This is a genomic window from Bartonella krasnovii, assembly GCF_003606345.3.
Taxonomy (GTDB): Bacteria; Pseudomonadota; Alphaproteobacteria; order Rhizobiales; family Rhizobiaceae; genus Bartonella; species Bartonella krasnovii.
Map to the genome: position 1 here is coordinate 977,764 of NZ_CP031844.2, position 115,343 is coordinate 1,093,106.

Consider the following 115,343-nt stretch of genomic DNA (forward strand, 5'->3'; position numbering starts at 1 on the left):
GTTTATGGAAAGCGATTAGCATATCTTGATAGTGGTGCTTCTGCTCAAAAACCGCAATCAGTACTCAATGCAATGAATAATTATTATCACCATCATTATGCTAATGTGCATAGGGGAATGTATTTTTTAGCCAATACAGCAACACAATTCTATGAAAACTCTCGTGAAACTGTTCGCCTTTTTCTAAATGCTCAAAAAGCTGAAGAAATTATTTTTACGAAAAATGCAACGGAAGCGATTAATACGGTTGCTTATGGTTGGGCTATGCCCAAACTCAAGGAAGGTGATGAGATTGTTCTAACGATCATGGAACATCATGCCAATATTATCCCTTGGCATTTTCTGCGTGAACAAAAAGGGGTGAAGCTTATTTTTGTTCCCGTTGATGAAAATGGTGTTCTGCATATTGAGGATTTCCAAAAGGCTTTGAGTGAAAAAACGCGGCTTGTCGCTATAACGCATATGTCTAATATATTAGGAACTGTACCTCCTGTTAAAGAAATGATTAAGCAAGCACATCAAAATTCTATACCTGTTCTTGTGGATGGTTCTCAAGGAGCAATACATTTAACCGTTGATGTACAAGATCTCGATTGTGATTGGTATGTCTTTACAGGACATAAGCTTTATGGTCCCACTGGTGTTGGTGTTCTTTATGGTAAGGAGTATCGGTTAGAGGAAATGCATCCTTTTCAAGGGGGAGGTGAAATGATCGAAGAGGTAACAACCGATAAGGTTCTTTATAATGCTCCTCCTTATCGTTTTGAAGCAGGTACACCTCCTATCGTTGAAGCTGTTGGATTAGCTGCGGCCATTGACTATATACAAAAAAGAGGTCTCAGTACAATTCATGCCCATGAAATGTCTCTTTCAGCTTATGCGCATGAAAAGCTTAAAACAGTTGAATCATTGCGTATTTATGGTCATTCTCCCAATAAAGGAGCGATTATATCATTTACAATTGAAGGTATTCACGCTCATGATATCGCTATGTTTATTGATAGAAAAGGGGTTGCAATCCGTGCGGGAACTCATTGTGCACAGCCTTTATTACAGCGCTTTGGTTTAACATCTATTTGTCGTGCATCGTTGGCCATGTATAATACTCAAGAAGATATAGATCAATTGGTCAAAGCATTGAAAGAAACAAGGACATTTTTTAATGGGTGAGTTAATAGAAGAGCGCCATTCTACAGAATCTGCTGAAACTGTAAGCGAAAATAAAAAATCTTACATATCAACAATTCCCGCAGAAGAAATTGATCGTATGACGAATGATATTATTGCTGCTCTTAAAACAGTTTATGATCCAGAGATTCCTGCTGATATTTATGAGCTAGGATTGATTTACCGTATTGATATTGAAGATGATCGTTCAGTAAAAATTGAAATGACTCTTACAGCACCGGGCTGTCCTGTTGCCGGTGAAATGCCGGGCTGGGTAGAAAATGCTGTCAGTGCCGTTGAAGGGGTTTCGCATGTTGAAGTCACTATGACTTTTGATCCACCGTGGACGCCTGAGTGTATGTCAGAAGAAGCGCAAATTGCTGTCGGATGGTATTAACAATACTGTTCGTGAGTACATCATTTTCGCAAACAGTTGGATTTAAAAACAATCATATGCATTATAATAAACCAAAATTAGAACTTACCTAGATTGGAAAAGAGAAACGCTCCAAACTGGAGCCTCGTATCTTATTAGAAGATCTTGAAAAGTCTTATCATGCCTCGCATCAAATATCATCCAAAGATATTTTTGATAATAAACTTATTTTTGGTGATAATTTGCTCGCACTCAAAGCACTTGAACAAGAATATACGGGGAAGGTGAAATGTATCTATATCGATCCACCTTATAATACAGGCAATGCTTTTGAACATTATGAAGACGGTTTGGAACACTCCATATGGCTCAGCCTTATGAGAGACAGGTTGGAACTACTCCATCGTTTACTTGCAAATGATGGGAGTATCTGGATATCGATTGATGACGATGAACAAGCCTATCTTAAAGTAATGATGGATGAAATTTTTGGTCGCCAAAATTTCATCAACAATATTATTTGGCAAAAGAAATATACTCCACAAAATGGCTTTCAGATAACCATGATTTTATAATTTATGCTAAAGATAAAACAATTTGGCGCCCTTACTTAGTGCCTCGTTTAACAGATATGGATGCCCGCTATAAAAATCCTGATAATGATCCACGTGGTCCTTGGAAATCTGGAGACTTATCTGTGAAAAGAGTGACTCTTTATGAAATCACTACACCTTCTGGACGAAAGGTGATTCCTCCTCATGGTAGAAGTTAGGTTATAAGTGAAAAAAAATCTCTGAATTATTGAAATATAATCATATTTGGTTTGGTCCAACAGGAAGCAATGTTCCTTCTCTGAAGCGTTTTTTATCAGAAGTAAAAAACGGTATGGTTTCAATGACCATTTGGCCCTATACGGAAGTGGGACATAATCAGGATGCAAAGAGAGAAGTTAAAGTCTTTAATTCTGATGATGTTTTTACAACTCCTAAACCTGAAAAGCTCATAGAGCGTATTATTCAACTTTCCACTAATCCCGGTGATCTTGTGTTGGATTCCTTTGCAAGTTCTGGCACGACTGGTGCTGTTGCTCATAAAATGGGACGCAAGTGGATTATGATTGAACTTGGTGAACATTGTCATACCCACATTGTTCCTCGTTTAAAACAGGTAATTGATGGAACGGATCAAAGGGGAATTTCCAAAAGTGTCAATTGGCAAGGTGGCGGTGGATTCCGTTATTATCGTCTTGCACCTTCTTTGTTAGAAAAAGATCCATGGGGACAATGGATTATTAGTCGCAAATATAATGCAGCAATGCTTTCAGAAGCGATGTGTAAACATATGGAATTTACCTATGCGCCAGATGAAAATCATTATTGGATGCAAGGCTATTCAACCGAAACAGATTATATTTATGTAACAACAAGTGCTATAACCCATGAACAACTCCGTCTTATGAGCGAAGAGGTAGGTTCCCATCGCACGTTGCTGATTTGTTGCACCGCCTTTGATACAAAAGAAACATTTTTTGAGAATTTGACACTGACCAAAATTCCCCGTGCAATATTGGAAAAATGTGAATGGGGGAGGGATGATTACAGTTTAAATGTAGCCAATCTTGAACCAATGATCGTGGTAAAAGAAAAAAACAAAGATAAAGATGATGTGCAAGCAGAATTAGATCTATTTGAATAAATATATAAAAAGCAGAGTTTCTCATGAACACTGTTGAAAAAAGGGTTTCTGCTCGCCTATCCTTGCGTGATCCTCAGCGTGAATCTTTAAATATTTTGGTGAATATCTTAGAAAAGTTAGATCTTTCTAAAGATGCTGATTTGTTCGCACAATTAGAATTGATAAAAAATCTCTATCCTTCTATACAAGACTTTGAACGAAATTTTCCTTCTTTTTGTTTTGCCTTAGCAACGGGTGTTGGGAAAACACGCCTTATGGGCGCTTTTATCAGCTATCTTTATTTAACAGGACGTAGTTGTCACTTTTTTGTTTTAGCACCAAATTTAACTATTTATGAAAAATTAAAACAGGATTTTAGTCCACAAAGTTCAAAGTATGTTTTCAATGGAATAAGTGAATTTATTGCAAATAGGCCCGTTATTATTACAGGTGAAGACTATGAAAGTGGTAAAGGTATTCGTGCTGATGAACACCATTATCACGGACAAAAGCGTTTGTTTGAAAATAGGGATACAGCCTTTATCAATATTTTTAATATTTCTAAAATTAATACAACGGATAATAAAAAAGGTGCACTAAAATCTAGTGTTTCGCGCATTAAACGCTTACAAGAAACGATTGGCGAAAGTTATTTTGATTATCTCGCAAATCTTCCTGATTTAGTTTTGTTAATGGATGAAGCACATCGTTATCGTGCTTCTGCTGGTGCAGCGGCAATTAATGAGTTAAAACCCATATTAGGAATAGAGCTTACAGCAACACCAAAAACAATAGGGACAAAACCTGTAAATTTTAAAAATGTTGTTTATCATTATTCACTTGCAGAGGCTATGAGGGATGGTTTTGTAAAAGAACCTGCGGTTGCTACACGTAAAGACTTTCAACCTCAAAATTATACATCTGAGCAATTAGAATATATTAAATTACAAGATGCGATTCATGCCCATGAAAATGTAAAAACAGATTTAATTACCTATGCCAAGGATTATAACCAAAAGTTCATTAAGCCTTTTATTTTAGTTGTTGCTCAAGATACAAATCATGCACAAAAATTGCGTGACTTTTTGGAATCAGAAGATTTTTTTTCAGGGGCTTATAAGGGAAAAGTCGCAGAGATTCATACAAAACAGTCCAATATAGAAGAAGATCAAAATATTCAAAAGCTTATTGCGATTGAGGATCCTCATGAACCAACAGAAATTGTTATTCACGTTAATAAATTAAAGGAGGGGTGGGATGTTAGCAATCTCTATACGATTGTACCATTGCGTGCCTCTGCATCAGAAATTTTAACAGAACAAACTATTGGGCGTGGATTGCGTTTGCCTTATGGATATAGGACAGGTGTAGAAGCTATTGATCGTTTAACAATTATTGCGCATGATCGTTTTCAAGATATTATTGATCGTGCAAACGATCCAAACTCCATTATAAAAAACATATTGAGAGTGGAATAGGAGGGGATATACCCCCTGAAAAGACAGATATAATGACAGTACCAAGTCAAGCAGAAGCTTTATTGATGCAGACAGTGGTAACGCATTATTCTGATATAAATGGAGCATCTGATTTACAAAATATCATGTTACGGAATACAAATTTCCCTATATTAGCGCCCGAAGAGCAAGAAATTGCTGCTATCACGTGGAATATTATCAAAGAGAATAATAATTTACCAAATTCTCAAATGCTTTTTCTGCGCCGATACAAGAAAAAATAAACAATAGAATTATGAGCACCATGCCGCTAGCACAGCAGTCTCTTGTGTAAAAAGTGGTTATAATTATGATAAAATAATTATCAGAATTGATCATAGATATTCCCAATATTGTACTTATTCCTTCGCGTGAGGTTACTTATGGTTTTTCTGATTTTGATTTGAAAAATCTAGAAAGCTTAAATTTGCAACCTGTTAGTAAAGAGCTTTTAAGTAGCAGTTGAATGGTGTCGTCATGCAACGCATTATTCTGTCACGCATGACGAAAACCATAGTATTATATTCTTATTCCGCATGATTCTATTAAGGCAAACAGCAGTTTTGAAGGTTTGTGTGCAGAGTTTACTATCTCATAAGTTTCTGAATTTATGAATGATAAGTTGAATTGAATATCTGAATCCTATTTTTGCTTCTTATGCTATTGCTTTTTAAACACTATAAAATTCTTAAATCAAAAAATTACTCATTCTTTCTGAATTTCATTTGATAACTTAATAGATACAAATAAAAGAATTTTAAAAAGCTGAACTATTTATTACTCTTTCTCTTGTAAAATTGAAGCGCAATGAAATAAAATATAACAGCAGATAAAATGGATGATTTGATGTATGGCTCTGGACTTAACAAATATTACTTTTAATTTTTTAAAACAAAACCCAACAAAAAAGTTTACTGCTCGCGAAATCGCTCAATGGATATTCGAAAATTACCAAGATGCTTGCCGTAAAAAACAAAAGCGTTCAACTGCAACAGTTATGCCTCTTAATAGTGATACAGCTCTTATTCAGCAAATTGTTGCTGAAATAGGGTCTAAGCGTCCACACTTGCAAAAGCGTCATCCTGAAATTAAAACTACTGAAGGACGACCAAGGCAGTATTATTTTACAAAACAAACAGATAGTGCTGAAATTGATGCAGTAGAGGACAATACAGAGAGTAAGACAGACGATGACTCTATTAAAGAGCATGATCTTTATCCATTATTATCTAAATTTTTATGGTCAGAGCTTGAAGTTTATAGCAAAAGGATTAACGAAAAACATTCTCGTAATAAACACGGCTCTGGTGGAAATAAATGGCTTTATCCAGATCTCGTAGGAATACAAGATTTAAGTAAAGAATGGAATCGTGAAGTCAAAGACTGCATTTTACAATATTTTGATAAAAAAACGAAGCTTTGGTCTTTTGAAGTTAAAATTCTCATCAATCGTTCAAATTTACGAAAAGCATTTTTTCAAACAGTAAGCAATTCTTCATGGGCTAATTTTAGTTATTTAGTTGCAAGTGAAATTGAAGGTGTTGATACATTAAAAGAGCTTCGGATGCTTTCAAGCTTGCATGGAATTGGATTTATAAGACTTGACAAGGAAAATGCTTCCGAGAGTGAGATCATAATTCCTGCTAAAGAACGCAGAGATATTGATTGGGATATTGCTAATAGATTAGTGGAGGAAAACAAAGACTTTCTTCATTATATTAAGCTCATTCGTCAATTTTATCAAACCGGTGAGATGCGTCCATCTGATTGGGATCACATGGGGCCATGAAGGTTACTTTAAAAGGACTCTATTATTTAAAAGTTCTTTTTCAGAGTGATAAAAAATTACGATCACTGTTTTTACTTGAATGATTATATTGATTTATAATGATAATTAGTCTCACTTAACTTAAATGAGAGATTAGAATATTGTAACATTCGGTTATTTCAAAGAATCTTATATTGATATTAAATCAATAAAAATTTTTGCGTACGCATCAAGTGGAAGTGAATAAATTCTGTTTTAGCCTGTTCTATTTTGCGCGTAGGGTATAATTTCTATTAGATATTAGACTTAATGATTATAATTTATTACAAATTTGCTATTATGGAGAGTTAAATTCAACTTTTTTGCTTTATTTACCTCAATCATTGAAAATATATTATTTTCTCATATTGAAGTTTTTTTTACGAAAAATGTCCCGATTGCTGTTCGTCTTGATTATCGTTAAGTCTTTATCATCTATATTAAATATTTAAAGAAAAATATGAACTTTATAAAATACTGCAGAGGTTATTTAATCTTTTAAAGTAGGCTTAAAAAATAAATTTCTATCATATTTTATGATAAGGGGAGCTACAATACAATTTACCATAATACTCTCTTATTTATTCAATAACGCCGCACGCCAGACGTGCACCACCTCCACCAAGCGGTAACGGCTTATCTGATTGATTATCACCCCCTAAATGAATTATTAATGAGCGCCCTGTAATTTCAGAAATTTTTTTCAATCGTGGAGCAATGACGCTCATCGTGGCATATTCTCGTTTATCAGCATAAAGTGCTGGTAAATCACCAAGATGACCATCGACATTATAAGGTCCTAAATGTTTTCCGGTATGTTCAGGATCATAATGTCCTCCTGCACTCCCACCAATTACGCCCTCCTTTGTATCACATGAAGGATTTTCATGTACATGAAAACCATGCATCCCTTCTGGTAAAGTCGATAAACTAGGGATAAAAACCAAACCATATGTGCTTTCTTCAATTTTAATGCTACCAATAGGTTTTTTTGAATTATTATTTTCTAGTTTATAAATATTCACTGTTGTTGATAGTGCTAATGCAAAGTTTTTATGTATTAGAAATGCCATAAAAACGAATAATGAGAATAATACTTTTTTCATAAAATACCTTTATAATTACTTTAAATAAGTTATTATCTATAGATAATAATCTTAATTATAATATTTTTTAGTAATATATATTATTAATATACATAAAAATATTTTAAACTTAACTTTAATAAAAATAAACTATACAGAAATATTAGCTCTTATAAAGAATAAATAAATTAGTATATTTTTAAACACAGTTTTTGTTTTTTGATCTATAAAAATGTAGCTTTTATTAGGTGGATAATTATATCTCGCTTACCTTTCTTCAAGAGATTCTTTAAAAAATATTTTTTTGAGATATATTCAGAAATTAATTAAGTAATTTAAATAAGTTAGCTAATATATGATGATCGTTTCAGCAAAAAACAGAGCATATAATTTGTTTAATTTGTTGATATTTTAATGTTCTGTTCATAGAAAAATGACAATAACTTTCTATTCGTTGTGAAATTTATAAGAGAAAAAACTACTATGATTGATATAAATTTCCCATAAAATACAGCATATACCAACACCCACCCCCATTCCGGATCCTATCAGCGCTCCTATTATCGTTCCGGCAGAAAGTGCTACTCCTATACCCATTGCGATAAGTGGACCAAATCCTGGCAGAGCAATATAACCATAAGTAGCAAGAGTTGCTGCGATTGCTCCTGATATGCTACCATTTAAACCGCCAATAAAAGCAAATTCTTTAATAGAATGATAGCACTTTTTGAAAGAAAGTTTCTTACAAGGACGAATAGAAACGTTACTGTAAGTTTTAAACTCAATCATATTTTTTTCTTTCATTTTGAATGCTAACTGTTCCTGAATAGTCAACGGACACGAAAAAATGGGACTTTTTAAATTTTACTAAAGCACGCCAGATACCTTTGTCATCTAAACGCAATCGTTTAATGTTCTCAAAACCATTTTGCATAAGACAATTTTTAATTTGTGAAGCAGTAAATGAATTTTGACCTATTTTAGTGACATTTTGACTAGAGTTATAGGTAAAGGTTTGACAATAAGGAAGATGAAAAACTTCACTGATTGAAGTAGTGACGATCAATAAAGCATATACTATCATCACAAAAAAAGCACTTAATTTCAAAAAGTTAGGTAGTTTCATCTTGTCACTCTCTGTTGAAACAACACTTCATTAACCGTTGTATTGCTAACTGGTTCCCAAGATGGTTTTATTTTTAATATTATACTTAATAAAAAAATTGAAAATTTATTGATTAAATAAATTTATTTTTTATCTATGAGTTTTATATTTAATAAAGAATTATAAGAAATATATAGAGTAGTTTTTTAGATAATATGAGATGTAGAAATATTAATTATACATATATTATTATACAAACTTAAAGAATCTGGTGTATAAGTAAAGGGAGAATAAAATGTCTCTTAACTTAAAAACTGTCTCAAATATAAAGGGGATCTCAAATATCAGAGGATGACAAACAATCCTGAAATATACATACAGATTTACCACCTTTATAAACGTAAAAATAATTTAATAGTTTTCCGTTTATATTATTAATGTAGGTGCTATTGCGAGAAACGAGTTTAAATGCAAGATGTTGCTTTAAAACAGGTATGTGAAACAATAGAATAAACATTCTAGTATGAATTTTACAAAATTGGTAAAGAGTCTTTGAATTATATTTATGTCTTAAAGAATGAATTAATTTATTTTTATTGTATACTAGGATATTATATTTTTACTAAATAAATATACTTATAAAACGCATTATTATAAATAACTATTTCTTTAGTTATTTATAGATTATACACTTATTATTATTTTTTTAGTTTACATGAGGATGCAAGATACAAAATTAGCATTTATTTTTCGCTATTATCTCTTATTTCTCAATAGAGTTGTTTAGGTGATTTTGTTGGAAATATTGACATCACTTCCTTGAAGCCGTAACCGGGATACATACCTTCGCGCATAAATAAATTACGTAATGGTGAGCAATGATGTAATAGACCAAGGCCAATGCTACGCATGATATGAACAGGCAACATATGAGAAAGTAAAGCAGAGTTGAGGGTATGAACAGCTCCACTACGGATTAATATATCTGGTTTGCGGTATTGGTTATATTGTGTAACAATCATTTCAGAGTTAGAATCGGATATTTGATTGGGTAAAATATCAATCAAAGTTTGAACATCACGGAATCCTAAATTTAATCCCTGGGCTCCAATAGGGGGAAAAACATGAGCAGATTCGCCCACTAAAATCGTTCGATTTGCAGCAAAATGATGAGCGAGAAGCCCTGAAAGTGACCATGCTTGAATTGATGTTTCTATGGTTATTGTTCCAAGCATTGACTGCATTTGATTTTCGATTATTTTTGTAATTGCTTTTGATTCTATATTCAATAATTCTTCAGCACGAGAAGGGTGAACAACCCATACAAGGCTGGATCTTCGTCCAGGGAGTGGAACCTGTGTAAATGGGCCATGTTCTGTATGAAATTCAGTTGATGTATTCTGATGAGAAAATTCATGAGAAAAATTGAGAACAAGAGCTTTTTGTGAATAACTCCACTGTTTAACAGTTATCCCGGCTGCTGCACGGGTAAGAGAGTGGCGTCCATCAGCAGCAATAACAAGTGGTGCTTGAATGACTCTATCATCAGTAAGAGTAATAGATACATGGCTTTTCGTGTGGTGAAAAGATTTAGCTTCAGAAACAAATCTTTTAATATTAGGCATCTGTGCAACAGCATCAACTAAAGCAGAGTTCAATTCTACATTAGGTATATTATATCCAAAAGCTTTTTCACCAATTTCAGCAGAAGAAAAATGTACTGTAGGCGCACGCACAATCCTAGAAGTTATATCGATAATTCTCATGTACGATAAAGCTGCAGCTTGTTTTTGAAGGCTATTCCAAATATTAAGTTTTTGGAGCGTGCGTATTGCAGGCATCATAAGAGCTGTTGTCCGTAACTCATCCGTATGGGCAGGGGGGCCAACAAGAAAAACAAAAAAACCTTTATGCGCAAGCCTTAATGCGGCTAACATCCCGACAGGGCCTGCACCAATAACGGTAATAGCTTTATGTTCTTTCTTTTCAAGTATCACAACAAGTCGCTCCTTTCCTCAATAGAGCAAATATTTTAACATTTCCAAATGATTTCTCTCTTTTTATTGTATGAAGCTCTTCTATTATATTATGTAATAAATAATGCGATATAAAAAAGTAACCTTTTTATGATTTTTGTTATGCTGAGTCATAATCACGGGTAAAAATGGCGTATGGTAGATGGATGAAGACTGTAAAAACGAGGATAAGAAAACCTTGAAACGTAAACTAACAAAAAAAATCAAAACAAATGCTAAATTATTACGCCATAAAAAGGTAACAATGCCACAAGCAAAGGCTTTTTCTGTTCACTTACTAACGGCTTCTGGATCATTTTTAGCGTTTCTTTCTCTTATATCGGCTTCTCAAAAAGAATGGACAGCTATGTTCTGTTGGCTTGGGCTTGCACTTCTTGTTGATGGTATAGATGGACCCATTGCACGCAAACTTGATGTTAAATATATACTTCCAACATGGTCTGGAGAGTTGTTAGATAATATTATTGATTACGTAACTTATGTTTTAATTCCTGCTTTTGCCCTCTATCAAAGTGGTTTTATGGGGGTAGGGTTATCGTTTTCATTGAGTGCAGTCATTGTTATTTCATCGGCTATTTATTATGCTGATACGGGGATGAAAACCAAAGAAAACTTTTTTAAAGGATTTCCTGTTGTTTGGAATATGATGGTTTTTACACTTTTTGTCGTAAGGCCAGGGGAGTGGATTACCTTTTTTATTATTGTTTTATCGGCCATTATATCTTTCTTGCCAATTTATTTCATCCATCCTGTAAGAGTCTGTCGTTTACGAAAAATTAATTTTCCAATTTTTCTCTTATGGTGTTTCTTTGGTGTTGTGGCTTTCTTTTATCAATTAGAGGTTCCTGATTGGGTAAAAATAGGAATTTCAATAACAGGAATTTATATATATTGTATTGGCGCGATCATGCAAATATTTCCCCAACTTGGGATGAAAAATATAAAAAAAACAATAGATTAATTGTTTTAAGATTTTAAGAAGGGTGTGAAATGAGAATTGATTTTGGAGCAGATAATGATATCTCTTTTACGAAAGAAGGGTATGCTGGTATTATAAAGCTCACACGCCCTTTAGCATTAAACGCTCTTAATGGGCGAATGGTTTCCGCCTTAAAAAAAGCTCTCAAGACGTGGGAAACAGATAATGATATTTCATGTGTCTTAATTGAAGGAGAGGGACGTGCTTTTTGTGCTGGTGGAGATGTTGTAGAAATCTATCATATGGGGAAAAGTGCTTCTGCTTATCAATATTTTAGAGAGGAATATAGCTTAAATGCTTATATTAAACGTTTTCCAAAGCCTTATATTTCTTTCTTAAACGGTATTTGGATGGGAGGAGGGGTCGGTATTTCTCTGTATGGTTCCCATCGAATTGTTACAGAAAATACAGTTTTTGCTATGCCGGAAGCTGCGATTGGATTTTTTCCAGATGTTGGTGCAGGTTTTTTCTTACCATCCCTACCCAATTATTTTGGTATTTATCTTGCATTGACCGGTGCAAATATAAAGTGGGGAGATTGTTTAAATTTAGGATTAGCAACACATGCAGTTCCTGAAGTTAAGTTCGATATGATTAGGAAAGCAGTTATTGAGCAAGGAGATCCTACTTTAGCTTTAAATAAGTATGCAATTACAAAAGACTATGAAACAAGTCATGAAATACGCTGTATTGTTAACACTTGTTTTAGTGCTCAGACATTAGAAGAATGCCTTGAATTGCTTTATAAAAAAAGTAATGAAGGTATTTTATTTGCTAAAGAATGTTATGATATTTTGCAGTCACGTTCTCCGATAAGTTTAAAAGTCATCTGGAAACAAATGAAACAAAATGTACCTCGAACTTTGGAAGATTGTATAAAAATTGAAAACCGCATCGCACATCATATGATTAATGCACATGATTTTCATGAAGGGATACGTGCTATGTTAATCGATAAGGACAAAAAACCCAAATGGAAGCCAGATGAACTTTTAAATGTAACAGATGAGATGGTAGAGGCTTATTTCCAACCTGTTGAACAAGAGTTATTATTGTGAAAAATAATTCACATAAACGGATTTCAAAAATCAACTTAATTTATAACTGTTATTTGCGATTTTTGGCATTGATTTGCTTGAGCTTGAGTATTTTTTATTGGATACGCTTAGTTGGTGTCTTTCCAGGTATTTTATGGCGTTTTGATCTTATGCCTTGGCAGTGGCAATTTGCATCAGCGATATTGGCTATTCTCTATCCTATTTCCTTGATTGGACTTTGGATGTATTCATTATGGGGCATTATTTTATGGTGTAGTGCGGCGTTAATTGAAATAATAATCTATTATTCTAATTTTATTTATCAACCATTTATAGCATTATTTCATGGAATATTATTTTTAGTCTTTGTGATCCTACGAATTATAATGATTTTTTTGAAAGAATAAAAAACGGTTGTGATTGAAACTTTTCAGAATAAATCGGTTTTCAATCTAACTTAAGTTTTTAAAATTTAAAAAAAGATGCATAGGAATGGTTATTCATTTTCCAACATACTGGACTATAAAACGTATCTTCCTTATCAAAAGTTCCATAATATATATTATGCGATAATTCAGTAAAGAAAATAAAACTTTCTAAGCTCAATGAAAACACCATAAACTCTATTTTAAAACATACACCCTCGACCCAAAATCATGGGAGATTGGGAGAAAAATGGCAAACGAATATTGGCCTATATATTTTTAAAAAGTGTACGCCTCTTGATTGGTCTTTAAGGTATATACCTTAAAGACCAAAATAGTTATACGTATTATAAAATCAGAAAAATTATTGCGCTATTTTACAACGTTTTATACGTGCAAGATCACTCAAAACAGCATTACGATTATTTAAAGCTGCAATTTCATTACTTTCGCTTGATTTTACATCCATAAAAAACAAAGCAGGTACAAATATAACACCTGCTGCTGCTAAAGCTACATTTTTATTTCTTGCTTTAGAGCGCTCTGCAATTGTATCATTAATCTGACGCTTATTAGCAAAAAATTCCCGTTGAATATCGGCACAACTCATTGTTCCATCATGTAATGTTGTCGTTGAAATATTTTTTTCTAAACGCCCCCCACATGCTGTCAAGGAAACCGCTAAAGCCACAAGACATATTCCCCGCTTAAAACTCTTATGCATAAAAACCTCACTTTTGACATAAAAAAGCACCAATTACGACAAAAATAAAACAAAATAAAGGATAATTTTTAAAATGTAGAATATGGCGTTAAATAAGCTTATGCCTTCGTCTCAAAAATAAGACCTTGATGTGCTGGTTTTACGTAAGTTGGGACGTAATTGACAACCTCATTATAATCTAGCGATCTATCCATATGTGTAAGTATAGCTTGTTTTGGCTTTAAATATTCTATCCATTGTAATGCTTGATCAACAGAAAAATGACTCGGATGAGGTTTAAATTGAAGAGCTTCAATAATAAGAACATCCAAATCCATTAATTTGGATAATGTTTTTTCAGGAAATTCACTAACATCTGTACAATAGGCAACATTCCCAATACGAAAACCTAAGGAATGAATATTTCCGTGGTATTGTAAATGCGTATTGACGCTTATTTCCCCCCCCTTCCCCTGAATAATAAATTGGCTATCTTCATCGATAAGATGCTCTTTTAAGATAGGTGAATAAGATGAATCTTTTGGTGTTTGAAAACAATATCCGAAAGCATTTTTGAGATGCTCGAGTGTAAACCTGTCAGCATAGATATCGATTAAACATTTTTGTGCGAGGGCATAACTGCGTAAATCATCAATACCGTGGATATGATCTGCATGAGAATGCGTATAAAGAGCAGCATCAAGATGGCTTACACGCGCATCGATCATTTGTGAGCGAAAATCTGGACCTGTATCAATAACGATCGTTGTTTTTTTTCCTGATGATTTAATGCGTTCAATTAATAAAGAACTTCTGTAGCGTTTATTTTTAGGGTTATTCGGATCACATGTCCCCCAATCACCATTGGGGCGTGGGACCCCTGGAGAGGGACCACAGCCTAATATCGTAAATCGGTACTGATCGCACATAGCTTTTGCCTTATTTCATTTTGCTAAATAAATGAAAAGCATTTCGGGTTGTTATTTGAGCTGTTTCTTCAATGCTTAAACCAATTGTTTCAGCTAAAATAGCTGCTGTATAGCATACAAAAGATGGTTCATTGGTTTTTCCCCGGTGAGGAGTGGGGGCTAAAAATGGTGCATCTGTTTCCACCAGCAACCGCTCATGGGGCACAATTTTTGCTATTTCACGGATTTCAAGTGCATTTTTAAAAGTAAGAATACCTGAAAAAGAAATATAACCCCCAAGTTCAATGCCAGCACGAGCAAGCTGCATTCCAGACGAATAACAATGAAGAATAAAGGGAAAAGCCCCTTGCTTCATCTGTTCGCGTAAAATTTTCTCCATATCGATATCTGCATTGCGTGAATGTATAACAAGAGGAATCTGTGTTTCTCGAGAAGCAATGATATGTTCTTGAAATACTTTCTTTTGCTCTTCTGGTGTAGAATAATCATAATGGTAATCAAGCCCCCCTTCCCCAAATGCAACAACTTTAGGGTGTTTTGAGAGTTGAATAAGCTCTTTGGCTGTAATATCTTGTTCTTCATGCGCATGATTAGGGTGGGTTCCAACGGAACAAAAGACTTGCTCATAGCTTTGCGCAATAGCTAACAGTTTATCTAACTTACGAACATGGGTTGAAATTGTGATCATACGTCTAACGTCGGCATCAAAAGCCCGTTGGATAACATTATCCAAATCTTGTGAAAAATCTTCAAAATCAAGATGACAATGTGTATCAATGAGCATGGTGAGAATCTTCTTTCTTCAAGACATAACGAGGGAAAATCGGTTCTGGTGGTGGAAGATCAGCCCCTTCTTGAATTTTTGTATGGCTTATATGATACAATAACCGATCATCTTCAGCAACCGCAAGGCTATCAAGAAGTTTTGTTGCTGATTGGGGAATGAAAGGCAAAAGCATAATTCCTATTCGTCGCAAGATTTCGATAGTTATATAAAGAACTGTAAAAAAACGCTCTTGATCATTCTTTCGTAAATTCCAAGGCTGTTCGTTGGCAAAATAGCGATTGGCATCTGCTACAAGTAAAAAAATAGCCGAAAGGGCTAAATGCATACTATGAGAAGACATTGCTTGGTGTACAGTTTCAAGCACTTGAAGAGATTGTTCCAAAAGCTGTTTGTCTTGAACTAAAAATGCAGCGGGTCTAGGAACCTTTGCATCACAATTTTTGGCAATCATAGATAAGGAACGCTGTGCTAAGTTACCAAGATCATTAGCAAGATCGGCATTAATACGACTCACAAGGCTTTCATGATTATAACTACCATCATGTCCAAAGGGAACTTCACGAAGCAGAAAATAACGAACCTGATCAAGACCATAATGATCAACCATTTCAAAAGGATCAACGACATTCCCAACAGATTTTGACATTTTTACACCACGATTAAGTAAAAAACCATGTGCAAAAATATTTTTAGGCAATTCAACTCCAGCAGACATTAAAAATGCTGGCCAATAGACGGCATGAAAACGAATAATATCCTTACCAATGATATGCGTATTTGCAGGCCAAAAATCACGTTTTTTTGAACTTTTATTAAAAAAATCAATTGCTGATAGGTAATTTGTAAGCGCGTCAACCCAAACATACATCACGTGTTTGGGATTATCAGGAACAGCAACTCCCCAATTAAAATTTGTCCGTGAAATAGAAATATCTTTTAAACCCGATTTGATAAAACTTATAATTTCATTACGTCGCTCGAAGGGAGCGATAAAATCAGGATGTTTTTCATAATATTCAAGAAGTGCCTTTTCATAACGAGAAAGTTTAAAAAAATAACTTTCTTCTTCATTCCATTCAACAGGAGAGCCTAATTCCTTCTCGCGACGAATATTATCGGGTCCAATTTCCGTGTCTTTCTCTTCATAATAGGCTTCTTGGCGAACCGAATACCACCCCTTATAACGGCCAAGATAAATATCGCCATTCTCTTCCATCCTTTTCCAAATTTCTTGACACGTTTGAGAATGGCGCTCTTCTGTCGTGCGGATGAAATCATCATTAGAACAATTTAATACCGCAAGCATTTTTTGAAACACAGCACTATTACGATCTGCAAGTTGCTGAGGTGTTATGCCTAATGTTGCTGCGGTTTGTTGCATCTTTAGACCATGCTCATCTGTACCAGAAAGAAAAAGTACATTTTTTCCGTTTAATCGTTGAAAGCGGGCTAAGACATCACTTGCAATGGCACTATACGCATGCCCAATATGCGGATTACCATTGGGATAAAAAATGGGAGTTGTTATGTAATATGTGTCACGCATGTCATACTCGTTGTAAAACACTATAAATAAAAGATATAATGACATAACGCCTGTTTATCACATTGTCACGGAAAAACTAAACCTCATGAATGATCTTATGAACTCTAAAAAGTAAGTTAATAACAAACTGCTTCTTATCGAGATTAAATAATTGTATTTCCTCTATTTCCTGATGAATCTCCTGCCATTTTTGTGCATATTTTTTTGAGAGAAATAAATTTCCTTTTTCAACGAGTGTGATAGCTTTTTGTTGAATTTTATCAAGAACTTCATCACAGAACTGTTGAAATTGAAATGGAGAAGAAACAGATGAAAATGTTTGAGCAAGCGTGTGTACAATCGTTGCGTTACAAACAGGTTGTTCTAGGAGAGCATCAATTGTTTTAATAATTTCAAGACCACCATGGCAAATAAGTAAAGCCGCTTTTCGAGGATTTCCTTTGGATTTTTTAATAATCATTTCAATCATTTTTTCATCAGGTAAATTCTGATTGCTGAAAATATGTGTAATGACTTTTTTCATTTCATCATGACTCAACGGACGAAAAGAAATTTTTTGACACCGCGAATGAATGGTTGGAAGCAATTTTCCTAAAGAATGCGCAATAATAATAAAGAGAGTTTTTGCAGGAGGTTCTTCAAGTATTTTAAGAATTGCATTAGCTGCATTTCTATTCATATCGTCTGCAGAATCAATAATAACAATACGCCATCCATTATCTTGCGATGTTCTGCTTAAAAAATGAATAACATCACGGATATCATCAATGAGTATTCCTGTTTTAAACTTTTGTGTTTTTACATCAAATCGACGTGAAATATACAACAGACCAGGATGACTCCCCTGTGTAATTTGGCGCCATGAAATAGAATGAAGATCGGGTTTTAAGAAATTTCCCTTTTGAGAACTTAAAATATTCCAAGCAAGATGAAACGCTAATGTTGCTTTTCCAATTCCGTATTCTCCTTCAAATAATAATGCATGGTGCAAATGCCCCTCTTTAAGCATTTGTGTCAAAAAGTGACGAATATCCTCATGACCAAAAATAACATTATTCTGGGACGGAGATGAAATTGTATCAATATCATCATATTGACGTAAGATATTTATGACATCATTCATGAAAATTGATCCAACAATATCTGATGACAAAAACTTTTTATTTGATTCGCAACAACTGCCACTGAGCCAGTCGCATCAATAACGCGAAATCTCTGGGGCTCTTGTTTGGCCAATTGAAGAAAAGCTTGACGCCTTTGTTCTTGAATTTCCAACTGATCTTTTTCAAAATAATCGATTACTTCTGTTTTTTTTCTTCGCAAATTGGCACGCTTTATACCGCACGCTGCTGGCATATCTAATAAAAATGTTAAATGAGGCATGATACCGTTGAGTGCAACACACTCTAAAACAGAAAGAAGAGAAGAATTGACGGTTTCATTGAGTCCTTGATAAACGCGTGTAGAATCAATAAAGCGATCACATAAAACGACTTTACCTTTTTGCAAAGAAGGCGCGATAATCTCGGCAACATGGTCGGTACGTGCCGCTGTAAACAAAACAGCTTCAATCAATGGTCCATATTGTTGTGCCTGCCCTGACAATAAAATATGACGGATTGCTTCTGCCCCTGGTGTTCCTCCTGGTTCTCGTGTTGTAACAACATCATAACCTTGGTAAGAGAGATATTCAGCAAGTAAAGAAATCTGCACTGTTTTTCCTACCCCGTCCCCTCCTTCGAATGTGATAAAATAACCTGACACGTATAAACCTTAATCTTATTAGCGCGTAACTATAAATATTTCCGTAACCATCCTATTGTTACTTCATAGAATGCACCTTTTACTTTTGTAAAGAAGCTTCCTTCCTGAACATTTTTGCCAGCAAAAACTGGTTTTTCCAAAAGAATCTTTTTATCTTCTAAAATTTGAATAACGCCAACTGATTGCCCTGAAACGATGGGGGCTTTCAATGGACCATGATATTTAATTTTTGCTTTAACATTGACTTCTTTTTCATTGGAAAGCATAAAGCTTATCGGTTTTTTAACAATAAGTGGAACAAAATTTTCTTTCCCGCCATAAACAGAAGCACGACCAACCGTTTTTTCCTTTGTAAAAATCGTTTTGAGATCAAAAGATGTCATTCCCCATTGAAGAATGCGTTCTATTTCCTTTGTATGTTTTTTACCATCTTGCAAACCATTAATCGCTAAAAAAAGACGCCGATGATTTTTATAAATGGTAGCAACCATTGAAAAACCTTCTTTTTCACTGTAGCCAAAACCAAATCCTTCTACACCTATTTCCTTAGAAATAAGAGGGTTTTTATTCCGTTGAAAAATATTATTCCACGTAAAGTGAGGCTCACGATAAAGTGTGTAATAATCTGGATATTCCTGGGCAATATAACGTGCTAATGTAATCATATCGCGTACTGTTACAAATTGTCCCTCTTCGGGAAACCCTGTTGCATTAACAAAATGGCTTTCAGATAATCCAATTATTTTAGCGCGCTGATTCATCAGCTTTGCAAAATGAGACTCATCTCCTGATATTCCTTCAGCAAGAATAATAGCAGCATCATTTCCATTCATAATAATTAAACCACGTAAAAGATCATAAACACTGATTTCTGTCTTTATTTTTGCAAACATAGTGGTTGTACCGGAAGGTGCCCCACCCTTGCGCCAAGCATTTTCACTGACCTTGAATTTTTGGGTATTTTTTAACAATCCTTCCTTTAATTGATGAAAGACGACTTCCGCTGTCATTAATTTTGCTAATGAAGCAGGAAAAAAAGGAATATCACTTTGTTTTTCATAAAGTATTGTTTCGGTATTATCATCAAGTAACAAAACTTGTGAGGCAGAAGTTTGAAAATTCTGTGTTCTTCCCAACGAGCTAAATGCTAATATTCCCCATAAGGTCAATAAGATCCTTAATGTTGTATACATAGTCGCTCCTCCCATCCTAAAATCAATATAAAAAATTATTATATAGGAAAAAACTCTTTTATTTCTGTAAATTGAGAGACTATTGACAACTCAAGAAAAGATTTTATCTTTTTCATGGGTAGGATATTAATTTATTTATGACAAATGATCATTTTTTAAACTTAAAGCTGACCAAACTATTGTAAAATTCTCCCTTGATTTTTCCCTTTTTGAAACAATTAAAATCACTTTTTTATCCTCCATAAGTAGGGTTAGTATAGAGGTGAAGATTATTAAAGAGAGAGTAAAAATACTTTTTATAAATCTCTCAACTGCCAAGGATTATTGTAAAACATAAGAGCTTTACAAACTCTATATGATAGTATTTTGTTTATAGTTTCATACGTGTAAAGAAGGAGCATGCCTAATGGCTTTACAGTTCTCCTCTTCATAAATGCTGTCATAAAATAGGCTCGAGAGCCAGATATGTCTCCTTAAAACGAGCACGTGTGAATTGATAATGCAAAAAGGGTATTTTGTTTGAGATGTTTAGTTTAAGTGAAGGGAGTTATTCCATTAAGAAATCAGTAAAAAAAGCATGAGGCAATGCGTAATCTCTTCATAAGATATTATTACCTTTGATGCTATCGAAGGCTGCAAAGTCAAATCAAAAGGGGATATTTTTCTGCTTTTCAGGTTTTATATTCTTTTCCAATTAGACTGTGCAATCATTTCAGAGGTCACATCAACAGATTCATACAATCCGCTTATCTCCATTTGCTAAAAGCTGTCACTGCAGAAAAAGCATGTATTTTATGAGCAAACACTGTCATAAAATCAAAAAAACTGGCAATGGATTGAAGAGATGCATTAAATTATTAATAATAACACTCTTCCCCTTTTTAAATACTTTTTATTTGAAAATGATATCGATTAAAAACCAACACATTTTTCTTAAAACAGTTGTAACCAATTAAGCTTTGTTCTTTTGTTGAGCTTATTTATAGAAGCAACTTGATCAAATGGCACTGGCTTATTAACCATGATAGGGCCAATTTCTGGTAGTTTCACTGTAACAGTTTTATTGTATTTCTCTTGTGAAATAGAAGATGCTTTAGCTAGCTCTTCTTTGTTTTCTATATTGCGCTCCTTGAATAAAACAGTTTCTCTTTTTTTCAAAACCTTTTCTGACGCTAATGAATATGAGTTAGCATTTCCAGGAGTATAAGAGGCCATTAAATATGCACCATCATAATAGCCAATAGGTGCTTCAGCAATATATTCTACTTTAACATCTGCAACGCCCCTATCGACATAACCAAGTATTGTCGCAGCTTGCTTTGATAAATCAATGATACGGTCTTTCATAAAAGGTCCGCGATCATTCACTCTAACAATGAGTGAAGATCCATTTTTCAAATTAGTAACACGAGCATAGCTAGGTAAAGGCATTGTAGGATGGGCAGCAGTCAGAAGATTCATGTCATAAATTTCACCGTTTGCCGTTAAACGCCCATGAAAATCTGAACCATACCATGATGCCTCTCCAACACGTGCATACGTTGGATCATGTTCAGGATAATACCACTTTCCTTTTATCTGGTAAGGTTTACCAACAGTCGCCCGCCCACGTTTTTTTGCTTCTGATTGATTTTTATTATTGGATATTTGTTTCGATAGAACAGAAGTATTTACGTCAATTGGTTTATTATGATAGAAATCTTTTATTGAAAAATGTGCGGTCTCGCTTGAGCAACAAGACATCAATGATTGAGAAATGACGATCATCGAAAATAATTGAAATGTTGGTTTGATAATAAAAGTAAATTTCTTTTTACTATTTGAAGGCATCTATTCAGTCCACTTATTTCTATTAAGCACTACTGTAAAAACCACGTCACGCTTCTTACACGCGAGAGAAGAATTCACGCTTTTAAATGATATCCCTCGCGCATATACCATCCTTGAGTTCGCCTCTTTTATCAAAAAATTAATATATTGTTAACCATTTTGTGATTGTCATAAGAAATAAATGCGCTACATAAAAGCGTTGAAAAATAAAAATAATATAAATCAATACGTTGTAGAAAATCTATCTTTTAAGATAAGCTGTGAATAAATACAAACTGTGAATAAGTATGACGATTTTACCAACTATTTCCTGTAATGCGGCAGGTATTAAAAACAGCCTATGAATTACGAAAACGAGTAGCCACACTTACTATCAGTGCAGGTGTAATTATATCATAAGCTTTAAAGCACTTTTGGTTTGGGTAGAGGAGTACTCTATAGCAAAATAGCTGATAGAAAAAGATTGGCTATAGAATCAATAAAAAAGTTCTGAAAAAAATTAGATCAGACAAAAACTAAAGGGAATCAAAGCAACAAAGATTCTCAAACTTTTGTATAGCCTCTTGATATCCTTCAAAGTTGGTGAGCGCGCAGGGATTCGAACCCTGGACCTACTGATTAAAAGTCAGTTGCTCTACCAGCTGAGCTACGCGCTCTCACACAAGCTATTTAGTTTGCAGACTATCTAGTTTGCAGAAAGTGAAGGGAACATACGGTTGACTTTTCATTTGGTCAACACTTTTTGGAAAAAATAATAATATTTTTTCTAGTTATCAATAATTTTCCGTTTTTTTCCTTTCTTCATCATTGTAGAGTTGCTCTTTGAACTTCTTTTTGAAATCTCGATACAAAAATAATCTAACGATAAAAATATTTCATAGTTTTAAAATGCTCAAATTACAAAAAAATCCCCCCCTTTTCTTCCAAACATGGCTATTAAACATCATGGATAGAGCAGAAAAATACTTCCTACTCTATATTATCTTTATATCTTTATGTTTTAATTTTTAAGTATGAATGAGATTTATAAAATAACATATTGAGGGGTGGAAAAATAAGTATGGTAGTGCAAACTTTTGAGATGTAAAGATAGCGTTGCCCGATAGATTTTATGTTATTTGCAAGATCATCTTGAGGGAAGCGAGCACATTAAGAGATATCTTATTTTAATAAATATGCGAATGAGCAATAATGACATTTTGAGGAAGTGACTTTTATTCAGGCATGATGATTCTATAACGACAGCCAATTATTTTATAGAATAAAGCAGACGTAAAAAAAAATTAGTATTATTGAAAATATCTGACATGACTGTAAATAGTGCTCATTATTGTAGCTGTAGATAATTTGACTAAACAATAAAAAAACAGAAACAATGTGCAAAATGATTCTAAATATACATAAAGTGATTTGTTACGCTATTGAAAGAATGTATTTTATTTAACTTTTTATATAAGAAAATTATAAAACACGTAGATATAAAAAATAGAAGTATAACATTAATCATAAAATCGGGTGTTGAATAATTCAATTAGAGCTATAAAATATTTTTTATATATCATTTAATATTAGTATAGTTTTATAATACATAAATAATATTATGATATATTTGTTAAAGTAAATTTCACACTTATCATATATTAAATATGTATATAAATAAACATGTTGCCTAATTAACTTCACTTATAAGATCAAAAATTAAAGCAAATAATTTTGATTTAGCAAAAAAATTTAGAATTATTATATATACACGTATTTTTTACTGTAATCTCTTTTATTCTTTTGATTGGAACATTGAATGCTGACATGTAAACAATATGAGCTCCTCTTGTTTATTCACAATCATGTAAAAGAAACAGGTGTTCCCCCTTCTTTTGAAGAAATGAAAAATGCTTTAGAACTTTCTTCAAAGTCTAGCATTTATAAGCTCATTGTAGCCTTAGAACAACGAGGTTTTATACGTCGTTTACCCAATCGTGCTCGTGCAGTAGAGGTGATTCGACTCCCTGAGAAAATAACATTTAGCCTTTCTTTAGCACGTAAGCTTTCTCCCAGTATGATAGAAAAAAATAAAAGAAACATATCAAAAAACTTGGCTAATCTTGAGAGTTTTGAGGAAGAAGAAAAAAAAAATATCACAATCCCTATTATGGGACGTATTTCTGCGAGTGTACCCGCCTCTGCTATACAGCAACAAACAAGCACACTTTCTCTTCCACACGATATGGTTAATACAGGTGAGCACTATGCATTAGAAGTTAAAGATAATTCTATGGTGGAAGCTGGTATCCTTGATAAAGATACGATTATCGTGAAACGTCAAAACACAGCAATATCAGGTGAAATTATTATCGCATTTATTGATAAAAAAGAGGCAACATTAAAACGTTATCGACGTAAAGGAACCTCTATTGCATTAGAAGCCGCTAATCCTCACTACGAAGTACGTATATACAAATCCGAACGTGTAGAAATACAAGGTAAACTTACCGGACTTATTCGCAAATATTAAAAAATACCCCTATATACGCGATAGATATCGCAATAGAATATAGTAAAAAAACTGCTGAGCATTTTTTGATATTGTACCACTCGTAATTGACTTTCTTTCTATAACCAAAGGATTTGTCTAATTCTGTCGATAAATAATCTAAATTCCTTATCGAGTGGATTTCTCTTCTTCTCTCACATGTTTTTCACTTAACTCAAGGCTCAACAAGTAATATTCACCACGTACTCTAAAAGAGCTTGAATGCTTTGAAGGAGTCTGTTTTATATCATCGTCCTCAAAACAGCATTTGACTGTGTAATAAAATAAAATTGTAAGTATACGCAAAATAATCTAGAAAAAAATCAAATAAATTTGTAACAGATTGTTATCTATAAAAATAAAGAACATTTCTTACTTTTTAAGTCAATAAAAGTGAAACGCAATCGTTCATAGTAATTATAGGATTATCATGGTAGCACCTCGTATTAGCTTTGTCTCTCTCGGATGTCCAAAAGCACTTGTAGATTCTGAGCGAATTATTACAAGTCTTCGCTCTGAAGGGTATGAAATTTCGCGTCAACATCAAGGAGCTGATGTCGTTATTGTGAATACCTGTGGTTTTCTTGACTCTGCCAGAAAAGAATCATTAGCCAATATTGATGAAGCTCTCAAAAAAAATGGAAAAGTCATTGTAACAGGGTGTCTTGGTGCTGATCCTGAGGTTATTCGCCAAGAATACCCTAACGTATTGGCCATTACAGGACCACAAGCTTATGAAAGTGTTATACAAGCTGTTCATACAGCAATCCCCCCTGTTCATGATCCTTTTCTTGATTTAGTTCCTTCCCAAGGTATTCGTTTAACACCTCGTCATTACGCCTACTTAAAAATTTCTGAAGGATGCTCTAACAGCTGTAGTTTTTGTATCATCCCTACACTACGTGGTGATCTCACTTCACGTCCCATCAGTGATGTTCTTCGAGAAGCTGAACAACTTGTACAAGCAGGTGTAAAAGAACTTTTGGTTATTTCACAAGATACGAGTGCTTATGGTATTGATCTTAAATATCTCGAAAATTCTTGGAAAGATCGCACAATCAAAACGAAATTCTTTGATCTTTGTCGCGAACTTGGTGATATGGGCATTTGGATACGTATGCATTACGTTTATCCTTACCCCCATGTAGATGAAGTTATCGAACTTATGGCGGCAAAAAAAATTCTTCCTTATCTAGATATTCCTTTTCAGCATGCATCACCGACTGTTTTGCGTCATATGAAGCGTCCTGCTCTTATGGAAAAAACAAACCGTAGAATTGAAAAGTGGCGAAAAATATGTCCAGATCTCGCTTTACGATCAACATTTATTGTTGGATTTCCAGGCGAAACAAATGAAGATTTTAATATGCTTTTAGAATGGCTAGAAGAAGCAAAAATTGAACGCGCTGGATGCTTTAAATATGAAGAAGTAAAAGGAGCCGTTGCAAATGATTTGGGATTAGAACATATTTCTGAAGACGTAAAAGAAAACCGTTGGCATCGTTTTATGGCAAAACAACAACAAATTTCTACACATCTTTTAAAGAAAAAAATTGGAAAAAGACTCCAAGTTCTTATCGATGAAAGTCAAGGAAAAGTTGCCAAAGGACGTAGTCAATACGATGCTCCAGAAATAGATGGGGTTGTTCATATATCATCACGACGCCCCTTGCGTGTCGGTGAATTTGTCACCGTTAAAATCGAACAATCGGATTCCTATGACCTTTATGGTATAGCCGTTTAAAAATTAAACTTATCCTTATCCCAATGACGAAGTTTTCATCAGAATTAGTTTATAAAAAAGCAAGATTCACAATAGAATTTGGTTATTTGTATAACTCACTTCATGAGAATTTATAGGCAATCCCTGCCCTGAAGATTCACTGTACATCCTAAAAATACTTATTTATGATAATGTATTCTCTTAGTTTACCACTCTAAATGACGATGTTTGATCACACAACAGGATGAGATAAGGATAAGATAAAATCTACAGGGCTCTTTCATTTTTACTTTAAAAAAAAGCAAACCAATAATTTATACTATTTTTCCATATTGCGATAGTTATCGCTTATTTAAAGGAAGTTTTTTTGTATTTTATACAACAAGAACTCCGCTTGTGATATCGGGGGGATATTTTGTGGATACAATAAAAAAATTTGAAATAAAACTCCTACGATTGTTAAATTTCAAAGCAATAAATTATCATTATAAATAAGTACCTTATCTTAAACTGATTGAACTTATTTTTTAGATCTCATTTTTATTAATACATTTTAAAATCAAAGAATTTCTTATCAAGTAAGTGACTTGGGCGTACATTCGCTAAAGCGCGAATCATTGTATCTTTACGTCCTGGCATTTGTCTTTCAATATTTTTTAGCATTTCTTTCATTACATTACGTTGTAAACCATCTTGACTACCGCAAAGATTACAAGGAATAATTGGAAATTGCATTGCTTGAGCAAATTTTTCCATATCTTCCTCAGCGGCATAGACGAGAGGACGTAACACAAAAAGATCACCTTCATCATTTTTAAGTTTTCCAGGCATAGCGGCTAATCGGCCACCATGAAACAAATTCATAAAAAACGTTTCCAAAACATCATCACGATGATGCCCTAAAATTAATGCCGAACAGCCCTCCTCACGTGCAATGCGATAGAGATTACCACGTCGCAATCGAGAACAAAGTGAACAATATGTCTGTGTTTCTGCCAATTTATCTGTAACAATGGAATAAGTATCTTGATATTCAATACGATAGGGAATTTTGTAAGAATTGAAAAAGTCTGGAAGAATATGTTTAGGAAAGCCTGGTTGCCCTTGGTCAAGATTACAAGCAAGAATTTCAACGGGCAAAAGACCACGCCACTTTAAATCTAAAAGAAGTGCTAATAAACCATAAGAGTCTTTTCCGCCCGATAAAGCAACAAGCCATTTTTTTCCAGTAGAAAGCATAGAAAAATCATCCAAAGCTTGTCGCATATGACGTAAAAGTCGTTTACGCAATTTATTAAACTCTACACTTGAAGGAGCACGCCGAAATATTGGATGACAATCATCTGCTTTGCTTGCTAAAAGATCATCCTCTTCGTTTTCTTCTATTGCCGGATATTCAACAAAAACATCATTCATAAGACCATATCCTGCATAAGTAATAGCTCATTTTGCAAAGATAGAAACAAATATAAAGCAAGCTTACATTTAAGTTTTTTGAATTTATAAAAATAGATACGAAAAAATAAATGGAACTATATAAGCTTATAACACTAAAATAATGCAATAAACTTAATATAGAACCATTCGCAAAATATTTGTTAACTCAAAAGATTATAAAAACAACACAATAGTTTGAAATTATAATAATAGAAGAGAAATAACTCTTCTCATAAAAAATTATCGAGAATAAAATTCAACGACCAAATTAGGTTCCATTTGCACAGCATAAGGAACATCTGCAAAAGCAGGAATACGTGTAAAGGTCGCTTTCATCTGTTTATGATCTGCTTCAATATAATCGGGAACATCACGTTCTGCTAATTGTACTGATTCCAAAACCAACACAAGCTGTTTTGATTTTTCCCGAACCTCAATAACATCACCTGGCTTACAACGATATGATTGAATATTTGTGCGTCGACCATTTACATTCACGTGACCATGATTAATAAATTGGCGAGAAGCAAAAATCGTAGGCACAAATTTTGCACGATAGACAACAGCATCCAAACGTGATTCTAAAAGACCGATAAGATTTTCACCTGTATCACCTCGACGACGAGCAGCTTCCACATAAGTTTTATGAAATTGCTTTTCTGAAATATCGCCATAAAACCCTTTCAACTTCTGTTTAGCGCGCAATTGCACCCCATAGTCAGAAAGTTTTCCTTTACGGCGCTGTCCATGCTGACCTGGACCATAATCACGACGATTGACAGGAGATTTTGGACGACCCCAAATATTTTCTCCCATACGTCGATCAATTTTATATTTTGTTGTTTCGCGTTTACTCATCGCATTTCCTTTAAAATAAAACACGAGATCTGAAGATCCCAAGGAAACGCGCCCTCCTCTGCCTTTAAATATAAAAGACTGACAGAATAGCTTAACATACCAATTATGCGAAGTTACCCACGGGACACGTCAATGACAGCCATTTTCTTGAAAGAAAAAGCTGGAGTATCTTTATTGATCCCGTATCCCAAAGTCAACTCTTTTCATCAGTTTTAAGCCAAATTCTTTTAACAAATTCTCCGTTGAAGAAGTGATATTTTTCGATGTTAGCAATGCAAAATCTTGATATTTCTTGATGGGGTGCTGATGTATCTTTTTCGACAAGGGCAATAATGACCTAATATGTTTGGCAATCGCTTTTGCTGGATCAATCCATTTAACGGACCATAGAGCTTGTTCACGAAAGAAGTTAATCAAAAAAGGATAATGAGTGCAGGCTAAAACAATAACATCCGTATATTTGCCATTTTTTTCCACAAAACATGGCAAGATTTCTTTTCTTAACACTTCTAAATCGATAGATTTTCCTCGTAAATAATCTTCAGCAAATCCAGCAAGCTTTTCACTTCCTACAAGCTTAACATGACACTGTCCAGCAAAAGAGTTAATTAATTCATTTGTATAGGCACGTTTAACTGTTCCAGGAGTCGCTAATACAGAAATAAAACCAGATTTCGTTTGCTCAGCAGCTGATTTAATTGCAGGAACCGTTCCCACAAAAAGGACATGAGGAAAATTCTGTCGTAGATCTGCCATCATCAATGTAGAAACAGTGTTGCAAGCAATTACACATAAGGCGGGGTTATAGCGTGTTAAAAGATTTTTAAAAATCATTAAAATGCGTTCTTTAAGAACATTTTCTTCCCAATTACCATAAGGAAACCCTGCGTCATCAGCTACATAAATAAATTGTATTTCAGGGATAAAAATGCGTGCTTCCCTCAACACTGTTAAACCACCAACACCACTATCAAAAAAAAGAACAGGTCGTACATCCATCAGTTTTCACACTTGTTTTTAATTTTTTGACGATCACGCTCGTTAGGGGCTCTACTCCCCCGTGGATATTGTGGAGAGAAATGATCCAATGAAGATATAACGCCTCGCAATAAACGAACCTCAGATTCACTAAAGTTAGCGCGCGTAAAAACAGAGCGTAAATTTGTAAGCATAACCTCTTTTCGTTCTCGGGGTCTAAAATACCCACGAATATCCAAAGCCTCTTCTAATTGAGATAGAAAACCATGAAACACTGTTTTATTTGCAGGCTCCATCTCTGCTGCACGAAATGCCGTATCGCTTACATTTTCTAGACCTGCTTTCATCCATTCATAAGACATCAAAAGAACTGCTTGTGCAATATTAAGTGATGCAAAAGCAGGATTAACTGGAAAAGTAATGATCTCATCAACAAGGCTGATTTCATCATTTTCTAGTCCCCATCTCTCTCTTCCAAAGACAAGACCTGTTTTATGTCCGATATTCTCACGCTGACGGAGTACATTTGCTGCTTCGACAGCACTTTTTACAGTTTTAAATCCACATCTTTCACGGGCTGTTGTCGCAAAAACATAATGTAAATCTGCAATTGAATCACGTAATGTGTCAAAAATCACGGCGTTGTTAATGACATGATCAGCTTTACTTGCAGCAGCTCTAGCTTTTTCATTTGGAAATGTTTCTCGAGGTTTGACGAGCCGAAGCTTAGAAAGCCCAAAATTTGCCATTGCCCTTGCAACCATACCAATATTTTCTGGAAGCTGCGGTTCAACTAAAATAATAATGGGCCCATTTGTTAAATTTTCACGATTCTTATTCGTTCCAGCCATCAACCTTACCTAGTTTCATTTAACGATTTCCCCTCCCACTATTTTTTTAATGTAACCTTCTTCACAGTACTCTAAAGTTTCTTAATAATAAATTATAGGCAATGTTATCTTTTCACTCAAATAGCATAGATGCACTAAAATAAACCATGAAGTTTATAACAATTTATATAAGATATCGTAGCGTTTTTCACATCAATTTTATCTTTTTTAATAGGGAATAGCTCTTACAAATCATAATCTCAGTTGAATTATGAAATTATAAATCCTAAAAAAGAAATATGTATTTTATTCCCAAACTTTTTCCTGCAAAGCTTATCCGTCGTTATAAACGTTTCCTTGCAGATGTTAAACAGGATGACCAACATATCTTCACTGTATCGGTACCAAACACAGGATCAATGCTCGGATTGACAGCTTCCAACGCCAACGTTTGGCTTTCATATCATAAAAATACCAAGAGAAAATATGCCTATCAATTAGAAATTGTTGAATCCGATAACACTTTAGTTGGTATTAATACTGCTTTACCTAATAAACTTGCATTAGAAGCAATTCAAAACGGATTACTACCAGAATTAAGTGGATATAAAACAATTTTAAAAGAACAACGCTATGGAACACAATCACGCATTGACTTTCTTTTACGGGATGACATTCTTCCTGATTGTTACCTAGAAGTCAAAAATGTTCATTTTATTCGTCAAAAAGGATTAGCAGAATTTCCTGATAGCACAACAAAACGGGGCGCCCGTCACCTTGATGAACTCATACAAGTCGTACAACAAGGAAAACGAGCTGCTATGCTTTATGTTATTCAACGAGAAGATTGTACAGCTTTTAGCATCTGTCACGACCTTGACCCACTCTATGGACGTAAATTTGATTTGGCATTAAAATCAGGGGTAGAATGTTATGCTGTAAAATGTCAGTTAAGTGTAGAAGGTATTTTTCCGATTCAGAGAGTAAAAATAGAAAACAGAAAAAACAATGATTGAATATATTGAGTATAATAAAGCCCCTTTAAAATTTAACGGGAAAATTCGCATTTTCGATGACTATGCTTTCGCTAAAATGCGTGAAGTTGGTCGTATTGCTGCAGAATGTCTTGATGCACTTACGGATATTATTAAACCTGGTGTTACTACGCAAGAAATTGATGATTTTGTATTTACTTTTGGCGCTCAAAAAGGAGCTCTTCCTGCTGACCTAAATTATCATGGATACAGTCATTCATGCTGTACATCTATCAATCACGTTGTCTGTCATGGTATTCCTAATAAAAGACCCTTACAAGAAGGCGATATTGTGAATGTTGATGTGACCTTTATCCTTGATGGTTGGCATGGTGATTCAAGCCGCATGTATCCTGTTGGAAAAATCAGACGTGCTGCAGAACGCCTTTTACAAATAACCTATGAAAGTCTTATGAGGGGAATTGCTGTCGTTAAACCTGGAGCAACGACAGGTGATATTGGTGCAGCCATTCAACAGTATGCAGAATCTGAAAGGTGCTCAATTGTGAGAGATTTTTGCGGACATGGTATTGGTCAGCTGTTTCATGATACTCCCAATATTCTTCATTATGGAGTTCCTGGAGAAGGAATCGAATTAAAACAAGGGATGATCTTTACAATTGAGCCTATGATTAACCTTGGTAAGCCACAAGTTAAAATTTTATCTGACGGTTGGACTGCTGTTACCCGTGATCGCTCTTTGACAGCACAATATGAGCATACAATTGGTGTCACAAATGAAGGGTATGAAATATTTACACAATCGCCTAAAAATATCTTTTATATTCCAAATTCGCAGACCTAATCCACTGTAGAGATGTTATGGCTAAAAAAATAAACCAAAAGGAAAATATTCAAAGTACTCACTTTGCATTAACATCAAGTTCTTCACCCACCCCAGTATCAGAAAGAAAAAGTAAAGAGCCTAAGAAAAACACACAGCTTGATAAACATTATCAAGGACATCGTGAGCGTCTTCGAAAACGTTATTTAAAGTCAAAAGGAAATGCGCTTGAAGATTATGAATATCTTGAATTATTGCTTTTTCGCACAATACCTCGGGCAAACACAAAACCTATAGCTAAAAATTTGATAGCACATTTTGGTTCACTCGCTGATGTGTTAGGAGCTGATATTCATCGACTTCAAGAGGTTCAAGGATGTGGTCCCGCAACGGCAATTGATTTAAAAATTATTTCAGATGTTGCTGGACGTATTGCTCGTGCGCAATTGTTTAAACGCGATATTTTTTCATCATGGGATAAAGTATTAGCATATTGTAAAGCAGTTATGGCTCACGAAACACGTGAACAATTCCGTATTTTATTTCTCGATAAGAAAAATGGCTTACTTGCCGATGAAGTACAACAAACTGGAACCATTGATCATACCCCTGTTTATCCTCGTGAAGTTATTTTTCGAGCTTTAGAGTTATCCGCATCAGGACTTATCTTAGTCCACAATCACCCTTCTGGTGATTCTACACCTTCTGATGCAGATATAACAATGACATACAGATTAAAAGATGCAGCAAATGCATTAGGTATTACGGTTCATGATCATCTTATTATTGCACGCCATAACCATACAAGCTTTAAAGCACTAAAACTCATATAAACCTTATGGGAAAAAAGATTTTATTCAAGGATGAATAGCCAATCAGTTTTCTAAATCAATATCCAATATAGCCATTGAAAAATTATAAGATAGCTCATCTTCATCTTCATCTCGATAGATAACGCCTAGAAACTCATCCCCCATATAGACCTCACAAGAATCATTCTTTTTAGGCCGTGCTTTGACTTGCAATGCTGAGTTTTGGAATGTATTTTTTAAATAATTATCAAGTTTTTTTATTTCATCAGCATTCACTATGCTCTCCTGTTTTTTGAAACAATTAAAATAACCGCGTGTCGCGCGAATAAGACACTTATCTGATTCTGTAAAGCCAATAAAAAAGCTTAATCTGAATATTGACTTAATATTACATATATTTACAGCTCTTTCTTTATATATTCATAAAGAACTTTTATAAAAGGAGTCTATCATTATTAAATATACCCGTATAGATAAAAAAATGGCATAAAACTGTATATTTTAAATAATTTTACTTTATTTCCAATTTTAGCATTATGTATTCATGAGGCATGTTTAGACGAAAAAATTAATCAATGATTTATAATTCTCTCCCTTCTATAAAAAATAAAATAATAATAATTTTTCATTTAAAACTATGCTTTTTAGCAAAAACATTATTACATCACTCAAAAATAATTCTATTTAACAAACTTTAAATATAGTTATCTAAGCTTAAAATAATTACATAGTTTTAAAAATATACAAAATAAGTGAATAAGAGTTTATTCTCCTGCCTATTTTTATAAAAACTTATGTCAAAATGGAAAAGTTTTTAAACAAGCTTTTGAGTTTATATGCAAAAATATTGGGTATTTTTGTAAATGCTAAGGCCTATCAAAAGTTTTTATTTTATAGGATAACGAGAAAGAAAATTGATAACACCTTTTTTATAAACTTTATCACCTACAGCAAGCATATGATCTCGACCAGGAATTGATAAAGCCTCGCCACAAGGTAACAAAGCTGCTAATGGCTCTGCAGCACCGCCAATCTCATCTAATGAACCAACGGCAACAAGTGCGGGTTGTTCAATTTTATAAATTTCAGATGCCGTTAACTCCTGTTTTGATGTGATAATACAAGCAGCTAGAGCACGTCTATCACTTTTTGTTTGATCAGCAAATTTACGGAACATTAAACCACGCGTATTAGTAATGGTAGAGGGATCTTCCGCTAAAAGAGCCTCAGCAACAGGTTCCCAATTTCCTGCACCCGTTACCATACCAATACCTAAACCACCAAAAATAACGCTGTTCACATATGTTGGATATAAAAGAGCCATAAAAGCACTAATACGAGCTCCCATAGAATATCCCATAACATGAGCTTTAGATAATTCTAAATGCTGTAAGAGTTTGACCGCATCGCCAGCCATAGCTTGAGGTGTATAAAAGCTAGGATCATAACTTTTAACTGAATCACCATGTCCTCGATTATCAAGAGCAATAACACGATATCCCGCTTCAGTGAGAATACGAAACCAACCCGTTGCATACCAATTCACCCGAGCAGAAGACCCAAAACCATGAATCAACAAAATAGGTTCACCCTGCCCTTCTTCTCGATAAGCAAAGCGCAAACCATCATATTCAAAAAAATGAACGTCCTCAGCTGTCATTGTTTATTACACTTTCCACAAATAACAGGATGAATAATATGTTGCCCTTTTTGTATCTGTTTTTCAGAAACTTCACCAGCATTAATCTCAAGTGCAAAAGCTGCCGGAACACCTGATGAAATGATCTTTTTTGAAAATGGAGAAGTGTTTTCAATAATCGATACAATAACCCCTTCAGAGTTTAAAAAAATCATATCTAAGGGCAATGGTGTATTTTTCATCCACATAAAAAGCTTTTGTTCACCTCCCGATTGATAATTTTTTTTCTGCTTAAAAAGCATTGCACGATCGCGTGGAAAATCAGTTCGATACATTAAACCAGCTGCTTCTTGAGAGGGAGTAAAAGCAATCTCTACCTTATAAGAAATTGTACCTTGGCTTGTGTGTATTTCTAAAGGAACCGGATGGACAGGAATCTCCATGGGCTCTTTCGCGACAACAATGCGCATTTCTAACATAAAAAGCATCGCCCATAAAACAATATATCCTTTTTTAAAAGGCTTTAACATTCTTGTCTATACCATAAAAAAATTAAATTTTGTTTCTAAAATAGAAAATATCAGAGTTTAAAAGCCAAACAACTAGAGAGTTGTTCTCTTGTTTTCCTTATTTTTTCAATAGATACGCGCATTTTTTTATTTAGTTTATAAATTTACAAGAGCCATAACAAAGACCCCCTATAGCTATTTATACAATAACCACCCTTTTTAAAATACAAAAACATAATGATTTTATTCGTAAAATTCAATAAGTAACGATTTAATGTGTTGCAAAAGGAAACCCTATATCTGGATAAATTTCTGCTGTCATCAAACCTTTTTCCCCTTTACCAAACCGAACAAGAACAACTTGCCCTGAACGAAGCTCTGCTAAACCAAAACGGCGCAATGTCTCCATATGAATAAAAATATCTTCTGTCCCCTGCCCACGGCTAAGAAAACCAAAACCTTTGTCACGATTAAACCACTTAACAATTGCACGTTCTAGACCACTTTCTGGAGTAACAACAACATGAGTACGGGCAGGAACTTCTGATGGATGAACCGCTGAAGAACAATCGATGGATTTCACTTGAACGCATTTTAACCCTCGCTCAGTTTTTTCCACAGCGCAAATAACTTTAGCGCCCTCCAAAGCTGTTTGGAAACCATCCCTTCGCATGACTGTAACATGCAATAATATATCAGGAAAATGAGGTAAATCAGGTACAATAAATCCATAGCCCTTACTACCATCAAACCACTTAATGACACCACTGACTTCGATAATCTCCCCACAAGCACCTATACTATCCTCAGATAGGGAACAATCTTTTAATGCATCCTTACTCGTCATAATAACGTGATCCTGTAGCTTATAAATTGTACGATATTGATTCTCTAGGTTTAAGTAAACATTGCTCTTGTATCAACACGCAAGCCCCAAGATAAGATTTCCCCATATTGTCGTATCTCTTACACGTTAATATCAACATGAAATTTATAAAAATATTTATAAAACTGTTTGATTGTAGGCTTTACATATCCTACAAAAAGGGCCAAACAAAAAAGCTCATATAAAAGTTTTTCACATAATGATATTTTCATTAATGTGTAACTTGCATGATGAAGAAGTTCAATATAAGGTGCAAGAACGACAATTCAATTAAGGAAAATGCGCAATGCGATTGAAGAAAATCCTTACGACAATCACCACTTTTATGGCACTTACAGCGAATGTTTATGCGAGTGAACCTATAAAAATTGGTGTTTATCTTCCATTAAGTGGTCAAAATGCCTTTGGAGGTCAGCTTGAAATTCGAGGAATCGAATTAGCTCATAAACAAGTCCCAGAAGTTTTGGGACGCAAAGTGGAACTTGTTATTATTGATAATAAGTCTGATAAAGTGGAAGCAGCGAATGCTGTTATGCGTTTAACAGCAAGTGAAAAGGTAAGTGGAATTATTGGTAGCTATGGTTCTTCACTCTCACTAGCAGGTGGTGAAATATCTGAAAAAGCAAAGACTCCGACCATAGCAACTTCTTCAACGAGTCCCCTTGTTACACAGGGTAAAAAATATTACTTTCGCGCTTGTTTTATTGATTCCTATCAAGGAATCGGCGTTGCAACTTATATAAGCCAAGTTTTAAAGGCAAAAAAAGCCGCTATCCTCAAAGATATTTCAAGTGATTATGCCATTGGGCTTGCAAGTTATTTTACGCGTGCTTTCAAAAAATTAGGTGGTGAAGTTATCTCAAATTTAAATTATAATTCTGGAGATCAGGATTTTTCAGCTGTTCTCACACAGATTATCGCAAAAAAACCTGATATTTTATTCATTCCATCTTACTTTTCTGAAGGTGCCATCATCATGAAACAAGCGCGTGAATTAGGAGCAAAGTTTCAAATTATAGGTGGAGATGCCATGGATAATCCAGAAACCATTACCATTGCAGGAAGTGCGGCAGAAGGTTTCTTACATACGACACTCCCCTATAGTGAGGATATGCCAAATATGTCAGCCGCTGCGCAAAAATTCACAGAGGAATGGAAAAAAGCTTATCCTGACAAAGAGCCCAATATCAATTCAGTTCTGGGATACACAAGTTATATGATGTTTATGAAGGCTATTGAAAATGCTGGCAGCGCTGATCGTGAAAAAATTACGCTTGCGCTAAGCAAGTTAAAAGATTTTCAAACGCCTTTTGGTGATATGTCGATGGATGAAAATCATAACCCTAGAATTCCTATTGGTATCATTAAAATACAGGATGGAAAACGTGTTTATTTAGAAGAAGTTAAGCCTGCTTTTTAATTTAAAAATTGTACGTATTAAAATTGAAATGGAAAAATTGGTTGAGAATATTTTTCTCAACCAAAAGTTTAAAAAAATCTTACTATCCTATGTAAATTAACAAATGTGGAAGGATGAGAGATGAGCACTGAAATGTTCATCCAGTATTTTTTTAATGCACTGGCATTGGGGTCTCTTTATGGGCTTATCGCTATTGGGTACACCATGGTTTACGGTATATTGAGACTGATTAACTTTGCTCACGGTGATATCTTTATGCTGGGGGCCTATTTTGTTTTCTTTTCCACAATTAGCTTTATGCCTGCGTGGGCAGCTCTTCTTCTTTTGTTCCTCGCTGCTCTTATTTATTATTCAGTATTTATAGGGTTTAAAAGGCGTCCTTCAATTTATTGGATTGCTGTTTTTTTAATTTTTGCGTTAGGGATTGTTTATTATTTAAAAATTTCTCCACAAGATTTTACCCCAATCTGGGTTTTAGCTCTTTGTTTTTCTATTTTTATTACAAGTGCAGTAGGGATTATTGTTGATCAACTCGCTTATAAACCTCTACGTCATGCGCCGCGTATTTCAGCGCTTATCGGTGCAATTGGTGTTTCTTTTTTTATTGAAAATCTTGCTACTGTACTCTTTAGTGGTGTTCCCAAAGGTGTAAAACAACCAGATTTTCTGGTAACACCATTTTTATGGCAATTAGGATCAGAAGCAGAAGGTATCATTAGAATTGCTCCCATGTCATTGATTGTTCCCATTGTGTCATTGATTCTTATTGTTTTACTGTTATGGATTATCCATAAAACAAAGCCTGGTCTTGCTATGCGTGCAATCTCTCATGATATTGAAACGACGCGTTTGATGGGGGTTTCTGTCAATAAAGTCATTGCTTTTACATTTGGGATAGGCTCAGCACTTGCAGCTATAGCCGGCATTATGTGGTCTTTACGTTACCCTCAAATTCAGCCTTATATGGGTGTTCTTCCTGGTCTTAAAGCCTTTATCGCTGCTGTTATCGGAGGTATCGGTTCGATACCAGGAGCAATGTTGGGAGGATTATTATTAGGGTTTATTGAAATTATGATTATCGCATTTTTCCCCGCGCTATCTGGATATCGTGATGCCTTCGCTTTCATTTTATTGATTCTGATTTTATTGGTATTGCCCACAGGATTAATGGGTAAAAAAAGTCAGGAGAAAATCTAATGCCAAAGTCAGCGACAATTTTTTTATCGTGTATCAGTATTTTCGTTCTTATAGGTTTTTTATTCTATGCGGATAACCATTTTAATGATTATACACTTCGTATCATCAATTTAATTGCTATTAATGCGATCTTGGCAATTTCACTTAATTTGATTTATGGCTTTACAGGTATGTTTTCCCTTGGACATGCTGGCTTTATGGCTATTGGCTCTTATGTCTGCGCAATTTTACTTCTTTCCCCTGAACAAAAAGAGATGATGTGGATTCTTGACCCCATAGCTGAGCCATTATCCCATCTACAATTCCCTTTTTTTGTCGCTGTTGTTATCAGTGGTTTGTGTGCAGCAATTATCGGTTTATTGATTGCTTTGCCAATATTACGTCTTGGTGGTGATTATCTCGGAATTGCAACATTGGGTTTTGCAGAAATTATCCGCATTGTCATTACGAATGCGACATCTCTCACAAATGGTTCTTTGGGAATCAAAGGAATACCTCAAAATGCAACATTATGGTGGAACTATGGTTGGTTAGCATTTACAATTCTCTTTATTGTTCTCTTACTGCGAAGCAATACGGGTAATGTATTACGGGCTATTCGTGATGATGAAATTGCTGCGAAAACTATGGGAATTAATGCTTTTTTCTACCGTAGTTTTTCTTTTACTGTTGGGGCATTTTTTGCAGGAATAGGTGGCGCATTAATGGCTGCTCTTATTTCAACCATTGATCCGAAAATGTTTAATTTTTTGCTCACTTTTAATATTTTGATGATTGTCGTTGCTGGTGGTCTTGGCTCAATTACAGGAAGTATTATTGGTAGCGTTATTATTACCGTCATGCTTGAATGGCTTCGTATTATTGAAAGTCCATTTGACTTAGGCTTTATACATATTCCAGAAACACCAGGACTTCGCATGGTTGTTTTCTCTCTTTTATTGCTAGTAATTATTTTATTTTGGAGAAAAGGGTTGATGGGACAACGTGAATTCTCGTGGAATGGAATTTATAGCTTTTTGGTACGCAAAAAGTTTTCTAATACTGAGGGGAAGCTATGAACAACACTCTTCTTTCACTCAATGATATTGTAATGCGTTTTGGCGGATTAATTGCTGTCAATAATGTTAATATGGCCATTAAACGAAGAAGCATAACTGGATTAATTGGTCCCAATGGTGCCGGAAAAACAACAGTTTTCAATATGATTTCTGGATTTTATGCCCCTACAAGTGGTACCATTCTTTTTGATGAGCAAAAAATTTCTGGAGAACCTCCTTATATTGTCTGCAGACGTCATATTGCCAGAACATTTCAAAATATTCGTCTTTTTTCAGGGTTAACGGTTTTACAGAACGTTATGGTAGGCGCTCATGTCCGTCAAAAATATCCTTGGTTTTGTTCGGCTCTCTTTTTTTCAAAAGCAATGAGAGAAAAAAGAGAAGTTTATAAAAATTCCATGGAGCTTCTTGAACAGTTACAACTTGATCATCTTGCTAATCAATTAGCAACAGCTTTACCTTATGGTGTGCAACGGCGTTTAGAAATCGCACGTGCGTTAGCCACAAGGCCTAAATTGCTTCTTCTTGATGAACCTGTCGCTGGCATGAATCCGCAAGAAAGTGAAGACCTTAGAAAATTCATAGCAAAAGTGCAAAAAGACTTTGATCTTACAATTCTTCTTATTGAGCACGATATGAAAGTGGTTATGGAGCTTTGCCAACATATTTTGGTTATGGAATATGGCTGTTGCATTGCCAATGGCACACCAGATGAAATTCGTAATGACCCAAAAGTTATTGAAGCTTATCTTGGCGGAGATGTTTATGGATATTCTTAAAATAAAAAATCTTCACGTTCATTATGGTGCCATTAAAGCTGTCCAAAATCTTTCTATGTCCATAAAAAAAGGAAGTATTGTTACTTTAATTGGAGCTAATGGTGCAGGAAAAAGCAGTATTGTACGTTCTATTACAGGACTTAATCGCTCTGTTTATGGAGAAATTACCTATAATGGCGAATCAATTATTAAAAAAACACCAGAAGAGATTTTGCGATTAGGGATTGCTCTAAGCCCTGAAGGGCGACGTATTATGCCCCATTTTACTGTTTTAGAAAATCTTCATCTGGGCGCTTATATCCGTCATGATAAACAGGGAATTTCTCGTGATATTGAATGGATATTTGATCTTTTCCCACGCCTACGTGAAAGATCAAAACAGTTGGGAGGAACAATGTCAGGTGGAGAACAACAAATGATTGCTGTAGGGCGCGCACTCATGAGTAATCCTGATATGGTCATATTAGATGAACCCTCATTGGGATTAGCCCCCCTTCTTGTCCGGGAAATTTTTTCGATTATCCGGAAAATTAATGATATGGGAAAAACTGTTCTTCTTATTGAACAAAATGCATTTGCTGCACTTTCTATAGCTGATTATGCATATATTTTAGAGGTAGGGCATATTTTATTTCACGGTGAAGGAAAAGCTATGCTTTCTGATCCGCGCGTTAAAGAAGCCTATCTTGGTGGATAAAGATAAAAAATTAAAGGAATAGGGCCCATCCCTCCTCACTTTTAAGAAAGCATTTCTCATCACTGATGAGAAATGCTTTTCAGCTTAATGATTATATCCACCATTTTTCTGCACAAAATGTTCCTGCTGCTTGTTCAATAATATGTGCTATTTGGAAAATGACCTCTTCAGCAAAAGGTTTACCAATCAATTGCAATCCCAGGGGTAAAGCATTTGATGACAAACCAGCAGGAACAGAAATTCCTGGTAAACCAGCCATATTAACCGGTACCGTAAAAATATCATTAAGATACATTGCGACAGCATCATTTTTTATTTTTTCATCAGCAATACCAAAGGCAGGTGTTGGTGTTGCTGGTGTAAGAATAGCATCAATGCCTGAATCAAAACATTGATCAAAATCACGTTTTACAAGTGTTCTTACTTTTTGAGCTCTTAGATAACAGGCATCATAATAGCCTGATGAAAGAACATAAGTCCCAATCAAAATACGCCGTTTGACTTCATCACCAAAACCAACAGAACGCGTATTTTCATACATTTCAATGATATCTTTTCCTGGTATACGCAAACCAAAACGGACACCATCATAACGCGCTAAATTAGAAGAGGCTTCTGCAGGAGCTATAATATAATAAGAAGGTAGAGCATATTTTGTATGGGGTAAAGAAATATCGTGTATTTCAGCGCCTGCATCTTTTAACCAATTTATCCCATTTTGCCAAAGCTCAATAATTTCAGAAGACATTCCATCCAGATAATATTCTTTGGGAATACCAATTTTCATTCCTTTAATTGATTGACCAAGATAACTTTCATAATCAGGAACTGGTAAATTCATAGAAGTAGAATCTTTTTCATCAAAAGAGGCCATTGATCTGAGTAAGATAGCACAGTCACGAACATCTCTAGCAATAGGCCCAGCTTGATCAAGGGATGAAGCAAACGCGACAAGTCCCCATCGTGAACAACGTCCATAAGTTGGCTTTATTCCTACAGTACCCGTAAAAGCTGCTGGTTGGCGTATTGATCCACCTGTATCTGTTGCTGTTGCGCCTGCACAAATTTGTGCAGCAACAGCGGCAGACGATCCCCCCGAAGAGCCACCAGGAACAAGTTTTTCATTTAAGCCTTTTTTTCTCCATGGATTAATAACGGGACCATAATATGATGTCTCATTAGAAGAGCCCATAGCAAACTCATCCATATTAAGTTTCCCTAGCATTACGGCACCATCTTGCCATAAATTAGCCGTAACGGTTGATTCATAATGCGGTTTAAAACCATCAAGGATATTTGAGCAAGCTTGAGTATGAACACCACGGGTTGCAAAAAGATCTTTAACTCCTAAGGGAATCCCTTCTAAAAGCCCCCCCTCTCCTCTCGCCAAGCGATCTTCTGATTCAGCAGCCATTTTTCTTGCTTGTTCTGCTGTTATTGTTACATAAGCATTCAAAGTAGGATTAGCCAATTCTATAGCTTTTAAATAGGCTTCTGTTAGTTCCGTTGCTTTGAGCTTTTTCTTTATGAGAGCATCACGAGCTTGTGCAATTGTGAGGGTTGTTAAATCAGTCATATTGGTTCTCAAATTTCAAAAATATAAAAAGTTACTCAACAATTTTTGAGACAAGAAAAAAGTTTTCTTCTGTAACAGGGGCATTGGCGACAATATCTGCTGCTTTATTGCCATCTGTAACACGATCTTCGCGCATTCGTAGAGTCATCGGTATCAGAGATGTTAATGGTTCAACTTCACTGACATCAACTTCATTCAATTGTTCTACAAAACCTAGGACAGCATTGAATTTTTTTGTCATAGGCTCTACCTCATTATCTTGAATGGCAATCCGTGCTAAACGTGCAACCCGCTTAACGGTTTCTTGATCAACAGACATACTCTTTACGCCTTTCTGTTTTCTTTTATTTATTAATCTTTATTCTGGCTATACAAGGCTGCACTTGCAAGTGCAAGAATATTAGATAACATGAATAAAGGATATAATTATAGATCTGAAACATTAAAAAACGTATTATAATTCTTATGACTGTTATTAATATCAATGAAGTTATGACACATCTTTTGCCTGGACAAACAATAGCAGGCTTGGATTTAGGGACAAAAACGATTGGAGTTGCGATTTCTGATATGGGACTAATTGTTTCAAATCCGCGTCCTGTGCTTCAGCGAAAAAAATTTACAGAAGATGCTCACACACTGATTAAAATTTTTGATCGTGAAAATGTAGGTGTTATTATTATTGGCTTACCTCTTAATATGAATGGAAGCAGTGGATCTCGTGTTCAAGCAACTAAGGCTTTTGTAAGTAATATGAAAGCGTATACAGAAATTCCATTTGTTTTTTGGGATGAACGCTTATCAACCATTGCCGCAGAACGTTCTCTTTTAGAAATGAATGTATCACGCACTAAAAGAGCAAACAGAATTGATTCGGCAGCTGCTGCTTTTATATTGCAAGGTGCTCTCAATAGAATTCAAAACTTTCATCATATGGAAGGATAGAGAACATTGAGCAAATGACCTGCATTATAGCGCGCAATGAGCATCCCATAAGAAGATCTCCATTGTCCACCAAGGCGGCTTTCCATATAGGCATTTGCAACATGTTCTATATCTGTAGAACGTAATGACGCAGCAGCTGCTGCATAAGCTACTTGTTCAACAAAAAATCTTCCTGCTCCTTCATTTGCCGCGGCCATATCACCAGCAGACTTAATAATTTCAATGGTACGTGGTCCTGCCGGGCCAATATCAAGAGCAATTTTTTCTAACAATTTCTGAAACAATCCCGGTGCTTTTTCAGCAATAAGAATGGCATCCTTTACCAATTGATTAGCTGAACTATTTCTCACAATTCTCGCAGGTCCATTATGCAACATTTGTGATAAGGGATTGTTCTCTATAAAGCTTTCAATACCAAGTTGTGCAATAATTTCTCCAATAATAGGCACAACCAATTGACTGACGTGATAAGCAATAATAGGTGTCATAATGCGAGCGAAAGCGGCTTCAGAACGGTCATTTGCTGCATTGTCAAAGGCTCGCGCTAAACGCAAAACTAATGCTTGTGAAGCAGCAATATCTAATGCAATATCTGCAAAAATACGTTCTGTTAGTGGTGGTAAAGGCTGATTTGGCATTTTTGTGCGGAAAAAATCTATACCAAATTGAAGAGCCGCACGCAAAACACCTGCCGATATGACAGATTGATCAAAACGCATCATCGTTTCGATATCTTTAATGACTTTAAGGCCTTCTCCAGGATTTCCCAAAAGCCAACCATAACTGCCTTGAAAATCAACAACTCCCTCTGGTGTTAAATGTTCTCCAGAACGCTGAATTAAATGACGAATCGATATCAGTCCATTTAATGCACCATTTTCCTGTATACGTGGAACAAAAAAGCAACTTAAATGACCATTTAAATCCGCACTAACAAGATATCCATCAGCTGTAGGATTAATGACATTAGTTTTTACAACATTTAAACGATACAGATCACGTTCCATATTTTCATCAAAAGAAATTTTTTTAACACTTGGAAAATTGAAAGCGTATCGTTCAATGTCATCAAAAGCACACGTTAGAGAAGCAGATTTTTTATGATCAATAGGCTTTGAGGAAGAATCATATTGGCGTGACAAAAGGACATTTTGCCATTTTTTGAAGATATCACTATCACTAATTAAAACAGCAATCGCTGCACTCGTTATAATAACTTCATTCAAATGCCCTGTTTCTAAACCAGCAGATAAAGCCAAACGAATCGCACGTGCTTGATAGCGCACCCCATTTTCTGAAGAAGTATTTTCCCAAAGCGAAGTAACCAACCCTGCTTGTCTAGAATATTTTTGGAGATCTTTATAGGAAGAATGTATTTCTAATTTTTCTACCTGTTGCCCCCATTCATCGTTATAATATAGTGAAGGTTTATAATGATTCGCTGAGCAAGAAAGCTTCCATGCTTCTCGACTCGCAGCAAAATCTCCTATTTCTTCAAAGCTTGCTAGTAAAAACTTAGGTAAAGTAGAGGCTATACGAAACATAAGCGTATCGCTAAGAAATGTATTTTTTCGACGAGCATTTTGCGCAGAGACAGCACTCATAAGTCTATTCCTATATTCAAATCATTCATATCATAGACTATTTGTCTTTTTAGAGTTAAGAAACATTTATCATATTCAAACAAATGCTTGTTAAATCCGTTTTAAAGAGAGATAAAGAAGAATGCTATGATTCAAGATAATTTTTTTCCACTTTTCCCTCATAAACATCTTTTAGCTATTAAAGATCTGAATGTACAAGATCTTAATACATTGCTTGATCGTGCAGAAGCAAACATTATTCTTTCTAACAAAATTGATAAAACAAAATCTATTTTGTATGGGCGGACTCAAGTTAATCTCTTTTTTGAAGCTTCTACACGAACACAATCTTCTTTTGAATTAGCAGGCAAACGGTTGGGAGCAGACGTGATGAGTGTAGCGATCGGCAACTCATCTGTAAAAAAAGGGGAAACGTTACTTGATACAGCTGCAACGCTTAATGCTATGAAGCCAGATATACTGGTTTTTCGCCATAGCAGTGCGGGAGCAGCAGCTCTATTAGCACAAAAAGTTGATTGTTGTGTCATTAATGCCGGTGATGGTTCTCATGAACACCCAACCCAAGCTTTATTAGATGCTCTCACCATTAAAAGAGGAAAAGGTCGTATTGAAGGATTAACGGTTGCCATTTGCGGAGATATCTTGCACTCGCGTGTCGCGCGTTCCAATATCCTCAGTCTTAATGCTTTGGGGGCCAGAGTTCGTGTTGTTGCACCCTCCACGCTCTTGCCCATAGGGATTGCCGATATGAGCGTTGAGGTTTTTAACAGCATGAAAGAAGGCCTTAAAGATGCTGACGTTATCATGATGTTACGCTTACAACATGAACGTATGGCAGGCTCTTTTATTCCCTCCATACGTGAGTATTTTCATTATTTTGGCTTACATAAAGAAAATTTGGCTTATGCTAAAAATGATTGCATTATTTTGCATCCTGGTCCCATAAACCGTGGTGTGGAGATTGCATCCGATATAGCCGATGGACCACAAAGTATGATTCATACACAAGTAGAAATGGGAATTGCAGTGCGTATGGCTGTCATGGAAGCTTTATTAGATTCACGCTTGAAGATCAATGGAGAAAAAAAATGATAAAACCAATTGTTTTTCAAAAGGTTCGCATTATTGATCCTTCACGTGCAATTGATGAAATTGGTACAGTTATTGTCGAAAATGGACGGATTACAGCCGCTGGAAAAGAAGCTTTGAATCAGGGAATCCCTGCAGAAGCAGAAGTTATTAATGCACAAAACAAAGCAATTCTCCCTGGACTTGTTGATGCGCGTGTTTTTGTTGGAGAACCCGGAAATGAAAATCATGAAACGATTGCATCTGCAAGTCAAGCTGCCGCAGCAGGTGGTATTACTTCCTTTCTTATGATGCCAGACACGCACCCAGTTATTGATAATGTTGCCCTCGTTCAATTCATTAAGCGCACAGCAGGGGAAATGTCATCGGTCAATATTTATCCCGTTGCGGCAATCACACAAGGTTTCGACGGACAAAAAATAACCGAATTTGGTTTGCTTAAAGATGCAGGAGCCGTTGCTTTTAGTGAAGGAAAAAAAACACTCCAAAATTCATCTGTTATGCGACGTGCAATGACTTATGCACGCGATTTTGATGTCCCATTGATCCACGAAACACAAGATAAAGATCTTATAGGACAAGGTGTCATGAATGAAGGATTGCTCGCTAGTTGGCTAGGACTTTCTGGCATCCCTCGTGAAGCAGAAGTTATCCCACTTGAAAGGGATCTGCGCTTAGCGGCATTAACACAAACACGCTATCATGCCGCTCAGATATCGACAGCGCTCTCTGCTGATGCCCTTCGCTTAAGCAAGCAGCGCAGTGAAAAAATTTCAGCCGGTGTATCGATTAATCATTTATCTTTCAACGAAAATGATATTGGTCAATATCAAACTTCTTTCCACCTTATCCCCCCATTGCGTACAGAAGAAGACCGGATAGCACTGATTGAAGCAATAAGAGATCGGACGATAGATATCATTGTCTCTTCTCATGATCCTCAGGGTATTGACACAAAACTTTTACCATTCAGTGATGCAGCAGCCGGTGCTATTGGTATGGAGACCTTATTGAGTGCAACTTTGCGTCTTTATCATGATGAGAGCCTATCTCTTCTCCGGATAACTGAGCTTTTATCAACGGCGCCTGCAAAGCTCTTTGAACTCGATGCAGGAACACTCAAAAAAGGTGCTTATGCAGACCTTATTGTGGTTGATCTTGAAGAACCATGGGTTGTTTCGACAGAGAAGTTTTATTCACGTTCAAAAAATACGCCTTTTGAAAATGCACGTTTTCAAGGACGTGTACTTCAAACCTTTGTAAAAGGGAAATCCGTTTTTAAACTTGACCGACAAACGTAATGAGATTTTTGAATGAATGAAGCAAAAATATTTTTTCAGTCTACTCCATGGTTTATTTTCCTCGTATCTTATCTCATTGGCTCAATTCCATTTGGTCTTCTGTTTACGAGATTGGCCAAACTTGGCGATATAAGAGCAATCGGTTCCGGCAATATTGGAGCAACAAATGTTTTACGAACAGGGAATAAAAAAGTTGCTGCTCTAACACTTCTTTGTGATATGTTGAAAGGAGCTATCGTTATTTTCATTATAAAATTCTTTAATTATCCGCTCGACAAGAGTATCCTTATTTCTTTAGCGGGTTTTTTTGCTTTCTTAGGGCATCTTTTTCCCGTATGGCTTAAATTTAAAGGTGGTAAAGGTGTTGCGACCTATTTAGGGGTTTGCTTAGGCGTATATTGGCCCGCAGCAATTATTTTTATTATTGTATGGAGTGCAATTTTTCTCCTCATGCGTTATTCTTCATTATCTGCGCTTATTGCTGTTACAGTCACGCCGATATTTGTTTTTTATTTTTCTGATTTTTATTTCTGTTGTATGCTGATCGCAATGAGCCTATTTGTGTTCATAAAACATTGTGCAAATATCAGTAGATTATTAAGCGGGGAAGAAAGTAAGATTGGTACGCAACACAGAAATAAATAAAGGAATCCTGCTTACTGATCGTCAACGTCTAAGCTGGTTACGGTTATTGCGCAGTGAAAATATTGGAGCTGTTAGTTTTCGCAATCTCATTGATCATTATAAAACAGCAGAAAATGCTTTAGCAGCGCTGCCAGAGCTTATTAGAAAAGGGGGTGGTTCTGCATCTATTAAAATAGCAAGCTTAGAAGATGCGGAAAAAGAAATACAAGAAGCTGAAAGATTAGGTGTTCGGTTTATCGGTATGGGAGAACCAGATTATCCAGTTTTTCTGAAAGTTACAGAAGCCCCTCCGCCACTTATTGCTATCAAAGGTAATGTTTCAATTTTTCAAAAAACTTCGATTGGAATTATAGGCTCTCGAAATGCTTCAGCTGCTGGAAAAAAACTTACAGCTCAGTTTGCGCATTTTCTCGGAGAAGAAGATTTTGTAACAATTTCTGGGCTTGCTCGTGGAATTGATAGCGTTGCGCATCAAGCAAGTTTAAAAACAGGAACTGTTGCAGTCATGGCTGGGGGAATTGATCATATCTATCCTCCTGAAAATAAAAAGTTGTATGAAGATATCATCGCCAACGGTGGAGCCATCATCAGCGAAATGCCCATCTCTTGGAAGCCGCGCGCTATCGATTTTCCAAGAAGAAACCGTATTATTGCAGCTCTCTCACTTGGTCTCTTAGTTGTGGAGGCTGCCCTGCGTTCAGGATCCTTAATTACCGCACGTCAAGCCGTTGAAATGGGACGGTTGATTTTTGCTATTCCCGGTTCTCCACTTGATCCAAGATCTGTTGGTACAAACAACCTCATCAAGGACGGCGCTCTCCTCACCACACATCCTTCTGACATCATAGAAACACTTACGCCGTTAATTTCATCGCTTCCCAATTCCCAACTCAATTTTTTTGAGGAACCATCCTCTTTACAACTTGAAAAGGAGGATTTTAATTCAACAGACGGAAAAAAATCTCATCCCTCTTTAATGGACGATGATGCAGCACGCGCAGCAATTCTCTGTGCTCTTTCGACAACACCAATCGACATCGATACACTCAGTACCCACGCAGGTGTTCCTCTCCCAACTCTCTACCTCTTATTGGTAGAACTCGAGCTTGCTGGAAAGCTTATTCGACACTCTGGTGGTTGTGTGTCATTGTCGAATCTTGATCTTCCCCAAGAGCCTCAGCACTATTAATAATGCTTTGCCCTTCTTTGGCAACCATATCCAAAAGCAATGCTAAAAGCGGACTATGCGCCTGACGCGCCATCTGATTCATTTGCTTTGACATGTCTGTAATATATTGGATAACTTTCAAATGATTTATAAACATAATCCTCTATCCTTGAGCATTTCCCCTCCTACCTCTCAATAGACGTTATCTTAGTATTTGGCCGTACGCTTTTGTAATAACAGTGAAAAATAAATCGTGTAATTCTATATAGGGTGCGCTTTAATAATAACAATCACAAGTTGTACAATATTCATGTTTTTTATATGGCTAATATTTTTTTTATGTGTTCTTAAGCAATTGCCATTAGCTATTCACATGAAAGGCGTTTATAAAAAAGTTTTTATTTCAATATTCGGGTAAAATTATGAATATCGTTATCGTTGAATCTCCAGCAAAAGCAAAAACAATTAATAAATATCTTGGGTCTCAATACAAAGTTGTCGCATCATTTGGACATGTTCGTGATTTGCCTGCAAAAGATGGCTCCGTTTTACCGGATCAAGATTTTTCGATGAAATGGGATATAGATTCTGCGGCTGCAAAACGTTTAAATGAAATAGCAAAAGCCGTTAAAGAAGCCGATAGCCTTATCTTGGCAACAGACCCTGATCGTGAAGGAGAAGCTATTTCGTGGCATATTCTGGATGTTCTTCATCAAAAAAAAGTTTTAAAAGATAAACCTATAAAAAGAGTTGTCTTTAATGCCATCACGAAAAAGTCTGTGCTTGATGCTATGAACAATCCACGTGATATTGATACATCACTTGTCGATGCCTATCTTGCACGTCGTGCTCTCGATTATCTTGTTGGTTTTACACTTTCACCTGTTTTATGGCGTAAACTCCCTGGTGCACGCTCGGCTGGACGTGTTCAGTCGGTTGCTTTGCGAATTATTTGTGACCGTGAATCAGAAATAGAACATTTTATCAAAGAAGATTATTGGTCCATTACAACAGAGTTAAAAACCATCAGAAATGATCATTTCCAAGCAAGATTGACAATGTTTAATCAAAAAAAGATTGGTAAACTTGATATTCAATCTCAAGAACAAGCAGATCAAATTCGTCTTATGTTGGAGAAGGCCCAATATCACACACTCAGTGTTGAAGCAAAACCTACAAAAAGAAATCCTTTTCCTCCCTTTACAACCTCTACACTACAACAAGCGGCTTCTTCAAAATTAGGCTTTTCAGCTTCTCGCACGATGCAAATTGCCCAAAAGCTTTATGAAGGGATTGAAATTAACGGTGAAATGGCGGGACTTATTACTTATATGCGTACCGATGGTGTGCAAATAGCACCAGAAGCCATTGATACAGCAAGAAAAGTAATTCATGAATCTTTTGGAAATGACTATGTTCCTGAAAAACCGCGTTTTTATTCAACAAAGGCAAAAAATGCACAAGAAGCCCATGAAGCAATCCGTCCAACAGATTTTCAAAGGTCCCCCAACCAAGTCCGCAATTTTCTCGACAGTGATCAGGCAAAGCTCTATGAGCTGATATGGAAACGCGCTATTGCCAGCCAAATGCGTTCTGCTGAAATTGAACGTACAACCGTTGAAATTGAAGCCCTGCAAGGAGACAACCGTGCAAATCTTCGCGCAACAGGCTCTGTTATTCGTTTTGACGGCTTCATTTCCGTCTATACAGATCAACGAGACGAAGAAAATAATGAAGAAAATGAATCATCACGTTTACCACAAATAAATACAGGTGAAGCACTTACAAAAGAAAAAGTTGAATCTGTACAACATACCACAGAGCCCCCTTCCCGTTATTCTGAAGCCTCATTAATTAAAAAGCTTGAAGAATTGGGAATTGGTCGTCCCTCAACTTATGCCTCCACATTGGCAACATTGTGTGATCGTGGATATATTATCATTGATAAGCGGAAGCTAATTCCTGATGCTAAGGGGCGTATTGTTACAGCCTTTCTTGAAAATTTCTTTAATCGCTATGTAGAATATGGTTTCACAGCAGATCTTGAAGAAAAGCTGGATCTTATCTCTGATGGCAAACTTTCTTGGAAAGACGTATTGCGTGATTTTTGGGATGGATTTAATGCATCTATTAACAATATCCAAGAGCTTCGTATCGCCAATGTCCTTGATGTTTTAAATGTAACATTAGCACCTCTCGCCTTTCCTGAACGCGAAGATGGAAGTGATGTGCGTTCCTGTCCTCTGTGTAAAAATGGTCAATTATCCTTAAAACTTGGTCGTTATGGTGCTTTTGTTGGCTGTTCCAATTATCCTGAATGTAAATATACACGCCAACTTGGTACAGATACAGAAGAAGAAAATAAAGCTGTGCACAATGAGGAACCTGTGATGCTTGGTGTTGATCCTCAAACAGGAAAAGATATTTCTCTTCGCAATGGCCGTTTTGGTCCCTATATTCAACTTGGTGAAAGCAAAGAAGCCAAACGTGCGGGATTACCAAAAGAATGGCAGGCGGAAAATATCACTCTTGATAAAGCCTTGGCTTTACTCTCCCTTCCCCGTGAAATTGGCACGCATCCTGAAACTGGCAAAATGGTCACTGCGACAATTGGACGCTATGGTCCCTATCTTAGTCATAATGGAAAATCTGCGCGCCTTCTTCATGCGGATGAAGTTTTTGATATTGGTATCAATCGCGCTGTTACAGTATTGGCAGAACAACAAGAAAATAAAACCAAGCAAAGCAGAACAACATCTGCTGCACTTGCAACATTAGGGGAACACCCCGATGGAGGAACTGTCACTGTGCGCAATGGACGTTATGGTCCTTATGTCAATTGGGGTAAAGTTAATGCAACATTGCCAAAAGATAAAGATCCCATTAGTGTAACCCTTTCAGAGGCGTTAGAACTTATATCGGCTAAAGCATCGCGTAAAAAGACAACGTCAAAAAAAGCTTCCTCCAAAACAAAAGAGACATAAAATTTGGCTAAAGGTGAAAAAAACGTAAAACTCCTCTCCTCAGTCAGGGGAGAAAAATCGCCCAATAGGGAAGAAATTCTTTCCTTTATCAATGAAAATCCTAATCGATTAAGTAAACGAGAAATAGCTAAAGCTTTTAATTTAAAAGGCGATTCTCGTATCTGGCTTAGAGATATATTACGTACATTAAAGGATCAAAATCTTATATCTAAACAGTGCAAAAGAGCAATAAATAAAGGACAATTACCCCCAGTTACTTTAGTAAAAATTAGTAGCCGTGATAAAGATGGGGGTTTTATTGCACAACCTCTTGAATGGGAAGATACGCCAAAGCCCAATATTGAAATACACTCTTTTCGTCACATAAAGGGAGGGAGCATTGGCGTTGGAGATCATGTTCTTGCAAAAGTTTTTCGAAATAAAAATTCTCAAAAATCTTCTTATACGGGGCGAATTATTCGTAAAGTTGATGTATCCCCAAAGAGCACATTTGGTGTTGTACGAAAGTTAGAGAATAATCAATGGCGTCTTGAGCCTATAGACCGCAAAACCAATGAGCTCATCGTTGAAATGTCTCCAGAAATAAAAGTTAAAACGGGTGATCTCGTCGAAGTTGAAATTAAAAAAAATACTGGTTATAGACTGAAAAGTGCGCAAATAAAAAATGTTTTAGGGCATATTAAGAGTGAGAAAACACTCTCAATGATTGCTCTTCTTTCAAAAGGCATTCCTTATATTTTTCCTGCAGATGTTCTTGAGGAAGTTAAACACATTAAAGCTGCTAATATGGATAATCGCGAAGATTGGCGACAATTACCATTTATTACGATTGATCCACCAGATGCAAAAGACCATGATGATGCAGTCTATGCAAGCAAGGATAAGGACCCAACAAATAATGGTGGTTGGATTATTATTGTGGCCATTGCAGATGTTTCTCATTATATCAAAACAGGAAGTGCTTTAGATAAAGAAGCATTAAAACGCGGAAATTCAGTTTATTTTCCTGATACTGTTGTACCAATGCTACCTGAACGCCTTTCTCATGATTTATGTTCTTTGCGTGAAGGGAAAGAAAGACCAGCTTTAGCCGTCCGTATGATTTTTGATGCAAACGGTCATAAACTAAAACATAGTTTTCATCGCGTTATGATATGTGTAAGAGCCAAACTTTCCTATCAAGAAGTACAATTGGCAAAAAAAGGACATATCCATAAAAAAAATTCTCCCTTGCTTGAGAATATTTTGCATCCCTTATGGAAAGCTTATGCATGTCTTAAAATCGCGCGGGATCGTCGACAACCCCTAGAACTAGAAATAGCAGAAAAAAAGATTATTCTTGATCAAAATGGATGCATCCAAGATGTTGTGAGTGAAGAACATTTAGAAGCCCATCGTTTGATTGAAGAGTTTATGATACAAGCCAATATTGCAGCTTCTGAAACATTAAAAAAACATCATCAGCCCCTCATCTATCGTATTCATGACAAACCCTCTCTTGCCAAACAAGAAATATTACGGAACTTTCTTCAAAGTTTAGGGATATCCCTCTCCAAAAGTGCAGAATTAACATCAGCACGTCTTAATAGAATTTTAGAAAAGGTTGCTGATACCGAACAACAAGAGCTGGTCAATCAAGTTATTTTGCGTTCACAATCACAAGCAGAATACAATCCTAAAAATAATGGACATTTTGGCTTGAATTTGCAGAATTATACACATTTTACATCACCAATTCGCCGTTATGCTGATCTCGTTATTCATCGAGCACTCATTAAAGCTCTCAAACTAGGAAATGACCAATTAACGGATACACAAGAACAAAACCTTGCAGAAATTGCTACGCAAATTTCTTCATACGAGCGTCGTGCAATGATCGCTGAAAGAGAAACGTTTGATCGGCTTGTTGCACACTATTTAACGAATAAAATTGGTCGTATTTTTACAGGTCGTATTTCTGGAGTCACAAAAGCAGGGCTTTTTATTTCTCTTGATAAGCTCAATACAGATGGTTTTGTCCATATTTCTACACTTAAAAATGATTATTATCGTTTTGATGAAGCACAACATATTCTTATAGGACAACGTAGCCATAAAGGCTATCAGCTTAGTGATCTTGTAGAAGTAAAACTTATAACCGTACAGCCTTTTGCTGGTGCTTTAAGCTTTGAGCTTTTAACAGAGCCTCGTCCAATCAAGCTTTTATCGGCATCCCACCATAAAAACAAATTAAAAAAACAAAAAAATCGTTTTTATGGAAGAAAAAAATATTAGTTAAAAATAAAAAATATTTCTTAAATTTTTATTATCGCTTTTTTTGTTTTAAATTATAAAAAATTTTATTGGAAAATAATTAAAACTTTCACTCCCTCTTTAATAGTTAATAATAAATAATATTACAATGATTTAAACTAATAAACTTTCTATAGTATTGAATATATATTAATTCTTATATAAGATATACTTATTTTGCATATAAGATCATATTCTTTATTTTATATTAAAAGTATTTCAGAGTTTTTTATACTAAATGAAGAGAGAGAATCTTCAAAAGTTGGTTTGATCTTTCTTTCATTTCAGCTTACCTTTTCGTTGTTTGAATAAACAAAAATACCTTAAGCTATTCTCATGAAAAAAATTTTTGACTCTCAAAATAGTTCTTTGCGTGCAATTATTGCCGCTATTGCAACCATTGGCACTGTTGGAACAGCATTGGCAATGGGAACACAACTTATCTCTCTTCTTATGGCAGAGAAAGGGCTTTCTAACAGTATGATCGGCTATAGTGGAACAGTTGGTGGAATCGCCACAATTATTGCAGCTATTTTTACATCTCGAATTGCTTTATGTTTAGGCGTCGCTCAAACAATATTGCTTATGATGGCGATAGGATCTTTAAGTTTTTTAGGATTCTATTTTTTTGAATTCATATGGATTTGGTTCATTTTAAAGTTTATATTGCATTTTACTATGACAGTTATGTTTATCCTATCAGAATTTTGGATTAACAGTTATGCTCCCCCCAAAAAACGCGGTTTGATCCTTTCTATTTATGCTATTGTCTTAGGATTAGGGTTTGTGATAGGTCTAACACTGCTAGCAAAAGTGGGAACACAAGGATTTATTCCTTTTGCTGTTGGCTGTAGCCTTATTATACTTGCTACTATACCAATTCTTGCAGCTTGGAATTTAAGTCCAGAATTTCAAAAAAATCAATATACGCCATTTTTTCGTTATCTTTTTCAGGTTCCAAGCGCGATGATGGCGGCCCTTGTTTATGGGGCCATTCAAATGGGCACATTAACGCTTATAATCCCCTTTAGTTTATCCATTGGTTATAATGAGAATGAAGCAGCACATTTTATGGCAACCCTTGCACTCGGGAATATTTTTCTCTTAATTCCTATCAGCATGTTAAGCGACTATGCCAAAGATAGGCGCTATCCGCTAATAGGTTGTGCTATCTTAGGTTTTATGGGAACTTTTATAGTACCATGGATTATTCAATATCGATGGATTCTGATGTTTGATCTATTTATTCTAGGTGGTGTATCAGCGAGCCTTTATACAATTGGTCTTGCACATCTAGGCGCGCGTCTTACGGGGCAAGAACTTGCTGCTGCTAATTCTGCTTTTACTTTTTGCTATGGAATTGGTATGCTTATAGGACCAACTTTTATCGGAAAATCCATGGATATCTTTGATCCTTTTGGTTTTTCAATAGCCATGGCTGTTTTTTTTGGTTTATATGTCATCTTGCTATTTATCCAACTTATGAGAAAGCTAATCAGCTCTTGACTTTTTTGAGAACATCCGTACTGTTGCCGGAAAATTTGATGATGTCGGAAATAAGTTCTGACAACGATAATATTTTTCAGTATAAATAGGGTTTTTACATTATGGCTAAAGCAGCAACCATTAAGATCAAGCTTTTATCAACTGCAGATACTGGTTTTTTCTATGTAACAAAGAAAAACAGCCGTACAATGACAGATAAAATGAGCAAACGTAAATATGATCCAGTTGTAAAAAAGCACGTTGAATTTAAAGAAACAAAAATTAAATAAATAAGCCAATCATTATTGATAGGTTTTATACTCCAAAAGAAATGTGGGATTATTACTCTTCAAAGTTAATTTATGAGGAGTGTTTTTGTTTTTTTATTTTAAAATCTGTGTAACTTTAAATTTGTATGGCCTATACAGATTTAGTTAAGTTGATTTATTGTTTAAGTTGCTTACATATTATACTGCATGCATGTTTTATTTTTGTAATATCTAACAAAATTTTTATCATTAAAACGAAATGTTTTTTCGTCATGTGAATGAAATATTTTTTGAAAGAATTATAAGTAATGCTCTATAGAATGCGTTATGATAGTGGCAGTTTCTTTATTTCATGAAAAAAAACTTTTCCCATTTTAATCTAAGAAGTTTAAATAAAATTATCGGTTTTAGCATTTTTGTCACTGCTAGCATTCTTATCATGATGGCAACTTATTTTAGGCCGACTCAGACGTTCCCTAAAAAAGAAAATTTTTCTTCTAAAAATTCTATTGAAGGAAAGGCACTTGTCATTGATGGCGATTCCATTATGATTTCTTCTATTAAGATTCGACTGGTCGGCATTGATGCTCCTGAACTTCATCAATTTTGTGGAAAAAAAGACATACGATACCCTTGTGGGCTTGAGGCAAAAAAATATTTAGAACAATTGGTAGAAAACCAATCTGTTACATGTCATTGGCATAAAACAGATAAATACCACCGTATCCTTGCAACATGTCAAACGCAACAAGTTAGCAATATCAATTCCGCACTTGTACAGAATGGTTGGGCTGTAAGCTATTATGATTACCCCAAAGAAGAGCAAGAAGCCAGAAGAAAAAAAAGAGGAATATGGGCATCAAGTTTTCAACGACCCAAAGAATGGCGTAAAACACATCCTCGCACAGAGTAAAAATATTTTTAAATTTTATTGACTAATGAAACAATATAGCCCAATTATCGAACTTGAAAAAGAAATCTATTCCTGTCGGATTTGTATCCAACAGCCACATTATTTCCCTCCTCTTCCTCATGAACCAAATCCCGTTGTTTATTTATCCCATACGGCTTCGATTGCAATTGCAGGACAAGCCCCAGGATTGCGTGTTCATGAAACATCTATTCCTTTTAATGATCGCTCTGGTGAAAGATTACGTGATTGGCTTAATGTAACGAAAGAAGAATTTTATAATAGATCTCTCTTTGCACTTGTTCCTATGGGATTTTGTTTTCCAGGTTATGACAAAAATAAAGCTGATTTGCCACCAAGACGTGAATGTAGAGAAATATGGCATGAGAAGATATTTCAAGCGATGCCTCAAATAAAGCTTGTTCTTGCTATTGGCAGTTATGCGCAAAAGTGGCATATTACAGAATTAAAACATAAAACCGTTTCAGCAACTGTTCGTGATTGGAGAAATATTCTTTCTATCTCTCAGCCTCGAGGCTATAATGTTATGCCTTTACCTCATCCATCATGGCGAAATACTTCTTGGTTACAGAAAAATCCATGGTTTAACGATGAGCTTATTGTATATTTGCGTTATTTAGTGCGTAAATTTTTATAGATTAAAATATTGAGAAAAAATATGGATCGTCTTGACCGAAAAATTTTACATCTTTTGCAAGAAAATGCGACACTTTCTGTCGCTGATATTGCTAAAAAAGTGGGGCTTTCGACCACTCCTTGCTGGCGTAGGATTCAAAAGCTTGAAGAAGATGGTGTCATTCAGCGTCGCGTTGCCGTTCTTTCTCCAGAAAAAGTAAATGCGCACGTTACTGTTTTTGTTTCTATTCGTACAAATACCCACAGTCATGAATGGTTTAAGCGCTTTTCAAAGATTGTGCAAGAATTCCGTGAAGTCATTGAATTTTATCGAATGAGCGGGGATATTGACTATTTATTGCGTGTTGTCGTTCCCGATATTGAAGCTTATGATCTTTTTTATAAAAAATTAATTTCTAAAATTGATATCCGTGATGTTTCATCTTCTTTTGCAATGGAACAGATTAAATATACAACAGAACTTCCACTTAATTATATTAAATTACATGAAAAGGCGAATGAACAAACTTAAAAGTTTTTTTATATCCTTCTCATATTTTTTTAAGTATTCAAACTTTCTTGCTCCAAAACCGTCATTTGCGCATGTGTTAAAACCGCAGCTTTGACGATACCAGCAGCCATAGCGGCTCCGGCTCCCTCACCAAGGCACATTCCCAAATCCAAAAGTGGCTCTTTACCAATTTTTTTTAAAAGTTTACGATGAGCTTTTTCAGAAGAAACATGTCCAACAAGGGTATGTTCAAGAGCTCTTGGATGCATTTTATAAAGGATAGCAGCTGCTGCTGTTGCCACAAAACCATCTAAAATAACGGGTATTTTTTCCATTCTTGCTGCTAAAATAGCACCAACCATAGCAGCAATTTCACGCCCTCCCAAGCGACGCATTATCTCAAAAGGATCGTTAAGATGTTCTTTATGCAAAGCGATAGCTGTCTTAATCGCTGCTATTTTACGCTGATAAAAATCATCTTCCGATTCCATACCATTTCCTGTCCACTCTTCAACTTCCCCCCCAAATAATGCAAAGCATAAAGCTGAAGCTATTGTTGTATTTCCAATCCCCATTTCACCGATACATAAAAGATCTGTCCCACCAGCAATGGATTCCATGCCAAATGCCATTGTAGCAGCCGCACTCCGCTCGTCCATTGCAGCATCCTTTGTAATATTTATTGTTGGATATTCCAGTGCTAAATCAAAAATTTTTAATCCAAGATCATAAGCTATACAAATTTGGTTGATAGCAGCACCACCAGATGCAAAATTTTGAACCATCTTTTGTGTCATAGATTGTGGAAACGGCGTAACATTCTCTTCTACGATACCATGGTTTCCAGAAAAAATGGCGACCAAAGGCCGCGTTACGATAGGTTTTTCTGTCCCCCTCCACCCCGCATACCAAACAGCAATATCTCCTAGTTTTCCTAATGATCCTCGCGCTTTTGTTAAGTTTTCTTGCCGTTTTTTAGCTAAAATTATAGAAAACTCATCAGCAACAGGTAAATTTGTAAGTAAAGTACGAAAATCATCAAATGGACGAACAGTCATGAGGATACCTTTTAAAATCTACAATGTTTAATGAAAATCACGTCATATAGATAGGGTATGAATAATTTATTGCTTTTTTAAATAGTGTTTAAAAAATATTAAATATTACAGTGAAGACTTTTATATTCTATCTTCTACCCCAATAACAAACATGCAAGATTCAAAATAACATCAAAATTTTATGACAACCTTTACAGGATGTCTTTAACCTATTTTTCTGTCTAATAGATGTCATAAACATGCCGCTTAATATATAAACTCTAATATCCTTATTCATAATAAAAATTATAAGTTTCCCAAAACTATAAAATCCAAATGATCAAAATACAAAGGATCTGAGCTTTACACATGTTAATGTCTCACTTTTATCCCATAAGAGCAGAAAAAGCTTCTTTCAAAATATAGATATCTGCATTTGGTTTTGTTGCCTCATTAGATAATATTTGCCGCCATCGACGTGCTCCTCCCCGCCCATGAAATAAACCAATCATGTGACGCGTCACGTGAGAAAGGCGCCCTCCCGATACAATATGTCGAGCCGCATAATCACACATGATTTCAATAAGATCACTCTCACTCAAATTATTCTGCGACTCACCATAGAGTTCAAAATCAATATGCTTTAACAAAGCTGGATCATGATAAACTTGGCGACCAACCATGGTAGCATCACAGAAAATCAAGTGCTTTTTTATCTCATCAATTGATTTAATTCCACCATTTATCCCAATGAATTTATGAGGATATTTACGTTTTAATTTATAAACTCTTTCATAATTAAGGGGCGGAATATTGCGATTTTCTTTTGGACTTAATCCTTTTAGCCACGCTTTACGCGCATGAACCCAAAGGGCATCACATCCTGCATTCCAAACTTTCTCCGCTAAAAGATCTAAAGCTAATTCTTCATCCTGCTCGTCAACCCCAAGACGACATTTGACTGTTACAGGTATTGTAACTGCTTTTTTCATGGCTTCCACAGCATTTGCCACAGTATCAGGATGTAACATCAAACAAGCTCCAAATACACCTGCTTGAACACGATTTGAGGGACAACCAACATTGAGGTTTATCTCATTATAACCAAAATCTTCAGCAATCCGTGCAGCCTCTGCTAATTTTTTCGGATCCTCTCCCCCTAATTGTAATGCAACTGGACATTCTTTATGGCTAAAAGCCAACAATTGTTCACGAACACCATGAATGACGGCATCTGCTACCACCATTTCCGTATAAAGGAGTGCTTTTTTTGTTAAAAGACGATAAAAAAATCTGCAATGTCGATCTGTCCAGTCCAACATCGGTGCTACTGCAAATTTTATAGACGATGGAAGATTGTAAAATATCATGAGGACACTGCTCTTATATCCCCGTATCTCTCTTCATACAGAGAAAAATACTTACCTTTTAGTTTACAGAAAGCTTTATTCTCTGAAACCATTATGAATATACCAACAGCGCCTTTATTTAATTGATATAAAAGTTGACGATAATCAAGCATATAAACCACAATTTTTATAGAGTAACGCTAAAGTATATAAACATGAAAAAGAAGATCTTCACCTGTAATGACAAAAAACTCATTTTTAAATTTTTTATGTCATTAACTTCTCATCCTTGCGAATTTTACCAGAGAGTTTAAAATAATAAACTAAAACATTCCACAATTTTCCATGATAGACTTATTTTTCTTTAGCCTTTTTCAATTCATTGTGAAACAAATGCAATAGAAAGTACTTTTATTTCTCTCCAATAAAAAACAAAGATTTCTATCTTCCATACGAATCCGATTATAAATTATTTTCTCTCAATGCGTTTTTCTTAGTGGTATTTATTAAATTTTTCGTCATAGGATAAACAAACAGCATTCTTTCAATGTTTATGGATTGTGTTAAGATCTCCTGAAGAAAAATATTTTACAACATTGCAGATAAAATCTGCTAAAGTCAAACGACTATAAATGTTTTCCAATTTCTTTTTGGCTTCGCATATAGGAAGAAAGAATCTCAACTTCTTGCTCATTAAAGAAAAGGCCAAGTTTTGAACGACGCCATAACACATCTTCATATGTTTTCGCCCATTCCTTTTCCATCAACCATTTTACTTCTATTTCATAAAGTCCATGTCCAAAATTTTTTCCTCTATTCGCCTTACCATCTGCAAATATCACCAATGCGTCTGTACCATAGGAGCGTGCAAGTCTGCGATGTGTAAAAGCATCTAAATCTGGCGTCAAAAGAGCAATTCTATTTTCGATTGTATCTAATTGGTTATAAGGAAAATCACCGCCAGGAAGAACTGCATTAGCCGTCCATGATTTCCCCTTTTTACCAAGCGCCTTTTCAACGAATTTCATCGCATCTTCAGCCAATTTACGATAAGTCGTAATTTTTCCACCATAAAGATTAAGAATTTTTGGTGTACTTCCTGTTCCTATCTCTTTTAAAATATAATCGCGCGTAATTTCTTGGGCTTTTGAAGACCCATCATCATAGAGTGGACGAACTCCAGAGTAAGACCAAACAATCGTTTTAGGTGACACTGGTTGTATGAAATATTCACTAGCTGCTGCACAAATATAACTAATCTCTGCATCTGTAATATGAACATTGGCTGGATTTCCCTGATAATCACAATCTGTAGTTCCAAGCAAAGTAAAATCTTCTTGATAGGGAATAGTAAATATAATACGTCCATCACCGTTTTGAAAAATATAAGCACGATCATGCGTATAAAGCTTTGGAACCAAAATATGAGAACCTCTAACAAGCCGTACGGGTGGATGTTCTTTACAGTTTAATATGCTTGTCAAAACATGATCAATCCACGGACCTGTCATATTTGCGACATAAGAGGCTGTGACACTATATTTTTTGCCACTTAACTTATCTTGTAGAATGATACGCCATTTTTTCTCTTCTTTTTTTAAAGAGAGAACTTCTGTCCGTACTTTTATATCTGCTCCGCATTTTTCTGCATCACGCGCATTGGCAATGACTAAACGGGCATCATCGACTCTGGCATCAGAATATTCAAAACCTCTCTGATATTCTTTCTTTAGTATAGAGCAAAACTTTTTTGAAAAATTAATCGTTTTACTGCGCCACAATTTCTGATTCCATTTCCCTAAATAATCATAAATAAAAAGTCCAAAACGCAACATCCAAGCAGGGCGCAACTCTTTATGATAAGGAAGAAGAAAACGCAAAGGACGCACGATATGTGGAGCCATACGTAAAATGATCTCCCGTTCTTTTAACGCTTCACGAACAAGTTTGAACTCATAGTGTTCAAGATAACGAAGCCCTCCATGAATAAGCTTTGTTGATGCACTCGATGTCCCCGATGCAAGATCATTCATTTCAGCTAATCCTACTTTAAAACCGCGTCCAGCTGCATCTCTTGCCAATCCACACCCGTTTATCCCTCCTCCAATGATAAACAGCTCATAATGCGTTGTGGTTTTCATAATTTTACTTTTCATGATTTAATTTTGTTTCACACTACTCAATAAAGTAACAGTAAAAAATCAATACAAGTGCGTTTCATTGTATTATCAATATGCTTTTTTCCACAATAAATACGCATAAAAAGCTTTTTGATACCCTTTTATCAAAACAACATTTGACAAATTAAAGAGAATTTTTTTATCTTCAAAAAACATAATCTTTAAAAATGTGCATCATATAAAGTTTTTTTAGAGAAAAATTGACGCTTTTGCTCATTGGTGAATAACAACTATAGCTAATGCTTTATTGCACAGAGATAACGCTTTTCATATAGTTCACTTAAATAACACGATAGAAAATATGAAGGGATACAGATGACTCATCAACTTCAAAAACCAAAAGTAACACTTGTTTCAAAAGTTTTAACCTCTATTATGTTGAGTATTTTAATTTTTGTCCCTTCTTTATCAAATGCAACATCACACTCCAAAAAAGAAAATCATTTAAACTTAGAAAATCTTAAAATACAACTTTTAGAAGATTCTAATTTTTTATCTAAGCTTAAGGAAAAGATTACCCCCCATATCGATTCTCATCAAATTCAACAAATTGTGAGAGAGTATCTTCTTACTCATCCAGAAATTATGATTGAAATGCAGCTTATCCTTCAAGACAAGCTAGAAAAGCAGAATGAATACGAAAGCGAAAGACAAACCTCTGTCATCCATTCGTTAAAAAAGGAGATCTTTCACTCTCCTCATGACGCTGTTTTAGGCAATCCAAATGGCAAAAAAGTACTTGTTGATTTTTTTGATTACAACTGTCAACATTGTAAAAATTCCTATTCCGATATAGAAAACTTGATAAAAGAATACCCAGATTTACGAGTCATTATCAAGGATTTGCCAATTTTAGGGCCTGATTCTTTAGCGGTCCATACTGTTGCCTATGCATTTCGAAAACAATTTCCAGAAAAATATCCACAGTTTCACAAAACGCTTTTAATACATCAGGGGCGTGTAAATGAAGCTAAAGCTATAAAAATAGCTGTTTCATTAGGAGCAAATGAAAAAAAACTCCGTAATGCAATAAAAGATCTTAATCTGCAAAAAATCTTTAAAGAAAATATTCAAGTTGCCTCTACACTTCATATTACAGGAACGCCTTCTTATATTATCGGTAATAAAATACTCATCGGTGCAGCCAGGCGGGATATACTAAAACAAGAGATAGATAATATACAGTGAATAGCTTTTTTTATATCTAATCAATTTTAGGAAGAATACTGTAAATGAAGTGATTTTATGCTTTCTCTTTTTTGACAACAGGCTTATAAGTGCAATTTTACATACAGCAAATACGAGTTTAAAATTGCAAAGTATAATGACTAAAAGGAAATAAAAATCTTTGAAGCCTCAAAAGATATCATCCCTAATCTAGAGATGTTCAGTCATAAAATGATATAATGGCGATCTTCATTGATCAAGGAGTTAGAATTAAAATGGCAACAAAAAAAATAGATTCGGAAAAATATACCGCAATTAATACGAAAATTATTCGCGATCTTGCTGAAATTTTGAATGATACGAATTTAACAAATATTGAAGTTGAACAAGGAGAACTTCGTATTTGTGTTTCACGCCAAAATAGCTCAACTTCTTCCGAACAAATAATTTATTCCCCTGTTGCCACTCCTAGCTTTTCTGCAACATCTTCTCCAATCCCAACAACCGAATCTCCCACACAACCTCCGCAAGAAGATAAATCAAAAAATACCATAACCTCTCCAATGGTTGGCACAGCTTATCTTGCCCCTTCGCCAGGTGCTCAACCATTTGTAGAAGTAGGGCAAAATGTTTCTGAAGGAGAAACGTTACTAATCATTGAAGCGATGAAAACAATGAATCAAATTTCATCACCACACTCAGGCAAAGTAACCACTATTCTTGTCGAAGATGGCCAACCTGTTGAGTTTGGTGAACCACTTATTATTGTTGAATAAAGCGAGGGGCAGCTATGATTCGAAAAATCCTCATTGCTAATCGGGGAGAAATTGCTCTTCGTGTTTTACGTGCATGTAAAGAACTTGGTATAAAAACTGTAGCTGTTCACTCTACTGCTGATGCAGATGCAATGCATGTTCGTCTTGCTGACGAAAGTGTCTGTATTGGACCTCCTCCCGCTCGAGATTCTTATTTGAGTATTCAGCAAATTATAGCTGCTTGTGAAATTACAGGAGCTGATGCAGTTCATCCAGGTTATGGTTTTCTTTCTGAAAATGCAAAATTTGCAGATGTTTTAGAAGCCCATGATATTACATTCATCGGTCCAACGGCTGCTCATATTCGAATCATGGGCGATAAAATTGAAGCCAAAAAAACTGCCAAAAAACTTGGTATTCCTGTCGTTCCTGGTTCAGATGGAGCTGTCACAGAAGAAGAAGATGCTTTACGTACTGCTCGTGAAATTGGTTATCCCGTTATTATCAAAGCGTCTGCCGGTGGTGGTGGGCGTGGTATGAAAGTCGTTCATTCTGAACAAGAATTTTCGATAGCTCTTAAAACAACGCGTTCAGAAGCGAAAGCAGCCTTTGGTGATGACGCTGTTTATATAGAGAAATATTTAGAAAAGCCTCGTCATATTGAAATACAAGTTATAGGTGATGGTGCGGGAAATGCTATTCATTTAGGAGAACGTGATTGTTCACTTCAACGACGGCATCAAAAAATATGGGAAGAAGCTACATCACCTGCGCTTAATGAAACTGAAAGAAAAAAAATTGGTAGTATTGTTGCAAATGCCTGTGCTCAACTTGGATATCGTGGAGCTGGTACTGTCGAATTTCTTTATGAAAATGGTGAGTTCTATTTCATTGAAATGAATACGCGTTTACAAGTCGAACATCCTGTAACTGAAGCAATTACAGGTATAGATTTAGTTCATGAACAAATTCATATTGCATCAGGCTGCAAGCTTTCAGTGGCACAAGATGATGTTTGTTTCTTCGGTCACGCCATTGAATGCCGTATTAATGCAGAAGATCCTCTTACCTTTACCCCATCACCGGGAACCATTACACATTTTCATACCCCTGGAGGTTTAGGAATTCGTGTTGATTCAGGTGCTTATTCAGGTTATCGAATTCCTCCTTATTATGATAGCATGATTGGAAAATTGATTGTTCATGGACGTACCCGTTTAGAATGCATGATGCGTTTACGGCGTGCTTTAGATGAGTTTGTCGTGGATGGGATAAAAACGACACTTCCTCTCTTTCGTGAGCTCATTAACAATCAAGATGTTGCAAACGGTAACTATAATATTCACTGGCTAGAGAAGTACCTTTCTCAGCAAGAAACTTCTTCAGATGTTTAATTCAAGAACGATAGACTATCACCAGATTCTATAAGTAAGGATATTTCAGCGCTACTATAAACATTGTTAAAAAAGAAATAATCTGATTATTTTTTATTTGTTATATAATTTTCTTTTAATATGTATAAAAATTGATAATTTTCTGTTTTCCTTTTTGTAAGTTTGTGCTAACTCCTACATGGTTACGCCCTTATAGCTCAGTTGGTAGAGCACCTGATTTGTAATCAGGGGGTCGGGAGTTCGAGTCTCTCTGGGGGCACCATTGCGTTTTATACTGAAAATAACTTATTGGTTTTTAATACCTTTTTTACTGTGAGGGATACCCGAATAAAAGTTGGGGAATAGGATTTTCCAACACCCCTCTACAAAGCACGTCCTTTTTTGCTAACTTCTTTTAATAATTCTTTGAGTTTTGCTAAGTCCTGTTGTGAAAAATTCTCTAAAGCTCTAACGAACATACCAATAATTTCAGAGCAAAATGAATCAGAAGATTTAATTGTAAAACTCTTACGGCAAGAATCAGCCTCTTTTCTTAAGAGAGAAGCCATATCCTGATCTAAATTGTACAACTTTATGATCTTTTCTTCCATACCAACGGGTACAGATTTTTTACCAATTTCAACAGAAGACAAAAATGCTACAGATATATCTAATTTTTTAGCCATGTCTAAAAGACGTTCTGAGTGATCAACGCGAAGTTTACGTAAGATTTTACCAAAAGATGTCAGCATATAAAAAGTCCTGTTAGAGAAGAAATATTTCTGCTGATTCTAACAAATATTTTCGAAACTTTCTTCAATTATTGCGAATCAGAACTTCTCTTCGAGGTGTTTTTTGAGAACTTTAGAATGAAAAATCTTACGGTACTTCTTGTTTCCCAAATGAAGTGGAAAACTAAAACCGTTTACTTTTATCACAAAATAAAAATCGTCAAAACTATCGGAGCTGTAGCATTTTGCGATATAGCATTCATCAAAATCCTCCTTGAAGAGGTAATTAGACAAATAATAACTAATCAACGTAATACGCTGTGCTATTGCATCATCATCTGAAACATCAATCACATGCTTCTGAAAACTAATATCTGGATTTTTTACTTTATTTTTTTTATGATGATGATAGCTAACTATGAGAAGATTATTTAAAAAATTTTGCCAACGAAGATTCGTTTCTGATGTTAAGAGGCAATCTTGTTTTAAGCTTGCATCTCCATTATGAGTTTTTAAAAATCTAATTCTATGCGGTGTATCAAACATAGGTTTTCTCTAACTTTTTGTTATCCACTTTTTTAAGTGTGAGAAGCTATTTTCTATGGCATCCATAAAACGGGACACATCGATTACAAACATAAAGACAATAAAGGCTATCCACTTCATAATGCGTGACATCATCTTTATGCCTTGGTACGTTTCTATCATCTCGTGAAGAAGCTGTTGTTCCGTTTCCGAAAGGTCTTTTCTCCGCTTACTTTGATTGCTACTCATTTTGCCAACCACATAAACGTGCTCCCTGTTGCTTAATCTTTTAAACCAAAAAATTACAAACGCTGCTCCTTAAACCGCTTGGCAACAATCACCAGTCCTGTACAAGCGGCTAAGACCATGATGCCTGCTAATGCCCATTGGACCGGTCCATTGCCTACCAAAAAACCTCCAAACCCAGAACAAGACCCTATAATCGGCGCGAGTGCTTCTATCTTTAAAAGACCAGTTGCACTACGCGTTTCTACCCGTTCATAATTCGAAGCAATGTAAGACCCTTTTACCCATAAACCAGCTTCGGCTGCTCGACGGTTGACTAAACCTATAAAAGGCTTGCCCCCCACTTTATTCCATTTCTGTAATTCACCAGGAACTGCTTCATAATCCCCTTGATTAAGCTTCTTCAACAACGTTGACTTGCAAAAAGCTTTCGTTCCTACGTTATAGCAAAACGACACCAAGGCTGCGAATTGGTTATCTGTTAACGAAACTGTTACAGATTCCTCTACCGTCTTCTCAAATTGCTTTAAGTCCTCACAAAGGATTTTTTCTGCTTCCTCTTTCGTAATACGCATGCCTTTTTTGACAAGCGGAGTACCGGCATTGTTGGTGTGACCATACCCTATCGTCCAAATGCATGCTAAATCTCTATATGCCTCTAAACGCAAGCCTTCCCATTGTTTGATAAGCTCTAACCCTTCCCTTGATATCTTTCTCATCTGACGCTCCCATAAAAAAAGCCCCACATCAGTGGGGCTGGATTAAAATCTTCTTTTATAATCTTCTATTGGCTATGCTCTTTGATCAACTGCTCGACTTCTTCAACACTAAATCCTAGATTAAAAAGCAGCGCATAGTCGCTTTCCTGTAATTCATACTGACAACGCTTTGCTACAAAATTTCCTTTCAGATCAGAGGACATTTGCGTTGTTAGACAAACCTTATGCGTATCATCTTCTATTCCATCTTCTCCGTCACTAAGCTCTTTAATAAAGACCCAATAAAAACGCGTCTCTAAAAGATCCTTGAGCCTTCTGACCGTTTCTGCCTTATCAAAAGAAAGCATATTCAGATAATCTTGCTTGCTATTTAAATGTTCTGGATAATCTATCATCTCAATATCCCCTAGACAAAACGACGTGAACGGCTGCACCCACGCGCCGAAACTTGTTCATTGCCACCATTGATAGCTATGGACCCTCGAGAAAATCGGTGGCTCTCTTCTTCATTATTCCAACTCCCTCCAGCTACCATTGCCTTAGTACCTGCATTACCTTCTGTTGAGAAAAAAATAGAGCCTGACAAAAACTGCCATATATAGCCACAACCATCCTCACAACCAATGTAAGAAATCATACGACGATTTGCCGTATCCTTATGTCCTCCAGAATGTTTTGGAGAAGGCGACTTTTTACCTTGAATACTTCTCTTATCGTTACTTCCATACATGGCTGAAGCAAACGCCTCATCACTCAATAAAGATTTTTTAACACGCGCCATATCTGTTGCATGATCGGTATAACTACGGTTTGTTATTATATTGGTACGATAGACTGATTTCGTATTTTCACCGATGCCTGACTGAAGATAAATATCTACCCACATGTCTGTAGAGGGGTCGTAAACCATTCCTTCGGGAGAACTATGCGGACGGTGATTGAGACACCAAACAGAATTGGGTAATATATCCCCTGCTCTATAACCTGATAATGGATGACCAGAAATCGTGCCAACATCTGCACAAAGCGTATGAAAGCCTCCTATCTTGCGTGAACCACTAAATATATAATCTCTTGGATAGGTAGAGTTTTCTGAGACAACAAATTTATGAGAATCTCTTCCCTCGGGGACCAAATAAACGTAATAATCCTTGCCCGCCGAAAGAGACTGAACGCTTATTATTTTATCTGCCGTATTACTTGCAACCAAAACATCGTTGCCTTGTACCAAGGTTAGACGCGTTCCTTTTTTCAATGTTAATTGCGCTTTGCCGGTAGCAACAAGAAACGGAGCAGAAATTGACAAAACGCTTAAATTAGAAAATTTCAGAAAAGTGTTTACTGTTTCAGCTAGATTTTTTGCTTGTGTGGCTACTGTATGAGCTGTTGTTGCTGTTGCTAGGGAACTCCTGATACCACCAAGCTCTTTCTTCGTTGTATCGGCGCTTTCTTTGGCTTCTTCTGCTGTTCTTTTCGCTCTATCGGCAGTTTCCTTGGCTTTTTCGGCTTTATCTTTAGCGTCATACGCACGGTTATCAGCTTTCTCCGCTTTTTCTTTAGCTTCATCTGCGTACATCCTTGCTAAACTTGCTGTAGTCTTAGCGCTATCTGCTGCTTCCTTCGCATCATGGGCTTTACTATTAGCGTCATAAGCTATACTTTTCGCTGATTCTGCCTCACTACGAGCTTGACTCGCATTATGTTCAGCATAACTTGCTGTCTGTTTGGCTTCCTTGGCTGTTTCTTGCGCCTCTTCCGCTTCTTCTTCTAAAGACGTTGCTTTTTTACCAGCTGTTTCAGCTGCCTTCTTTGCCTCTTCTGCTATATATTTCGCCCTCTCTGCTATTTCCTTCGCTTTGTCCACTTCACCTTTGGCTTCATACGCACGGTTATCAGCTTTTTCCGCTATTTTCTTGGCTTCGTCTGCATACGTCCTTGCTAAACTTGCTGTAGTCTTAGCGCTATCTGCTGCTTCCTTCGCATCATTCGCTGTACTATTAGCGTCATAAGCTATACTTTTCGCTGATTCTGCCTCACTACGGGCTTGACCTGCATCATGCTGAGCATAACCCGCTTTTTCCTTGGCTTCTTTGGATATTTTTTGTGCCTCTTCCGCTTCTTCTTCTAAAGATGCTGCTTTTTTACCAGCTGTTTCAGCTGCCTTCTGCGCTTGTTCTGCTATATATTTTGCATTACCAGCTATTTCCTTCGCTTTGTCCACTTCACCTTTGGCTTCATACGCACGGTTATCAGCTTTCTCCGCTTTTTCTTTAGCTTCATCTGCGTACATCCTTGCTAAACTTGCTGTAGTCTTAGCGCTATCTGCTGCTTCCTTCGCATCATGGGCTTTACTATTAGCGTCATAAGCTATACTTTTCGCTGATTCTGCCTCACTACGAGCTTGACTCGCATTATGTTCAGCATAACTTGCTGTCTGTTTGGCTTCCTTAGCTATTTTGTCTGCTTCATTGGCAACTGTCTCTACCTGTGCTGCCTTCTTTTGCGCTCCTTCTGCAACCTTCTGTGCCTCTACTGCTATCGACTGCGCACTATTGACCGATTGTTTTAATCCATCCAAAGCACTTTTCGTTTCTTGAGCAAGATTCTCTGATGCCTCGGCTTTACTCTTCGCTTCTTCAGCTATCCTCTTTACCGATTCTCCACTCCCTTGCCCTGCTGCCTCTCCAGAACGGACAGCCTGTTCTGCCACTTTTTTCGCCTCTCCTGCTATTCTCGTCGCCTCACTTGCTTGCTGTTCTGCTTGTGTTGCTTTCTTGCTTGCACTATCCGCTACGCTTTTAGCAGCCTCTGCTATATTCTTCGCTGTACTCGATTGCGTCAATGATTCTGAGACTTTTTGTATCGTATCATCATCTGTCTGCTTTGCCGAATTGGCTGTTGATACCGCCCTCTCTGCAAGGCTTTTTACATCACTGAGTGTCTGTTTAACCTCATCACAAACATTCTTATTTGCTTGTGCAAGATTCTTCGCCTCTCCTGATGACGTTTTGGCTGCTTCTGCAATCCTCTTCGCATCATTAGCTGTGGTTAATGCCGCGCTTGCCGTCGTGCTCGCATCAGTCAATGCTGTTCGTGCTTGATCTGCTGTCTTTTGTGCCTCTGTGGAGGTTGCTGTCGCTTTTTCCGCTAAGTCCTTGGCTTCTTCACTAACACCTTTTGCCTCATTAACTAAGGTAATCGCCTGTGCCGATTGCTCCTTTGCTTCTGTAGAAGCCGTGAGAGCATTTGAAGACGCATCTTTTGCTTCTGACGCTCGTTGTTTTGCTTCTTCTGCTTTGCTCTTCGCATCTGATGCCTCTAAAACTGCTCTTTCAACGCTTTCTTTTACACTACGCGCTGTTGTTGTCGCTGTTTCACTTGCATTCTTGGCTTCATTGGCTGTCGTAGATGCACCATCTGCTACACCCTTGGCTTCCTCTGCTGTCTGCTTGGCTTCTCTCGCTGATCTCTCTGCTCCTTCGGCAAGAGACTTAGATTCATCAGCTACACCCTTTGCTTCAGTCGATAAACTGATCGCTTGTTCACTCGTGGCTTTCGCTGCATGTGCAATGGTCTCTACACTGTCTGCTTTACTCTTTGCATTCACGGCTGTTTCTTGTGAAGTCGCTACTAGGGATTGGACGACATCAACAGCCTTCTTCGCAGCATCAGAAGTATTTTGGGCTTCTTGTGCAACCTTCTCTGCCGCTTCCGCTTTATTCTTTGCCTCTTCTGCTATGCTCTTTATAGTTTCCGTACTAACTTGCGATGATGCCTTGGCTTCATTGGCTACTCTCGTGGCTTCTGTCGCACTTTGTTGGGCTTCTTCCGCTTGCCTCTTTGCATTATCCGCCGCATTTTTCGCTTCTAAGGCTGTCGACTTGGCTTGACCTGCCTCCTCTTTCGCTTCTTCTGAAAGCCTCTTCGCTGTTTCAGCTGTTTGGGCTGCCTGATCACTCTTTTCTTTTGCTCCATTGGCAACAGTCTCTAAACTTTCTACTTTGCTCTTCGCATCCAATGCTACCTCTTGTGATGTTTCTGATGCTTGTTTTGCCTCTTCTGCGATATTCTTTGCCGCTCTTGACTCTCTTAACGCTTCATCCGCTGTTGTTTGGCTTTGTGATGCTTTGGCTATCGCTTCATCCGCTGTTCTCTTGGATAATCCTGAAAGCGTTTGTGTGGTTTCCCCCTTCTCCTTGGCTTCTCTTGCTTCTGTTAAGGCTGTCTCTACGGATGTTTGTACTTGTGATACTGTCTTTGTTAATTCTGTAACTGAAGCTGTAGCACCTTGCGATAAACCTTTTGCCTCTTCTGCAGCCCCCTTCGCATCATTAGCTGTCGTCGACGCTATAGCCGCCGTTGATTTCGCTACTCTAGCTTCACTGAAAGCTTGTTCTGCTGTCTTTTGCGCTTCTGTAGATGCCGTGTTCGCTTTTTCCGCTAAACTTTTTGCGGTTTCAGATATACCCTTACTCTCTTGTGAAACTGCTTGCGCCTCTTCAACCTTCTTCTGAACTTCTTCTACCAAACTTTTTGTCGCTGTATCCCCTTCACGAATCGCTTGTCTATCAGCTTGTAAAGCTTGTTCTGCTGCTACTTTTGCTTCATTGGCTAGTCTAGAAGCCTCTAAAGCATCCTGTTGGGCTTGTGCTGATTTCAACGACGCTTTATCTGCTGTCTCTTTCGCAGTCTCTGCTGTCTGTTTGCCTTCTCTTACCTCTGTTAATGCTGTCTCTATTGACGTTTGTACTTGTGATACTCTTTGAGTGAGTTCTGTAACTGAAGATGTTGCCCGTTCCGATAACACTTTCGCATTTTCTGCCATATCCTTGGCATCATCCGCTGTTTGTTTAGCGCCATCCGCCTTAAGACTCGCTTGGGTCGCTACCGTCTTAACTTCATGACTCGTCGCTACTGCTGTCGCTGCTACTTGGGTCGTCTCCATGGCTGTTTGAGAAGCTTCTCTCGCTGTTTGTTCTGCACGTTCAGCAATCAATTTTGAGGAATCAGCTAATCTCTTAGCTTCTGTCGAGACATTCACTGCGCTGTCACTTATCTGCTTAACCTCTGCAAAACTTTCCAATACCGTGGCTAATGAACCTTTCGTAATATTGATTTCCCCTGAAGCTCTATCAACGGCGGCTTTCGTCTCTTCTGCCATGTGCTTTGCTGCATCAGAGGCATTCTTGGCTTCTTCGGCTAAGCTCTTAGCGCTATCCGCTGTCTCTTTCGCAACATTGGCGGTTGTTGTCACTGTTGTAACCGCTTCACCCGTTGTCGTCACCTCTCTAAGCGCTTGGTCCGATACGCGCTTCGATTCTTCTGCAACTTGTTGCGCACCATTTGCACGCGACATGGCTTTTTCAGCTTCTTGCCTTGCATTGACAACCTGTTCTAACGGCGCAAAAGTTTCATACGAATACAAAGAAGCTGTCCCTAAAATCTTCGGAACAACAACACTATCTTGCGAAAGCCCTTCTCTGATTTCCTCTTCAGTTGCTACTGGTATCAGATACTCATGACTATGATCGGGTATCTTCATCTGCCTTAATCCTTACATCATGCCTACAATAAACACTCTTTCAATTCTTCAATCTCTTCACTTAAGCTCTCTAAACGTTTCTCTAAATCTTTCAGTGAACCATCAATCTCTGTCTTCAATGATGATTTCAATAAATCAAAAACGCTATTAAGCGGCGCATGCACAAAAGCGCCCCCTGAATAAAAAACAACCCGTACTTGAGACGGGTCGTTAAGCTCTGATATTGCAAATGGTTTTGATAACATTTTATCTCCTCATGTCTTTATCCCATAAATTATACTCACATTAACGGGGCGCGTTTCAACACCACCAACCCTCTCTGTCATGAGGTGATGTTCATGATGCCCCCTGTCATTGATACCCTCTTTGATAGGCATCGAATAATATAAAATGTTCGCAAACGGACTCCGGATAAACCAAGGCAAGCGGGGCGGCTTATCCTTTTCGGTAAACCAAAAGGGAACCTCTTCTTTCATGAAGCTCTCTATTATTTTCTCACATTCAACAGCGCTAACCTGCAAGCCAGTACAGTCTCTCCTTCGCCTTGTCAAAGAATCTTCAGAAGAAGAAACATCCCGTTTCTTTCGTGAAGAATGCTCAACCGAAGATGCCGGACCTATTAAATGTTCATGCGCTTTCAAAGAACACGCTTGAACACTTGCAAAAGAACGCCAAAGATCTAGACCACGTTCATAATCCAGTCCTCGTAAAAACATCCCTCGAAAATCCGGAACATTAAATGTCGAAACGCCATCTCCTTCACCCCACGTCGTTCCTATCGCGTCAAATAATGCTCTATACGTTCTTCTCAAATATGCCCCCCCGTCACAAGGTAACCAACCTTCCGGTAAGCGTTCCATCGCAAAAGGACCTATCAGACCAGACGGTAGACGTTTTAAAGAAGAAGCTTTCTCCCTTGTTGGATTGAGAATTTGCCAACCGGTTATCTCTTCATCATACACAAGCCTATAAAGACAACCCTCTTGGATTTCTCCTCCCGATAAAGCTAATAAACCACTGTCCGTTGCCTTATAGACGGGCTTGCCGGATAAAGCATTCAAAGAAACCGTTGTCGACCCAACATTCTTACCCTTCGCTTTAAAACAAATCGATAGCCCATTCTTATACTCTAAAAACTGAGATTGGCTTAAAAGACGTATCGCACTGGTCTTTTGTGTATCATCAACCATAACAATCCCTTCAAGCGTTCCACCCGTGTCTAACAAGTATTCCTTGACACGCTGCATCATAAAACGCGCGCTGTTATTGACTGTGTTTGGATGCTGTCCTTCTGACCAATTAATCAAGCTATCTGCACTACCATTCTCAGATGCCGTTAAAGACCAATCATATATCGTCGACATCTAAAACCTCACGTCTTAATCCCGAATACAACACTCATATTAATCGGGCGTGTCTCACTGACACCTGAACTGACCAACTCAATATCACGCATGTGAAGATGAGAATGGGGAAAAGCTAGTCCATGATGCACACGGATATTCTCTGCTCTCACACCCAAACGTTCAGCGAGTTTTTCCCTTTGCTGCTCATTCAGCTCATACCCCCAGATAATTGTCATATCTCCATACCAACTCTCTTCCTCATTTGCATCATTCAAAATCGTAACTGTTTGTCCATCATGCTTATGCTTTCTCATGGCGTCATGCTGTAATGTGCCAAGATAACGCCAACGGTCTATCTCACGGTCATCATCAACACCACGCAAAAAAACACCACGTAAATCGGGAACATTAAACTTCGTCCAACTCTCACTGCCTCCCCACCTCGTACCTATAGCATCATAAAGAGCTGGATAATCACTGCGCAAATAAGCCTGACCATCACACAGTAACCAACCAGACGGCAAAACTTGCATCCCAAAAATCCCTATCGTACCGGTAGGATAAACCGGTATAACCGGTGCTTTCGGTAAAGAGAAAGGTGTAGGATTCAAAACATGCCAACCTTCATCCCTATAAACCACGTGATAAATGCATCCCTTTTGAAACTCGCCTCCCGATAAGGCTAATAAACCGCTGTCCGTTGCCTTATAGACGGGCTTGCCGGATAAAGCATTCAAAGCAATCATTGTCGACCCAACATTCTTGCCCTTCGCTTTAAAACAAATCGATAACCCATTCTTATATTTTAAAAACTGAGATTTACTTTGAAGTCTTATCAACGTTGTTTGTTGTTCCCCATCAACCGTAAAGGTATTTTCAATTATACCACTCGTATCCGATAAATATTCCTTGATGCGCTGCATCATCACACGAGCACTATTGTTCAAACTACTAGGACGTTGCCCTTTTGACCAATCAATCAAATCATCACAATAGGCATTCTCAGAGGCATTTAAAGACCAATCATAAATCGTCGACATCGTAAAACCTCATGTCTTAATCGCAAACAGAACAGAAACATTCACTGGACGCGTCTCACCTTCACCAGTGCTTCTCAAGTCAACCTCTTGATCTTCATCAAGGCTATAGGGGCTTGCAATATAACCTCCTAAATTCTCACGCTCTATACCCATAAAACTCGCCAGAGAGCTCCCTCCAAATAACCCCATACGATACCCCAAAACAGCTGTTGTATTCCCATCCCAAAAGTCTTCATTGCTGGTAAAATGAGGAAAGGAAAGACTTTGCCCCTGATGTTGGTGGGACTCGATTAAATCGGTTTGCACACTTGCAAATCTACGATTGGCATCTATAGACCGTCCACTATCTAAGCCCCGTAAAAACATCCCTCGAAAATCCGGAACATTAAAGGTCGTAACGCTATTTCCTTCACCCCAAACCGTTCCTATCGTCGCAAACAATTCACTATAATCATTTCGAGAGTAAGCCTTTCCATCGCACAACAACCAACCTTTTGGTATAGCCCGCATCCCAAATGTTCCTATAAATCCCGTTGGATAAAGGCTGCTTTCTTCTTCCAAAGGAATAGAGGTAGGATTCATAAGATACCAATGATCTCCATGATAGACCAATGTATAAATACATCCCTGCTGGATTTCCCCGCCCGATAATGCACCAATCCCGAATTCCGTTGCTTTATAAACCGGCTTGCCCTCTAAGGCATTAAGGGAGAGTGTGGTTGCACCAATATTCTTACCCGTTGCCATAAAGCATAAAACAATCCCATTCTTATATTCCAAAAATGCCGTTTGGCTTTCAAGTCTTATCAATGTCGTTTGTTCGGCATAATCATTCGTAACAATGCCTTCAAGCGTTCCACCCGTATCTAACAAGTATTCCTTGACACGCTGCATCATAAAACGCGCGCTCGTGTTCACACGGCTAGGATGCTGCCCTTCTGACCAATCAATCAAATCATCTGCGCGTGTGTTATCCGCCGCTCTAAGCGACCAATCATAAATCGTTGACATGATTTTGACCCTTAAATTCCGTAAAATGCCCGCATGAATTGCGTCATCAAAGGATTATCATCTTCTTCATGCTCTTCTTCTGAAGGCTCTTCCTGCGAGGCTAATAACGCCCGTAAAACCTCTAGCAAGTTCACTCTATTGCTAATGCCCCCTCGTGCTATAGGACTTGCTCTGTAAGGCTGTCCACCATACATTTGGAAAACACGATTAACAAAATCACTTGCACGCATTGCGTTATTGCCTGCATTCAAACCAACCACATTGCTCCCAACCAATTGCGCTGCATTGGCATGGGGATTTTGCAAAAGACGCGTGGCTCCTCCTGCTCCTTGTTGATGCGCTAAATATAATTCTGCCTCTGTGGGCGCTCTTCCCAACACACGGCTTAAATGGTTGCGATTATCAAGCGTCAACCGCCCCATGGCATCGGCTGCTTGCATGGGGTCAAAACGGTCTTGTAAGCCATATTGCTTAGCTGTGCTGTCTATAAACTGATACAAACCACCCGCAGAAGAGCGCGGATTCCTTGCATTGGGATTACCACCACTCTCAACTTGCGCAACACGGTATAAATAGCTTTCCGGCAATCCATACCGCGCCGCTGCTTGACGTATCGCTTGATCAACTGAAGGACTGTAACGGGTCATAATTTAATGCTTCCTTACTCAAATGCACTCAATACATTCAAGCCTTCTATGGAGGCTTTCCCTCCACCCCCAAACAAAGCAGCAGATAGTTTTTTCACCCATTCTTTCGTAGCATATCCCTTCTCTTGCGCTCTAACCATGCCCTGAATAAGCTCTACAATTTTCTTATTCGAAATATCTGAGCCACCTGTCAATAACTTGACGACATCCTTTTCAATCCGTTGACGCTCTCTAAAAGCTGTTTCTTTAAAAGGTATCCAAGAAGCTTTCAACGCTGCTTTCCCTGCTTGAAAGGCTGCATCACGTTTACTCGTTGGGACATTGACATTATGCGTAAAAGATATATCTTTATTTGCTATACGATTTGGTATTCCGTTGTAAAAATCTGCATAATCGGCTTCTCTCTTGACAACATTCTTAACAGCAGCAGCTTGATCTGATCCATAAATCTTTGCAAATCTATCATACAGATCGTCCGTATCAAAAATCTCCTTTGCCTTGGAGACTTTATCTCCTGTTTGCCCCATACCCTCTAAAAGTTCTGCCCTTGAACCCTTTTTAAAATATTCTTGTTGTCCCTTTGGTAGTTCATCAAAAATTTTACTGAATTCATCCTTATTAAGCGCCTTGCTAAGGATTTTGGAACCTTCATCCATAGCATCTACATGAGAACTATATTGATGATATAATCCACGTCCCTTCTTATATTCGGACGATACAGCATCCATAATCTCTAACAATTTTTTCTGTATATCAACTAAGGTATGAACTTTACTATTATCTCCTATCTTTTCGGCTGCATCTTTCATAATACCAAGTTTAACCTTCGTTTCATGGAGGACACCCATGTTGGGTTTTTCTGTAAGGAGATCAAATTTTGCAGAAGAAAATGGACCAACTTCTATGCCTTTACTCGTGAACTCTTGTAGCCCCTCTCTATAAGCTTGTCTGAAATAAGGGCGTTTCATTAATTCATTAAGAGCGCCATAATGGTGTTTTCCTATCGGGGTCTTCTTGGCTATTTCGTAAAGATCATGGGCTGCTGCCTCTCTACTCGCGATAAGATCTCCTTTTAAACCTGTAACATTTTGACGAGGAATAAAGTATTTATCAGCTGCTTGATGAATACGCTCTCCTCCTCCCAGTGCTCTTGCCTCTGCTCTTTTGGTCAAATCAAGATAAGCTCCTTGATTCCTTCGGGCTATATCAAAAACAAGGTCCTGTAAAAACGGGCTATGATCGGCTACGTAATCGGTAAGAACAGCTTTCTTAAAAGATTCTCCTAGCTCCTCAGATGCCTCACTACCTAAATGTTTACTGATTGCTCTTAATGTTGCTTTTTCAACGCCTTGCTTATGAGAAGGAGAAAAAAGTCTTCCTATTCCACCGACAGTAGAACCAGCCAAATGACCTAAAGCACTTCCAACCGCTGTCCCTGCCGCTCCTAAACCAGCACCAGCTAACGTACTGGTAAGTGTATTACCTAATCCTTCACCCTCTCCCGCTCCATGTAATGCACCAGATGCCGCTCCTACTTTAAGCAAATGAGGCAACGTTGTTTTGTTCGTGATACCTAAAAACGGGTTTACGACTGCTCCTATACGAGATGGACCTGCTTTTGAGAATGCTTGACCTAATTTTGACCCAAGAATTCCTAATCTTGCTGCTCCTCCTATTCCTAAAGTCGCAAGTGAAGGGATTATTGACCCTAAAACATTTCCTCCTAAAGACGTCCAATAATGTGTATCACTTACTCTACGTTGATAATCACGTATTTCTTTGACAGCTTTATCATACTTCTCTAAAGATTTCTTATCTCCAGACCAATATCTGCCAAGCCCCCGCACAAAAGCAGGTATAGCATAATCATCTTCATGATCACGTCCTGCCGCTGTAATCCCTGCAATTTCGTCATCTAAATTAAAACTCAATCCATGTTTTAAAGAGTTCCAAAATGCTTCGCCTTGCGTGATCTCTGGAGAAGGGGATGATATTTCAAGTTCCTCCTTAGGAATACGACGAATGACTTCTATATCAGGACCAAAATCAGGAAAGGATTCTCGTTGCGACCTTTCAAGCTCCTCCTTAGGAATACGGCGAATGACTTCTATACTAGGACCAAAATCTGGAAAATCTTCATGAGTTTTATTATGACGAACCATTTATCTTTTCCTAATAATTTCAAAAACATCATTGCCGTGTTGCACGCGTGCCGTATGCCCAATAGCAAGTTTCTTAATATCTTCTCTGCTACTTAGAATCGGCAAGTTTGCACGAGCTCCTTGCGACATCGGTGAATCTACAAAATATTGATCGGAGATTTCTTGGGGCGTGTCTAAAGCCTGACCTGTTAATGCATTATATAATACAAGATCATTATGCTTATTGAAAAAATTAAATGCTGTTTCAATTACCTGTAAAGTCCTCTCCAATCCCTCTTTATTACGCCCAACGTCCAAAGAACCAAACATTGATGATAACGCCTGACTTTCAAAATTTGATATAGGACCCGTCCCTACAGCTCCGCTAGAACTCATCGATTTTAGGTTCTCAAATACCGTCTTTAAAACACTTCCTCTAATTCCCTCTAATAATTTGTCTAATTTGTACCCATCACTTCCACCAATTTTTTTCGTAAACCACCCCTTAAACCCTGTAGAACTACCTTTTTTAAGGAGTTCAAAAGCAGCTTTCAGATCATTTAAACCAGCCCTCAACTGCTGCTTGGTAGAAAACATATTGTTTATCCTTCTACCCTCCCATTCTTTTTGTGCTTGTAGCTTCTGATTATACTCTAGTTCCTGCATAGACCCCTTAACCGGTCTATACTCACGTTCACCAGTCTCTGGATTGGTATACCATTGAAAGCCCGCAGGGGCATCACCACCTGTTAACAATGCACTAAGCATCTGAGGATTACTTGCCATAACCCGCGCTTCTTCTTCGCTGTAGCCTTTAGACTTCAAATATTCGACGGTTTGGTTAACTTTACCTCTTTGCTTATCACCTTCATTAAGACGCTTCACACCACTTGCAAGCGCATCCCATCCAGAACCACCGGACGGTGCTGCCGACATGCCTGCAAAAAGATCTTGAAGCTTTTTATAAAAATCCGACTCGACAAACTTTTCAAAACCAGTTCGAGTATCTACTGGAGAAGTTTGTGATGCAGGCGCTAATGGTTGTGCTTGAGGGACATCAACTTTAATTTTAAATTCTTGTAGATTATCCTCCAGTGCCTCTGGAATAGGTGGATGATTTCCTACACCAAGAGGCATTTCCGCTCTAGGAACCGTATAAGGCATGAATGGTCCATGTGGATTCTGCATATTTTGTAAATAGGGGTTGGAGGGGGCATGTGCTTCCTCTGGTGTCATCATACTTTCAATGGCTGACCCACCAACCATCGATGCAGTGAATTTTGGGTTCTTTGTTGCGAATTTTCCCACGGGACTCTTTGTTATTAATTGCCCCAATCTGTTCGCCCCTGTAACCGCTTTAGGAGCAAGATACCTAAAAATATGCGGAGAAGCTCTCAATAACAGCCCACCTGATGCAAGTAATGGAAATAATAATGGAAATGCCATCACACTCTCCTACAAAACTATTGTTTAATTATTCTTCAGTTATTGTTTCTTATTAATTAGATGGGCGATGTGCACTATTTTGTATTAAACCATCAGCACCTATTTTAGACATTCTAACTAAAGGGTGTTCACCTTGATCAGGAGGAACAAAAAAACGCGAAATGTTATTGAACCAAGAACCTTTTTCCATCTCTTCCTCTCCTATACACCCAATTTTTTGCCTAAAAATGCACCAAAAGGTTTAGAAATATCAGGTATCCCCATAAAACTTGTCGCTAGATTTGCTACTGCCGCAAAATTCTTCCAAGGGTTATTGCCTTCTATCATTGAAGTTGTATTATTGTTTGTTGTCGTTCCGTAATTTCTTGCAAAACCATGACCAGCATTCATCAACATGTTCAATCTATTCCAACCGCTATTGTCTTGCTCCAGCCAACGTTCGCGGTTGGCGTCAACAAGCCGTTGATTATAGTCATTAAGAATGCCGCTTCCCTGCAACATATTCGTATAAGCGTTGTTGTAAGCGGGGAATAGGTTGCCTACCATGCCTAAGCGGTTCTGATTAAATTGGTCTATCATCGAATTGGCTTGCATCATGCGTTGCCAATCCTTATCGTATTGATCAGACATTGCCCGCGCATAAACAGAACCACTCGCCTTGCGCAACTCATCTTTGTGATCGGGGGTTCCGTAACGACCTATCCCCGAAAAATATCTATTAACTCTATTTTCTACCTCATCCAATCCCTCTTGAAGAACCTGACTAAAATGTGAATTTCCCCCCATCATGCCACCAGAAGCCAACCGTCCAAGATTATTCGCAGATGAGGTTGGCGTATTCATCAAATGATTCATATAACTTTGGTACTGATGTGGAACATTTCCAAGCCCCCCAATGGCTTGGTAAGTTGGAGCACTTAACGGTGCAACACGAGGACCGCCATAAACATTGCCACCCACCCCTGTGTTATACATTTGATAGGCATCCGCACCACCACGCTTAAAAACATTCTGCATCCAAGAAGGCGGAGCACTCGTTTGCACCTGCTTCTGTTCTGTTGTTGTTGGTGTTTTGCTCCCCATGTCACAATTCCTTCTTATAATAAAGCATTTCTACCCTATAGCCTTGCTTGTCTAATGTGCGCTTCCAACCTAACCGCCCTAAAATCTCTATCTCGAAAGCGCCATTATCACGCGCCCAATCCTCTACAACTTTCAAATTCTCAATTTGATCAAGTACCCCCTTGCCACTACATTCACAAATCAAGGCGCGCTTCTTACCTAAAACGGTCTTTTGTATCTGGGTCGTAACAGCCGCTAAAAAGCCCTCATCATCATCCAAAACAAGCCATAACTGTTTCTTGCCCGTGCAAATGGCTTCAATCAATTCTTGCAACGTAACTTCATGTTTAAAACGCTCTACATACGCACTCAGTGACGCAAGTATTTCTTCAAAGTACGGGGCTATGCGCTCCAAATCCCAAGAAGTACTCAAATAAACTTTTGCCATTATCCCCTGCCTAAAGGGCGTAAATCTACATTAAAACCCGTAATCATCGTCCAAGGTTCATGTTCTGGAATACGTAATTTAAAACGGTGATAACGATTGCGTGAGCGACCATGATAAGCACCCGTGACATAAGAACATTCCCTCTCCTTGTGCCATGTGATCGGCGTATCGTGATTACGCAACCTTCTTTCTCCAATGCTTAAAAGACCTTGCGTTGTATCAACCTCTGCAAACATCTTCGTGATAAAGCTAAAGCTTCCATCCGGTGCTCCCATCTCTTGTGAAACAACCGTTGCCTCCATTGGGGTTCCTGCAAACATAACAAGATGATTTTGATCATTAAAACCACCAAGGATAGGCACACCACTTTGCCAACGGGGACTGTCTAAAGAAGCCGGCAAGGTCTCAAGATTTATTGAGATCTCATCTAATTGTTCTAAAGTATAACCTGTCGTAAAGACTGGAAACAACGTGAAAGGCTTTCCCTGTATCGTCGACCATTTCTGCAAACCCCAATCATAAACAAAAGTTGTTTGCTCGTTATTGCCTCTTTTTAAGGACCAATAAATCCGGTTATCAACGGGGTCTATAACCCCTTGCATCTCATCAAGAGCAAACTTATCAAATGTTTTAAAAACTGTTCTATCAACCTTTTCAAAACCTATCGGCAAAAGTTGACCATCGCTACTTATTTGATAAAAACCGCCATCACCGGCAAAAAAAGCATTACTACCATGGCAAGCTATAGAGCCTGCACTTCGTGCACCGCGTTTGTCATGGACCTTTTGGAAAACAAATGGAACCTTAGAACCTAACGTAAAAGAACCAACATAAATAGCAGAACGCAGAAACACGACTGGATTAGTCGATTCCGTCGCACCTTGAACATATTCACCGTCATGGAAATCAGTATAGTAGCAATCTTTCTCCTGAATCTTCCAATGTGTTGCATCATTCAAACCTGACCAATGAATGCGATTGGGATGATCTGTCAGTTGCATCAGACAAACAAAATCTCCCCAAACCTTCACCAAGCCCGCTCTTGGAGGCCCCCCTCCTAAATCTGCAAATCTCTCTGAACTACGAACATTGAATGCCTGTGGTTTGTCATTTTTGTTCACTGCAATAATGGTTTCACCAAACAAAGCAAATGACCACTTGTTCTCTTCATGGGCTTGATAAGTCACACCACTTTGACTGATGTCTTTCCAACTCTGCGTTTGGTTATCATAGCTATAAAGCTTTTGCTTCCCTCCCACGATAATCTTAACACCATTGCCACTTCTAAAGGCTATACAACCTAAAGGCTTTTCTTCCAAAGGAACCTTAGAAACAACCATTGCACTAGCCATAGGAATGTAGCCACCATCTGCCGGTAAAACATTCACAAGGGTATCCGTAAAGCTGCTGTTAACAACCGCAACATCTGGTCGATAATCGGCTATCGGAAAGAAAACCATCTTAGAAATCCGTTGGAATTATTTTGCTAACGTTATGCCGTTGAGACGTCTCTGCACGCAATTCATACAACTGCTCGTTAAAGTCATTGTAAGCTGCCGTTGCACAATCGGGGTCTTTTAAAATATTCTTGTACAACTCATATTTTGCACGCGCCTTAATCAAATCAAATGCGTGCACAAACCATGGATGCTCTTCATCGACACTCTCTATCTCTGCTAAACGCAATGGAGAGAGAAGGAGTTGAATCTGATAAGCTCTATCCGGTGTAGGATAAAGATGCAATTTCCTATCAAAATAACTGTAATAAACCGGCGTTCCTTGCTGGTCTGATCGCAACAAAGGCTCTAAAGAAACATGGTCTTTCAACTCCAATGCAAGCTTATGATCTTGACCAGAAATCAAATAAACGCTTTTGATTTTAACAGCACTTTCGATATGGCGGGTATCGCTTGCGTCATAAACCCCCTTCCCCGCCTGTGTTGTAAACACCACATCACGGCTTTCATTAAAATAAAAATTTTCTCTCTCACAAAAACGAATAGCAGCAAAAATACTTTCTTGGATTTGTGCTATATACTCATCCCCAGTGTCATCAATCTCATCTTGAATGACAGACACGAGGTGTGAAAGCGTTTTTCTGTGACGATAAACATTTTGACCAGCCGGTATCGGTCCGCCGGTCCTAACCCGAATATAATGACGTGCCATCAAAATACCTTTCAATGAAAGATAAAAATTGAAACGAACTTGACATGATACATCGTGTGTATTATAGTACACTAATGATACTCATTCATAAAACAATAGAATTTGATACTTGGCTTAAGAAACTTAAAGATAAAAGCGTTAAGGCTATTATTCTTCAACGTGTTGTACGCTTAAAACAAGGACTTTTCGGTGATGTTAAATTCTTTCATGGCATAGGGGAATTACGTATCCACTATGGTGCTGGTTACAGAATTTATTTTACCCAAAAAGGCTCTGATTTTATCCTTTTGTTATGCGGTGGAGATAAATCAACGCAGCAAAGAGATATTGAACAAGCGTTAAAATTAAAAGAGGAGTACAGTGATGAAAATAACCCCATTTAAACCAGAAGAATATCTTAAAGACATTGAGTCACAGAAAATTTTTCTCAATGAAGCCCTTAAAACCGGTGATGCCGCCCACATTGCCGATGCTCTTGGTATCGTTGCTCGTGCCCAAAATATGAGTGCCTTAGCAAAAGAAACCAATCGCGAACGCAGTGGATTATACCGTTCCTTAAGTAAAACGGGTGACCCAAAGCTTTCTACCTTAGTCGCTGTATTATCTGCCCTTAATTTACAACTCTCTGTACAATCTTCTACTTCATAAATTGAAGGGGAGTTGATAAATCTCTCCCCTTAATTTCAGTGATTTGTTACGAATTGCACGACCACAACGCATTCACCCGCTGCTGTCGTTTTGTCACGGGTTGCATAAAGAGTGGTCTCCTTATCATCCCCTACAAAAGCCTTTTGATCTGTTGGCGTAAAATCCTGTACGCTTTGGGTCTTGATCTCTTTCTCACTGTATTCGTTCCCCCCATAGGTGCTCCCTATCTTCAATTTCGCCTCTGGAAACGCTGTCTTCACAAAGGCTTTTATCGAAGTAATGACCGCTCCACGGGGTAAAATTCCTATTTTTTCTGTAAGATGCTTATCTTTATGCGAAATATTCAATCGCAAAAAGCTTACTTGTTGGGTATGAAGATTTCTCCCCTGTAATGGAGGTGGTAATTGATCTGCCATATCTTTTTTCCTTCTTAATCATCTATTAACCAGCTTCGCCGCTGTAGGTAGGAATAACAATCGTTCCAAAATCTTGGGCTGTCTGTGCACTACCTGGCATTTGGAAACGGGTTTTCTTCATTCCTATCAAAGTCTTGGCTGCAACACCAAATTCACGTTCATAATCAAAATACTCTTCTTTAAGGGTGTAATGCGTTGCACTATGATTTTTACCAAAACCTATAATCGCACTTTGAGCACCTAAGAACACCGCACGACGAACGCTTTTAACGGCTGTAGAATCTGTTGATTTAACACCATGGGTGACATGAATTGCCTCACGTAAAACAACACCATTATACATGCCTAGTGAACCATCAAAGATTGGGTTCTTCGCACGTGACGTCGCATAAACCGATTTTTGGATATCTAACCACTCACCGACGGCTGTATTGGTACGCAATTGCATCACTTGGGTGGGGTGCAAATACAAAACATATACATCATCACCGTTAACATGAACAGGTGAGATTTGTGGATTGGCTAGCTTGGCTTGTTTTACCGCTTCATCTATCAATTTAAGGCTAAAGCCATGTTTTGCCTTTTCTGTGAGTTCTTCATCCTTGGTTTTACCATCGGGACGAATAATACGTTCACTGCTTGGCGCCATAATCGGATTAAAACCATAATGAACTGGTTTAATATAGACTTCTCTACCATCAACATTGATCGTACGCGCTGTATAACCACACACCTGTAAAAAGAACATGATGCTTAAACGATTGGCATACCAGCGAACCAAGCCTTCTTTGGCTTTCTTGCGTAAATTCGGGAGAATTCTCTGTTGGTCAATCGAGTCCTCATTGGCGACACGTACTGCATGTAAGAGCTCGTTAATGACCAACCTATCATTCATAAATTGAAGCGCTTCTTCATTACCCTCTAGAGTTTCACCTTGCGTTACACCATCTCCAAACAAATTCACAAGCAAACTAAATGTAACGCTATCCCCTGCACTCTTATGGGTTTCGTTGTAAAGCTGGATAATGCTGTTTGAACTTTTCCCTATCAAGGGGGCAATTTTCGTCGCCTTCAAAACTTCATTGCTTAATTTTTGTGACCACAATTTCACCGATTGTGGGTCATGGGTTCCTATATGTGTTGTTGCCATTTTTGATTTCACCTTTCTTTGCTGTAAAAAAAACCGGCTTAAAGCCGGTGTAAAACCCGCATCAAAGGCGGATTATGTTGAAAAACTTATTCCCTAATCGGGGTCTGCACCCATAATTTCATAAAAACGCGCTTCATTTTTAGGAATGGATACCCACGCGTTGAATTCATCCTCTGGCATATCGTAAAGAGTTTGTTTGGTCATTGGTCCAACACTGCCCCCACCACCAGAGGCTGTTAAAGTCCTCGCAGAATTCTGCCTACTTTGCAGCGCTGCAACTTGATTATTGGCTTGGACTGTTTGGTTCTGATAGCCACGGTTTTGTGCTATCTTATAAAGCTCTTCTGCTGGATTGAGATTTCTTTGTGCACACGTCGCTACTATCGTCCGCAATTCATCTCCTATAATCGCATCTCTCGTGCTCTTATTGGCGTAATCGGGATAAATACCTGACCAAGAATTTAACTCTTGTTCACGCGTCTGATAAAGAAAATCTGCCGCGGCATCAAAATCACTATATTTCTTTTTGACGGTTTCAACAGAATTGTGAAAAAACTGGTTAAGGTGCATATCATGCTGTTGCTGTTCTTCAGCTTGTCTTAGCGCTTCCTTCTGCGCTCTAATATACGCATCCTGCTCTTGAAGTTTTTTTCCCATCCATCCCATATAGCCAATAATGTCTTGGCTAAGATCTGGGGGGCTTCCTTCATCTTCAGCCATTGGCGCTTGGGGTTGCTGTTCATAAAACTTAACAAGTGTTTCACGGGCTTGCTTGAGTTGTTCTTCTGAACGTTGCTGATCTATAGGAACAATCTCTGAAGGCTGTTCAACGGGCTCTGCAACCGGTTCTGAAGACGTGACATCATGGCTCTCAACCGTTTCAACCTCATGATCACTCTCAAAAGAGCTCTCATCATCAAAAACAGCTGGTTCTGCCATATAATCTTCATTCAGTCCTTCATTCATTTCTGCATTCATTCTTCACCTCTCTCAAATGCTTCTTCCTCGATATGTTGCTGCTCGCTCCCGCATGATTTGATTTTGGGCTCGTTCATTAAGAATACGTTCCCGTTCAAGTTCATGTTTCTGTTGCATAATCTCTGCTTCCAATTCTGCTCTCTGTTGATGCATGAACAGATCAATCTGCTTTCCTTGTAAATCCATCTGCTGCATCTGGGCTTTGGCGGCAATATCCTGCTGCTTTTCTTGCAACTTCATTTCTTGCTCTGGATTCATCTGCTGTTGCGCTTGTTGCGCCATTTGCTGCTGTTGTTGCATCTTTTCACTCACGCGATTAAGCAGAGATGCAGGCAATGGAGAGTAGCGCAGCAAATCAAGCATGATATCCGGTGTCACAGCATTTTGAAGCAAGGGTAACAATTGCGTGATAATGCCAAAGGTCCGCTCTTTTTCGTTCGGGCTGGTCGGTGCATCATCAACCACAATATCATAGTCAACACTCATCACCGCTTCACGGGTTAGGGGGATATACTGCGCATTCTCTTCTCCAGAAATCCGTACCAAACGACCATCAGAGAGATAATTCTGGATCAAGTGCAAAATAAGCTTGCCTTGACGCTTGCGATATAAACGCAACCCATCAAACAAACAAGCGAGCAGGTTTAAACTGGATTGACGCCGTTGTGCCTCTAAAATCCCTGCTTGTGAGACCTCTCGCGTTCCTATAAACTCTGGCGATAAGCCGGTCACTTGATTAATTGCTTCTTTCGCTTCATTGAACAGTTGGAAAAAGCCCGTAGGAAACTGAGAAACCGGTTTTGGCTGTATCTTGCCACCTGCCAAAGCTCCATTTTTTAAAACCGTAATACTGTCTGCTCTGCTCCAACTTTTTACCGCTTCTCGCTCGTCTTCAAAGGCGCCCCTCTCTGCCATAATCCCGCCTTTGGATTGGCTATTGAGAATATGCATGACTTGACTGAAATATTTATTCGCCCATCGCTGTGGGTCTTTTGTAGGGCGCACAACCCCATAAAATTGCCGTTCTATCTTATCAAAATAACCCGTTATACATTCCCAACCTAATTGACCAGCAGGAACCATCGGTTGATCGGGGCATAGTAAAACTTTCCTGCCTAAAAAAGCACGTTTAACAACCTTTTTATTAAAAGCTGCCCCTTGTATCTGAGGCATCATACATTGAAGTTGTTTAAACTCCTCTTCACTATAGTCACGAAGTTCTCCAGTACTTAAATCGGGCGCTTTGTAATATCTCTCGCTTTCAAACCAACGGCATTCGACAAGCGTAACCATTCGTCGACCATTTTCAACATCAATGCCCCTCTCATCATCATAAGCCTCTAAATCATTATGATGAACCCCTTCATAAGCACTCCCATCCCTCGCCCAATCCGCACTCAGTTCACTCCAATGGGCTTTCGGAAACATTTGTCTTGCAACTTCCAAAGGCTTGCGGTCCACATACCACATACGTTGTGCATCGGTTAAATTCGGTTGCACGGCTGCACTATCCCAAACCATCTTTAACGGGTCTAAACGTGTAATAACCGGCTCCCCATCAAGGTTGTTTTCGTAATCAAGGCGCGTATCTGTCCAGCCCATGCCACAGATGACGGCATCTTGGAAAGCATCCGAATCTGCATATTCCGCATGTGCCATGTCGCTACAACGCTTTGATTTATAATAATAATTCATTGTTTTGTATTGTTGAATGAGAGTCTCGAATAACGTAGGATTCTCTCATTTCAAAGCTGTTTATCTTGAATCAATCAAAACCATTCCCTTGCACATCAAAAGCGGGATGAGTGTGTGGATAAAATTTGTATAAGAAAGGATTTAAAAATGGCTCTTATGAACCGTCTTAATGCAAGGTCTGTCGCAACATTGGGGGCTGGCAAATATAATGATGGTGCCGGCTTGCTTCTTCATAAGCGTAAAGATGGAGGTGCTCAATGGATTTATCGTTATACCCTTCATGGGCGCCGCCGTGAAATGGGCTTGGGAACGTTGCGAAATGTTTCTTTAAAAAAAGCTCGTGAATTAGCAAATCAATGGCGTTCTGTTTTGCATGAAGGGCGTGACCCCATTCAAGAACGCAACAAACAAAAGCGTGAAGCAATAAGCAATCTCCATTATTTAAAAGATATTGCACTAGATGCTTTTGAAAGCCGTAAAGCTGAATTAAAAGGTGATGGTAAAAATGGTAAATGGTTTACACCTTTACGCCTTTATATTCTACCAAAATTAGGCTGTTTACCGGTTTCTGAGATTACCCAAACTGAGATACGCAATACCCTTGCCCCTATTTGGCATACAAAAGCTACAACAGCAGAAAAAGCACTCATCCGCCTTAATATTTGTCTCAAACATGCGGCTGCATTAGGGTTGGATGTTGATTTACAAGCAACAGAAAAAGCACGCGCTCTTTTAGGTAAACAACTCCATAAAACACAAAATATACCAGCCATGGATTGGAAAGATGTGCCGGCTTTTTATAAAACGCTTTGTCAAAAAACAGCTATAACACAACTAGCCTTGCGCTTGCTTATCCTTACAGGCGTTCGTACTTTTCCTTTGCGTCATATTCGTGAAGATCAAATTGAAGATGATGTCTGGACAATTCCTGCTGAGAATATGAAAGGAAAACGCGATGCTACAACAGAATTTCGCGTGCCTCTATCAACAGAAGCACTAAAAATAATTGAACAAGCCCGTTGTATCTCTAAAAGTGATTTTCTTCTTTCTCCTACCGGTCGTTGTCCCATAGGTGAGAATTGTATGGCAAAATATATGCAACAGATTGGAGTTGAAGCACGTCCCCATGGTTTTCGTTCTAGTTTACGCAATTGGCTTGCTGAAACAACCGATGCCCCCTATGAGGTCGCTGAAACTATTCTAAGTCATACGGTAGGGGGTAAAGTAGAGCGTGCTTATCGTCGTACTGACTATTTAGAACAGCGCCGTATCTATATGGATAAATGGGCGGCTTATGTTACAGGTCAAGCTTAAGATATGGGGTGTAATACCCCATTATCTGTGGATAACTTTCTCTCTCTCTCTTCTCTCATTCTTTCTCAATGAGACTCATAAATTATCACATTAGAAAATGTATAATAAAACACTGTTTTCTATAGACTAAATACCTTTCCAATGATTCCAAAATGTGCTTAATAAATACTTATGATTTGTTCCCATTTTTTACTTTTGAAAGGAAATTATAATGACAGAAAACGATATTCTTTTAACAGACCGTGAAAGTGCCAAATTGCTTCATATGAGTGTTTCAACATTCCGCCGTCATGTGACCAATGGCTCTTTACCAAAGCCTTTAAAATTTGGTTTTTTATCCCGTTGGTTACAATCGGATCTTTTGAATGTCATAGAGCAAGCAAAACAGCAACGTTATAACGACGTCGCATAAAAGAAAACCTTGTCACGTAAGGACGGACAAGGCATTCCATTTTCACTCAAATAATGAATAGCAAAATCCGTCCTATGGTGCAATATTCATAGGATAAAAAAAACATGTTGTCTTTTACGAATGCTCGGGGCATCACCAATGCCTTGCGTGGGGTTTGGCATGGGCATTATGGAAGTGCCCGCTGTCCAGCCCATGATGATCAATTGCCTAGCTTATCCCTTGCTAATGGACATGATGGGCGTCTCTTACTCACTTGTTATGCTGGCTGCTCTTTTAAAGAGATCATACAAGCACTCAGAAGAATTGGCTTGCTTGAGAAACAAGCCTTTTTTGATAAAACTTATGATCATAGGCTCTCTTTCTCAAAACAGTTTTCTGCTGATCTTAAAAGAGCAAAACACAAAGCAGAAAGAGCAAAAGAGATTTGGCAACAAAGTCAACCAATAAAAGAGACTTTAGCAGAAACCTATTTACGCAATCGGGGTATTTGTTATGACTTATTTCCTTATTTACGCTTTCACGACAACTGTCCACACCCATTAGGAATGACATTGCCCGCGTTGGTTGCTCTTGTTAAGGGGGCTGGCTCTTTTGCCATTCATAGGACCTTTTTACAAGCCAATGGCTGCAAAACAGATCAGAAACCAGCAAAAGCCATGTTGGGTTCTGTCATGGGCGGTGCTGTGCATTTAAGTCAAGACAATCCAAAACATCTTGTCATTTGTGAAGGCATTGAAACCGGTCTCTCTCTGCTGTCTGGTTTGTTATCAGAGCCCGTGAATTTATGGGCGTCCCTTTCCACCAGTGGCATGATGCGTGTGAATTTACCCCCCATAAAAGGACATCTGACAATCGCAATGGATGGGGATGATGCGGGTTGTAAAGCAGGCTTTACCCTTGCAAAGCGTGCTTATAGCCAAGGCTTTGAGGTCTTTATCATGCAAGCCCCTAACGCTTTAGATTTCAATGACTTTTTAATCCTAAAAGGTTATAAATAATGATAGAAGATAAAAATAACCCAAATATTTCATTCAATGATAATACTTGTTTAAAAGCTATTCCTTATGAAGTCGCCTTGCAACAAAATGGTTGGGGGGAATTACAGCCTATTGATAAAGCTTTATTACCCGTCGACCCCTTTAAAGTATATCTGCTCCCAACACCATTAATAGACTATGTTTATGACGTTACTGATATTCAACAATCTTCTATCGATTTTGTGGCGATCTCTGCTTTATGCGGTTTGGCTGCTGTCATTGGTAATGGCGTGCGTATCGCTCCAAAACAACATGCCAATTGGACAATTGTTCCTAATCTCTGGGGGGCTATTGTGGGGCAACCTTCAACGATGAAAACACCCACCATGGAAGCTGCTTTAGCTCCTCTCTATGCCTTTCAAGAGGAATGGTATCAAGAATGGGTAAAGCAGAAAAAAAGCCAAGAAACAAAAGATATTCTGGTTGAATTAGACAAACGAGAAAAGAAAAAACAAGCCTATAAAGCATTCAAAGATCAAGACGAGGAACAAGCCCTTGCTCTTCTTTCTCAAGCTCTTGAACACAAAGAAACTGATGATGATGACACGCTTAATAAACGACGTCTTATTGTCAACGATGTCACGGTTGAAAAGCTTGGGGAATTGTTAAAAGAAAACCCCCGTGGTCTATTGTTGGTTCGTGATGAATTGTCTGGGTTTTTATCTAATTTGGAGAGAAAGGAATATCAAACAGACCGTTCTTTCTATCTAACAGCTTTTAATGGCAATAAGCCATACACCTATGACCGTATAGAACGTGGAACTATTCATATTTCCAATGCAACCCTTTCCGTCATTGGGGGCATTCAACCTTCACGGATTATTCCCATTATTCAAGCCATGCACCATGGAACCAATAATGACGGTTTATTGCAACGGTTTCAAATGCTGGTCTTTCCCGATGAACGAAAAGAGCGGTTATGGGTTGATAGACCACCCAATCAAAAGGCATGGGAAAGTTATCAAGAGGTCTTTCGTTCTCTTTATGATAAACCTTTAGGATCACCAAAACACCCCATGACCATACGCTTTTCTGCTGATGCTCAAGAGATGTTTCGTGAATGGTGGGAAAATTTTCAAAAAATAATCAAAGGGGGGAATTTCTCTACAAGTTTACAAACACATCTTTTGAAAATGGATAAAACCATACCAACCCTTGCGTTGATTTTTGAACTGTGTGAAGGCGGGCGTTTTGAAATCAATAGAAATGCCCTTGAGAGAGCCTTGTGTTGGGAAAAATATCTGATAAGCCATGTCAAAAGGCTATATGCGGCGGGGAATACATTAACAGCAGAGCGTGCAAAATTGATTGTTGAACGCTGTGATTGTTTATCCGATGTTTTTACGGCAAGGGATGTTTATAAACGTGATTGGAAATGTTTAACAGACAATCAAGCTGTTAAGCAAGCTTTAGAGCTTTTATGCCGTTGTAACTATATTCGTGAAGTCTCTGGAAACAATAACTCCCAAGGCGGTCGACCTACCATACATTATGAATGGCATCCTTTAGTGAAAAGTCATAAGACACCACAATGAACAATTTTAAATTCCGATAAAGCATCTAACTTTGTAGTCATAAAATAAACCTTCAAAGTACTCCCCATTCTATTGGTTTTGGAGGTTTAGGGGGTTTTGGGTGTTCTTTTTACACCCCCTTTATATATTTTTTAAATTAAAAATAAAAGTTATTATATTTCAATATGTTAATGTTTTAAATAAACAACCTATATTAAACACAACACATAAATACAATCTTTAATATATATTTAAGAGGGTTTTGTAGGGGTTTTGGGGGTTTTAAAAACAGACAAAACCTATCTATTAAAGTCACTCATAAAACCTATCAAAATACTCATTCTGATGTTTTAAAAGCCCATAGTGTATTTGTTTTGATTGACAGGTCAAATAAATAGCAAATTTCACTATTGTGCTGATCTAACCATGCGTCATAGGCTGTGGATAAATAGGCTTTAAAAACCCCTTTTGAAAAAATTTATCCGTTTTTGTGCATTTTTCTGCATTTTTTCTCAATTCGTTCAAAATGGATTTAATAAGCTTCATTTTGATTCTTTTGAAAAGAATTAAACACATTATAAAAAAATGGGCTCTGTTGTAATATGCTGCAATCTCTTAAGTCTGATCATGAAAAAATCACTTTACGTTCTCTCTTAGAATTCTATCGTAAAAAGGCTAAATCACCCCGTGAATTGGGAACGCTGTTTGAAAACCTTGTGAAGGATTATTTCTCTGAAGACCCTTTACAAAAGCAGGAATACGAAAAGGTTCAGACTTATTCGGAATGGGCTAAGGAACATGATGAAGATGGGCGTGATATAGGTATTGATCTGGTCGCTACAATCCGTGATGAAGGAGGTTATGCGGCTATTCAATGTAAATGCTATGATGCTTCTCACATCATTAAAAAAGAAGATATTAATAGCTTTATCGCTGCCTCTGGGAAGAAAATATTCACCCGTCGCATTTTGGTTGATAGCACCGAAAGCAATTGGAGTGATAATGCTAACAACACTTGTGATGGTCAAGAGGTTCGTATTCAACAGATTAATCTGTTTGATTTAGAAAACAGTCAAATCGATTGGGGAGCTTATAAAGAACGAGGACAAGCCGTCCTTAAAGAACAACCGAAAAAAAAGCTTTTAGATCATCAGACAGAAGCACTTGAGAGAGTTTGTGAAGGTTTGCAAGAAGCAGACCGTGGCAAGCTGATTATGGCGTGTGGGACGGGAAAAACTTTCACCAGTCTTAAGATAGCAGAACAAATAGCTGGAAAAGGCAAGCGTGTGTTGTTTCTGGTACCCTCCCTTGCTTTGATGTCACAAACAATCCGTGAATGGACCATTGATACAGAAGTTCCCTTACGTTCCTTTGCCGTGTGTTCAGATACACAAGTGGGCAAGCGTCGTAAAAGTAAACATGATGATGAATCTGGTCTCGATGCTTCTGATCTGGTTTTACCGGCTACAACGAATTCACAAGAACTTGCGCGTAAAGCTAATAAGATCTCTCTTGATGTGATGACCGTGATCTTTTCGACCTATCATTCCATTCAAGTGATTTCCGATGCGCAAAAGGAATATGATTTACCCGAATTTGATCTGATCATTTGTGATGAAGCCCATAGAACAACTGGGATTGTTTTAGGAACAGATAAGCATGAATCTGAATTTATCAAGGTTCACGACAACAGCATCATTTTGGGTAAAAAACGTCTGTATATGACAGCAACCCCGAAGATCTTTGCTGATAGTGCCAAAAAGCAAGCTCATGAGATGAATGGCATTTTAGCCTCTATGGATGATGAAGCACTCTATGGAAAAGAGCTTTATACCTACACATTCTCTAAAGCCGTGAATAATGAACTCTTAGTTCCTTATAAGATTATTGTCTTAGGTGTTAATGAAGAGGAAGTGAGTGAATCCATTCAACATCTGATGACCGATGAGAATTATGAACTTACCCTTGATGATAAAACCAAGATCATAGGCTGTTATCAAGCTCTTAGTAAAATAGATCTGAAGGTTGATTTGAGTGATGACCCTAACCCTATGCGGCGGGCTTTGGCTTTTTGTAGAGATATTAAGACCTCTGAACGTATCTGTGACACATTCAATTCTAAAGGCATGCAGGAAGAATTATTAGATCTTCATAAGCTCTATAAAGAGACGCCGCCTCTTCAGTGTACCTTTGCGCATATTGATGGAACACAAAGTGCCAAGAAGCGCAATGAAGCTCTTGACTGGTTAAAGGAAGATGCGGGGGAAAATACGTGTCGTGTGCTCACCAATGTACGCTGTCTTTCTGAAGGTGTTGATGTTCCTGCTCTTGATGCGATCATGTTCTTACACCCGCGTAAAAGCCAAGTGGATGTGATACAAGCGGTGGGGCGTATTATGCGCCGTTCCAAGGGTAAGAAAAGAGGCTATATCATTTTACCCGTTGGGGTACCAGCAGGGATTTCTGCTGAAGAGGCTTTAAAATACAACAAGAGATACAGTGTTGTATGGCAAGTGATCAATGCTTTGCTTTCCCATGATGAGAACTTTGAAGTAACCCTTAACCAGATGATTTTAGGTCAAGACGTTAGTCATACTTTAGAGATTGTAGCCTTAAAGAGTATGACCACGGTTGAAGATAAACTGCATGTTTATGAGAAACCAGAAAGCGCGGGGCTTGATATTGGAAAAGCAGCTTATGAACCACAAAAATACATTCATAGTGTTACAGGAAGATTACCCTTTTATAAAGAGTTTCCCAATGCCCTTAAAACCCTTTTGGCTAAGAAATTTACCCTTGCGGATTACTGGGGCATATGGGCTGGCAATGTTGCTGAAATTGCTCAAAACCATATCAATCGTCTTAAAGATATCCTTTCTGATAAAACCAGTGAAGCCTATCATGCTTTTGAGAGCTTTCACAAAGAACTAAAAAATAACTTAAACAGCGATATCAAACAAGAGGAAGCCATTGAGATGTTAGCACAGCATCTTGTAACGCGCCCCGTGTTTGAAGCCTTGTTTGATGGCAATGAATTTGTGCAAAACAATGCCATTTCGCAAGCGATGGAAAAGATCTTAGCTGAGTTGGATAAAACCAATATTGAAGAGGTATCAAAAGAATTACAAGAGTTTTATGATAGTGTAAAATTCCGTGCCTCTGGGATTACCTCCCCCCAAGCAAGACAGAACCTTATTATCAAGCTATATGAAGACTTTTTTGCCAAGGCATTTAAGAAAACCACGGATAGGCTTGGCATTGTTTATACCCCCATTGAGGTTGTGGATTTTATCATTCATTCTGTTGATGAGGTTTTACGCAATGAATTTGGCAAAAGCCTAGGATCACGTGGTGTTTCTATTCTCGACCCTTTTACGGGTACTGGGACCTTTATCACAAGGCTTTTACAATCCAATCTCATAAAACCAGAGGACATGGAATATAAATTCCGTCATGATATCCACGCTAATGAGATTGTTCTCTTAGCTTATTACATAGCTGCGATTAATATTGAATCGACCTATCATAGTCTTATGAAAGGTGAATATACCCCGTTCAAGCATATTGGTTTAACCGATACGTTTCAGATGCTTGAAGAGAAAAATCTGCTACAAAAATTATTTAAAGAAAACAGTGAATATTTGGAACATCAGAAAAATCTGGATATCAAGGTTATCTTTGGCAATCCTCCTTATTCTTCTGGTCAAAGAAGTGAAAATGATAACAATGCGAATGTAGAATATGAAATCCTTGATAGAAGCATTCGTGATACATATGCATCAAGATCTCAAGCAATATTAAAAAGAAATCTATATGATAGCTATATACGAGCAATTCGTTGGGCAAGTAACCGTATAAAAGACTGTGGTGTTATTGGTTTTGTCACAAATGCAAGCTTTGTAGATGCAAATGCTATGGCTGGCTTACGCAAATGCCTCGTTGAAGAATTTAGCAGCCTTTATATTTTCCATTTACGAGGAAATGCTCGGACTTCTGGAGAACAACGTAAGAAAGAAAGTGGTGGAATTTTTGGAGAAGGATCTCGTGCCCCTATAGCTATCTCTATTCTCGTCAAAAATCCAGAATCTCAACAACGTGGTAAAATATATTTCCGCGATATTGGAGATTATCTCACGAGACAGGAAAAGCTTACGATAATTGAATCCCTTGGTAGTATTGATGGCATTACACGGAGTGAACAAGGTTGGCAAATAATTACACCAGACAGACATGGTGATTGGATCAATCAACGTGATGACAGTTTCAAAGCATTTTTAGCTATAGGGGATAAAAAGGTTGGTAATAAAAAGCTTTTTGAGAATTTTTCTTGTGGTATTGTAACAAGTCGTGATGCATGGGCTTATAACTCAAGCCGTGAAGCTTTAGCGAAAAATATGAGATCTATGATCATTTTTTATAATAGTGAAGTGGAGCGTTTTAATGATACTTATGCACATGCTGAACGTAAATCACGTGTAAAAATTGTAAATGATTTCGTAAATTCAGATGTGAAAAAAATTAGTTGGAGTTTTAGTATTAAACAGCAATTAATTAGAGGAAAGTTTTTTGACTTTGAAGATACATGTCTTATGCAAAGTTCATATCGCCCTTTTACACAACAATGGCTTTATTATAATCATACCTTTAATGAAGCAATTTATCAAATGCCGCGTATATTCCCAATAGGGCAAGCGGTTGATAATAAGGTAATACAACTTACAAGTACAGGAGCAACAAAAGACTTTTCTGTCATCATGATTAAGAAAGTACCTGATTTTCATGCAATAGATACTAGCCAATGCTTTCCACTATATATTTATGAAGATGTTACAGCCTTAAAAGATAATAATCAGTCTTATTTATTTACGAATTCTATAGAGAAAAGCAACAATGTTGGTTTACAGAGGCGTGATGCCATTACGGATGAAGGATTAGCACATTTTAAAGCTGCTTATCCTAATGAAACCATAACTAAAGATGATCTGTTCTATTATGTTTACGGAATCTTACATTCAGAAGATTATCGTTCCCGTTATGCTGATAACCTCTCTAAAGAATTGCCTCGTATCCCTTGTGTAAAGAGTGCTGATGATTTTTGGAAATTTGTTACAGCAGGGCGTCAACTGGGTCATTTGCACGTCAATTATGAAGATGTGGAACCTTATCCAGTCTCATTTAAAAAAGGCAATCCGAAGCAAACAGATATCTCTAACCTTGAGAAATTTTATTACGTTACAGAAATGAAATTCGCAAAAATTAAGAATAGCAAGGAAAAGGATAAATCCACTGTTATTTATAATAGCAATATCATCATGACAGATATACCCAAGGAAGCTTATGAATATATCGTCAATGGCAAACCCGCTCTTGAATGGGTTATGGGGCGTCAATGTGTAAAAACAGATAAAAAGAGTGGCATTGTTAATGATGCCAATCGCTATGCTGTTGAAACCGTTGGAAACCCTGCCTACCCTCTAGAATTGTTTCAAAGGGTTATTACCGTAAGTTTAGAGACAATGAAAATTGTTAAGAGCCTACCAAAATTAGAAATTAAAGAAATTGAATAGACTTGCCATGCTCACATAATGGATATGCTAATCATAAGGGGTATAGAGTCTTATAACTATAAACTATACCTCTTTTGTAATTTGATTACCTATAATCTTAAAAGGAGTGTTTATATGCGTTATTCTAAAAAGAAATCATTTGCACTTTTAAACACTGTCATTTGGATTGCTTTAAGACTTATAAGAAATCCACTCTTAAACAAGATAAGATTTATTTGGATTGCCTTTAAGAGATTATACCGTAATCTCAAATGAGTGCTTTATAGCTTTCAAAAAAACCTCTTTAAAGAGAGTTTTACATCTTCATTTTGCTTATATTACTTATAGGTTTTGTCTGTTTTTAAAACCCCCAAAACACCTACAAAACCCTCTTAAATATATATTAAAGATTGTATTTACGTGTTGTATTTAATATAGGTTGTTTATTTAAAACATTAACTTATTGAAATATAATAACTTTTATTTTTTATTTAAAAAATATATAAAGGGGGTGTAAAAAGAACACCCAAAACCCCCTACCCCCCTAAACTATAACCATAATGATCTTGATAGCATTTCTTATGATTATAAACTGTCTTTTGAAAGGCTTTAAAAGATTACATGCTTTCATAAGACGTGTTTTAATCATTCTCTAAAATTATAAGCTTATCCATTTAAGTGAACTGATAAAATTCATTAAAGGGATTTGGATAACGTAATCAGTTTTCATTTTCATATGCTTTTCATAAAGCACGTTTTAATCACTTACTAAAATAATCATTTTGTCAGTTCAATTTACTGACAGATAACTGACAAATGTATATTATGAGTTGAATTTATGGATTATATCTTAATAAGGATTATATCATTAAAATATTAACATATTGAAAAATAATGTTTTTAATTTTTATCTCATTAAAAAAATTCTATAGGGTCTAAAAAGAACTAACAAAAATGACAAAAATGACAAAAGTCTATTAAAAGAGATCTTTCTAATCCCTATAATGATCAGTCTCTCTTTAGAGATTTCATAATAGGCAATAAATCACAATTATCCTATTTATCCTTTCTCTTATGAAAATGAAAAATGATGCGGTAGCTATAAGAAGATAATGGCTATAGAGAATATATAAAAACTGCAGGTTTTCATAATCACAATGCAAATGAATGCGTTTGTTATAGAGATAGTCCCTATAAGAGGCTGTTAAGTTGCAAATGTGTTATAAAAGAAATTAACAGAAATCTTTAAAACCATTTAGTAAAAAAATAGATACGTCATAAAACTAAAAATACGCATTATGATAGCGTTTTTAAATATTATAAATGTATAGATTCAAAAAATAACGCAATCGTTTAATAAATCCTATAATATAGCTTTAAAAGCATATAATAAATAAGAAGCAATTAATAAGCATATGACAAATATATACACACAATGCATTTAAAAAAATCATAAAAAAATATCAAAAAAGTGCATAAATTAATTGACAATAAATACGTATTTTGTTATATAAATAATCAAGTGATTAACAAACACTGAACATGTAGCGGATAGATTACGATACAATCTTTCCAAAGCTTTTAAAAACTGGCTATCTTTTATGCTCTAATTGGCATATATGATGATTTTGTCGGGTGTCGTTACGCTATACAATACCCTTATGGGAAAAGCGTAACAACGGACTACATGCCGTGTTTGTTAGCGCCCGGCGCCCTTATGGGTGTCAATAACAAACATATAAACATGTAGGATTTAGTTATGACAAATATATCACAAAACACCCCCGTTATTTCTAATAATAAACAAGAGCCTGCAAAAAAATACGAGCTTACGGGCGAGACAATAGAGGTTGGCTTTAAAACGCTGCATAGAATTAGAGCTTTAAGAGATTTTGGTGATGTAAAAAAAGATGACCTCGGTGGTTTTATACAAGGTGAAGATAACCTCTCTCATGAGGGCAATTGCTGGGTTGGAGGTAAAGCTAAAGTTTATAGCAATGCGCGTGTTTACGATAATGCCGTTGTAAGTGGTTATGCCCATGTGAACAATGTTGCTTGCATTTATGAAAATGCCCGTGTTTATGGCAAGGCTGTTGTGGCTGGTAATGTTTATGGCAATGCGGAGGTCTATGGCTTTGCACGCATTTATCCTGATGCTCATATTTTTGAAAATGCGCGCGTTCATTATTACGCTTGTGTCTTTAATGATACAAAAATTTATGGCAATGCGAAAATCTCTGGATATGCTTGTATTTTTGCAAATGTAAAGATTTTTCGCAATGCGGTCATTAAAGGCGATACTTGGGTTCGCAATAATATTGAAGTCTGTAATAAAGAAATTCTCTATAACGATCAGTCTCTAAAAGATGCTGCTTAAATAAAGCACGGGCGCGGCGGGGGCGCCCCTTTTAAAACATTCCATTCCAAATTTTATTAAATTGTTATCACATTAAATTGTGAGGGTATCCTTATGTCTCAAAAATATAAATTAACTAGTGAAATCAAACAAATTAAAAATATGTTTACTAGAGAGATTACAACTCTTTATCGTATTAAAGCTTTAAAAGACTTTTCTGACGTCAAGGAAGGTGACCTTGGTGGTTTTATTGAAAAGGAAGTCAATCTTTCTCATGATGGCAATTGCTGGGTATATGATGATGCTTGTGCCTATGGTTATGCGCGCGTTTCTGACAATGCTACAGTTTGTGATTATGCGGGTGTTTTCGATCATGCAAAAATTGAAGGCAATTCTAAAGTTTTTGATTGTGCAAGAATTTATGACAATGCAAGGGTTTCTGATCATGCTAAAGTTTGTGGTTCCTCTTACGTTTACGATCATGCCTGCGTTTTGAATCATTCTGAGGTATCTGACAGGGCTGTTATAAAAGGTCATGCTAAAATTTATGATAATGCTTTATTAACTGGCTATGCGCAAGCTTATGGCAATGCAAGAATTTATGACCATGCGCAAGTTTGGTTTTTTGCTGTGGTTTGTGATGATGCTTGTATTTATGAAAATGCAAAAATTACCGGCTATACATACATTTGCGATAAAGTGAGTGTTTTTGGCAATTCATATATAGATACCAAAAAATTGAATGGTCATATTAACATTTGTGATCAAACCATAAAAGACGCTGCATAAATAAATGCTCGGGCGTTGCGGGGGCGCCCTTCTTACAAATTTTCCATTCCAAATTTTAGCAAATCTTTATCACATTAGATTGTGAGGGTATTCTTATGTCTAAAAAATATGAATTAACCAGCGAAATCAAACAAATAAAACATGCTCTTACTCGTAATATTATAAATCTTTATCGCATTCGGGCTTTAAAAGATTTTGATGATGTCAAAGCTGGTTCTTTGGGCGGCTTTATTGAAAAGGAAGTCAACCTCTCTCATGAGGGCAATTGTTGGGTGTATGATGATGCTTGTGTCTATGGTCATGCCCGTGTTTATGAAAATGCAAAAATACGCCATTATTCTCAAGTCTGTGGTCAAGTCTATGGGAATTGTGAAATCTATGGAAAGGCTTTTATCTCTCAATATGCAAAAATTTATGACCATGCTTTTGTTTATGGCAATGCTCATGTTTATGGGAATATTTATGGCAATGCTCATGTAAGTGGTGGTGCCCGCGTTTTTGCTGATGCTCATATTTATGACCATGCGCATGTTTCTCATGATGCTGCGGTCTTTAGTTATGCAAGGGTCTATGGTCATGCCAATGTTTCTGGCTCGGCTTGCATTTATAGCCATGGCAAGGTTTATAATTATGCTGTTATTAAGGGGCGTGCCAAGATTTATGGCAAGGTCTATGGCTCTGCTAATGTGGCTGGCTCTTGTGAGGTTTATGGTTCTGTTTATGGGAATGCAAAACTCTCATATTGTGCCAAGGTCTGGGGTCGTGCTTATGGCAATGCAAAAATAAACAAAAAAAGCAAAGAAAAGTTGGTGCCAAAAAATTGTGAGGTTTATGAAAGCGATCATGTTATCAAGATTGTTGATAAAACAGAATAAAGAACGGCATGGGGGCGCCTTCTTACAGCTATAAACGCATTATAAGATACATTCCTTAAAACGTATCATAAAAGAGAGAACTCCAAAAAAGAAAGCCGTGCCAATTGATATGACGCGGCTTTTCAATGGAGGCTTTGGAATAACCAGTTCCAAACCATAAGTATCTACATACAAAACGTATCATATTGCAAGCGTTCTATTATTTTTATGAAAACTTATCAAAAGAACCGTAAATGATGGGTATAATCTTGATAGCATTCATTTGAAATAAAGCACATTACAAAAATGATTCTTGAAAACGTTTTAAAACACTAAGCTCAAAATTGAGTTGAGTGAATTGAAATAACTTACATTCTATAATCAAAATGCTTTGTAGGTTTATCAAGACAATCAAAAGCAAATGATAACTATCTATAAAACATCAGTTTCAAACGTTTATACATTCACTTAAAGAGGTTCTTATAAGCGTATTTTTACTTTTCTTTAAAACCTAATTTCTTTAAAAATTAGCCGGCTCAATTTTGAGTTGGCAATCTTAACCACCCCAATTCTGGGGGCGTTAACATTAGAATAGAGCATTCTTTAAACATTATCGCTTTTTTCTAAAAATGAGTAAAACCCCATGTTTTGAGATTACAACGATTTTGAATTTTGCTTGCTTATCTTTTCTCTTAAAAGAGCTGTCATTAATTTTGTGAGTAAGTGCTTTAAAACTATAACTTAAAACGTTTATTGATAGCTTGCTTGCATAACATAAAAAGGCTTTTGCTTTCATAAGACATAACGTTTTGAATTTCATATCTGTTGTGATGATAGTATCTATAATTGCCTGCCTATCGTTTTCTAAATTTTTAGTAAGCGCTTTAAAAACGATTTCGTCTTTTTATACACCCTTAATGAATTACACCTATAAGCTTATAAAAGTTTCAAACGATTATTTTCCTTTTAAGGTTTCTCTCAAAAAAATGCGATTTTTTAGTGATAAAAACGTATCACAAAATTTATGAACTATTATGAATGATAACGGCTTTTCATTTCATTTGAATACACAGATACGTTATAATATTTGCATCATGATTTGCTTTTTATGCTCTATTCATACATGGCAATTGTTTATAAAAAATGGTCAATTTAAACACGCATAAAAGTATGGATTCTTAAGTGGATTCATATAAAACAATTTCACTCAACATATTGACTTTGTTGTGTTTTTATGCAATATATGGTTCCATGTCGCGAAACCATTCCGCCGCCCCGGTAAGTAATTCACTTGGCAATGCCTTGCCTATTTGACGGGGGATAAATTGTACCTCTCGCTTATTATTCCGTTCTGACCCCACAACCGCATTCACAAGCGGGGCTATCCGATTAAAAGTCATAACGGGGCGGCGCTGTTCTTTTAATGCCGCTAAATCGGCTTCATTCCACTGATCTCCATTGTAAAAACGAAAATCTTCACGGGCTTGTTCACGCCATTTGTTCACATGTTCAACATCTTCTTTGTACCAGCTGATAAGTTTACGAAACAAACCTTCTGTCGACAAATCTGAAATGTTACTATCTTGCTCTAAATGCTCTTCATCATGCATCATTCTGCCATCCATGACGTGCTCTCATAAGCTTCTCTACCGCTGTAAGCTTCTCTCTTATGTTTCTGCACCGGCTGTTCATAACCCACACACATTAAGCCAAAGGCATCGGCTGCATGACTCGACCAATCATGCTCGGCGCCTAACCCTATATTGCGCTTCTCATCCCATTTCTCGTGATACCAGTTCAGTGCCTTACGTCCAGCTACGGTCGTCTCTTCATTGAACCAAACTGAAGGTAAAATACGCCGCACCGCCTCTATCCGCATCTTGACAGCTCCCGCCCCTTGATTAGGAATGACCTGCGTTTCAAAACCCGCATCATTTAACGCACTCTCAAAACTCACATTGTGCACACGGTCTCTGGTCGCACCATCATGGGGGAGAACCATTAATGCCTTCTCATAACCATTTTGACGCAACCAACCGATATGCTCGGACAACGGCTGCCCTTGTGCCTCGTAATAATCAAGCACTCTGATCTCTCTGCCAATAAATTGCGCTATCCAAATAGCCGTTGCATCTGCCTTAGCGCCCGTGCCCCCAATATCCCAAAAGGCGCGTATCTGCATTAAAGGATCACGTGCAACACGCCCTATCCGCCCCTCCTGCTCGGCTGCCAACATCTCCTTTTGAAAGTAAGCACCCTGAACCGCTGTAAGATAAGCCCCCTCCCATATATGCTTATAGGTCTCTGGACGGTATCTCAAATCATCAAGCCGTGCTTCATTCAAGATCTTGGGAAACTTCGGATTGTCTGACCAATTGATCTCAACACGCTTAATCGCTTCATTATCTGAAAAACGAAAGCGCTTCTCAACGGGGGCATTATCACGTAATGGGTTCCATGTCACCCATAACTCTGCTCTCCAACCCTCGCCCTCTTCACGCAACGTCGGTATAAGTGTCTGCCAAGCTGTCTCTGTGACGGGTTCTGCCTCATCAACCCAACAGAGCAATATCCGCCCCATCGATTTAATACTGGCGATATTACGGTCTAGTCCACAAAACTGAAAGGCTATACGACCATCATTTGACTTAATCGAAGCCTCTCCAACTTTATAATAGTCCTTCAAAAAGTCATGCGCTTCAATAGCACGCTTAATCTCCTCCAATGAACTTTCTGCGAGCGAATTTTGGAACTGACGCGCACAAAGGATAGTCCCCGATATTCCTTGCATGCCAAATTGATAGCCTTTTAAAGCAGCCATCAAGGCAAAGGACCTTGTCTTTCCAGACCCTCGTCCACCCCAAGCCGCTCTGACCAAAGCATCCCCTGCAAAAAGTGGAATAAGCTTTGGTACAATCTTAATCTGTCTTGTCGTCATTCATTGTTAAAGGCGCTATTTCCACACGCCCTATGATCTTAATGCCTCCCCCATCTTCTCCTGTCACTTGCAAAGGCAAAATCTTACCAAGCAACGCTAAATAAGCCGCAGGGCATTTAATCGCTTGCTGTTCCAAATAAGAAATCAATCCCTCTTTACCATATTTACTGCCTGCCAATTCAGCAGCTTTAATGATTGCCTCTTTAAGAAGACGTGTATTCTTATTCGGTACCCCTTTAACACGCCCTTGACCAGCATTGGGTGGCAGAGGCTTTTTGGTCGGCTGTAAAACCTTTTGTGAGTTTTCCGATGTCATAAATTCCTCCCTCCAGATAATAAAAAACCCCGCATTTGCAGGGGTTTTAACTGTACATCACCCTCATTTAGATACAATACACCTAAGTACAGTAATGTCATTAAATACGATTTGCATCACTTTGTCAACACAAAAATAACACATATTGATAATTTCAATGGGAATCTGTTAGATGATAGATATTAGATGATAGATAGAATTAGAGGATATAAAAAAACAATGCTTATGAAAAAGTCTTTATTTAAAGAAAAACTATTATTTGTTATGCTTTTAATAGCATGTCCTATATCAAATGGATCTGCTGGACAGGAAGATAAGTCTCATTCACAAACAACAAAAATATTAGAGAACATAGAGCGTGGACAAGAAAACATATTAAAAGTTTTAGATTTTATGAAAAATGACTTACAAGAGTCGCTGTCACAACAGGCTATCATGTTTCATTACTTAAAAGAACGTTTTCCTCGTAATCAAAAGATTATTAGTATACGTGCTACGATTATAGAGAGGAATTATCTTTCTTTTGATAGAAATAAGCTGGTTTCTCAATTATTGGAACAAATTAAACAGCGAGATATTATGACTAAAGAACTTCTTTCATCGCCTGATCATTTAAAACCAGAATATATGAAGTTAATTCTTAACATAAATAGCAATATCTCTGAACTCAATGAAACAATTGACAGAAAAAATAAAATAATTAATCAATTACACAACTGGATTAGTGAAAATGCAAGCGGTTTATAAATGCAATTAAAAAATCTTAATGGAAGTACTTTTGAAGCGCATTAAGAACGACACGTAGTGAACTTACAAGATGCGGTAATTCTTGATCCTCTATAACAAGGTACTGTAGCGCAGCGTAAAGATTGTACTGTCTATAGAGATGTTGCGCTTCTTTTATTGCCTCTTGCGTGTTTAAAAACTTCTCTGTTGCAAATTCTACCCATTTGTCTCTTGCTTTATCATCAGCAGATGACGGCATTTCGTCATAAATAGCACTAGGCAAGCCTTTTGCACAAAGATAGTTATTTCTTATCTGTAGATATTGTTGTGCAGTGGCATATTGCTCTTGTGTAAGCACACCTTGCAAACAAAGCCGCCCTATATAAGTACCAGAAAGCGGATTTTTTGCATCTTGTAAGCTTAAACCAAAGCGCTTTGCACGCATTTCTATTGCCAATTTATCGACAGCTTCACGAGGCGCATTTGCACGTGATATACGTCCATTGGCTTCTCTTACCTGCCCTGTGATCTTAGGGCGTCCCCTCTTTTTCTTTGCTTTCACTTACACCGCCTTCTGTTTAAAAAGGAACATCATCATTTAAGGCGTCTGTAGGCATATCAAGAGGTCTGTAAATGCTTCTGTCATAAGCAGACGGCTCTTGATCATTATTATTTTTGCTGTCTAAAAGCTGTAATTCGCCTTTGTATTGAGGCAATATGACCTCTGTCACATACCGTTCCACGCCGTTTTTATCTTGCCATTTACGGGTTTGTAAACGCCCCTCTATATAGACTTTGCTCCCCTTCTTAAGATACTGAAGAGCCACTTTTGCCAAATGTGGATTAAAGACAACAATAGAATGCCATTCTGTTTTGTCTATTTTCTTATTGGTTGCCTTGTCTGTATAGCTCTCAGACGTTGCCATTCGAAAATTGACCACCTCGCCACCAGAAGGCATTGTTTTGCTTTCTGGATTTGCACCTAAATAACCAATTAAAATCACTTTATTTAACATGCGGTTTATATCCTTTTATAGGAACATAGAGCTAGCAACAAAACAAATTTACAACTGATAATAATATAACACACTATGTTGTATTCTTACAAACGAAATTTATTATAACACACTGAATCTAAATAATGAATCCTATTTTTATTTTACTTATTTGCTTGTTTTTTGATACGATTTGTATAATAATGGGATGTTCTTTTATATTGTGATTATTCTAATCGCTTATTTGGATTGTTAATTATTTTGAGTATAAAGACCGTATCAATTCATTTTGATGCGGTTTTTATATGTATTAAGGCTTGTGATTTTACACATATTTGTGTAAAAAAGGCTATTCGTAATACCTATGAATAACGATAACACTCATGCATTGCAAAACGAAAGCCGCGTCTAAGATAATGGCGCGGCTTTATTATATACAAATCTATAACTAGCATAAAAAGAAAACCCTGTTATGTAAAAAACATAACAAGGTCTTCTCCAATTTCTTAAATCTCATATAAGATATAGAACATTATGTATAAAATAACAAGCCTTAATATGCAAAAAACCGTATCTTTTAAAGGACACGGCTTTTTTTGTAGCGATTTTTAAAAAGTATATTATTTTAACCTAAGGAACGGCTAAAATACAACGCTGTAATAACGTTGTAAAAGAAAGTTTTTTACGCTTTCTATGTTTTAAAATATAGCACCATTTGTTTAAAGATGCAATTTGAATAAAAATAAACTTGCGTTTATACACAAACTATGTAATTCATTAATCGTTTTCATAATGAATTGTCCTTGTCAATAATGGTTTTTAATAAAAGAAGCCGCGTCCCTTAAAGACACGGCTTTCTTTTTTGCTATAAAGAAGCCTCCCGCCCCTTTATTTATGCTGCTTTATTTGTGCTTTGTTCACTAACATCACTATCTTTATAAACTCTTTTATTGCCTTTAATAACGGTATTGCCATAAATTTTTACACCCTCTGTAATAATAGACCTGTTAGAAACGCACGCATCATCATAAATTTCTGCGTTTTCATAAATACGAGCATTCTCATAAACACGGGCATTGCCATAAATCTTGACATCTTTATAAACAAGCGCTTTACCATAAACCCTAGCATTATCAAAAATATGAGACCCCTCGTATACACAAGAAGATCCTGATACTTTTGCATTGCCATAAACAAAACCCTTTACATAAGCACTATGCCAAACCTTGGCATCATCATAAATTTTTGCCTCTATAGAAATAAAGGCTTTTCCATAAACCACGGCATTGTCACAAACTTGACCACAAATTTTTGCGTTCCCATAAATCTTAGCATTATCACTAACCACGCATTTGCCATAAACCCACCCCTGGCCACGAACCCACATGGTACCACTAATACTAGCATTATCAAAAATCTTGGCATTGCCATAAACATGGGTATCACGACCATAAACTTTAGCTTTATCACTAACTATAGCATTCCCATAAACTTTAGCATTTTGAGCAACAGCAGCTTCATTACGTATTTTTGCATTTTCACTAACAATAGCATCATATGCAACTATAGCATCATCATAGACCCAGCAATTGCCATCATGCGATAGATTGCTTTCTTTTTCTACAAAACCGCCGAGGTCCCCCGCCTTGACATCATCAAAATCCCTTAAAGCACGAATGCGATAAAAGTGTTTAGGTTGACGGGTTTCAGCATCGTAAACTTCTTTTATTTCGTCTATAATTTCATATTTTTTAGATACAACTGTAGTATTCATAGGTAGCTCCCTAATCTAATATTCGTTAAATTTTTAAATGAGATGTTTTAAAGAGGCGCCCCCGCACCGCCGCATTTCAAAGGTTATCTAAAATTACCAAAAGAGATAGTTTCATTTCCAAAAAGGCGTGCACGCCCCGAAACCATTACTTTACCAAAAGCAGCGCTATGACCAAAAATTTTCATATGACCACCAACACGTGCTTTATTTGATATCTCTGTATCACCAAAAATTTTTGCATTACCTGTAACATGAGCATCATCTAGAACGCGTGCCTTACCAAATACCAATGCATAACCAGCTACCCAGCAATTGCCATCATGACTTAAATTACCCTCATGTTCTATAAAGCCACCAACGTCGCCTTTTTTTACGCTTCCAAAATCTCTTAAAGCTATAACACGACGAAATAAACGATTACCAAACTCAATAGCACCCAATGAAAGTTCATATTTCTTAGTTTGTTGTGTATCTTTTGATACGAAATCTTGTGCAATATTATCATTTGCAACGGTAGCAATAATAGGGGTGGTTTGTTTCTTAACTGTAGCATTCATGCTTGTTTTCCTTACGAAATTAGAGTTTTTAATTGACAGCCCATAAGGGCGCCGGGCGCTAAAAACACGGTCGTAAGTCCGTTGCTTATACTTTCCCCTCGCGAAGGGTATTATATGGTATAAGCACACCCGACATAATCATCATACGCTATTCAAAGCATAAAAGACAGCCAGTATTTTAAAGAATGGGAGAAACCTTATCGTGATCTATCCGCTTACGATTTAGTGGTTTTTAAGCACTTGTCGATCTTTCTAAACGACCTTTTCTTTAAAGTCAATACGTATTTTTTATTTTTTTCACTTTTTTTCATTTTGGTTCTTACCTAATTGAATATCAAGCGCTTTTTCTAGCTCTCTGTCTATCTCTTCACTGGATAATGGATAGCCTCTCTCAAAATCATTCGTAATTTCACAAATCAATTGATCATCTTTTGTACGTTTTTTGATTTGCACATTTATCTCATCTATCAATGGTTCATAACTCAATACGCTTTTTGGTAAATTACCACCGTATATCCACGCTTTTACCTGCGCTTTGGTACTGTAATCAATATTCGTTGGCATCTCATAATCTTGATATTGTCCACCATCGAATTCCTCATATTCCCTCGTGCCATCTGCATATTCGTAAAGATTGTAAAAATGCTCTGAAACCCCTAATCCCCATGGTACATATCCAACCGCCGTTGCAATAAATTTTTTTTGCTGTCTTGATTTACGGTTTCTTAAGAACATCTGATTTAATATCCCTTATCTAAATCCATAACTTTACCAATGGGTTTATTTGCCTCAAATTGGACCGTACAGCAGCGTTTTTAGTTTCAATGTGGTTTCTATTAAAAAACTTTTAAATCGCTCTGTACGGTGCCTTTTTATCGATTTAAACGCATATCTAATCTCAAAATCATCAGCACCTTTCACTATTTTACTGTTTTTCATTCAATGCCCTTTAAAACTTCTTCAAGTTCTTTTTGAAGCTTTTCAACGCGTTCTGATGTTGCAAGCGGCTTTTGTTCTCTTTCCTTTATTTCTGGCTTCTCAAGAGCCTTCAAAATATAATTTGCACTCCAGCGAATATCACTTTCAAGATTTTCGCAATAGCGATAAAAATCTGCTGTTGATGGCATAAATGTTGTATTTAACCCCTCTGCTTTGCCTTTCAAAGCGTTCTTTGTTGCCATTTGCAATATCCAGCTGCTTATGCCTTCAAGAGCGTAAAAATACGCAAGCGCTGTTGCTTTCTCATCTGAACCCATGGGGCTTTTGAGACCATTCGAAAGGACAAGAAACGTTGTTTGGATTTCCTCTTCAGTTGCTTTTCTTTCAAGCTTTTGCAACGCATCATCAACCAACGAGGTAACTCTCTCCACTTCTGCACTCAATGGCTTTTGTCCTGTTTTCCAAAGGAATGGGGGTTCTGTTGTCATCCTCGAATAAAAATTTGTAAACACTGTCTGAATTTTTGATATTGGACATATGCTGTGCAACTCGATAACTCCAGCCACGCTGCTGTTCTGTGTGTTTAGTGCTTTGTTGTGCATATTGTTTTTCCCTTTCTAATTTTTCCTTTTTCTTGGCTAAAAATCCATATTCTGGGTGTGTAATCCACTTGTACCAAGCCTTTTGCCAATCACTTTTTTTAGCATTTCGATTTGGATTATCTTGCCAATGAAGTTTAAATCTTTCGAATTCTAATAACGCCTCATCATGTGTTAATCCTTGATCAACAGCGTATTGCAAATTAGGTTTGAAATCGGCAGGCAATCGACACCCCCGATTATCTTTTGAACGTTTCGTTTTTTTCGGAACGCTTTCTTGCTCGTGAATGAGAGGTTGTTTGATTGCTATCGTTTCGATTTGTTCTGGTTGGCTTTCAACAGCAGCAACCTCTGTTGGCTCGTCATCCAAATCGGTTGTTTCTAAATCTTCAAAATCGATTTCTTTTTTTGATAAAACGATAGTTTTATTTTTTTTATATATATTATTCTTATTCTGGTTCTTTATAGCTTGATTTTGCTTGTCGTTTGCTTCAGCAAAAAAAACGTTTTGCTTACTTTTTGCTTCAGCAAAAAAATCATTTTGCTTGTCGTTTGCTTCAGCAAAAAAAACGTTTTGCTTGTCGTTTGCTTCAGCAAAATCATTAACGCATTGTTTTGTATTGTTTTTTGCTTGTGCACCTTTTTTGCCAGCTTCACTACGAATTTGCGATATGTGATCCTTTTTATCAGCAAAATCTTTTAGTTCTTCTTCAACGCGCGTGTTCCACAACCCACCATCTATCTCAATAAGTTTATCGTTCCTCATTAAATATTCGACAATAGTTGCGAACTTTTTTTGCGAACAATTGCAAGCACGTGAAAGCGTTTCAAAATCTTCTTTAATTGGTGCTTTTTTATCATACATACGAACAAGAAGTGTCATATAAGCACCTCTTTGCTCTAATGTCATTCCATCTGTACCACTTATCCAGTCATACAAATGAAATCGTATCCACGGCATCCCATTAGACATACCCCAATTCCCTTTCTTTAATTAAATGTAAAATTGCCAAAGCATCCGCTTCATTATCATCACAAGGCGCGTGTCCTTTTGCACGCATTGCCTCTATCATCTCTTCTTTCGACGCATTCCCCTTGCCCGTTGTCGCTTTCTTAATTGTACAAACCGGTATCCCCTCATACGGTATCTGATGATGTTCACACCACGCCGTTAACGTTGCTAACAAGCCACCGTAAACATGCGCTGCGTCTGTACCAACATGACGCCTCACCTCTTCAAAATACACCGCGTCAATTTGACCTGCTGCCTGCTTTATTTCATTAAGCCATTGTTTAAAGCGTAAATAACGCATCCCACCGCCTTCAAAACGGCGTGATTTAAAATCAACGGTGCCACTAGTGATACCACCATCCGCACCGCGTATCGCCCATCCTGTCTTCGTACCTAGATCAAAACAAAGTATTGTATGAGACATTTAAATCACCTGTATTTACTGATTATTCTTTTTTAGGAATGGGGCTTTAAACGATTTCTCTGCACACAATTTTGCTGCAATTCGCACAATAGGAAATGTTAGGGTTAGATAATCTTTTGATTAGATTATTTTGCTCGTCTATTGTTGTGTCTTTTTCATCTATCTCTTGTCTAAGCACTTTTATGGTTTTAAAAGCGTTATAAGCTGCATAACAAGATATAATAAGTGCAATAAAGCCCATCTCTCTCCTCACTTACTTTTCTTTACAGCCATATTCTGAACTCCCAATAATAACGGAGTCGCTCCCATATTCTACGGTGCCAAGGTAGTGATTGCATGTATTCCTGTGGTGTTAACATAGATAATTTGTAAATCTTATGAGAAATACACTTAAAGTTTTCAACTTGATCATCATCGTTTATTGTTACACTACCAAAAACCACCCCTAAACCACTGATCCAACAATTGCCTTCGTGACTGAGATTATCTTCACTCTCTACCCAACCGCCTAGATCACCTTTTTTAACATCACCAAAATCTTTTAAGGCGCGTATGCGGTATACCTTGCAAGGACCAATATCAACTACGTCATCTGTAAGTTCATACTTCTTTTTAACTTTCATATCTGCCATCTCTCTCTCCTCACTTACTTTTCTTCTTATTCTTATGAGAAGGCTTTTGTACAGATGCATCACACTGCTTAAGCTCGTCTTTAAGCTTCTCTATTTCTGCATCACGGTGTGCAATTTCTGCTATTAGTTCATACATAGATTTGATGTTCTTACCGAACGTTTCATCATACGCATCCAGCTTCAGCTTCAGTTCTTCAATTTCCTCATCACGAGATTGAACTTCTTTTTCATCCTCGGAATTTAGTTTAAGCTCTTCTTTAAGC

The 115,343-nt window shown here is 37.2% G+C and carries 105 protein-coding genes, 2 tRNA genes and 3 pseudogenes (2 of these 110 only partly in view); 47 read left to right on the plus strand and 63 right to left on the minus strand.

The annotated features are described in order from the left end of the window. The 7 genes and pseudogenes from D1092_RS04140 to D1092_RS04165 form a co-directional block, all read left to right on the plus strand. Positions 1 to 1,170 carry the 3' portion of a cysteine desulfurase gene (locus D1092_RS04140; RefSeq protein WP_120122309.1) on the plus strand. The gene continues 75 nt to the left of window position 1, outside the view, so the window shows 1,170 of its 1,245 coding nt (coding positions 76–1,245); its start codon lies off the left edge, out of view; its stop codon occupies positions 1,168 to 1,170. Beyond that, positions 1,163 to 1,564: an SUF system Fe-S cluster assembly protein gene (locus D1092_RS04145; RefSeq protein ID WP_120122310.1), complete on the plus strand. Its 402-nt coding sequence runs from the start codon at positions 1,163 to 1,165 to the stop codon at positions 1,562 to 1,564. The genes D1092_RS04140 and D1092_RS04145 overlap by 8 nt, the downstream gene beginning before the upstream one ends. Positions 1,565 to 1,785: 221 nt before the next feature. After that, a complete protein-coding gene (locus D1092_RS10110; RefSeq protein WP_148255607.1) occupies positions 1,786 to 2,118 on the plus strand; it encodes a DNA methyltransferase in 333 nt (110 codons plus the stop codon). A 38-nt stretch (positions 2,119 to 2,156) separates the two neighbouring features. Then, entirely contained in the window at positions 2,157 to 2,315 is a 159-nt protein-coding gene (locus D1092_RS10115) for a hypothetical protein (protein WP_167309287.1), read from the plus strand. 29 nt (positions 2,316 to 2,344) lie between these two features. After that, the gene (locus tag D1092_RS10120) at positions 2,345 to 3,238 is read left to right on the plus strand and encodes a DNA methyltransferase (RefSeq protein WP_420913991.1); all 894 of its coding nucleotides are present in this window, start codon (positions 2,345 to 2,347) and stop codon (positions 3,236 to 3,238) included. 23 nt (positions 3,239 to 3,261) lie between these two features. Next, positions 3,262 to 5,167: pseudogene (locus D1092_RS04160) on the plus strand (DEAD/DEAH box helicase); the annotation flags it as partial. A gap of 396 nt (positions 5,168 to 5,563) precedes the next feature. Continuing rightward, the gene (locus D1092_RS04165) at positions 5,564 to 6,502 is read left to right on the plus strand and encodes a COG2958 family protein (protein ID WP_120122311.1); all 939 of its coding nucleotides are present in this window, start codon (positions 5,564 to 5,566) and stop codon (positions 6,500 to 6,502) included. A 599-nt stretch (positions 6,503 to 7,101) separates the two neighbouring features. On the opposite strand, the gene D1092_RS04170 is transcribed toward D1092_RS04165, so the two are convergent. From D1092_RS04170 to D1092_RS04185, 4 genes are all read right to left on the minus strand, one after another. Then, positions 7,102 to 7,626, minus strand: a complete 525-nt coding sequence (locus tag D1092_RS04170) for a superoxide dismutase family protein (RefSeq protein WP_120122312.1) — start codon at positions 7,624 to 7,626, stop codon at positions 7,102 to 7,104. A 426-nt stretch (positions 7,627 to 8,052) separates the two neighbouring features. Then, positions 8,053 to 8,409, minus strand: coding sequence for a hypothetical protein (locus tag D1092_RS04175; protein ID WP_120122313.1), 357 nt, complete (start codon positions 8,407 to 8,409; stop codon positions 8,053 to 8,055). After that, a complete protein-coding gene (locus tag D1092_RS04180) occupies positions 8,387 to 8,731 on the minus strand; it encodes a hypothetical protein (protein ID WP_120122314.1) in 345 nt (114 codons plus the stop codon). Before D1092_RS04180 ends, D1092_RS04175 begins: the two co-directional genes overlap by 23 nt. A 749-nt stretch (positions 8,732 to 9,480) precedes the next feature. Beyond that, positions 9,481 to 10,707, minus strand: coding sequence for a UbiH/UbiF family hydroxylase (locus D1092_RS04185; RefSeq protein WP_120122315.1), 1,227 nt, complete (start codon positions 10,705 to 10,707; stop codon positions 9,481 to 9,483). Positions 10,708 to 10,888: 181 nt separating this feature from the next. Here D1092_RS04185 and pcsA point away from each other — a divergent pair, with 181 nt between their 5' ends. The 3 genes from pcsA to D1092_RS04200 are packed head-to-tail and all read left to right on the plus strand — an operon-like array spanning position 10,889 to position 13,169. Beyond that, the gene (gene pcsA / locus D1092_RS04190) at positions 10,889 to 11,707 is read left to right on the plus strand and encodes a phosphatidylcholine synthase (protein ID WP_120122316.1); all 819 of its coding nucleotides are present in this window, start codon (positions 10,889 to 10,891) and stop codon (positions 11,705 to 11,707) included. 29 nt (positions 11,708 to 11,736) lie between these two features. Continuing rightward, positions 11,737 to 12,783 carry an enoyl-CoA hydratase/isomerase family protein gene (locus D1092_RS04195; RefSeq protein WP_120122317.1) on the plus strand — a complete coding sequence of 349 codons (1,047 nt, stop codon included), beginning with the start codon at positions 11,737 to 11,739 and terminating at the stop codon, positions 12,781 to 12,783. Continuing rightward, complete coding sequence (locus D1092_RS04200) at positions 12,780 to 13,169, plus strand: DUF6163 family protein (RefSeq protein ID WP_120122318.1); 390 nt, start codon at positions 12,780 to 12,782, stop codon at positions 13,167 to 13,169. Before D1092_RS04195 ends, D1092_RS04200 begins: the two co-directional genes overlap by 4 nt. Before the next feature lie 382 nt (positions 13,170 to 13,551). Here D1092_RS04200 and D1092_RS04205 read toward each other — a convergent pair whose 3' ends face one another. The 9 genes from D1092_RS04205 to D1092_RS04245 form a co-directional block, all read right to left on the minus strand. Next, the gene (locus tag D1092_RS04205) at positions 13,552 to 13,911 is read right to left on the minus strand and encodes a hypothetical protein (protein WP_120122319.1); all 360 of its coding nucleotides are present in this window, start codon (positions 13,909 to 13,911) and stop codon (positions 13,552 to 13,554) included. 98 nt (positions 13,912 to 14,009) lie between these two features. Continuing rightward, complete coding sequence (locus D1092_RS04210; RefSeq protein ID WP_120122320.1) at positions 14,010 to 14,819, minus strand: MBL fold metallo-hydrolase; 810 nt, start codon at positions 14,817 to 14,819, stop codon at positions 14,010 to 14,012. Positions 14,820 to 14,829: 10 nt separating this feature from the next. Beyond that, positions 14,830 to 15,603: a TatD family hydrolase gene (locus D1092_RS04215; RefSeq protein WP_120122321.1), complete on the minus strand. Its 774-nt coding sequence runs from the start codon at positions 15,601 to 15,603 to the stop codon at positions 14,830 to 14,832. Beyond that, complete coding sequence (gene metG, locus D1092_RS04220) at positions 15,593 to 17,152, minus strand: methionine--tRNA ligase (RefSeq protein WP_120122322.1); 1,560 nt, start codon at positions 17,150 to 17,152, stop codon at positions 15,593 to 15,595. Before metG ends, D1092_RS04215 begins: the two co-directional genes overlap by 11 nt. Before the next feature lie 76 nt (positions 17,153 to 17,228). Continuing rightward, positions 17,229 to 18,275, minus strand: a complete 1,047-nt coding sequence (locus D1092_RS04225; RefSeq protein WP_120122323.1) for a DNA polymerase III subunit delta' — start codon at positions 18,273 to 18,275, stop codon at positions 17,229 to 17,231. Then, a complete protein-coding gene (gene tmk / locus D1092_RS04230) occupies positions 18,272 to 18,916 on the minus strand; it encodes a dTMP kinase (RefSeq protein WP_120122324.1) in 645 nt (214 codons plus the stop codon). The genes D1092_RS04225 and tmk overlap by 4 nt, the downstream gene beginning before the upstream one ends. Before the next feature lie 29 nt (positions 18,917 to 18,945). Next, complete coding sequence (locus tag D1092_RS04235) at positions 18,946 to 20,109, minus strand: D-alanyl-D-alanine carboxypeptidase family protein (protein WP_120122325.1); 1,164 nt, start codon at positions 20,107 to 20,109, stop codon at positions 18,946 to 18,948. A 933-nt stretch (positions 20,110 to 21,042) separates the two neighbouring features. After that, complete coding sequence (locus D1092_RS04240) at positions 21,043 to 21,939, minus strand: septal ring lytic transglycosylase RlpA family protein (protein ID WP_120122326.1); 897 nt, start codon at positions 21,937 to 21,939, stop codon at positions 21,043 to 21,045. A gap of 580 nt (positions 21,940 to 22,519) precedes the next feature. Beyond that, positions 22,520 to 22,595: transfer RNA gene (locus D1092_RS04245), tRNA-Lys, on the minus strand. Between the two features lie 1,142 nt (positions 22,596 to 23,737). On the opposite strand from D1092_RS04245, the gene lexA reads away from it, so the two are divergent. After that, on the plus strand, positions 23,738 to 24,451 hold the full coding sequence (lexA, locus tag D1092_RS04250) for a transcriptional repressor LexA (RefSeq protein ID WP_120122327.1): 714 nt from the start codon (positions 23,738 to 23,740) through the stop codon (positions 24,449 to 24,451). Between the two features lie 448 nt (positions 24,452 to 24,899). Then, positions 24,900 to 26,213: a 30S ribosomal protein S12 methylthiotransferase RimO gene (rimO, locus tag D1092_RS04255; RefSeq protein WP_120122328.1), complete on the plus strand. Its 1,314-nt coding sequence runs from the start codon at positions 24,900 to 24,902 to the stop codon at positions 26,211 to 26,213. Between the two features lie 522 nt (positions 26,214 to 26,735). Here rimO and ttcA read toward each other — a convergent pair. The 4 genes and pseudogenes from ttcA to D1092_RS04275 form a co-directional block, all read right to left on the minus strand. After that, positions 26,736 to 27,608: a tRNA 2-thiocytidine(32) synthetase TtcA gene (gene ttcA / locus D1092_RS04260; protein WP_120122329.1), complete on the minus strand. Its 873-nt coding sequence runs from the start codon at positions 27,606 to 27,608 to the stop codon at positions 26,736 to 26,738. Between the two features lie 261 nt (positions 27,609 to 27,869). Beyond that, positions 27,870 to 28,487 carry a 30S ribosomal protein S4 gene (gene rpsD, locus D1092_RS04265; protein WP_012231733.1) on the minus strand — a complete coding sequence of 206 codons (618 nt, stop codon included), beginning with the start codon at positions 28,485 to 28,487 and terminating at the stop codon, positions 27,870 to 27,872. Positions 28,488 to 28,658: 171 nt separating this feature from the next. After that, positions 28,659 to 29,486 carry a glutamate racemase gene (gene murI, locus D1092_RS04270; RefSeq protein ID WP_120122330.1) on the minus strand — a complete coding sequence of 276 codons (828 nt, stop codon included), beginning with the start codon at positions 29,484 to 29,486 and terminating at the stop codon, positions 28,659 to 28,661. Then, a pseudogene (locus D1092_RS04275) lies at positions 29,458 to 30,316 on the minus strand (RNA methyltransferase). The gene murI and the pseudogene D1092_RS04275 overlap by 29 nt, the downstream one beginning before the upstream one ends. Before the next feature lie 278 nt (positions 30,317 to 30,594). Here D1092_RS04275 and sfsA point away from each other — a divergent pair. Genes sfsA through radC form a run of 3 tightly spaced genes read left to right on the plus strand, consistent with a single transcriptional unit; the run spans position 30,595 to position 32,946 of the window. After that, a complete protein-coding gene (gene sfsA, locus D1092_RS04280; RefSeq protein WP_120122332.1) occupies positions 30,595 to 31,311 on the plus strand; it encodes a DNA/RNA nuclease SfsA in 717 nt (238 codons plus the stop codon). Then, positions 31,304 to 32,134 (plus strand): type I methionyl aminopeptidase, encoded by an 831-nt coding sequence (gene map, locus D1092_RS04285; protein WP_120122333.1) that lies wholly within the window; start codon positions 31,304 to 31,306, stop codon positions 32,132 to 32,134. The genes sfsA and map overlap by 8 nt, the downstream gene beginning before the upstream one ends. A gap of 17 nt (positions 32,135 to 32,151) precedes the next feature. Beyond that, the gene (radC, locus tag D1092_RS04290; protein ID WP_120122334.1) at positions 32,152 to 32,946 is read left to right on the plus strand and encodes a RadC family protein; all 795 of its coding nucleotides are present in this window, start codon (positions 32,152 to 32,154) and stop codon (positions 32,944 to 32,946) included. A 42-nt stretch (positions 32,947 to 32,988) separates the two neighbouring features. Here the strand turns inward: radC and D1092_RS04295 are convergent, their stop codons facing one another. The 4 genes from D1092_RS04295 to D1092_RS04310 all read right to left on the minus strand — a co-directional run bounded on the left by D1092_RS04295 (position 32,989) and on the right by D1092_RS04310 (position 35,920). Then, on the minus strand, positions 32,989 to 33,201 hold the full coding sequence (locus tag D1092_RS04295) for a DUF3126 family protein (protein WP_120122335.1): 213 nt from the start codon (positions 33,199 to 33,201) through the stop codon (positions 32,989 to 32,991). A gap of 610 nt (positions 33,202 to 33,811) precedes the next feature. Beyond that, positions 33,812 to 34,585 (minus strand): alpha/beta fold hydrolase, encoded by a 774-nt coding sequence (locus D1092_RS04300; RefSeq protein WP_120122336.1) that lies wholly within the window; start codon positions 34,583 to 34,585, stop codon positions 33,812 to 33,814. After that, the gene (locus D1092_RS04305; RefSeq protein WP_120122337.1) at positions 34,582 to 35,094 is read right to left on the minus strand and encodes a DUF192 domain-containing protein; all 513 of its coding nucleotides are present in this window, start codon (positions 35,092 to 35,094) and stop codon (positions 34,582 to 34,584) included. The genes D1092_RS04300 and D1092_RS04305 overlap by 4 nt, the downstream gene beginning before the upstream one ends. A gap of 250 nt (positions 35,095 to 35,344) precedes the next feature. Next, complete coding sequence (locus tag D1092_RS04310) at positions 35,345 to 35,920, minus strand: cold-shock protein (protein ID WP_120122338.1); 576 nt, start codon at positions 35,918 to 35,920, stop codon at positions 35,345 to 35,347. A gap of 325 nt (positions 35,921 to 36,245) precedes the next feature. On the opposite strand from D1092_RS04310, the gene D1092_RS04315 reads away from it, so the two are divergent. From D1092_RS04315 to D1092_RS04335, 5 genes are all read left to right on the plus strand, one after another. Further along, complete coding sequence (locus D1092_RS04315; protein WP_120122339.1) at positions 36,246 to 37,379, plus strand: ABC transporter substrate-binding protein; 1,134 nt, start codon at positions 36,246 to 36,248, stop codon at positions 37,377 to 37,379. Positions 37,380 to 37,499: 120 nt separating this feature from the next. After that, positions 37,500 to 38,576, plus strand: coding sequence for a branched-chain amino acid ABC transporter permease (locus D1092_RS04320; protein WP_120122340.1), 1,077 nt, complete (start codon positions 37,500 to 37,502; stop codon positions 38,574 to 38,576). After that, a complete protein-coding gene (locus D1092_RS04325) occupies positions 38,576 to 39,634 on the plus strand; it encodes a branched-chain amino acid ABC transporter permease (RefSeq protein WP_120122341.1) in 1,059 nt (352 codons plus the stop codon). The genes D1092_RS04320 and D1092_RS04325 overlap by 1 nt, the downstream gene beginning before the upstream one ends. Next, the gene (locus D1092_RS04330) at positions 39,631 to 40,413 is read left to right on the plus strand and encodes an ABC transporter ATP-binding protein (protein ID WP_120122342.1); all 783 of its coding nucleotides are present in this window, start codon (positions 39,631 to 39,633) and stop codon (positions 40,411 to 40,413) included. The genes D1092_RS04325 and D1092_RS04330 overlap by 4 nt, the downstream gene beginning before the upstream one ends. Then, positions 40,400 to 41,110: an ABC transporter ATP-binding protein gene (locus D1092_RS04335; RefSeq protein ID WP_120122343.1), complete on the plus strand. Its 711-nt coding sequence runs from the start codon at positions 40,400 to 40,402 to the stop codon at positions 41,108 to 41,110. Before D1092_RS04330 ends, D1092_RS04335 begins: the two co-directional genes overlap by 14 nt. 91 nt (positions 41,111 to 41,201) lie before the next feature. On the opposite strand, the gene gatA is transcribed toward D1092_RS04335, so the two are convergent. Both gatA and gatC read right to left on the minus strand, forming a co-directional pair. Beyond that, positions 41,202 to 42,686, minus strand: coding sequence for an Asp-tRNA(Asn)/Glu-tRNA(Gln) amidotransferase subunit GatA (gene gatA, locus D1092_RS04340; RefSeq protein ID WP_120122344.1), 1,485 nt, complete (start codon positions 42,684 to 42,686; stop codon positions 41,202 to 41,204). 31 nt (positions 42,687 to 42,717) lie between these two features. Beyond that, the gene (gene gatC, locus D1092_RS04345; RefSeq protein WP_120122345.1) at positions 42,718 to 43,005 is read right to left on the minus strand and encodes an Asp-tRNA(Asn)/Glu-tRNA(Gln) amidotransferase subunit GatC; all 288 of its coding nucleotides are present in this window, start codon (positions 43,003 to 43,005) and stop codon (positions 42,718 to 42,720) included. 146 nt (positions 43,006 to 43,151) lie between these two features. Between gatC and ruvX the strand changes: the two genes are divergently transcribed. Continuing rightward, a complete protein-coding gene (gene ruvX, locus D1092_RS04350; RefSeq protein WP_120122346.1) occupies positions 43,152 to 43,631 on the plus strand; it encodes a Holliday junction resolvase RuvX in 480 nt (159 codons plus the stop codon). On the opposite strand, the gene D1092_RS04355 is transcribed toward ruvX, so the two are convergent. Continuing rightward, on the minus strand, positions 43,616 to 45,235 hold the full coding sequence (locus tag D1092_RS04355) for an acyl-CoA dehydrogenase family protein (RefSeq protein WP_120122347.1): 1,620 nt from the start codon (positions 45,233 to 45,235) through the stop codon (positions 43,616 to 43,618). The two genes, ruvX and D1092_RS04355, sit on opposite strands and share 16 nt — an antisense overlap. Before the next feature lie 126 nt (positions 45,236 to 45,361). On the opposite strand from D1092_RS04355, the gene D1092_RS04360 reads away from it, so the two are divergent. Genes D1092_RS04360 through dprA form a run of 4 tightly spaced genes read left to right on the plus strand, consistent with a single transcriptional unit; the run spans position 45,362 to position 49,459 of the window. Continuing rightward, positions 45,362 to 46,327, plus strand: coding sequence for an aspartate carbamoyltransferase catalytic subunit (locus tag D1092_RS04360; RefSeq protein WP_120122348.1), 966 nt, complete (start codon positions 45,362 to 45,364; stop codon positions 46,325 to 46,327). Then, complete coding sequence (locus tag D1092_RS04365; protein ID WP_120122349.1) at positions 46,324 to 47,625, plus strand: dihydroorotase; 1,302 nt, start codon at positions 46,324 to 46,326, stop codon at positions 47,623 to 47,625. The genes D1092_RS04360 and D1092_RS04365 overlap by 4 nt, the downstream gene beginning before the upstream one ends. Positions 47,626 to 47,637: 12 nt before the next feature. Further along, on the plus strand, positions 47,638 to 48,270 hold the full coding sequence (gene plsY, locus D1092_RS04370) for a glycerol-3-phosphate 1-O-acyltransferase PlsY (protein WP_120122350.1): 633 nt from the start codon (positions 47,638 to 47,640) through the stop codon (positions 48,268 to 48,270). After that, a complete protein-coding gene (dprA, locus tag D1092_RS04375; protein WP_120122351.1) occupies positions 48,245 to 49,459 on the plus strand; it encodes a DNA-processing protein DprA in 1,215 nt (404 codons plus the stop codon). Before plsY ends, dprA begins: the two co-directional genes overlap by 26 nt. Here the strand turns inward: dprA and D1092_RS04380 are convergent. Continuing rightward, positions 49,389 to 49,595, minus strand: coding sequence for a hypothetical protein (locus tag D1092_RS04380; RefSeq protein WP_005773510.1), 207 nt, complete (start codon positions 49,593 to 49,595; stop codon positions 49,389 to 49,391). The two genes, dprA and D1092_RS04380, sit on opposite strands and share 71 nt — an antisense overlap. A gap of 265 nt (positions 49,596 to 49,860) precedes the next feature. Between D1092_RS04380 and topA the strand changes: the two genes are divergently transcribed. The 7 genes from topA (at position 49,861) to D1092_RS04415 (ending at position 58,546) form a co-directional block, all read left to right on the plus strand. Beyond that, positions 49,861 to 52,422: a type I DNA topoisomerase gene (gene topA, locus D1092_RS04385; RefSeq protein WP_148255608.1), complete on the plus strand. Its 2,562-nt coding sequence runs from the start codon at positions 49,861 to 49,863 to the stop codon at positions 52,420 to 52,422. 3 nt (positions 52,423 to 52,425) lie between these two features. Further along, positions 52,426 to 54,696, plus strand: coding sequence for a ribonuclease R (gene rnr, locus D1092_RS04390; protein ID WP_120122353.1), 2,271 nt, complete (start codon positions 52,426 to 52,428; stop codon positions 54,694 to 54,696). 354 nt (positions 54,697 to 55,050) lie between these two features. Continuing rightward, on the plus strand, positions 55,051 to 56,220 hold the full coding sequence (locus D1092_RS04395; RefSeq protein WP_148255609.1) for an MFS transporter: 1,170 nt from the start codon (positions 55,051 to 55,053) through the stop codon (positions 56,218 to 56,220). A gap of 101 nt (positions 56,221 to 56,321) precedes the next feature. Next, positions 56,322 to 56,489, plus strand: a complete 168-nt coding sequence (gene rpmG / locus D1092_RS04400; RefSeq protein ID WP_004864083.1) for a 50S ribosomal protein L33 — start codon at positions 56,322 to 56,324, stop codon at positions 56,487 to 56,489. 331 nt (positions 56,490 to 56,820) lie between these two features. Beyond that, a complete protein-coding gene (locus D1092_RS04405) occupies positions 56,821 to 57,381 on the plus strand; it encodes a thermonuclease family protein (RefSeq protein WP_120122354.1) in 561 nt (186 codons plus the stop codon). Positions 57,382 to 57,406: 25 nt separating this feature from the next. Then, positions 57,407 to 58,036, plus strand: a complete 630-nt coding sequence (locus tag D1092_RS04410) for a uracil-DNA glycosylase family protein (RefSeq protein WP_120122355.1) — start codon at positions 57,407 to 57,409, stop codon at positions 58,034 to 58,036. 21 nt (positions 58,037 to 58,057) lie between these two features. Next, positions 58,058 to 58,546: an Lrp/AsnC family transcriptional regulator gene (locus D1092_RS04415; protein ID WP_005773501.1), complete on the plus strand. Its 489-nt coding sequence runs from the start codon at positions 58,058 to 58,060 to the stop codon at positions 58,544 to 58,546. Between the two features lie 29 nt (positions 58,547 to 58,575). Here D1092_RS04415 and cobT read toward each other — a convergent pair whose 3' ends face one another. The 3 genes from cobT to glpD all read right to left on the minus strand — a co-directional run bounded on the left by cobT (position 58,576) and on the right by glpD (position 63,070). Next, the gene (gene cobT, locus D1092_RS04420; protein ID WP_120122356.1) at positions 58,576 to 59,583 is read right to left on the minus strand and encodes a nicotinate-nucleotide--dimethylbenzimidazole phosphoribosyltransferase; all 1,008 of its coding nucleotides are present in this window, start codon (positions 59,581 to 59,583) and stop codon (positions 58,576 to 58,578) included. A 365-nt stretch (positions 59,584 to 59,948) separates the two neighbouring features. Further along, positions 59,949 to 60,932 carry a tRNA dihydrouridine(20/20a) synthase DusA gene (gene dusA / locus D1092_RS04425; protein ID WP_120122357.1) on the minus strand — a complete coding sequence of 328 codons (984 nt, stop codon included), beginning with the start codon at positions 60,930 to 60,932 and terminating at the stop codon, positions 59,949 to 59,951. A gap of 605 nt (positions 60,933 to 61,537) precedes the next feature. Beyond that, positions 61,538 to 63,070, minus strand: coding sequence for a glycerol-3-phosphate dehydrogenase (gene glpD / locus D1092_RS04435; RefSeq protein WP_120122358.1), 1,533 nt, complete (start codon positions 63,068 to 63,070; stop codon positions 61,538 to 61,540). Positions 63,071 to 63,406: 336 nt separating this feature from the next. Here glpD and D1092_RS04440 point away from each other — a divergent pair, with 336 nt between their 5' ends. From D1092_RS04440 to D1092_RS04455, 4 genes are all read left to right on the plus strand, one after another. Then, a complete protein-coding gene (locus D1092_RS04440; RefSeq protein WP_120122359.1) occupies positions 63,407 to 64,279 on the plus strand; it encodes a DsbA family protein in 873 nt (290 codons plus the stop codon). 254 nt (positions 64,280 to 64,533) lie between these two features. Further along, positions 64,534 to 65,034, plus strand: a complete 501-nt coding sequence (gene accB, locus D1092_RS04445) for an acetyl-CoA carboxylase biotin carboxyl carrier protein (RefSeq protein WP_120122360.1) — start codon at positions 64,534 to 64,536, stop codon at positions 65,032 to 65,034. Between the two features lie 14 nt (positions 65,035 to 65,048). Further along, complete coding sequence (accC, locus tag D1092_RS04450) at positions 65,049 to 66,407, plus strand: acetyl-CoA carboxylase biotin carboxylase subunit (RefSeq protein ID WP_148255610.1); 1,359 nt, start codon at positions 65,049 to 65,051, stop codon at positions 66,405 to 66,407. A 186-nt stretch (positions 66,408 to 66,593) separates the two neighbouring features. After that, positions 66,594 to 66,669, plus strand: a tRNA-Thr gene (locus tag D1092_RS04455). 100 nt (positions 66,670 to 66,769) lie between these two features. Here the strand turns inward: D1092_RS04455 and D1092_RS04460 are convergent. The 18 genes from D1092_RS04460 to D1092_RS04545 form a co-directional block, all read right to left on the minus strand. Further along, positions 66,770 to 67,138, minus strand: coding sequence for a helix-turn-helix domain-containing protein (locus tag D1092_RS04460; RefSeq protein WP_120122361.1), 369 nt, complete (start codon positions 67,136 to 67,138; stop codon positions 66,770 to 66,772). Between the two features lie 78 nt (positions 67,139 to 67,216). Further along, a complete protein-coding gene (locus D1092_RS04465; protein WP_120122362.1) occupies positions 67,217 to 67,663 on the minus strand; it encodes a hypothetical protein in 447 nt (148 codons plus the stop codon). A 9-nt stretch (positions 67,664 to 67,672) separates the two neighbouring features. Beyond that, the gene (locus D1092_RS04470) at positions 67,673 to 67,903 is read right to left on the minus strand and encodes a hypothetical protein (RefSeq protein WP_120122092.1); all 231 of its coding nucleotides are present in this window, start codon (positions 67,901 to 67,903) and stop codon (positions 67,673 to 67,675) included. A gap of 41 nt (positions 67,904 to 67,944) precedes the next feature. Continuing rightward, positions 67,945 to 68,607: a lysozyme gene (locus tag D1092_RS04475; protein WP_148255600.1), complete on the minus strand. Its 663-nt coding sequence runs from the start codon at positions 68,605 to 68,607 to the stop codon at positions 67,945 to 67,947. 65 nt (positions 68,608 to 68,672) lie between these two features. Then, positions 68,673 to 69,002, minus strand: a complete 330-nt coding sequence (locus D1092_RS04480; RefSeq protein ID WP_120122363.1) for a hypothetical protein — start codon at positions 69,000 to 69,002, stop codon at positions 68,673 to 68,675. Positions 69,003 to 69,013: 11 nt separating this feature from the next. Beyond that, complete coding sequence (locus tag D1092_RS09815) at positions 69,014 to 74,149, minus strand: phage major tropism determinant (protein WP_241456080.1); 5,136 nt, start codon at positions 74,147 to 74,149, stop codon at positions 69,014 to 69,016. A 23-nt stretch (positions 74,150 to 74,172) separates the two neighbouring features. Next, complete coding sequence (locus tag D1092_RS04495; RefSeq protein WP_120122364.1) at positions 74,173 to 74,394, minus strand: hypothetical protein; 222 nt, start codon at positions 74,392 to 74,394, stop codon at positions 74,173 to 74,175. Positions 74,395 to 74,403: 9 nt separating this feature from the next. Beyond that, on the minus strand, positions 74,404 to 75,513 hold the full coding sequence (locus tag D1092_RS04500) for a phage tail protein (RefSeq protein WP_120122365.1): 1,110 nt from the start codon (positions 75,511 to 75,513) through the stop codon (positions 74,404 to 74,406). Between the two features lie 8 nt (positions 75,514 to 75,521). Then, a complete protein-coding gene (locus D1092_RS04505; protein ID WP_120122366.1) occupies positions 75,522 to 76,535 on the minus strand; it encodes a phage tail protein in 1,014 nt (337 codons plus the stop codon). A gap of 9 nt (positions 76,536 to 76,544) precedes the next feature. Further along, positions 76,545 to 77,546 (minus strand): phage tail protein, encoded by a 1,002-nt coding sequence (locus tag D1092_RS04510; protein ID WP_120122367.1) that lies wholly within the window; start codon positions 77,544 to 77,546, stop codon positions 76,545 to 76,547. A gap of 11 nt (positions 77,547 to 77,557) precedes the next feature. Continuing rightward, positions 77,558 to 78,193 carry a transglycosylase SLT domain-containing protein gene (locus D1092_RS04515; protein WP_120122368.1) on the minus strand — a complete coding sequence of 212 codons (636 nt, stop codon included), beginning with the start codon at positions 78,191 to 78,193 and terminating at the stop codon, positions 77,558 to 77,560. A 14-nt stretch (positions 78,194 to 78,207) separates the two neighbouring features. Continuing rightward, complete coding sequence (locus D1092_RS04520; RefSeq protein WP_241436962.1) at positions 78,208 to 80,355, minus strand: hypothetical protein; 2,148 nt, start codon at positions 80,353 to 80,355, stop codon at positions 78,208 to 78,210. Beyond that, positions 80,356 to 81,780 carry a hypothetical protein gene (locus D1092_RS04525; protein WP_120122369.1) on the minus strand — a complete coding sequence of 475 codons (1,425 nt, stop codon included), beginning with the start codon at positions 81,778 to 81,780 and terminating at the stop codon, positions 80,356 to 80,358. It abuts the gene before it with no gap. 52 nt (positions 81,781 to 81,832) lie between these two features. Beyond that, entirely contained in the window at positions 81,833 to 81,970 is a 138-nt protein-coding gene (locus D1092_RS09470; RefSeq protein ID WP_167309298.1) for a hypothetical protein, read from the minus strand. An 11-nt stretch (positions 81,971 to 81,981) separates the two neighbouring features. Further along, positions 81,982 to 82,863: a hypothetical protein gene (locus tag D1092_RS04530; RefSeq protein WP_120122370.1), complete on the minus strand. Its 882-nt coding sequence runs from the start codon at positions 82,861 to 82,863 to the stop codon at positions 81,982 to 81,984. Position 82,864: 1 nt separating this feature from the next. After that, entirely contained in the window at positions 82,865 to 83,290 is a 426-nt protein-coding gene (locus D1092_RS04535; protein ID WP_120122371.1) for a hypothetical protein, read from the minus strand. Continuing rightward, positions 83,290 to 84,750 (minus strand): hypothetical protein, encoded by a 1,461-nt coding sequence (locus D1092_RS04540; protein ID WP_120122372.1) that lies wholly within the window; start codon positions 84,748 to 84,750, stop codon positions 83,290 to 83,292. Before D1092_RS04540 ends, D1092_RS04535 begins: the two co-directional genes overlap by 1 nt. A 1-nt stretch (position 84,751) precedes the next feature. Continuing rightward, positions 84,752 to 85,459 (minus strand): phage adaptor protein, encoded by a 708-nt coding sequence (locus tag D1092_RS04545; protein WP_120122787.1) that lies wholly within the window; start codon positions 85,457 to 85,459, stop codon positions 84,752 to 84,754. A 74-nt stretch (positions 85,460 to 85,533) separates the two neighbouring features. On the opposite strand from D1092_RS04545, the gene D1092_RS04550 reads away from it, so the two are divergent. Together D1092_RS04550 and D1092_RS04555 are read left to right on the plus strand one after the other, a co-directional pair. Then, positions 85,534 to 85,842: a type II toxin-antitoxin system RelE/ParE family toxin gene (locus D1092_RS04550; protein ID WP_120122373.1), complete on the plus strand. Its 309-nt coding sequence runs from the start codon at positions 85,534 to 85,536 to the stop codon at positions 85,840 to 85,842. Then, positions 85,823 to 86,107: an addiction module antidote protein gene (locus D1092_RS04555; RefSeq protein ID WP_120122374.1), complete on the plus strand. Its 285-nt coding sequence runs from the start codon at positions 85,823 to 85,825 to the stop codon at positions 86,105 to 86,107. Before D1092_RS04550 ends, D1092_RS04555 begins: the two co-directional genes overlap by 20 nt. Before the next feature lie 35 nt (positions 86,108 to 86,142). Here the strand turns inward: D1092_RS04555 and D1092_RS04560 are convergent, their stop codons facing one another. The 4 genes from D1092_RS04560 to D1092_RS04575 all read right to left on the minus strand — a co-directional run bounded on the left by D1092_RS04560 (position 86,143) and on the right by D1092_RS04575 (position 90,346). Then, entirely contained in the window at positions 86,143 to 86,523 is a 381-nt protein-coding gene (locus D1092_RS04560; protein WP_120122375.1) for a hypothetical protein, read from the minus strand. A gap of 25 nt (positions 86,524 to 86,548) precedes the next feature. Further along, on the minus strand, positions 86,549 to 87,673 hold the full coding sequence (locus tag D1092_RS04565) for a N4-gp56 family major capsid protein (RefSeq protein WP_120122376.1): 1,125 nt from the start codon (positions 87,671 to 87,673) through the stop codon (positions 86,549 to 86,551). Positions 87,674 to 87,766: 93 nt separating this feature from the next. Further along, the gene (locus tag D1092_RS04570) at positions 87,767 to 88,651 is read right to left on the minus strand and encodes a hypothetical protein (RefSeq protein WP_120122377.1); all 885 of its coding nucleotides are present in this window, start codon (positions 88,649 to 88,651) and stop codon (positions 87,767 to 87,769) included. Between the two features lie 12 nt (positions 88,652 to 88,663). Next, positions 88,664 to 90,346: a portal protein gene (locus tag D1092_RS04575; protein ID WP_241436388.1), complete on the minus strand. Its 1,683-nt coding sequence runs from the start codon at positions 90,344 to 90,346 to the stop codon at positions 88,664 to 88,666. Positions 90,347 to 90,493: 147 nt separating this feature from the next. On the opposite strand from D1092_RS04575, the gene D1092_RS04580 reads away from it, so the two are divergent. From D1092_RS04580 to D1092_RS04615, 8 genes are all read left to right on the plus strand, one after another. After that, positions 90,494 to 91,660, plus strand: a complete 1,167-nt coding sequence (locus tag D1092_RS04580; protein WP_120122378.1) for a tyrosine-type recombinase/integrase — start codon at positions 90,494 to 90,496, stop codon at positions 91,658 to 91,660. Between the two features lie 211 nt (positions 91,661 to 91,871). After that, positions 91,872 to 92,072: a helix-turn-helix transcriptional regulator gene (locus D1092_RS04585; RefSeq protein ID WP_007347430.1), complete on the plus strand. Its 201-nt coding sequence runs from the start codon at positions 91,872 to 91,874 to the stop codon at positions 92,070 to 92,072. Positions 92,073 to 92,176: 104 nt separating this feature from the next. Continuing rightward, entirely contained in the window at positions 92,177 to 93,070 is an 894-nt protein-coding gene (locus tag D1092_RS04590; RefSeq protein WP_120122379.1) for a DUF7146 domain-containing protein, read from the plus strand. Next, a complete protein-coding gene (locus tag D1092_RS04595) occupies positions 93,070 to 94,644 on the plus strand; it encodes a YfjI family protein (protein ID WP_120122380.1) in 1,575 nt (524 codons plus the stop codon). The genes D1092_RS04590 and D1092_RS04595 overlap by 1 nt, the downstream gene beginning before the upstream one ends. Positions 94,645 to 95,225: 581 nt before the next feature. Beyond that, a complete protein-coding gene (locus tag D1092_RS04600) occupies positions 95,226 to 100,190 on the plus strand; it encodes a DEAD/DEAH box helicase (protein ID WP_148255611.1) in 4,965 nt (1,654 codons plus the stop codon). Positions 100,191 to 101,928: 1,738 nt separating this feature from the next. Then, on the plus strand, positions 101,929 to 102,546 hold the full coding sequence (locus D1092_RS04605) for an LbetaH domain-containing protein (RefSeq protein ID WP_120122382.1): 618 nt from the start codon (positions 101,929 to 101,931) through the stop codon (positions 102,544 to 102,546). A gap of 93 nt (positions 102,547 to 102,639) precedes the next feature. Then, positions 102,640 to 103,314, plus strand: a complete 675-nt coding sequence (locus D1092_RS04610; RefSeq protein WP_120122383.1) for an LbetaH domain-containing protein — start codon at positions 102,640 to 102,642, stop codon at positions 103,312 to 103,314. 95 nt (positions 103,315 to 103,409) lie between these two features. Beyond that, positions 103,410 to 104,189 carry a hypothetical protein gene (locus D1092_RS04615; RefSeq protein ID WP_120122384.1) on the plus strand — a complete coding sequence of 260 codons (780 nt, stop codon included), beginning with the start codon at positions 103,410 to 103,412 and terminating at the stop codon, positions 104,187 to 104,189. A 1,229-nt stretch (positions 104,190 to 105,418) separates the two neighbouring features. Here D1092_RS04615 and D1092_RS04620 read toward each other — a convergent pair. The 3 genes and pseudogenes from D1092_RS04620 to D1092_RS04630 form a co-directional block, all read right to left on the minus strand. Further along, positions 105,419 to 105,793, minus strand: a pseudogene (locus D1092_RS04620) (portal protein); the annotation flags it as partial. Further along, positions 105,778 to 107,106, minus strand: coding sequence for a PBSX family phage terminase large subunit (locus tag D1092_RS04625; protein ID WP_120122386.1), 1,329 nt, complete (start codon positions 107,104 to 107,106; stop codon positions 105,778 to 105,780). The gene D1092_RS04625 and the pseudogene D1092_RS04620, both read right to left, overlap by 16 nt. Next, positions 107,087 to 107,422 carry a hypothetical protein gene (locus tag D1092_RS04630; RefSeq protein ID WP_120122387.1) on the minus strand — a complete coding sequence of 112 codons (336 nt, stop codon included), beginning with the start codon at positions 107,420 to 107,422 and terminating at the stop codon, positions 107,087 to 107,089. Before D1092_RS04630 ends, D1092_RS04625 begins: the two co-directional genes overlap by 20 nt. 186 nt (positions 107,423 to 107,608) lie before the next feature. On the opposite strand from D1092_RS04630, the gene D1092_RS04635 reads away from it, so the two are divergent. Continuing rightward, on the plus strand, positions 107,609 to 108,169 hold the full coding sequence (locus D1092_RS04635) for a hypothetical protein (protein WP_120122388.1): 561 nt from the start codon (positions 107,609 to 107,611) through the stop codon (positions 108,167 to 108,169). Between the two features lie 16 nt (positions 108,170 to 108,185). On the opposite strand, the gene D1092_RS04640 is transcribed toward D1092_RS04635, so the two are convergent. The 10 genes from D1092_RS04640 to D1092_RS04690 form a co-directional block, all read right to left on the minus strand. Next, positions 108,186 to 108,710, minus strand: a complete 525-nt coding sequence (locus tag D1092_RS04640) for a hypothetical protein (RefSeq protein WP_120122389.1) — start codon at positions 108,708 to 108,710, stop codon at positions 108,186 to 108,188. Positions 108,711 to 108,726: 16 nt separating this feature from the next. Next, positions 108,727 to 109,164, minus strand: a complete 438-nt coding sequence (gene ssb, locus D1092_RS04645; RefSeq protein ID WP_120122063.1) for a single-stranded DNA-binding protein — start codon at positions 109,162 to 109,164, stop codon at positions 108,727 to 108,729. An 871-nt stretch (positions 109,165 to 110,035) separates the two neighbouring features. Next, on the minus strand, positions 110,036 to 110,917 hold the full coding sequence (locus D1092_RS04650) for an LbetaH domain-containing protein (RefSeq protein ID WP_120122390.1): 882 nt from the start codon (positions 110,915 to 110,917) through the stop codon (positions 110,036 to 110,038). 83 nt (positions 110,918 to 111,000) lie between these two features. Further along, positions 111,001 to 111,474 (minus strand): hypothetical protein, encoded by a 474-nt coding sequence (locus tag D1092_RS04655; protein ID WP_120122391.1) that lies wholly within the window; start codon positions 111,472 to 111,474, stop codon positions 111,001 to 111,003. A gap of 297 nt (positions 111,475 to 111,771) precedes the next feature. After that, on the minus strand, positions 111,772 to 112,209 hold the full coding sequence (locus D1092_RS04660) for a hypothetical protein (protein WP_120122060.1): 438 nt from the start codon (positions 112,207 to 112,209) through the stop codon (positions 111,772 to 111,774). A 200-nt stretch (positions 112,210 to 112,409) separates the two neighbouring features. Then, positions 112,410 to 112,856 carry a hypothetical protein gene (locus tag D1092_RS04665; RefSeq protein ID WP_174767356.1) on the minus strand — a complete coding sequence of 149 codons (447 nt, stop codon included), beginning with the start codon at positions 112,854 to 112,856 and terminating at the stop codon, positions 112,410 to 112,412. Next, positions 112,819 to 113,985 carry a YdaU family protein gene (locus tag D1092_RS04670; RefSeq protein ID WP_120122393.1) on the minus strand — a complete coding sequence of 389 codons (1,167 nt, stop codon included), beginning with the start codon at positions 113,983 to 113,985 and terminating at the stop codon, positions 112,819 to 112,821. The genes D1092_RS04665 and D1092_RS04670 overlap by 38 nt, the downstream gene beginning before the upstream one ends. Further along, positions 113,978 to 114,448 carry a crossover junction endodeoxyribonuclease RuvC gene (locus D1092_RS04675; RefSeq protein ID WP_120122394.1) on the minus strand — a complete coding sequence of 157 codons (471 nt, stop codon included), beginning with the start codon at positions 114,446 to 114,448 and terminating at the stop codon, positions 113,978 to 113,980. The genes D1092_RS04670 and D1092_RS04675 overlap by 8 nt, the downstream gene beginning before the upstream one ends. 263 nt (positions 114,449 to 114,711) lie before the next feature. After that, entirely contained in the window at positions 114,712 to 115,080 is a 369-nt protein-coding gene (locus tag D1092_RS04685) for a hypothetical protein (protein ID WP_241436922.1), read from the minus strand. A gap of 10 nt (positions 115,081 to 115,090) precedes the next feature. Beyond that, positions 115,091 to 115,343, minus strand: partial view of a hypothetical protein gene (locus D1092_RS04690; RefSeq protein WP_120122396.1) — the 3' portion only. 77 nt of this gene lie beyond the right edge of the window; the window shows 253 of its 330 coding nt (coding positions 78–330); its start codon lies off the right edge, out of view; the stop codon is at positions 115,091 to 115,093.

Excerpts from the sequence above, each read along its gene's own strand:
- D1092_RS04145 (WP_120122310.1), top strand. The coding sequence starts at position 1,163 with ATGGGTGAGTTAATAGAAGAGCGCCATTCTACAGAATCTGCTGAAACT.
- D1092_RS04165 (WP_120122311.1), top strand. The coding sequence starts at position 5,564 with ATGGCTCTGGACTTAACAAATATTACTTTTAATTTTTTAAAACAAAAC.
- D1092_RS04170 (WP_120122312.1), bottom strand. The coding sequence starts at position 7,626 with ATGAAAAAAGTATTATTCTCATTATTCGTTTTTATGGCATTTCTAATA.
- D1092_RS04175 (WP_120122313.1), bottom strand. The coding sequence starts at position 8,409 with ATGAAAGAAAAAAATATGATTGAGTTTAAAACTTACAGTAACGTTTCT.
- D1092_RS04180 (WP_120122314.1), bottom strand. The coding sequence starts at position 8,731 with ATGAAACTACCTAACTTTTTGAAATTAAGTGCTTTTTTTGTGATGATA.
- pcsA (WP_120122316.1), top strand. The coding sequence starts at position 10,889 with ATGGATGAAGACTGTAAAAACGAGGATAAGAAAACCTTGAAACGTAAA.
- D1092_RS04195 (WP_120122317.1), top strand. The coding sequence starts at position 11,737 with ATGAGAATTGATTTTGGAGCAGATAATGATATCTCTTTTACGAAAGAA.
- D1092_RS04205 (WP_120122319.1), bottom strand. The coding sequence starts at position 13,911 with ATGCATAAGAGTTTTAAGCGGGGAATATGTCTTGTGGCTTTAGCGGTT.
- D1092_RS04210 (WP_120122320.1), bottom strand. The coding sequence starts at position 14,819 with ATGTGCGATCAGTACCGATTTACGATATTAGGCTGTGGTCCCTCTCCA.
- D1092_RS04215 (WP_120122321.1), bottom strand. The coding sequence starts at position 15,603 with ATGCTCATTGATACACATTGTCATCTTGATTTTGAAGATTTTTCACAA.
- metG (WP_120122322.1), bottom strand. The coding sequence starts at position 17,152 with ATGCGTGACACATATTACATAACAACTCCCATTTTTTATCCCAATGGT.
- D1092_RS04225 (WP_120122323.1), bottom strand. The coding sequence starts at position 18,275 with ATGAATGATGTCATAAATATCTTACGTCAATATGATGATATTGATACA.
- D1092_RS04235 (WP_120122325.1), bottom strand. The coding sequence starts at position 20,109 with ATGTATACAACATTAAGGATCTTATTGACCTTATGGGGAATATTAGCA.
- D1092_RS04240 (WP_120122326.1), bottom strand. The coding sequence starts at position 21,939 with ATGCCTTCAAATAGTAAAAAGAAATTTACTTTTATTATCAAACCAACA.
- lexA (WP_120122327.1), top strand. The coding sequence starts at position 23,738 with ATGCTGACATGTAAACAATATGAGCTCCTCTTGTTTATTCACAATCAT.
- rimO (WP_120122328.1), top strand. The coding sequence starts at position 24,900 with ATGGTAGCACCTCGTATTAGCTTTGTCTCTCTCGGATGTCCAAAAGCA.
- ttcA (WP_120122329.1), bottom strand. The coding sequence starts at position 27,608 with ATGAATGATGTTTTTGTTGAATATCCGGCAATAGAAGAAAACGAAGAG.
- rpsD (WP_012231733.1), bottom strand. The coding sequence starts at position 28,487 with ATGAGTAAACGCGAAACAACAAAATATAAAATTGATCGACGTATGGGA.
- murI (WP_120122330.1), bottom strand. The coding sequence starts at position 29,486 with ATGGATGTACGACCTGTTCTTTTTTTTGATAGTGGTGTTGGTGGTTTA.
- sfsA (WP_120122332.1), top strand. The coding sequence starts at position 30,595 with ATGTATTTTATTCCCAAACTTTTTCCTGCAAAGCTTATCCGTCGTTAT.
- map (WP_120122333.1), top strand. The coding sequence starts at position 31,304 with ATGATTGAATATATTGAGTATAATAAAGCCCCTTTAAAATTTAACGGG.
- radC (WP_120122334.1), top strand. The coding sequence starts at position 32,152 with ATGGCTAAAAAAATAAACCAAAAGGAAAATATTCAAAGTACTCACTTT.
- D1092_RS04300 (WP_120122336.1), bottom strand. The coding sequence starts at position 34,585 with ATGACAGCTGAGGACGTTCATTTTTTTGAATATGATGGTTTGCGCTTT.
- D1092_RS04305 (WP_120122337.1), bottom strand. The coding sequence starts at position 35,094 with ATGTTAAAGCCTTTTAAAAAAGGATATATTGTTTTATGGGCGATGCTT.
- D1092_RS04310 (WP_120122338.1), bottom strand. The coding sequence starts at position 35,920 with ATGACGAGTAAGGATGCATTAAAAGATTGTTCCCTATCTGAGGATAGT.
- D1092_RS04315 (WP_120122339.1), top strand. The coding sequence starts at position 36,246 with ATGCGATTGAAGAAAATCCTTACGACAATCACCACTTTTATGGCACTT.
- D1092_RS04320 (WP_120122340.1), top strand. The coding sequence starts at position 37,500 with ATGAGCACTGAAATGTTCATCCAGTATTTTTTTAATGCACTGGCATTG.
- D1092_RS04325 (WP_120122341.1), top strand. The coding sequence starts at position 38,576 with ATGCCAAAGTCAGCGACAATTTTTTTATCGTGTATCAGTATTTTCGTT.
- D1092_RS04330 (WP_120122342.1), top strand. The coding sequence starts at position 39,631 with ATGAACAACACTCTTCTTTCACTCAATGATATTGTAATGCGTTTTGGC.
- D1092_RS04335 (WP_120122343.1), top strand. The coding sequence starts at position 40,400 with ATGGATATTCTTAAAATAAAAAATCTTCACGTTCATTATGGTGCCATT.
- gatA (WP_120122344.1), bottom strand. The coding sequence starts at position 42,686 with ATGACTGATTTAACAACCCTCACAATTGCACAAGCTCGTGATGCTCTC.
- gatC (WP_120122345.1), bottom strand. The coding sequence starts at position 43,005 with ATGTCTGTTGATCAAGAAACCGTTAAGCGGGTTGCACGTTTAGCACGG.
- ruvX (WP_120122346.1), top strand. The coding sequence starts at position 43,152 with ATGACTGTTATTAATATCAATGAAGTTATGACACATCTTTTGCCTGGA.
- D1092_RS04355 (WP_120122347.1), bottom strand. The coding sequence starts at position 45,235 with ATGAGTGCTGTCTCTGCGCAAAATGCTCGTCGAAAAAATACATTTCTT.
- D1092_RS04360 (WP_120122348.1), top strand. The coding sequence starts at position 45,362 with ATGATTCAAGATAATTTTTTTCCACTTTTCCCTCATAAACATCTTTTA.
- D1092_RS04365 (WP_120122349.1), top strand. The coding sequence starts at position 46,324 with ATGATAAAACCAATTGTTTTTCAAAAGGTTCGCATTATTGATCCTTCA.
- plsY (WP_120122350.1), top strand. The coding sequence starts at position 47,638 with ATGAATGAAGCAAAAATATTTTTTCAGTCTACTCCATGGTTTATTTTC.
- D1092_RS04380 (WP_005773510.1), bottom strand. The coding sequence starts at position 49,595 with ATGTTTATAAATCATTTGAAAGTTATCCAATATATTACAGACATGTCA.
- topA (WP_148255608.1), top strand. The coding sequence starts at position 49,861 with ATGAATATCGTTATCGTTGAATCTCCAGCAAAAGCAAAAACAATTAAT.
- D1092_RS04395 (WP_148255609.1), top strand. The coding sequence starts at position 55,051 with ATGAAAAAAATTTTTGACTCTCAAAATAGTTCTTTGCGTGCAATTATT.
- rpmG (WP_004864083.1), top strand. The coding sequence starts at position 56,322 with ATGGCTAAAGCAGCAACCATTAAGATCAAGCTTTTATCAACTGCAGAT.
- D1092_RS04405 (WP_120122354.1), top strand. The coding sequence starts at position 56,821 with ATGAAAAAAAACTTTTCCCATTTTAATCTAAGAAGTTTAAATAAAATT.
- D1092_RS04410 (WP_120122355.1), top strand. The coding sequence starts at position 57,407 with ATGAAACAATATAGCCCAATTATCGAACTTGAAAAAGAAATCTATTCC.
- D1092_RS04415 (WP_005773501.1), top strand. The coding sequence starts at position 58,058 with ATGGATCGTCTTGACCGAAAAATTTTACATCTTTTGCAAGAAAATGCG.
- cobT (WP_120122356.1), bottom strand. The coding sequence starts at position 59,583 with ATGACTGTTCGTCCATTTGATGATTTTCGTACTTTACTTACAAATTTA.
- dusA (WP_120122357.1), bottom strand. The coding sequence starts at position 60,932 with ATGATATTTTACAATCTTCCATCGTCTATAAAATTTGCAGTAGCACCG.
- D1092_RS04440 (WP_120122359.1), top strand. The coding sequence starts at position 63,407 with ATGACTCATCAACTTCAAAAACCAAAAGTAACACTTGTTTCAAAAGTT.
- accB (WP_120122360.1), top strand. The coding sequence starts at position 64,534 with ATGGCAACAAAAAAAATAGATTCGGAAAAATATACCGCAATTAATACG.
- accC (WP_148255610.1), top strand. The coding sequence starts at position 65,049 with ATGATTCGAAAAATCCTCATTGCTAATCGGGGAGAAATTGCTCTTCGT.
- D1092_RS04460 (WP_120122361.1), bottom strand. The coding sequence starts at position 67,138 with ATGCTGACATCTTTTGGTAAAATCTTACGTAAACTTCGCGTTGATCAC.
- D1092_RS04465 (WP_120122362.1), bottom strand. The coding sequence starts at position 67,663 with ATGTTTGATACACCGCATAGAATTAGATTTTTAAAAACTCATAATGGA.
- D1092_RS04475 (WP_148255600.1), bottom strand. The coding sequence starts at position 68,607 with ATGAGAAAGATATCAAGGGAAGGGTTAGAGCTTATCAAACAATGGGAA.
- D1092_RS04480 (WP_120122363.1), bottom strand. The coding sequence starts at position 69,002 with ATGATAGATTATCCAGAACATTTAAATAGCAAGCAAGATTATCTGAAT.
- D1092_RS09815 (WP_241456080.1), bottom strand. The coding sequence starts at position 74,149 with ATGAAGATACCCGATCATAGTCATGAGTATCTGATACCAGTAGCAACT.
- D1092_RS04495 (WP_120122364.1), bottom strand. The coding sequence starts at position 74,394 with ATGTTATCAAAACCATTTGCAATATCAGAGCTTAACGACCCGTCTCAA.
- D1092_RS04500 (WP_120122365.1), bottom strand. The coding sequence starts at position 75,513 with ATGTCGACGATATATGATTGGTCTTTAACGGCATCTGAGAATGGTAGT.
- D1092_RS04505 (WP_120122366.1), bottom strand. The coding sequence starts at position 76,535 with ATGTCGACGATTTATGATTGGTCTTTAAATGCCTCTGAGAATGCCTAT.
- D1092_RS04510 (WP_120122367.1), bottom strand. The coding sequence starts at position 77,546 with ATGTCAACGATTTATGATTGGTCGCTTAGAGCGGCGGATAACACACGC.
- D1092_RS04515 (WP_120122368.1), bottom strand. The coding sequence starts at position 78,193 with ATGACCCGTTACAGTCCTTCAGTTGATCAAGCGATACGTCAAGCAGCG.
- D1092_RS04520 (WP_241436962.1), bottom strand. The coding sequence starts at position 80,355 with ATGGTTCGTCATAATAAAACTCATGAAGATTTTCCAGATTTTGGTCCT.
- D1092_RS04525 (WP_120122369.1), bottom strand. The coding sequence starts at position 81,780 with ATGGCATTTCCATTATTATTTCCATTACTTGCATCAGGTGGGCTGTTA.
- D1092_RS09470 (WP_167309298.1), bottom strand. The coding sequence starts at position 81,970 with ATGGAAAAAGGTTCTTGGTTCAATAACATTTCGCGTTTTTTTGTTCCT.
- D1092_RS04530 (WP_120122370.1), bottom strand. The coding sequence starts at position 82,863 with ATGGGGAGCAAAACACCAACAACAACAGAACAGAAGCAGGTGCAAACG.
- D1092_RS04535 (WP_120122371.1), bottom strand. The coding sequence starts at position 83,290 with ATGGCAAAAGTTTATTTGAGTACTTCTTGGGATTTGGAGCGCATAGCC.
- D1092_RS04540 (WP_120122372.1), bottom strand. The coding sequence starts at position 84,750 with ATGGTTTTCTTTCCGATAGCCGATTATCGACCAGATGTTGCGGTTGTT.
- D1092_RS04545 (WP_120122787.1), bottom strand. The coding sequence starts at position 85,459 with ATGGCACGTCATTATATTCGGGTTAGGACCGGCGGACCGATACCGGCT.
- D1092_RS04550 (WP_120122373.1), top strand. The coding sequence starts at position 85,534 with ATGATACTCATTCATAAAACAATAGAATTTGATACTTGGCTTAAGAAA.
- D1092_RS04555 (WP_120122374.1), top strand. The coding sequence starts at position 85,823 with ATGAAAATAACCCCATTTAAACCAGAAGAATATCTTAAAGACATTGAG.
- D1092_RS04560 (WP_120122375.1), bottom strand. The coding sequence starts at position 86,523 with ATGGCAGATCAATTACCACCTCCATTACAGGGGAGAAATCTTCATACC.
- D1092_RS04565 (WP_120122376.1), bottom strand. The coding sequence starts at position 87,673 with ATGGCAACAACACATATAGGAACCCATGACCCACAATCGGTGAAATTG.
- D1092_RS04570 (WP_120122377.1), bottom strand. The coding sequence starts at position 88,651 with ATGAATGCAGAAATGAATGAAGGACTGAATGAAGATTATATGGCAGAA.
- D1092_RS04575 (WP_241436388.1), bottom strand. The coding sequence starts at position 90,346 with ATGAATTATTATTATAAATCAAAGCGTTGTAGCGACATGGCACATGCG.
- D1092_RS04580 (WP_120122378.1), top strand. The coding sequence starts at position 90,494 with ATGGCTCTTATGAACCGTCTTAATGCAAGGTCTGTCGCAACATTGGGG.
- D1092_RS04585 (WP_007347430.1), top strand. The coding sequence starts at position 91,872 with ATGACAGAAAACGATATTCTTTTAACAGACCGTGAAAGTGCCAAATTG.
- D1092_RS04590 (WP_120122379.1), top strand. The coding sequence starts at position 92,177 with ATGTTGTCTTTTACGAATGCTCGGGGCATCACCAATGCCTTGCGTGGG.
- D1092_RS04595 (WP_120122380.1), top strand. The coding sequence starts at position 93,070 with ATGATAGAAGATAAAAATAACCCAAATATTTCATTCAATGATAATACT.
- D1092_RS04600 (WP_148255611.1), top strand. The coding sequence starts at position 95,226 with ATGCTGCAATCTCTTAAGTCTGATCATGAAAAAATCACTTTACGTTCT.
- D1092_RS04605 (WP_120122382.1), top strand. The coding sequence starts at position 101,929 with ATGACAAATATATCACAAAACACCCCCGTTATTTCTAATAATAAACAA.
- D1092_RS04610 (WP_120122383.1), top strand. The coding sequence starts at position 102,640 with ATGTCTCAAAAATATAAATTAACTAGTGAAATCAAACAAATTAAAAAT.
- D1092_RS04615 (WP_120122384.1), top strand. The coding sequence starts at position 103,410 with ATGTCTAAAAAATATGAATTAACCAGCGAAATCAAACAAATAAAACAT.
- D1092_RS04625 (WP_120122386.1), bottom strand. The coding sequence starts at position 107,106 with ATGACGACAAGACAGATTAAGATTGTACCAAAGCTTATTCCACTTTTT.
- D1092_RS04630 (WP_120122387.1), bottom strand. The coding sequence starts at position 107,422 with ATGACATCGGAAAACTCACAAAAGGTTTTACAGCCGACCAAAAAGCCT.
- D1092_RS04635 (WP_120122388.1), top strand. The coding sequence starts at position 107,609 with ATGATAGATAGAATTAGAGGATATAAAAAAACAATGCTTATGAAAAAG.
- ssb (WP_120122063.1), bottom strand. The coding sequence starts at position 109,164 with ATGTTAAATAAAGTGATTTTAATTGGTTATTTAGGTGCAAATCCAGAA.
- D1092_RS04650 (WP_120122390.1), bottom strand. The coding sequence starts at position 110,917 with ATGAATACTACAGTTGTATCTAAAAAATATGAAATTATAGACGAAATA.
- D1092_RS04655 (WP_120122391.1), bottom strand. The coding sequence starts at position 111,474 with ATGAATGCTACAGTTAAGAAACAAACCACCCCTATTATTGCTACCGTT.
- D1092_RS04660 (WP_120122060.1), bottom strand. The coding sequence starts at position 112,209 with ATGTTCTTAAGAAACCGTAAATCAAGACAGCAAAAAAAATTTATTGCA.
- D1092_RS04670 (WP_120122393.1), bottom strand. The coding sequence starts at position 113,985 with ATGTCTAATGGGATGCCGTGGATACGATTTCATTTGTATGACTGGATA.
- D1092_RS04675 (WP_120122394.1), bottom strand. The coding sequence starts at position 114,448 with ATGTCTCATACAATACTTTGTTTTGATCTAGGTACGAAGACAGGATGG.
- D1092_RS04685 (WP_241436922.1), bottom strand. The coding sequence starts at position 115,080 with ATGGCAGATATGAAAGTTAAAAAGAAGTATGAACTTACAGATGACGTA.